Source organism: Delftia sp. WSY_16, assembly GCF_043104415.1.
GTDB classification, from domain to species: domain Bacteria; phylum Pseudomonadota; class Gammaproteobacteria; order Burkholderiales; family Burkholderiaceae_C; genus Comamonas; species Comamonas tsuruhatensis.
On sequence record NZ_JBICKS010000030.1, the window covers coordinates 223,397 to 338,739 of the forward strand.

Sequence of the window (115,343 nt, forward strand, 5' to 3'; positions counted from 1 at the left end):
CGCCTGCTGGCGCGCACGCTGACCGCGATTGCGCGCCGCATCGATGCCGATCACTTCAATTCCTACGCGCCGCCGGGCGGACATGCGGAGCATCGCCGCGTGCTCGCGCGCTGGCTGCAGACGCTGGGCCTGAACGTGGAACCCGGCCACATGGTGCTGACCAGCAGCGCGCGCCAGGCGCTGTCCCTGGCCCTGGACCTGGTCTGCCAGCCCCGGGGCCGGCTGCTGACCGAGCGCATCACCTACCCCGGCGCCATTGCCCTGGCCCGGCGCAAGGGCTGCGCCCTGCAGGGCCTGGCCATGGACGCGCAGGGCCTGCTGCCGCAGGCGCTGGCCGAGGCGCTGCAAGGCATTCCCGCCGCCGAAGGCAAGGTGCTCTACCTCACCCCCACGCTGCACAACCCGACCACGGCCACCATGGGCGCGGAGCGCAGGCGGGCGATCGTGGATATCTGCCGGAACGCAGGCGCCTGGATCATCGAGGACGGCGTGTATGCCGCCTGCTCGCCCGATCACGCGCGCCTTGCGCACCTGGCGACCCTGGCGCCCGAGATCACCCTGCATGTGAACGGGCTGTCCAAGTCGCTGGGCCCGGGGCTGCAGGTGGGCACGCTGGTGCTGCCGCCAGCGCTGTGCGGCGCCGCGCTGGCGACGCTGCAGGAGCTGTCCATGGCTCCTTCGGCCCTGTCATGCGCCGTGGTCGATGAATGGCTGTCCCAGGGCGTGGTCGCCTCCCTGCAGGCCGACCTGCGCCATGAGGCACAGCGGCGCGTGCGGCTGGCCGCATCGCACCTTGCCCCACACCTGGGCGACAGCCGCCTGGTGCTGCACCCCGAGGCCTACAACGCCTGGCTGCCCATGGAGCGCGAGGCCGCCGACCGCCTGGTGTCGGCCGCAGCGGCGCTGGGCGTGACGCTGACCGATCCGGGCTCGCTGATGGTGGAGCCGCACGACCGTGCCAGCGGGCTGCGCATCTGCCTGGGCGCCCCAGGCCTGGACGACCTGGACGGCGCCCTGGCGCAATTGGCCAGGCTGCTTACTGCGGAGCCCTGAGCTTGTTCTGCAGCGCCCTGGCCACGGCGCCCAGCACGGGCACCTTGGCGAAGATTTCCTCCACCGGGTCCCAGAAGTCGCGGTGCACTGCCACCAGTCCCTGCGCATCGAACTCCAGGTAGCTGGTGCCGCAGATGTGCATGGGCTGGCCCGATGCCCTGACAAAGCCCAGCTCCCACAGCAAAAAGCCGCTGTCCCCCTGCACCGCGCCCTGGCTGACGGCGAAGCGGGGCCGGTCCAGTTGCTCGAACATGTGGGCGAACACGCGCTGTATCGCTGCGTGGCCGCGCACATCGTTGAACGGGTCCTTGAACCGGGCCTGTTCCGCATAGAGGGCCAGCAGCGCCGGCAGGTTGTCGCGGCGCAGCGCCTCATAGGCCTGGGCCAGCCGGTCCAGTCGGGGATCGCCGAGGGCAGTGCTCATCGGTTTCAGGCTCCTGTGATGCGGCGAACCGCCGAGAAATACCAGGCATCGGGCAGGCAGCGCAGCAGCCGCACCCAGCGTGTGAAGCGGCGCGGAAAATTCATCTCGAAGCGCCCCTGTGCCCAGCCCTGCAGCATGTGACGGGCGGCCTCGTCGGCACCGATCAGGGCCGGCATGCTGAAGCTGTTTTGCGCCGTCAGCGGCGTATCGACAAAGCCGGGGTTGATGATGGACACGCCCAGGCCCGGGCCGTGCAGGTCCAGGTAGAGGTTTTCTGCCAGGTTGTTGAGCGCCGCCTTGGTAGGACCGTAGGCCAGGGACATGGGCAGCCCGCGATAGCCTGCCACCGAGCCGACCAGGGCCAGATGCCCCTGGCCGGCCTCCAGCAGCATGGGCAGCACCGCATCGAGCAGGTGCAGCGCGCCGCCATAGTTCACGGCCAGGTGGCGCTGCATCTCGGCCAGGTCGAACTCGGTGGCGCGCTGGGGCCGGTAGTGGCCGGCACAGTACACCACCAGGTCGGGCGCCCTGCCCACATGGGCCCGCACGGCACGGGCTGCCTGTGCCACGGCCTGGGCATCGGTCACGTCCAGCGGCAGGGCCAGGCAGCCTTCGCGGCCGCGCACGAAATCCTGCAGCGCACCGCCATGCCGCGCAGAGACAATCACGCGCGCGCCCTGGCCGTGCAGCGCTTCGGCCGTGGCGCGCCCTATGCCCGAGGAGGCGCCCAGAAGCCATGCCGAGCGGCCCTTCCAGTCGCGCAGCGGCGGGTTCAGCCGGCGGGATAACAGTGGCATGGCCATCACTCCTTGATGATGGCCAGCGTCACGTCGCCCAGGTGCAGGCCGAGCTTGCTCATGGCCGTGCGGTTGAGCAGGGTGCGCCCGTCCATCAGGTACATCCAGTCGTCCATGCTGACGTTCCAGACCCTTCCGTCCACGGGCAGGGCCAGCACATAGCTCCAGCGGATGGCATTGCCCGCGCTCTGGCCCTGGGCCTCGCCCACCACGTCGTCGGCCCGGCCGCTGTAGCGGCCCTCGCCCAGGTGGCGGATATGCCAGATGCGCTGCTGCGTGCTGCCGTCGCTGTAGACGAAGTGCTCATCGAGCGTGCCCTCGTCGCCATTCCAGCGGCCCGTCATGCGCACGGTGAATCGCTTGACCACCTTGCCCGAGCGGTCCGTGAACATGCCGTGGGCCGTCAGCGGCCCGTTGAAGTACTGGCGCAGGTCCAGCGTCGGCTGCTCCTTGGCGTAGTCCTGCACGGAAGGACCGGCGCAGCCCGCCAGAGACAGCGCCAATGCCGCCCCCAGGCAGGCGCGCCGCAGTGGTGAAAACGAAGCGCAGTGGGTGATGTGGCTCATGTGTGCCTCCAGGAAGAATGCAGTCGCTCGGCGCGCCAGAGCAGCCCGGCCGCCGCCAGTTTGAGCAGGCAGGGCAGCCCGCCATAGGCCCAGGCCAGGGCCTGCAGGCCGGCCGGATCGGTGCTGCCGCTGCGGTAGCCCGCAACGGACAGCAGGGGCAGGGCCAGCCCTGCGGCCAGGGCCAGGTTGAGCTTGGTGGCGCAGGTCCACCACCCCAGGTAGCGGCCCTCGCCCTGGCCGCCCTGGCCGGACTCGTGGATCACGCCCGTGAGCAGTGCGCCCGGCAGGGCCAGATCCGCGCCCAGGGCCAGCCCGCTGGCCAGGCAGATCACGGCGAAGGCCAGGCCGTCACCCGTGCCCAGCCAGGGCGTGAAGCCGAAGGCCAGCACGCTGGCCAGCATGCCCGCGCGCCAGCTGGGCGCCAGGCCCCAGCGCGAGACGGCCTTCACCCACAGCGGCAGGCCCAGGGCCGCCGCGCCAAAAAAGCACAGCAGCAGCAGAGGCTGCATCCCGGGCACCTGCAATCTGTCGGCCACGAAGAAGGGCAGCAAGGTGGCCGGAATGGCCGCGGCCACGCCGTTGACCATGAAGACGGCCAGCAGCCGGCGAAAGCCGGCATCCGCCCATGGTGAGATCCGAGAGGTGTCCGCCGTGGCCTGCTGCGGCAGCGTCACCGGAGCCTTGAGCCGGTACAGCCCCACCAGCCCCAGCGCCAGGCCCAGCGCCAGCACGGCGCTGGTGGCGTCCAAGCCCAGCCAGGCCGGCAACACGCTGGCCAGCAGCACACCGCCCAGCGTAGCGCCCTCGCGCCAGGCCGTGACGCGAGCCCGCCAGGCGGGCTGCCCGCCCCAGCGCGTGCCCCAGGCCTGGTGGACGATGGTGACGAAGCTGTAGGCCAGCGTGCACACCAGCAGGCTGCAGGCCAGCCAGCCCAGCATGGCGGCCTGGGCACCGCGCGGCGGATGCCACAGCGCCCAGAAGCCCAGGACCATCAGCAGGCTGGCCAGTGCAGCCGCCCACCACGCTGGCCGCATGCCCCGGCGCAGCAGCCGGTCGGCCTGGCGGCCGATGGCGGGGTCCACCAGGGCATCGAAGGCACGCGTGGCCAGCAGCACCGCGCCCAGCCCCGCCAGCGGCGCACCGGCCACGCTGGCGTAGTGGTAGGGCAGGTTCACATACAGCGGCAGGGACACGAACGCCAGCGGCGCGGCCAGGCCGCCATAGGCCAGCCCTGTGCGCCAGGGCAGCAAGGGGGCGGCGGCAGGGTGCGAGGCCATGGCGTGGTCCCGGGCGCTCAGGATTGGCCCAGCAGCGAGCTGCGCATGGCAGGTGCCGAGGTCTGGGGCGCGAGCCAGATGCCGAAGAACAGGCGCGCATAGTCCGCATCGCGCAGCTGTGCAGTCTGGCGCCCGTTGTGGAAGAAGCGCACCTCGCCCTGGCCGTCGTTCAGGCCCAGCAGCCGGTCCTGGGCAGCCACATCGGGAAACGCCTGCTTCATCAGCGCCAGCCATTGGCGGGACTGCTCCTCGGTGAAGCCGTCGACCCTGCGCATTTCGGCGATGGAGCGCTCGGCGATGGCCGCGCCTTCGAGCTTGCGGTCATAGACCAGCTCCAGCGCGAACGGGTGGCGGGCGTAGTCTTCGGGCACAAAGCCCGGTGCAGCCCACAGCCGTGCCTCGTACACGCGCAGGCCGAAAAAGCGCAGCACGCCCGTGCCCACCAGGCGCGCGGCCGGCAGGGCGCTGCGCAGTTCGGCCGGAAGGTCGGCAGTCGGAGTCTTGGCGTGGAGTTCGTTGGGCATGGCGATCAGTGAAGGGACAAGGGCGCAGGCGGCGCCCCAGGCCAGCGCCTGGCGGCGCGGCATGTGACGTGGTGGCGATTTCATGGCAGGGGCCTGCGCAGCGTGAACTGGACGACATCGGTGTTGCCGGTGTCGAAGGCCGCCTCGCAGTAGGCGAGGTAGAAGGTCCAGATGCGCACGAAGCGCTCGTCAAAGCCCTGGGCCCGCACGGCGTCGAGGTGGTGATCGAAGGCCTGGCGCCAGCGCCGCAGCGTCTCCGCATAGTCGCGGCCGAAGGCCATGCGGCGCTCCACCACCAGGCCGGCGCGCCGTGCCTCCTGCTCGAAGGCAGGAATGCTGGGCAGCAGCCCGCCCGGGAAGATGTACTGCTGGATGAAGTCGGTGGAGCGCAGATAGCGCGCGAACAGGTCCTCGCGCAGCGTGATGGTCTGTATGCAGGCCAGGCCCCCGGGCTTGAGGCAGTCGCGCAGCGTCTGGAAGTAGCCGCGCCAGTATTCTCGGCCCACGGCCTCGAACATCTCGATGGAGACGATGGCGTCGAAGGGCTCGCCCGCATGGCGCGCGGGCAGGTCGCGGTAGTCCTGGTAGCGCAGCTCCACGGCGTCGGCCAGGCCGGCCTGCCGCATGCGCTGCTGTCCCCAGGCCAGTTGCTCGCGCGACAGCGTCACGCCCGTGACCCGGGCGCCGAACTCCTGCGCCGCCGCCTCGGCCAGCCCGCCCCAGCCGCAGCCGATCTCCAGCAGGCGCTGGCCGGGCTGCAGCCTCACCTCGTCCAGCGTGCGCCTGAGCTTGGCCTGCTGGGCGTACTGCAGGTCGGCGTGGCGCAGCGATTCACCCGTGCGCCCCTGGAACCAGGCGGCGCTGTAGCTCATGCCGGGGTCCAGCCACAGGCGGTAGAAATCGTTGCCCAGGTCGTAGTGGGCATGGATGTTCCTGGCGCTGCCGGCCCGCGTATTGCGCTGCAGCAGGTGGCGCAGGCGGTAGCCCAGCCGGCCCCACCAGCTGCCGTACACCAGGCTTTGCACATGGTCGCGGTTGGCCATGCACAGGCGCAGCAGGGCGGCCAGGTCGGGGCTGTCCCATTCTCCGGCGATATAGCCCTCGGCCAGGCCGATGTCGCCCGATTTCAGGGTGCGCTCCAGCGCCCGCCAGTCGTGCAGCACGCAATGCGCGTCGGCAGCCCCCGACGGCGGACGGGGCAGGTGCAGCAGGCGGCCATCGGGCTGCTCCAGGTCCAGCTGCCCGTGGGGCAGGCGTTCGAGCAGGTTCAGCACACGGCGTGCCCGCGCAGGCGTGCGGCGCGGCGCTGCGGCGGTGGGGCTCAGCAGGGGGGCGGCGGTAGTGTTCATCTTGTGACGAAGCGCTTGGGCGCGGAGGGTTTGCCATGGAAAGGCACGCGCTTGGCCCAAAGGCGCAGCGCGTGCCAGTGGATGCGGGCGACCACGCCCAGCGTCATCAAAGGGGTGCCGAAGAAGGCGCGTCGCACGGCGGCGGCATCCAGCGCCTGCAGCACGCCGCCCACGCTGGTCTGCAGCAGCGGGCCGTCCTCGTCATGCAGGTCCACGCGCGCCAGGGTGCGGTCTTCGCTGCGCTCGAAGCGGAAGCGGTACTCGCCGCGCACCTCGCAGAACGGCGAGACGTGGAATTGCTTGCGCGCCACCTGCTCCCGGCCCCAGGCCAGGTCCGGCCCCGCCAGCAGATAGGCATGGCGCTCGCCAAAGGTGTTGTTGACCTCGGCCAGCACGGCGGCCAGCGACCCGTCGGCGCGGTGCGCATACCAAAAGCTCACGGGCTTGAACACGTAGCCCAGCACGCGCGGAAAGGTGTGCAGCCAGACTTCGCCATCGGCGTCGCCAATGCCTTCGCTGTGCAGCAGCTGCTCGAACCAGGCCAGCGCGTCGCAGCCGCCCTCGCCGTGGTCGCTGTCATGGAAGCTCAGCCAGCCACGGCGGTTGCGCCTGAGCGCGGCGTCCGGGTGCGTGCGCAGGCTGCGCATGGGCAGCATGAGGAAATAGCCCGGGTAGCGGAAGGCATGCTCCACCGGCCGCAGGCGGCGGTGCCAGACATGGCCGAAGCCGATGAGCGGCCGGGCCGTCATGCAACCCCCTCGAAGGCCGCGCTGGCGGGCAGGACGGGCAAGGTCGGCAGGGCATGCAGCAGGCCGTCGGCCGCGACCAGGCCCGAGCGCAGGCCGTCCTCATGGAAGCCGTAGCCGCACCATGCGCCGCAGAACCAGGTCCTGCGCTGGCCTTGCAGGGCATCCACCCGGCCCTGGGCCTCGATGGCGGCCAGGTCGAACACCGGGTGGCTGTACTCGATGCGCGCGTGGACCTGGCTGTCATCGATGGGGCGCACCGGGTTCAGCGACACCATCACGGGCTGCTGCCACGGCAGGGGCTGCAGGCGGTTGAGCAGGTAGTGCAGGCAGACGCCGGCCCGGTCTTTTCCGGGATCGGCGGCGCGTTCGTAGTTCCAGGCGGCCCAGGCCGCCGGGCGGCGCGGCAGCACGCCGGCATCGGTGTGCAGCACGGCCTGGTTGGGCTGGTAGCGGATGGCGCCCAGCACGCTGCGCTCGAGCGGCGTGGCATCGGAGCCCAGCAGGCGCAGGGCCTGGTCGCTGTGGCAGGCCAGCACCACGGCGTCGAACCGCTCCGTGCCGTGCGCCATCTGCAGCAGCACGCCGTGGGCGGCGCGGCGCAGGCCCAGCACGGGCGCGTTCAGCCGGACCTCGTGGCGGCCGTCCTTTTGCAGCGCGGCCACCATGCGCCGCACATACTGGCGCGAACCACCGCGCACGGTGCGCCACTGCGGCCGGTCCGTGACCTGGATCAGGCCGTGGTTGTGGCAAAAGCGGATCAGCGTGGCCACGGGAAAGCGCAGCATCTGGTCGGTGGGGCAGGACCAGATGCAGCCCATCATGGGCAGCAGATAGTCCTGGCGAAAGGCCGGCCCGAAGCCGTGGTCGTCCAGGAAATCTTCGATGCAGCTGCGCAGCCGCGCTTCATCGCCTTCCTCGGCGATGCGCGTGGTCAGGCGGTTGAAGCGCAGGATCTCGGCCAGCATCTTCAGGAAACGGGGCCGCAGCAGATTGCTGCGCTGGGCGAACACACCGCCCAGCGAACTGCCGCTCCACTCCAGGCCCGCCCGGCCGCCGGCCTGCGGCACCTGCACGGAAAACGACATCTCGGCCTCCGCCGTGGGCACCTGCAGCTCTTCGAACAGACGGGTCAGCAGCGGATAGGTGCGGTGGTTGAACACCAGAAAGCCCGTGTCCACCCCCTGGCTCACGCCGCCCAGCGCCAGATCGACCGTGTTGGCATGGCCGCCGAAATGGCTGCCTGCCTCCAGCAGGGTCACGCCATGCCCGCCCGGCGCGCCGGCCAGCCGCCGTGCTGCGGCCAGCCCCGCAATCCCCGACCCGATGACTGCAATGCGATGCATGGGAGCGTCCTTCCTGGTTGAATCGATCAGTCAGACCATGAAGATCAAACTGTGAACTGATGAGTTCAAACTATATACCAAACGTATTCGCTTTGCACTATTTGGTATCGGATATGACCTGTCGGGTCTAAAATATGGCTATGACAAGCCGCTCCTCCATCAAAGAACAGATACAGCGCGTGCGCGAGCAGGCCATCGTGGCGGCCGTCAACCGGCTGCTGGCCACCAAGGGCTACGACGCCATGACGGTGGACGAGGTGGCGGCCGAGGCCGGCATGGCCAAGGCCAGCCTGTACAAGCTGTTCACCTCCAAGGAAGAACTGGCAGGGGCCGCCATGGTGGGCGTGCTGGACCGCGCCCTGGCCTTCGTGGACGGCCTGCGCGACGAAGCCAGCCTGGCGGCCGAGGCCGGCACGCCCACGCGCCCGCTGGACCAGCTCAAGGCCGTGACGCGCTGGGCCATGCAGACCCAGCTGGAAGGCGAGATGCCCTCCCTGCCCGCGCAGAACTCCAACCTCAGCGCCTCGCTGCAATCCAACGACGACTACATGGACCGGCTGATCGCGCTGAGCAACCGCCTGAGCATCTGGATCACCGAGGCCCAGACCAGCGGCCAGATGCAGGCCACGCTGCCGGCCGAACTGGTGCTCTACACGCTGTTCGCGCGGGCCTGCGATCCGGTGGTGGCCCTGCTCAAGGAGTCGGGCCAGTACACGCACGCGCAGATCATCGACTGGGTGACCAGCACGACCTTCGACGGGCTGGCGGCGGCGGGCTGATCCGGTGCGCGGGATCGCACCGATCCCAATGCAAATGAGAATTCATATCAACTGGATAAAATGCTGGCAGTTTCTTGACGCACAAGAGGAAAGGCCCGGCACGTGCATCCATCCACCGACAGTGGCGCCAGCCAGGCTCTGGGCAGCATGTACGCGCAGCACAACCCTTGGCTGGTCGCGTGGCTGCAACGCAGGCTGGGCAACCGCTGCGATGCGGCCGACCTGGCCCAGGACACGTTCACGCGCATCTGGGTCAGCGCCAGGACGCAGGCCATCGAGGACATCCGGGAGCCCCGGGCCTACCTGACGACAGTGGCCAGGCGGCTGCTGGTCAATCACCTCGAACGCCGCTCGCTGGAGCAGGCCTACCTGGCGTCGCTGCACCTCCTGCCCCAGGCCACCGTGCCGTCCGTGGAGGCGCGGGCCATCCTGCTGGAGACGCTGCAGGAGCTCGATGCGCTGCTGGACGCCCTGCCCGCCAGGGTGCGCACGGCCTTTCTCATGTCCCAGCTGGAAGGCCTGTCCTACGAGGACATTGCCGACCGGATGCAGCTGAGCGTGCGCACCGTGACGCGCTACATGGCCCAGGGCTTTCGGCAATGCCTGCTGGTGATGCTGGAGCGCTGAGCATGCAGGCCGCAGACGCACGCATCCTGGACGAGGCCGCCCGCTGGCTGGCCCGCAGGCACGCATCGGACTTCAGCGCGGCCGAGCAGGCCGAACTGGCGCGCTGGCGCAGCCAGAGCAGCCGGCATGAGCAGATCTGGCAGTGTGCCGAGCAGCTCAAGGGCCGCTTCAACACCGTGCCCGCCGCCGTCGGCATGGCCACGCTCAACCGCGCGCGCCCCTCGGCGGCACGGCGCCAGTTGCTGCGCTCGGCCGTGCTGGCCCTGGCCACGCCTGCGCTGGGCTGGCTGGCCTGGCGCCAGCTGCCCTGGCAGGACTGGACGGCCGACTACCGCACGGCCAGGGGCGAGCGCCGCGCGGTCACGCTGGCCGATGGCAGCCGCGTGCAGCTGAACACGGCCTCGGCCATCAGCGTGCGCATGGATGGCACGGCGCGGCGCATCCGCCAGCATGCCGGGGAAATCCTGGTCGAGACCGCGCATGCCCCGCCCTACGCCTCCCAGCCTTTCATGGTGCAGACAGACGACGGCCAGATGCAGGCCCTGGGCACGCGCTTCATCGTGCGCAAGCTGGAGCGGGGCACGGCGCTGGCCGTGCTGGAGGGCGCGGTGCGCGTCACGCCGGCAGCATCGGCCACGGCCGTGGTGGTGCATGCGGGCGAGCAACTGCAATTCGATGGACAAGGCGCCAGCGCCACCCGCCCGGTGGCGCCGCGGGACTCGGCCTGGACGCTGGGCGTGCTCTATGCCGAGAACCTGCGCCTGCAGGACTTCCTGGCCGAGCTGTCGCGCTACCGCGAGGGCCTTGTGCGGTGCGACGACGATGTCGCCGACCTGCGCGTCTCCGGCACCTACCAGCTGCATGACACCGACCGCATCCTGGCCCTGCTGGCCCAGACCCTGCCGGTGCGCGTGCACGAGCGCAGCCGGTACTGGGTGACGGTGGCGCGGCGCTGATTCGATTTTTTTCTGCCGTGGCTGTCCGGTTTTTCGCTCTCGCCTGTCAAGGCTTGCGAAGACCACTTTCATCGACAGCCCAGAGGACAGAACACCATGCACTCCCCTTCTTCCACCGCCGGACCACGCGCCAGCCTGCGCGCCACCGCCTTGGCGGCCCTGGCCGTCAGCACCTCGCTGCTGCTGCACGCGCTGCCAGTCCAGGCGGCCGAGCCGGCCGCCAGCGCCGCTGCCAGGAGCTACCAGATCCAGCCGGGTCCGCTGGGCCCGGCGCTGATGGCCTTTGCCGCGCAGGCAGGCGTGAACCTGGGCATGGACCTGCAGCAGCTCGTCGGCATGGAGACACGCGGCCTGTCCGGCACGTTCTCCGTGGAAGACGGCTTTGCGCAGCTGCTGAACACGTCAGGCTGGACAGCGCGCCGCGCGGGTGCGGGCAACTACGCGCTGGAGAAGCTGCCTGCGGCGGCCCGCCAGGCGCCGTCCGCTGCAGCGGCGGCCGTGCCCGCAGCGCCGGCCGCAGCCCTGGTCGCAGCACAGGCCACGGAGCTTGCCGCCATCACGGTGACCGCACGCACGCAGAACAACCTGGTCGCACCGTCGCGGCAGGTGACGATCCTGGAAGGCCAGGAGGTGGAGCAGCTGCGCCAGGGCTCGGACAGCCTGGCCACCATGCTCAGCAAGGTGGTCCCCGGCATGGCGGACTCCAGCCACACCATCACCGACTACGGCCAGACGCTGCGGGGCCGCAACATGCTGGTGCTGGTGGACGGCGTTCCGCTGAACACCAACCGCGACTCGTCCAGGAACCTGGCCAACATCAACCCGGCCGACATCGAGCAGATCGAGGTGCTGCGCGGCAGCAGCGCCATCTACGGCAGCGGTGCGGCGGGCGGCATTGTCTCCATCCGCACCAAGCGGCCCTCGGGCGAGACGCGGGCCGAGACCATCGTCACCGGCTCGGCCCCGCTGTCCCGCCTGCGCGGCGCGGGGCTGGGCGGCGAGGTGCAGCACTACCTGTCCGGCGGCGGCGAGGTGGTCGACTATTCGGTGAGCCTGGGCGCCAGGCACATGGGCGGCGCCTTCGACGCCAGGGGCGACCGCATTGCACCCGAGCCCAGCCAGGGCGACCTGTTCGACTCCAACATCTACAACGCCTCGGCCAAGATCGGCTTCAAGCTCGATGCCGACCAGCACCTGCAATTGACCGCCAGCCACTACAACGCGGCCCAGGACACGGACTACGCCTCCGACCCGTCGGTGGCGCGGCTGCCGGCAGGAACGGCGGCGGCCCGCCCCATCAAGGGCCTGGTGCTGGCCGACCAGAACCAGATCAAGAACACCATGCTGGGCCTGGACTACGAGAACCGGGACATCGCAGGCAGCACGCTGGCCGCCCAGCTCTACTACCGGGACTTCTTCACCCGTTTTGCGCCCTTCGACGCACGCGCGGTGCCGGTGCGGGGCGCCAATGTCGACCAGTCCATGCAGAACTCCGAGGTCTTTGGCGGGCGCCTGACCCTGAAGACGCCGCTGGGCGCCGGCAAGAAGAGCCTGCTGATCTGGGGTGCGGACTTCAACCAGGAGCGCACCGACATGCCCATCGACATCTTCGATCCCCGGGCCTATGACGCCAGCGGCGGCCTGGTCTTCCACAAGACGGGCCAGCTGATCTACATGCCGCCCGTCACCACGCGCAGCATCGGCGCCTTCGCCCAGCTGCAGCACCGGTTCAATGCGCAATGGTCGGCGGAAGGCGGCCTGCGCTACGACCGCGCCCAGGCCAGCTTCAATGACTTCACGCCGCTGTCGCAGTCACGCGTCCCCAGCCCCCAGCCCGTGAACGGCGGCACCGTCCGGTACAACGCCTGGACCTACAACCTGGGCACGGTCTTCACGCCGGTCCCCGGCCAGGAGCTCTATGCCTCGTACAGCCAGGGCTTCGAGCTGCCGGACATCGGCGTGGTGGTGCGCAATGCCACGCCGGCCTTCAACCTGGGCAACTCCAACCTGCAGGCGGTCAAGACCAACACCTATGAAATGGGCTGGCGCGGCAAGTTCTCCAACGTGATGGCCAACCTCAGCGTCTTCCAGTCGCGCTCCAACCTGGGCGCCGTGCAGAGCTTCAACAATGGCCTGACCCTGCTGCGCACCCGCGAGAAGATCCATGGCATCGAAGGCGGCCTGGACTACTTCAGCGACGACGACCACTGGAGCGTGGGCGGCAGCTTCACCTGGATGAAGGGCCGCGAGCTGCCCCAGGCCGCCAGCGGCTACCAGGACATGACGGGCTTTCGCATCCCTCCGCTCAAGCTCACGGCCTATGTGGAGTACCGGCCCGACACGCGCTGGAGCCACCGCCTCCAGGCCACCGCCTATGCCTCCAAGGACTACCGCCTGGGCGGCAAGACCGGCTTCGGCCGCTATGACACACGGGGCTACACCACGGTGGACCTGATCAGCCAGTGGAAGGTCGACCCCAAGAACCGTGTGTCCCTGGGCGTGGAAAACCTGTTCAACCGCCAGTACTTCCCGCTCTACAGCCAGCTGCTGCGCAGCAACAACAACACCAGCCGCCTGCCAGCGGCCGGCACGGTGCTGAAGATCAGCTACGCGCACACCTGGTGACCCCATAGGCAGGCACCGGTCGCCGCAGCCCGCCAACAACCGGCCGGGCACGGAAAGGGCAGCCACCCGACGCAGCCGATCAACGACCATCGACCATCGGCCATCGGCCGCGCCCGGACCTCAAGGCCCCTTGCGCAGCGAGATCGGCGTGCCCCAGATCGGATCGACGGCGCCCTGGCGGCCCAGCGTGGTGACCTGCATGGGCGCCAGCCGCGCCATGAGTTTTTCCTGGTCAGGGGTCACGTTGGCGCGGGAGGCCAGATAGGTGCGCGTGAATTCCATGGGCACCGGCAGCGTGTGGACGGTGAAGTCCTCCAGCGGGCATTCGACCTTCTCGGCCGCCACCTTGCGGCAGCCCGCCTGGCGGAACTGGTAGCTGGGCGTCTTCAGATACGAGCGCTGGCTCAGCACCAGCTGCCCGCCTTCCAGCGTGAAACTGGCCAGGGCCTGCCGGGGCGGCACGCGCACCTGGACCTTGAGCGCGGGGATGTCGCGCGAGTCCGTGTCCTGGTAGTAGCCCGCACCCATGCCCGGCGTACTGTCCGTGACCTGCCGCTCGCCCCAGGCCACGCAATGGCCCGAGGCACGGTGCACCGTGGTGCAGTACTTCTCGGTGCGGGTCTGCGTGTGCGTGGTGGCCTCCTTCCAGTTCATCTCGGTATAGAACTCTCGGTAGGTCTCGGGCGCCAGGGACACCGTGCCGCTGGCGCCGCGGCCTGCGCCCGCAGCGCCCGCCTTGGCCCCCAGCTGGTCGAGCCGGGCATTGAGCCAGTAGTCATCGCCGCCCGTCAACAGGTACTTGCCGGGGGGCAGGACATGGACCTCGAAGGCCTTGAAGAGGTAGGTGGTCTTGGGATCGCGCTGCAGCGCGTTGTTCTGGAACTTGCGGCCGAACACGATCTCCGGCCTGTCCTGGTGGGTCCACAGCACGTTCGAGGTCCATTTGGACATGCCGTCGGCGTCGGCCAGCGACTTGTGCGGCGTCAGGTCAGCCACCAGCACCACGGCCATGTTGGCCTTCAAGGCCTCGCTGATCACCCACAGCGTCTTCGCCTGCTCCGCTTCCTCCTTCTCGAGCTGCCCGCTGGAAGGCGGCGCGGCACACCCCGACAATCCCAGGGCGAGCACCAGGGTCGGCAAAACGAAGCAGGGGCGCTGCAGTGTCATCGTTGAAATCCTTGGAGGTTGATGCTGGAAAGGCGTCATTGTGCGGGGAGATCTCCGGCGGCCCCGGCCAGGGCAGGCCCTCGACACGGAAAAGCCGCCCGAAGGCGGCCGGTTCCAGGGAGCGCTGCACCAGCGCTGGCTGCGATCAATCAGCGTTGCTGTGGCTGGCGCAAAGGCTGCCCTTGTTGGCGGACGTTCGCCTTGCACTGCATCTGGCTGTAGTTCCTGTCCGTGATGGGTTGCCCCATCTGCATGGGAACATAGGCCGGATGCTGCGGGCCTCTCGTGGGAAGAAGCTGTTTCATGGTTCCATCCTCACGTCAAACGGAACGCCGCCCAGCCTGTCAGCGGGGCTGATTGGGCTGCTGCTGGCCTGGCTGGTTGTGGCCAGGCTGCTTGTGCTGGGGGTTGTCCTGCTGCTGCTGTCCCGGGTTTTGCTGGTTCGGGTTCTGCTGCTGCGGGTTGTTTTGCTGCTGTTGCTGGTCGTTTTGCTGAGCCATGGGTATCTCCTTCACATGGTGGTCAAAGAGGCGCGTCAAACGAAGCGCCCGACTGCAGCGCAGATATGCACTGCGCTGGTAACCAGTGTGGGCCCGGACATGCGGCTCAGCCGTAGGACCGGCCAGAGCGTGCGCAGCCCCATGTTGCGACACCGCAGGTAGGCCAGCCGCCGGGTGTCCGACGGACATTTCGCACAGGGGGCAACGAAGGACCAGGGCAGGCCACGGCCTGCGCCCTACCCCGGCCCCCGCCTCACTCCACCGTCACGCTCTTGGCCAGGTTGCGCGGCTTGTCCACATCGGTGCCGCGTGCGCAGGCCGTGTGGTAGGCCAGCAGTTGCAGCGGGACCACGTGCAGGATGGGGCTGAGCGCGCCGTAGTTCTCGGGCATGCGGATGACGTGCATGCCTTCGCTGCTTTCGATGTTGGTCTTGGCATCGGCCAGCACATAGAGCACGCCGCCGCGCGCACGCACTTCCTGCATGTTGCTCTTGAGCTTTTCCAGCAGCTCGTCGTTGGGCGCCACCGTGACCACGGGCATGGCGCTGTCCACCAGGGCCAGCGGGCCGTGCTTGAGCTCGCCGGCCGGATAGGCCTCGGCGTGGATGTAGCTGATTTCCTTGAGCTTGAGCGCGCCTTCCAGCGCAATCGGGTAGTGGATGCCACGGCCCAGGAAGAGCGCGTTCTCGCGCTTGGCGAAGTCCTCGGACCAGCTGATGACCTGGGGCTCCAGCGCCAGCACGGATTGCAGGGCCACGGGCAGGTGGCGCATGGCGGCCAGATATTGCTGCTCCTTTTCCTCGCTCAGCCGCCCTTGCGACTGGGCCAGGGCCAGGGTCAGCAGGAACAGGCCCGCCAGCTGGGTGGTGAAGGCCTTGGTGGAGGCCACGCCGATCTCCACGCCGGCGCGCGTGATGTAGGCCAGCTCGCATTCGCGCACCATGGCGCTGGTGGCCACGTTGCAGACGGTCAGCGTGTGCTTCATGCCCAGGTTCTGAGCATGGCGCAGCGCGGCCAGGGTGTCGGCGGTCTCGCCCGACTGGCTGATGGTGACGACCAGGGTCTTGGGATGGGGAACGCTGGTGCGGTAGCGGTATTCGCTGGCCACTTCCACGCTGCAGGGCAGGCCGGCCAGCGACTCGATCCAGTACTTGGCCGTGCAGCCGCTGTAGTAGCTGGTGCCGCAGGCCAGGATGAGCACGCGGTCGATCTCCTTGAACACGCGCCAGGCCGAAGTGCCGGCCTTGCCGTCCGAGGCCACGCCGTCGAACAGCTCGGGCACGATGGCCTGCACGCCTTCCAGCGTGTCGGCAATGGCGCGCGGCTGCTCGAAGATTTCCTTTTGCATGTAGTGGCGGTAGGGACCCAGCTCGGCCGCGCCGCTGTGGGCGTGCACGGTGCGCACGGGGCGCTGCTCGGGCGCCAGCCGCTCGCCGCCCTTGCCCACCAGCCAGTAGCGGCCAGGCTGCAGGTCCACGATGTCGCCCTCTTCCAGGTAGACGATCTGGTCGGTCACGCCGGCCAGGGCCATGGCGTCGCTGGCCAGGAAGTGTTCGGCACCGTCCTGGCCCACGCCCAGGATCAGCGGCGAGCCGGCGCGCGAGCCCACCACGCGCTGCGGTTCGTCCTTGTGCATGACCGCGATGGCAAAGGCGCCATGCAGGCGCTGCGTGGCGGCCTGCACGGCCTCGAACAGGTCGCCGCCGTAGAGGCTGTCCACCAGGTGGGCGATGACCTCGGTGTCCGTCTGGCTGGCGAAGACATAGCCCTTGGACTGCAGCTCGGCGCGCAGGGCTTCGTAGTTTTCGATGATGCCGTTGTGCACCAGGGCCACGCGGGCCGGCTGGTCGGTGTCGGCCACGGGCGAGACGCCAGGGCCGTGGCTGAAATGCGGATGGGCGTTGCGCACCGCCGGCTCGCCATGCGTGGCCCAGCGCGTGTGGGCAATGCCGGTGTGGCCGATGACCTTGTCCTGTTGCACTTGGTCCATGAGTTCGGCTACGCGCGCCGTGGAGCGGGCGCGCCGCAGGCCCAGGCTGTGCACGCCCTGTGCGTCCAGCGCCTGCACGGCCACGCCGCAGGAGTCATAGCCGCGATATTCCAGGCGCTGCAGGCCCTGGACGAGAACGGGGACGATATCGCGGAAGGAAACCGCTGCGACGATGCCACACATGGACAAGCTCCTTGTTTCGAGATGACGACGGATGCTACGCAGGTTGAAAAGAAATTTCTCTCCAGATTTCCTTATCTATTGAACTAATATTTCATCATCAGGCATTCAAGAAATATTATTTCAATATAAATAAAAAAATGAACCAAAATTCCATTCAACTGGACGCTACCGACCTGCAGCTGCTGCAGCTGCTGCAAGAAGACTGCAGCCGCAGCAACCAGGCCCTGGCCGCGCTGCTGCAGCTGTCGCCGCCCACCTGCCTGCGCCGCGTGCGGCGGCTGCAGGAGTCCGGGCTGATCGAGCGGCAGGTGGCCATCCTGCAGCCCGAACGCCTGGCCGCCGCCCTGGGCCATGGGCTGCAGGCCATTGTGGAGGTCTCGCTGGACCGCCAGGACAGTGACGCGCTGGACGGATTCGAGCGCCGCGCCGTGGCGCTGGACGCCGTGCAGCAGTGCTGGCGCGTATCGGCGGGGCCTGATTTCATCCTCGTGGTGGCCGCGCCCGACATGCCGGCCTACCTGGAGTTGAGCCGGGCGCTATTCACGGGCGACGCCAACGTGCGCAATGTCAAGAGTTTTTTCAGCGTCAGGCGCGCCAAGTTCTCCACCGCCATGCCGCTGCCGCCGGCAAATCCCGGAACAGGCGCCCAATGAGGCCAGGACGCTTGATTTTGCGAGTAATTGTGCGCATCAGGAAACTGCGCGGCGGCGGGACTGCGTAGGACAGCAAGCCTGCAATGTGTCCCGAACGCCAACTTTGGGCAACGTTGGACTTTAAGGCGTTGCGCACGCACGGGGACAATGATACAAATTGATGCAACAACACTTTCTGACGCGCTAGGCAATCGGCGCGCACTCGGCTCGCACCGCCATGTCCTTGCGCCAGCGCATCCATCGCCGCACCTATCCCTTGCGCGTCTCCAGCATGGCTTTGGGTGGCCTCGTCGTGGGCACGACCATGACCGAGCTGGGCGCCAGCACGGCTGTCTGGGGCTTTGTGCTGGTGAGCGCCCTGGTCTGGCCGCACATCGCCTTTCTCCACGCCCGCCACAGCCGTGACAGCCACCGCGCCGAACACGCCAATCTGAAGATAGATGCGCTGATCATCGGCAGCTGGATTCCCGTCATGCATTTCTGTGCATTGCCCAGCATTGCGCTGCTGGCCATCAGCATTGCAGACCGCAACCACACGGCCACGCGCGACGGCTGGCTGCAATCGCTGTTCGCCACCTTCCTGGCCGCCGCCGCGGGGGCCCTGCTGCTGCGGCCCGCGCCCGAGTGGGAGGCCAGCCTGGCAGTGCAGCTGAGCATGCTGCCCCTGCTCCTGCTGCACAGCGTGTTCTCCAGCTGGTCCACGCGCCAGCTGGTGCGCAAGCTGGCACGACAGAACGTGAAGCTGCAGGTGCTCAGCCGCATCGACCCCCTGACCACGCTGTACAGCCGCGACTACTGGTGGCAGAAGGCGCGCGCCGCGCTGCGCGACTACCGGCAGACGCAGACCTCGGCCTGCCTGCTGATCGTGGACATAGACCACTTCAAGCGCATCAACGACAGCTTTGGGCACACCGTGGGTGACGAGGTGCTGCAGGCCATCGGCCTGACCATCCGGCACTGCCTGCGATCGCATGACGCGGCCGGCCGCTACGGAGGCGATGAATTCGCCGTGCTGTGCATGCACACCCATCTGGACGATGCCTATGCGGTGGCCCTGCGCATACGCAACCAGCTGAGCCAGCTGCGCGTGCGCGAGCACCCGCATCTGCGCGTCAGCGCCAGCATTGGCGTGGCGGCGGCGGACCCCAGCTTTCTGTCGGTCAAGGACTGGATCAATGCGGCCGACAGCGCGCTCTACAGCGCCAAGGACGCCGGGCGCGACCAGGTGATACCTGCTGCGCCGCTGATGGCCGGCAGCGCGCCCACCAGGTCGGGCACGGACGCGGGCAGCGAGGCCTCGCGCCAGGCACACCAGCCCGAGCCGGACGACACGCTGATCTGAGGGCTGGCGCCAGCGGCAGGCAGACTCAGAGCCCGCGATCCGTGCGCCGCACTTCGCCGCCGGGCCAGTTCAGGCATACGCTGCAGCCGCCCGCCGGCGTGGCGCGGATGGTGGCCTCGCCGCCGTGGCGGCGCATGACGCCGCGCACCAGGGCCAGGCCCGTGCCCAGGCCCGGAAACTCCGACTCACGGTGCATGCGCTGGAAGATGCCGAACAGCGCGCCCGCACGCGAGGGGTCGAACCCCACGCCGTTGTCCGTCACGCTGAGCGTGATGCCGCCGTCGGCATGGCGCTCCACATCGATGGCAATGCGCGGCTGGGCCACGGGCTGGGTGAACTTGACGGCGTTGTCCAGCAGCGCCTCCAGCACCTGGCGCAGCAGGGCCGCGTCGGCACGCACGGCGGGACTTTGCTGCGGCAGGCTCCATTGCAGCCGCGCCGCCGCGCCGCAGGCCGCCCAGCGCGGCTGCGCCAGCACCGCCGTGCGCGCCTGCTCCAGCAGTTCCTGCAAGGCAATGGGCTGCCACTGCATGGGCGTGCGGGCGGCGCGCGCCAGGGCCAGCAGGCCGTCGAGCATGCCGCCCATGCGTCGGGCGGACTGGTCCATGGTCTGCAGGAAGCCGCGTGCCTCCTGCAGTTCCTGCGGCGAAGGCGCGGCCTGCGACAGCAGCTCGTCCACCAGGGGGCCGAAGGACAGCACATGGCGCAGCGGCGCGCGCAGGTCGTGCGACACCGCGTGCAGCCATTCCTGCTGCGCGGCGCGCAGGGCCTGCAGCTCCTGCTCGCGCTGGGCCAGGCGCTCCAGCGCGTCCTGCAGCGTGCGGGGCGGGCCTTGCAGGTCGGCGGCAGGGTCGGGCGGAGGGTGGGCGAAAGGTTCCGTCATGGCATGAACAGGGTCAGGAGATTCGGAAAATCGGCTTGCCCCGTACGGGACCCGCCGGCGATGCGGGCCCTCGAGCCCACGTGTCTCGGAAGTCTCAGGACTTGGGCAGTTTGACCGGGCGCTTCCAGCTGGTGATGCTCACCTGCCTGCCCCGCGATACCGTGAGCACGCCAGGCTCGGTGCTCTTGGTGACCGTGGAGCCGCCGCCCACCGTGCCGCCCGCGCCAATGGTGACGGGCGCCACCAGCACGCAGTTGCTGCCGATGTGCACGTCGGCCTCGATCACCGTGCGGTGCTTGTTCACGCCGTCGTAGTTGGCCGTGATGGAGCCGGCGCCGTAGTTGACGCGCTCGCCCACCGTGGCATCGCCCAGGTAGGCCAGGTGGTTGGCCTTGGCGCCATCGGCCAGCACGGAGTTCTTGACCTCGACGAAGTTGCCGATGTGCACTTCGCGGCCCAGCTGCGCCCCGGGGCGCAGGCGCGCAAACGGGCCCACCAGGGCGCCCTCGCCCACGCTGACGCCGGCCTTCTCGCCATCGACATGCGTGTACGGATGGATGACGGCGCCCGCCGCAATCGTGGCGTTGGCAATGCTGCAATAGGCGCCGATGCGCGCGCCTTCGCCAATCTCCACATGGCCGCTGAAGATGCAGCCCACGTCGATCTCCACATCCTGCCCGCAGACCAGGCGGGCCGCGCGGCCGGTGCGCGGGTCGTCGCGCAGGTCAAAGCGCGCGGGGTCGGCCAGGCGCACGCCCTGCTCCATCAGCGTGCGGGCCTGGGCGCCCTGGTGGGCGCGCTCCAGCTCGGCCAGCTGCAGCGGGCTGTTGACGCCGGCCACCTGCACCGGGTCGGCAATGCAGTGCGCGACCACGGGCACGCCGTCGGCCACGGCCATGGCGACCACGTCGGTCAGGTAGTACTCGCCCTGGGCGTTGTCATTGGTCAGGCGGGCCAGCCAGCCGGCCAGGTGGCGGGCCGGCACGGCCATGATGCCGCTGTAGATTTCCTGGATGGCGCGCTGGGCGTCATTGGCATCCTTTTGCTCGACAATGCGCTGCACCGTGCCGTCTTCGCCGCGCACGATGCGGCCATAGCCCGTGGGATCGGGCAGGCGCACGGTCAGCAGCGCCAGCCGCTGGCCATCGGCCGCATCGACCAGGGCGCGCAGCGTGTCGGCCTGCGTCAGCGGCACATCGCCCGAGAGCACGATGACCATGCCGTCGCCCGCCAGCGCAGGCACGGCCTGCTGCACCGCATGGCCCGTGCCCAGCTGCGGCTCCTGGCGCACGAACTTCAGCGCCATGGAGCCGCCCTGGCAGGCCGCCGCCATGGCGGGCTCCACCTGGTCCGCGCCGTGACCCGTGACCACCACGGCCGAACGCGCATCCAGCTGCGCTGCGGTCGCCAGCACATGGCCCAGCAGCGGGCGCCCCGCCAGGCGCTGAAGGACTTTGGGAAGGCGGCTTTTCATGCGCGTGCCCTTGCCCGCGGCCATGATGACGAGATCCAGAGGTGCTGTCATAGGTGATTCATCCAAAACGCCAGAACCTGTGCCGGCAACGCCGCCGATTATCTGCCCGCCAAGGGCTGCGGCCGGTCACACGATTGACGTATGCTGGCGGCGCCATGCCCCATGCCACCACTGCACCCGTTCCCCTGCTGCGCACACGCGCCATCGGAGCCGGCCATCTGCGTGCCTTCCTGGCCGTGGCCCGGCACCTGAATTTCCGCGCGGCCGCCGACGAGCTGTCGCTGACGCAGTCGGCCGTGAGCCGCCAGATCCAGTCGCTGGAGGATGAAGTCGGCGTGCCGCTGTTCCTGCGCCACACGCGCGCCGTGGAGCTGACCGGGGCCGGCGCCCAGCTGCTGCGCTCGGTGGCGCCCGCACTGGAGCAGATCGACGCCTCGGTGCGCCAGATCCGCCAGACCGTGGGCCGCAAGAGCGTGGCCATCACCACCTGGGCCAGCTTTGCCGCCATGTGGCTGATCCCGCGCCTGGAGTCCTTCCAGCGCGCCTGGCCCGATATCGACATCCGCATCGACACCAGCGACACCGTGATGGACCTGGACACCACCGATGTGGATCTGGCCCTGCGCTACGGCCGTGCGGGCGACGGCTGGCCCCAGGCGCAGCGCCTGTTCGGCGAGCAATTGGCCGTGGTGGCCAGCCCGCGCCTGCTGGCCGGCGGCCCGCCGCTCAGGACGCCGGCCGACGCGGCGCGCTACACGCTGATCGAGACCGGCGACGCCCACCGCATGCCCCAGCTGGAGTGGCTGGGCTGGCAGCGCTGGTTCGGCGTGCAGGGCTGCGACCAGCTGCAGCCGCCGCGCTGGCTGTACTTCAACTACGCCCACCAGATCGTGCAGGCCGCCCTGGCCGGCCAGGGCCTGGCCATTGCACGGCTGCCGCTGGTGGCCGATGCGCTGGCGGCTGGCGACCTGGTCGAGGTGCTGCCCGCGCACCGGCTGGAATCGCCGCTGGCCTACTGGCTGATCGTGGGCCCACGCAGCGCAGCGCGTCCCGAGGTGGCCGCCTTCTGCCGGTGGCTGCAGGAGCAGGCCGAGGTCACGCGCGAAACCGTCGAATCGCCCCCGGCTTGAAAAATAATCCCCATGCTCCCCTTGCTGCGCAAGGTCCGCGCCCCCCGAGGGGGCCGTTTTCATCTTGGGGCGGCCCGGCGATGAAAAAAGGACGCGGGCATGCCGGCGTCCTTCATTGCTGTGCAGCCGGGCGCATGGCCCGGCGCGGGCATCAGCCCAGCGTCACGCGCGCAAACTTGCGCTTGCCCACCTGCACCACATAAGTGCCGGCTTCGAGCTTGAGGCCCCGGTCGCTGATGGCCGAGCCATCCACGCGCACGCCGCCGCCGTCGATCAGGCGGTTGGCCTCGCTGGTCGAGGGCGCCAGGTTGGCCTGCTTGAGCAGGGCACCGATGCCCAGCGGCGCGCCCGACAGGCTGACCTCGTCGATCTGGTCGGGAATGCCGCCCTTGCTGCGGTTGTTGAAATCCTGCTCGGCCGCATCGGCCAGCGCCGCGCTGTGAAAGCGCGCCGTGATTTCCTTGGCCAGCAGCACCTTGGCGTCCTTGGGGTTGCGCCCGCCTTCCACCTCGGCCTTGAGCGCGGCGATCTCGGCCAGGCTCTTGAACGACAGCAGGGTGTACCAGTTCCACATCAGCGTGTCCGAGATGCTCAGCACCTTGGCGAACATGGTGTTGGCGTCCTCGGTGATGCCGATGTAGTTGTTCTTGGACTTGGACATCTTGTGCTCGCCGTCCAGGCCCACCAGCAGCGGCATGGTGAGCACGCACTGCGTGTCCTGCCCGTATTCCTGCTGCAGGTGGCGGCCCATGAGCAGGTTGAACTTCTGGTCCGTGCCGCCCATTTCCAGGTCGGCGCGCAGCGCCACCGAGTCATAGCCCTGCAGCAGCGGGTAGAGGAATTCATGCAGGCTGATGGAGCTGCCGTCGGTGAAGCGCTGGTGGAAGTCGTTGCGCTCCATCATGCGGGCCACCGTGTACTTGGCCGACAGCTCGATCATGCCGCGCGCGCCCAGCTTGTCGCACCACTCGCTGTTGTAGCGCACCTCGGTGCGCGCCGGGTCCAGCACCTTGGCGGCCTGGGTGTAGTAGGTCTCGGCGTTGACCTTGATCTGCTCGGCCGTCAGCGGCGGGCGCGTGCTGTTGCGACCCGAAGGGTCGCCGATCAGGGTGGTGAAATCGCCGATCAGGAAGATCACCTGGTGGCCCAGGTCCTGCAACTGGCGCATCTTGTTGAGCACCACGGTGTGGCCCAGGTGGATGTCGGGCGCCGTCGGATCCAGGCCCAGCTTGATGCGCAGCGGCACGCCCGTGGCCTCGGAGCGGGCCAGTTTCTGCACCCAGTCGGCCTGGGGCAGCAGTTCATCCACGCCGCGCAGGGTGATTTCAAGCGCTTGGCCTACACCTTCAGTGACCGGGTATGTTGTAACAGCAGATTGATTCATAAGGGTTTTTCGCCAGGCCGCGTAGGACCGCGTCGGTATACTCCGGGGATTTTCCCGCTGCGGCGAATTCTAGACGCCCGCCTTTCCGCACCACAGAGCGCGGACTTGTTGCCCGTCTGGAGAGCGTATCCCGCCGCTGCGATGCTGTCCGGCCCCCAGGCCGGATGCGCGCAACCCAAGGATCTGATGTTGTGAAATATGGCTTGAACCATGCCAGCGGTGCTCTTGTTGCGCGGCTGACCTCCGTGATCCAGCAACACCCCCAGCGTGTCACCGCGGCACTGGCAGCCATCTTGCTCACGGGCGGCGGCGGCGCCTTCGCCGTGGCCAACCTGGGACCCGATCCGGCCGACCTGCCGGTGCGCATGCTGTCCACGCCCGTGGAATCGCTGGCAGAAGGCCAGACCCTGGCCGAGCTGACCGACAGTGTGCAGGGCATGTCCCTGTACCGTTCCGAATACACGCGTGGCAGCGACACGGCCGAAACCCTGCTGCAGCGCCTGGGCGTGGCCGATCCGGCCGCCGCCGCCTTCATGCGCGGCAACGACCAGGTGCGCCAGCATGTGCTGGGCCGCGCCGGCCGCCTGGTGACGGCCGAGACCACGCCCGACCACCAGCTGTCCCTGCTGACCGTGCGCTGGGCACCTGACGAGGACGGCAGCTTCCGCCGCCTCGTGGTCGAGCGCAAGAACAATGAACTGAGCACACGCATCGAGACGGGCAAGCTGACCGCCTCGCCGCGCCTGGCCGGCGGCATCATCCGCAGCTCGCTGTTCGCCGCCACCGATGCGGCCTCCATTCCCGACGCCGTGGCCATGCAGATGGCCGACATCTTCCAGGGCGACGTGGACTTCCGCCGCGGCCTGCGCAAGGGCGACCGCTTCTCGGTGGTCTACGAATCGCTGGAAGCCGATGGCGAGCCGCTGCGCGCGGGCCGCGTGCTCAGCGCCGAGTTCCACAACAACGGCAAGGTCGTGCAGGCCCTGTGGTTCCAGGACGAAGGCAAGGCCAAGGGCGACTACTACACCATGGACGGCAAGAGTCGCCGCCAGGCCTATCTGACCTCGCCCGTGGAGTTCTCGCGCATCAGCAGCGGCTTTGCCATGCGCATGCACCCCATCCACAAGACCTGGCGAGCCCACCTGGGAACGGACTTCGCGGCGCCCACGGGCACCAAGGTACGCACCGTGGGCGACGGCACCGTCTCCTTCGCGGGAGTGCAGAACGGCTACGGCAACGTGATCTTCGTGGACCACGCCAACAACCACACCACGGTCTATGCCCACCTGAGCCACATCGGCGTCACGCGCGGCCAGCGCGTGGAACAGGGCGACATCATCGGCAACGTGGGCTCCACGGGCTGGGCCACGGGCCCGCACCTGCACTTCGAGTTCCGCGTCAATGGCGAGCACCGCGACCCCATGACCATCGTCCAGGCCACCGATGCCGCCCGCCCCGTCTCCAAGGCCGGCCGCGCCGCCTTCGACAAGATGGCCGCGCAGATGCGCATCGAGCTGCAGGCATCGAACGAGGCGCTGGCCTTGGCCACCGAGCGCTGAGCACTGCACCCCCCTCCAAAGGCTGCCCTGGCAGCCTTTGTTGTTTCAGACGCATCCTTTGTGATCGCCAGCCCCGGGGTCCTGCAGGGCTACCATTGCCGGCATGAACCAGCCAGCCCCCTCCCCCATCGCCCACCGCTACTGCATAGGCCTGATGTCCGGCACCTCGCTAGACGGGGTGGATGGCGTGCTTGTGGACTTTGTCGAAGGCACGCAGGTGCTGTGGCATGCCAGCCGTGGCTTTGATGCCGCGCTGCGCGCCGAGCTGCTGGCCCTGAACACCCCCGAGGGCCGCGACGAGCTGCACCGCGCGGCGCTGGCGGCCAATGCGCTGGCGCGCAGCTATGCCGAGGTGGTGCGGGAACTGCTGCAGGCCACGGGCCTGGCGCCCGCGCAGATCGCCGCCATTGGCGCCCACGGCCAGACCGTGCGCCACCGGCCGCAGATGTTCGACGGCACGGGCTACACGCTGCAGCTCAACAGCCCGGCCCTGCTGGCCGAGCTCAGCGGCGTTGCCGTGGTGGCCGACCTGCGCAGCCGCGACGTGGCCGCTGGCGGCCAGGGTGCGCCACTGGTGCCCGCCTTCCACCAGGGCGTGTTCGGCCGGCCCGGCGAGACGGTGCTGGTGCTCAACATCGGCGGCATTGCCAATCTCAGCGTGCTGGCCGGCGATGGCACGGTGCTGGGCTTCGACTGCGGCCCCGGCAATGCGCTGATGGACGGCTGGTGCCAGACACACACGGGCCAGCCCTATGACGACGGCGGCCAGTGGGCGGCCACGGGCCAGGTGCTGCCCGCCCTGCTCGACCGCCTGCTGGCCGAGCCTTTCCTGCAGCAGCCGCCACCCAAGAGCACGGGGCGCGACCTGTTCCACGCGGACTGGCTGGCCGGCCATCTGTCCGCCAGTGCAACCAGCGCCGCCGATGCCCGCCCCGCCGACGTGCAGGCCACGCTCACCGAATTCACGGCCCGGGCCTGCGCCAGTGCCGTGCAGCGCTTCGGGCGTGGCGGCGGCGAGCTGCTGGTCTGCGGCGGCGGCGCCTTCAACACGCAGCTGATGCAGCGCATCGCCGCCCTGCTGCCCGGCGTGGCCGTGGACACCACGGCCGCGCGCGGCCTGCCGCCGCAGCAGGTGGAGGCCGCCGCCTTCGCCTGGCTGGCGCGCCAGGCCCTGCTGGGCCTGCCCGGCAACCTGCCGGCCGTCACAGGCGCACGCGGCCCGCGCATCCTGGGCGCCATCTACCCCGCATAAAAAAAACCATGCAAGGCATCCGCCAAGCATGGGCCCACCAAACATCTTGCCTGAGCCCAAAGCCTATGAAACTGGCGCGGCCCAAAAGCAGGGACGCCGAGCAAGAGCCGCCTCGCGGCGAGGGCGTCGTCCCCCTCCCGCGAAGCGAGAGAGGGCGCCGTGCATACGAGGGAAGGCGCGTCAGCGCCTCAGGGGGTGCTATCCGCCGATATAGACGAACTTGAAGAGGAAGACGCCGCCGATCAGCCACACCATCCAGTGCACTTCCTTGGAACGGCCCGTGAACAGCTTGAGCACGGCATAGGTGATGAAGCCGAAGGCCAGGCCATTGGCCACCGAGTAGGTGAAGGGCATGAGCAGTGCCGTGACGGCGGCGGGGATGGCCTCGGTGGTCTCGCCCCATTCGATCTCGGTCAGCTCCTTGAGCATCAGGCAGGCCACGAAGAACAGCGCGGGCGCCGTGGCGTAGCCGGGCACCACGCCGGCCAGGGGCGACAGGAACAGGCAGCACAGGAAGAGCGCGGCCACGGTCAGCGCCGTCAGGCCCGTGCGGCCGCCAGCCTGCACACCGGCCGCGCTTTCCACGTAGGCCGTGGTGCTGGAGGTGCCCAGCAGCGAGCCCGCGAAGATGGCGCCGCTGTCGGCCAGCAGCGAACGGTTGAATCGTCCCATGCGGCTGGGCACCAGCAGGCCCGCGCGCTTGGCCACGCCCATCAGCGTGCCCGTGGCATCGAACAGCTCGACCAGGAAGAACACCAGCACCACGTTGAGGATGCCGCCCGTCAGCGCGGACTTGATGTCCAGCTGCAGGAAGGTGGGTGCAATGGAGGGCGGCGCCGAGAACACGCCGTGGAACTCGTTGCCCGCGAAGAAGAACGAGGCCACGGTGACCACGACGATGCCGATCAGGATGGCGCCCGGCACCTTCAGGCGGTCCAGCACCACGATGATCAGAAAGCCCAGCGAGGCCAGGATGACTTCGGGCTTGTGCAGGTCGCCCAGGGTCACGAAGGTGGCCGGCGACGCGGCGACGATGCCCGCGCTCTTGAGCGCGATCAGCGCCAGGAACAGGCCGATGCCCACGGTGATCGCTATGCGTATGGACTGCGGTATGCCCTTGATGATCAGCTCCCGCAGGCCGAACAGCGTCACCAGCAGGAACAGGCAGCCCGAGACGAAGACCGCGCCCAGCGCGGCCTGCCAGGTGAAGCCCATGTGCAGCACCACCACGTAGGCGAAATAGGCGTTCAGGCCCATGCCCGGCGCCAGCGCAATGGGATAGTTGGCGTACAGCGCCATGATGGTCGTGCCCAGCGCCGCGATCAGGCAGGTGGCCACGAAGACGGCCCCCTTGGGCATCCCCGCATCCCCCAGGATCGAGGGATTGACGAAGATGATGTAGGCCATCGTCAGAAAGGTCGTCAGGCCCGCGACCAGCTCGGTTCTTACATTGGTGCCGTGCTCACTGAGCTTGAACACCCGTTCCATCCAGTTCATCGCATTGTCTCCGTGTTGTTTTCGCATGCGGGGCGCAACGGTTGTGAAAGCGCCCAGGGTTGAGCACCGGCTGTCCAGGCCGGCACAAGGCATGGCACCCTGCCGGGCGGCCATGGACCTGGTTGCGCGCATCGCTGCGCGCGGATTCAAGGAATGAGGGGGCGGCGCCGGTCCGCTCAGCTCCCGGCGGCCTGCACGGCCTCGATGGCGCGCAGGATGGATTCCGGCGTGGCCGGCGATTGCAGCGGCGGGTTGCTGCGGTGCCCGCCCGCGGCCGAGATGGCATCGCGGATGGCGAAGAACACCGAGAACGGCAGCAGCAGCGGCGGCTCGCCCACGGCCTTGCTACGGTGGATGGAGTCCTCGAAGTTGTCGCCCTCGAACAGCCGCACGTTGAACACGGGCGGGCAGTCGTTGGCCGTCGGGATCTTGTAGGTGCTCGGGGCGTGCGTGGTGAGCTTGCCGCTTTGCGGGTGCCAGACCAGCTCTTCCGTGGTCAGCCAGCCCATGCCCTGGATGAAGGCGCCCTCGACCTGGCCCACGTCCACGGCGGGGTTCAGCGAGCGGCCCACGTCGTGCAGCACGTCGGCGCGCAGCAGCTTGAACTCGCCGGTCAGCGTGTCCACCACCACCTCGCTCACGGCGGCGCCGTAGGCGTAGTAGAAGAAGGGCCGGCCCTGCATGGTGTCCTTGTTCCACGACAGGCCGGGCGTGGCATAGAAGCCGTCGGACCACAGCTGCACGCGCTCGATGTAGGCCTCGCCCACCACGGCCTTGAAGTCCAGCACCTTGCCGTTGACGTGGACCTGATCGTTGGCGAAGCGCACGTCCTCCGCGCGGCCGCCATGGCGCTCTGCGGCGCAGGCAGCCAGGCGCTCGCGGATCTGGCGCGCCGCGTCCTGCGCGGCCTTGCCGTTGAGGTCGGCCCCCGTCGATGCCGCCGTGGCCGAGGTATTGGCCACCTTGGTGGTGTCGGTGGCCGTGACGCGCACGCGACCGAAGCCCACGCCCAGCTCATGCGCCACGACCTGGGCCACCTTGGTGTTCAGGCCCTGGCCCATCTCGGTGCCGCCGTGGTTCACGAGGATGGAGCCGTCGTTGTAGACATGGACCAGGGCGCCGGCCTGGTTGAAGTGCTTGACGTTGAAGGAGATGCCGAACTTGAGCGGCGTCAGCGACAGGCCGCGCTTGAGCACGGGGCTGGCCGCGTTGAACTCGGCGATGGCATCGCGGCGCGCGCGGTAGTCGCTGCAGGTCTCCAGCTCGGCCACCAGCTCGTGGATCACGTTGTCGGTCACGACCTGGCTATAGGGCGTGACATTGCGCTCGGTCTTGCCGTAGAAGTTGACGCGGCGCACATCGAGCGCGTCGCGCCCCAGCTCGCGCGCCACCGTCTCCATGATGTTCTCGATGGCGATCGCGCCCTGCGGGCCGCCGAAGCCGCGGAACGCCGTATTGCTCTGCGTATTGGTCTTGCCGGAGTAGCCGTGCATGGACACATCGGGCAGCCAGTACGTGTTGTCGAAGTGGCACAGCGCGCGCGTCATCACGGGGCCGGACAGGTCGGCCGAGTGGCCGGCGCGCGAGACCATGGAGATCTCGGCGCCGAGGATGCGGCCCTCGTCGTCGTAGCCCACCTCGTACTCGTACCAGAAGCAGTGGCGGCGGCCCGTGATCATGAAGTCGTCATCGCGGTCCAGGCGCAGCTTGACGGGGCGGCGCAGCCGCGTCGCGGCCACCGAGGCCACGCAGGCGAACAGGGCAGACTGCGACTCCTTGCCGCCGAAGCCGCCGCCCATGCGGCGGCACTCCACATGCACGGCGTGCGAGGCCACGCCCAGCGCATGCGCCACCAGGTGCTGCATCTCGCTGGGGTGCTGGGTGGAGCAGTACAGGTGGACGGCGCCGTCCTCCTTGGGGATGGCGTAGCTGATCTGGCCTTCCAGGTAGAACTGCTCCTGGCCGCCCACGTAGAACGATGACTTCAGGCGGTGCGGCGCCTCGTCCATGGCGCGGCGCGCGCCGCCTTCATTCGTGCTGCGCGCCAGGTGCATGGGCGGCAGCACGTACTGGCCCAGCTCATGCGCCTGCTGGGGCGTGAGCACGGGCGGCTCGGCCGTGATGTCGGCCGCCGCCTTGGCCTGGGCCGCAGCCAGGCGCGCCGCCTCGCGGCTTTCGGCGATCACGGCGAACAGCGGCTGGCCCAGGTAGCGGATCTCGCCGCTGCACAGGATGGGGTCGTCGTGGATGATGGAGCCGCAGTCGTTGACGCCGGGAATGTCCTCGCCCGTGAGCACGGCCACCACGCCGGGCATGGCGCGGATGGCATCCAGCCTGAGCGCATTGAGCCGGCCATTGGCCACGGGCGACAGGCCCAGCGCACAGTGCAGCGTGCCGTCCAGTTCGGGCAGGTCGTCGATGTAGGCGGCCTCGCCGGCCACATGCAGATGGGCCGACTCATGCGGGCGGCTGATGCCCACGCGCTGGCCCTGGGTGTGGGCACCGGCCTCGGCACGCTCGTCCACGCGGAAGGCGGTGTTCTTCAGGTAATGCGCAAAGGCCTCGGACGAGTGCAGCAGGGAAGGGTCGATGGGGCGGTTCATTTCAGGCTCCTTGGTGCACTGCGTGGGGCATCACGCTCCAGACGCTGGTGGCCTGCAGCGGCAGCGGCTGCTGCGGACGTGTCTCCAGCCACAGGCGCTGCAGCAGGTTCTGCGCCACCTTGAGCCGGTAGTCGGCGCTGGCGCGCATGTCGGACATGGGCTTGAAGTCCTGGGCCAGCGCGGCCTGGGCGGCCTTCACTGCGGCCTGGTCCCAGGGCTGGCCCACGATGGCCGCCTCGGCCAGGGCCGCACGCTTGACCACGGCGGCCATGCCGCCAAAGGCCAGGCGCGCGGACTTCACCACCTCGCCATCGAGCTCGATGGCCAGCCCTGCGCACAGCGCCGAGATGTCGCAGTCAAAGCGCTTGCTGATCTTGTAGGCACGGGTCTGGCGCCGTGCAGCGTCCAGCGGCACGGCCAGTGCCTGCACGAACTCGCCCGGTTCCAGCTGGTTCTTCATGTAGTCCAGATAGAAGTCATGCAGCGGCATGCGGCGCACGCGCGCGCCCTTGCGCAGCTCGATCTGCGCGTCCAGCGCCATCAGCACGGGCGGGGAGTCGCCAATGGGCGAGCCATTGGCCACGTTGCCGCCCATGGTGCCCGCATGGCGGATGGGCACGGAGGCAAAGCGCAGCCACACATCGGTCAGCCCCTCGAAGCGCTGCGACAGCGCCGACCAGGCCGATTCCAGCGAGGCACCGGCGCCGATGTACAGCTCGCCGCCGTCCAGGCTGCCCGCGCCGCGGCGCTCCTCGACGCGCTTCATCTCGGCCACGTCGCCCACATAGACGATGTCGCCCAGGTCGCGGAACTGCTTGGTCACCCACAGCCCCACATCGGTGGAACCTGCCAGCAGGCGCGCGCGGGGCTTGGTCTCGCACACGGCGGCCAGCTCGTCCAGCGTGCGCGGAGCGTGGAAGCTGTCCACACGGCCGCCCTGGGCGGCGTTGGGAGCGGCGTAGTCCAGGCCGGCATCCTGCGCGCGCAGGCCCTGCAGCGCCTGCACCACGGGTTCGGTGGCCATGCGCGTGGCGGGCAGGTCGAACATGCGCTGGCCTGCGTCCAGGATGGGACGGTAGCCCGTGCAGCGGCACAGATTGCCCGACAGCTCGTCGGCCAGCTGCTGGCGCGAGGGACGCGTGCCGGCCTGCTGGTGGTGCTCGTAGGCCGACCACAGCGACATCACGAAGCCCGGCGTGCAAAAGCCGCATTGGGAGCCGTGACAGTCCACCAGCGCCTGCTGCACGGGGTGCAGCTCGGCACCACCTGCGGGCTTGCCCGTGGCACAGCCCTGCTTGCCGGCGCACTGGCCCTTGACGTCCTCCACCGTGAACAGCGCCTTGCCGTGCAGCGTGGGCAGGAACTGGATGCAGGCATTGACCGTCTGCAGCTGCAGGCCGCCCACGGCGTCGGGCGCGCCGTCTTCGGCCAGCTCGGCGATGACCACGGTGCAGGCGCCGCAGTCACCTTCGTTGCAGCCCTCCTTGGTGCCGGTGCAGCGCGCGTCGCCGCGCAGCCAGTCGAGCACCGAGCGCGTGGGATGCGGCCCCTGTACCTCGACGATCTGGCCGCGGTGATAGAAGCGGATGGGTTGGGAACTGGGGCTCTGGCTCATGCTCGTGGGGGCAACTGCTGGTGCGTGGACTGTTCGGATCACGACTTACGCAAATTCCGAGGAAGAAAGCCGCTGGCCCTGTGGCGATGGCGTGTTTGCGTTCTTGCTTGCGTAAGTCCTGCGGATGTACGCGAGATTAAGTCCAGCCCCGCCCAAACGCATAAGACGGCCTCGATATTTCCTATGCGGGCTGCCATATATCCTTGCCAAAAACAAGGGTAAACCCGCAACAAAAGTGTGGATTGCAGCGGTTCAGGGTGCAAAAGGCATGCACAGCCCTCACTCGTGCTCGGCCGGCACCAAAGGCTTGGGCCGCACATCCTCATCGTCGCCCAGCTGCGAGAAGATCATGGTCGAGGCCAGCGTCACCGCGCCCATGCAGACGAAGGTGGCGCGGAAGGCATTGAGGGTGTGCTGCGGCGTATCGCCGCCGAACCATTCGCTGAAACCGGCCAGCACCGCACCTGCGGCGGCCACGCCCATGCCCATGGCCAGCATCTGCACCATGGACAGCAGGCTGTTGCCGCTGCTGGCGTTGCCGGCATCCAGGTCCTTGAGCGTGACGGTGTTCATGGCCGTGAACTGCATGGAGTTGGTGGCGCCGAAGATCAGCAGCTGGACGATGACCACCCACAGCGGCAGCGCCGTGGAGACCGTGCCGAAGCTGGCGATCATCAGCGACAGCACCAGGGTGTTGCCCATGAGCACGCGGCGGTAGCCGATGCGCTGGATCAGCGTGGTGGTCTGGCGCTTCATGGCCATGCTGGCCAGCACCGTGGGCAGCATCATCATGCCGGCCTGCAGCGGCGAAAAGCCCAGGCAGACCTGCAGCACCAGCGGGATCAGGAAGGGCATGCAGGAGCTGCCCAGGCGCGAGAACAGATTGCCCAGCAGGCCCACGCGCAGGCTGCGCACGGCGAACAGCTCGGGGGCGAACAGCGGGTCGGGCCGGCGCAGCGCATGCAGCCAGTAGGCGGCCAGGCTGGCCAGGCCGAAGATCAGCAGCACGAAGACCATGGCGCCGTGGATGCCCTTGCCCGACATGCTGTCCAGCGCCAGCGACACGGCCACCATGCCGAAGGCCAGCAGCGCATAGCCCACGCCGTCGAAGCGCTTGACGGCGAAGCGGTCGCCCACGGGCATGAAGCGCAGGGTGGCGGCCAGGCCGATCAGGCCCACGGGCACGTTGACCAGGAAGATCCAGTGCCAGCTCACGTACTCGACCATCCAGCCGCCCAGCGTGGGGCCGATCAGCGGCCCGACCAGGCCGGGAATGGCCACGAAGCTCATGGCCTTGAGGAACTGCTCGCGCGGAAAGGCGCGCAGCACGGCCAGCCGGCCCACGGGCATGAGCAGCGCACCGCCCATGCCCTGCAGCACGCGTGCGGCCACCATCAGCTGCAGGTTGGGCGCAATCGCGCACAGCACCGATCCCAGCACGAACAGCGCAATCGCCCACAGGTAGACGCGCCGCGTGCCGAAGCGGTCGGCCATCCAGCCCGATGCCGGGATCAGCATGGCCATGGTCAGCGAATAGGCGACGATGACGGACTGCATGCGCAGCGGGCTCTCGCCCAGGGCCTCGGCCATGGTGGGCAGCGCGGTGTTGACGATGGTGCCGTCCAGCGTCTGCATGAAAAAGCCGATGGCCACGAGCCATAGGAGCACCGAACGCGAGGAGGATGTGGTGGAGGCGGAAGCGCTTTTGTCTTCAGGAATCATGGCAAGGCAGCAATGCGCAGGCGTTAAAAAACCGCCTGCGCATTGCTGCGCGGCGGTTGGTGGCGTGTTGTGCGGCGGGCTGCTGCGGGCTTCACTGCAGCGCGGCCGACAAGGCTTACACCGAGAAGCTCGATCCGCAGCCGCAGGTGGTGGACGCGTTGGGATTCTTGATCACGAACTGCGCGCCCTGCAGGTCTTCCTTGTAGTCGATCTCGGCACCCACCAGGTACTGGTAGCTCATGGCGTCGATCAGCAGCGACACGCCATTCTTGGTCATGGTCGTGTCGTCTTCGTTGGTGATCTCGTCGAAGGTGAAGCCGTACTGGAAGCCCGAGCAGCCGCCACCTTGCACGAACACGCGCAGCTTCAGGTCAGGGTTGCCTTCCTCGGCGATCAGATCGGCCACCTTGGCAGCTGCGCTGTCGGTGAAGACGATCGGGGTGGGCATTTCGGCGGTGGTGGTTTCGGTGATTTCTGCGACGGCGCTCATGGGGATACTCCGAAGTTCTCAATTGGCCCGAATGGTACAGCAAAGGGCTCGGGAATTCCCGGGGCTGCCGGCTTGACGACAGTGCAAGTGGGGGCATTGCCCACTGAATGAGAAAGGTTTGCATCGCCCAGAAAAAAACCGCCGGCAAAGGCGGTTTTTTTCTGGGGAAAGCCCCGGGGGACTTTCCTGCAGTGCCAGCGGATTAACGCTTGGAGAACTGCTTGGCGCGGCGTGCGGAGCGCAGGCCGACCTTCTTACGTTCGACTTCACGAGCGTCACGCGTCACGAAGCCGGCTTGGCTCAGGACGGGCTTGAGCGCTGCGTCATAGTCGATCAGGGCGCGGGTGATACCGTGGCGGGTAGCGCCGGCCTGGCCGGATTCACCACCACCGTGGACGTTCACTTGAATGTCGAAAGCTTCCAGGTTGCTCGTCAGAGCCAGGGGCTGCTTTGCGATCATGATCGAGGTTTCGCGGCCGAAGTATTCCTGAATGTCCTTGCCATTCACGGTAATCTTGCCGGAGCCCTTCTTCAGGAACACGCGTGCGACGCTGGATTTGCGACGGCCGGTGCCATTGTTCCAATCACCAATCATCTAGGTCTCCTTAGATTTCCAGAGCCTTGGGCTGCTGGGCGGTGTGGGGATGCTCAGCACCGCCGTACACCTTGAGCTTCTTGATCATTGCGTAGCCCAGGGGACCCTTGGGCAGCATGCCCTTGACGGCCTTTTCCAGAGCGCGGCCGGGGAACTTGGCCTGCATGTCGCGGAAGTTGGTGGCAGTGATGCCGCCGGGGAAACCAGAGTGGCGGTAGTACACCTTGTCCAGGTTCTTGGTGCCGGTGACCTTGAGCTTGGAGGCGTTGATGATGACGATGAAGTCGCCGGTGTCAACGTGAGGTGTGTAAATGGCCTTGTGCTTGCCGCGCAGACGGAGTGCCACTTCGCTGGCGACACGTCCGAGCACCTTATCGGTGGCGTCAATCACAAACCACTCGTGTTGCACCTCAGCGGGCTTTGCGCTGAATGTAGACATGAGTTTTCTCTTTCAAGAAAGGTTTGGCGGGCCCTTTTCCGCGGTCGGTGCTTCTTCAAAAAGGAAGCCTCTTAGGCGGGGATGTAAACTTCGCCGCGGGACCCATAAAATCGCTGCGAAGCCCGCCATTATACAAAACTGGCGCAACCGCACCATCCCCCCGATCCGCAAGTCCCCGGCAGCCCTCGCCGCGAGGCGCCAGCGCCGGGCAACCTTGCAGCCGCCATGGGTGTCCACCCGCCAGCGCGGCTGGTTACCATCACGCCTATGTTCAGTTACCGCCACGCCTTCCATGCAGGCAACCATGCCGATGTGCTCAAGCACACCGTGCTGATCGCCACCCTGCAATACCTCCTCCAGAAGGAGGCCGCCCTTACGGTGCTGGACACGCACGCCGGCGCCGGCCTGTACCGTCTGGATGGCGACTATGCCAACAAGAGCGGCGAGGCCGCAGACGGCATCCTGCGCCTGGCCCAGGCCAAGGAGTCCGAGCTGGCCCCGGTGCTGCAGGCCTACATCGCCTCGGTGCGCTCCTTCAACCAGGGCGCGCAGCTGCGCAACTACCCAGGCTCGCCGTTCATCATCCAGTCCCTGCTGCGCGTGCAGGAGCGCGACAAGCTCAAGGTCTTCGAGCTGCATCCCACCGACATGCGCTCGCTGGCCGGCAACATTGCCCAGCTCGAAGCGGGCCGCCAGGTGGCCGTGCTGCACGAGGACGGCTTCGAGGGCATCAAGAAATTCCTGCCGCCGCCGTCGCGCCGAGCCCTGGTGCTGTGCGACCCCAGCTACGAGCTCAAGAGCGACTACGCCAAGGTGCTGGACATGGCGGCCGACAGCCTCAAGCGCTTTGCCACGGGCACGTATGCGTTCTGGTATCCGATCATCCCGCGCCCCGAGGCGCACGATCTGCCGCGCCGCCTGAAGACCATGACCACCAAGGCCGGCAGGAGCTGGCTGCATGTGGAGCTCACGGTCAAGAGCAACAAGACCTCGGAGCGCGGCGGCCTGCCGGCCAGCGGCATGTTCCTGATCAATCCGCCGTTCAATCTCAAGGAACAGCTCAAGCCGGCCATGCCGCAGCTGGTCAAGCTGCTCGGTCAGGACGAGAACGCGGCCTTCACGCTCGAATCCGGCGGCTGAACCCGTTCAGCGCGCGTTCGAGGCCGCAGAGGCCACTGCGGTGGACGAGGCAGCGGCGGGCGCCGCAGCCTTCGCCACCGGCTTGTCGGCAGGGACGGCACGGCTGGCCACGGCCGTGCGTGCATTGGGCCTGGGGGCAGGCGCCTTGGCCTGGACACGCGGACGCACTGGCGCCTTGGCCTGAACCCGGGTCCGTGCCTGTGTTGTCTGTGCCTGTGCCTTGGCCTGCTGCGTCTTCTCGATGGACTTGGCCTTCCTGGCCGTGACCAGGGTTTCGGGGCATTCCTGCTCACCATCGTCGAGCTGCCACAGCTCCACGGGCTTGATGCCCAGGCCGACCATGCCCAGCTCCTGCGCTGCGGCCTGGCTCAGATCGATCACGCGACCAGGCGCAAACGGCCCGCGGTCGTTGATGCGCACCACCACTGTCTTGCCCGTGGCGGCGCTGCGCACGCAGACGCGGCTGCCGAAGGCAAAGCTGCGGTGCGCGGCCGTCAATTCTTCCTTGTCGAAACGCTCGCCGCTGGCGGTCAGCCGGCCATGCAGGCCCGGGCCATACCAGGAGGCCAGGCCTTGCTGGTCGCTGTCGCGCGAGGGCACGAGGGCGAAGTCGGGATTGGAGGGCGCCTCGGCACTGTCTTCGGGCGAGGCCGACTCGGAGGGCTTGGCATCCGGGGATTTGCTGGCCGGCTGCGCGGTCCGCGATGTGCGGCCACCGCGCTTGCCGGCCGAGGGCACGGCCGCTGGCGTCTGGCCTTCATCCATTGCCGCCGCACCTGCGGTCAGGGCGCCGGACTCGGCATCGCTTTGTGCCACGGGAGCCGGCGCGCAGCCGGCCAGGGTGGCGGTGATGGCGCACATGGCCAGCCAGCGCCAGTGCAGGCGTCGAAAACCACGATCCATGGGCAAAAACCTCCAGGGAACGCCTGACCGTTCCCAAGTTCTAGAGGGTCGCCCGGGGCCAGCGCAGTGGCTGCGCGCTCAAAGGCCCAATCGATCGCAGATTTCCAGCGTGGCGACGCTCTGGTTCATCGTATAGAAGTGCAGCCCGGGAGCGCCCTGGCTGCGCAACTGCTCGCATAGACGGGACACGACATCGAGGCCGAAGGCGCGAATGGACGCCGTGTCATCTCCGTAAGCCTGCAGACGCAGGCGGATCCAGCGCGGGATCTCGGCGCCGCAGGCGTCCGAGAAGCGCATCAGCTGCGTAGAGCTGGTGATGGGCATGATGCCGGGAACAACCGGTGCATCAAGCCCCATGCCGCGCGCCGCATCAACGAAACGGCAGTAGGCGTCGGCATTGTAGAAATATTGGGTGATCGCGGAATCCGCGCCAGCGCGCACTTTAGCCGCAAACGCATCCAGATCGGACTGTGGGGATTTCGCCTGCGGATGGACCTCCGGGTAGGCCGCCACCTCGATGTGGAACCAGTCGCCGAACTCGCGGCGGATGAATTCCACGAGATCGCTGGCGTACTGGAATTCGCCACCCAGGCCATAGCCGCTGGGCAGGTCGCCGCGCAGCGCGACGATGCGGCGCACGCCCATGGCCTTCAGCTCCTGCAGTTCGGCGCGCACCTTGTCGTGCGTGGCGCCCACGCAGGAGAAATGCGATGCCGCGCTGACGCCTTCGTTCTGGATGTCACGCACCATGGCGAAGGTGCCCGTCTGCGTGGAGCCGCCCGCGCCATAGGTGACGGAGCAGAACTGGGGCTTGCGCGCATAGAGGTTCTTGCGCACCTGCACATGCTTGGTCGCGCCCTCGGGCGTCTTGGTCGGGAAGAACTCGAAGCTGATCGGAAAGCTCATGTAAGACTCGCTGCTCAGTGTTTCATTCGTTGCGTTTGCGCAGCTTGGCGCGGCCCGGACCGGGCACGCCGAACTCGGTACTGGTGTCGATCACACGCTCGTTGCGCTGCTCGCGCAGCACGGTGCGGGACACGCGCTTAGGCGCGGCCGGCTTAGGAGCTGCCTTCACGGCCGAACGGGGCTGGTCGTCGTCCTGCGCTTCAGGCTGCTCTGGCTCCTTCACCACGGCCGCCTGCTGGGCATGCACGAAGAATTCGCGGTTGCCGTCGCCGCCTTCGATGGCCGACTCCATCCAGCCCTTGACCTCCAGGCCCAGCTCGCCCAGGCAGGTGCGGATGCGCTGCTCCACCTCGGTGAACAGGGCCGCATCGCGCACGATGCCACCCTTGCCGACTTGGCCCGGCTGCAGCTCGAACTGCGGCTTGACCAGCATCAGCAGCTGGCCATGCGGCTTGAGCAGGCGCGTGACGGCCGGCAGCACCAGGGTCAGAGAGATGAAGGACAGATCGCCCGTGACGAAGTCGAACTGCGGCGTGATGTCCACGTCGGCAAACTCGGCGCGGCGGCGGCGCTGCGTGGCCACCGTGCCCTCATCGCGCGCCTTGCCCTTGGCCGCGCGCTCGGCCTTGAAGGCCTCGATCTCGTTTTCCTTGGCGTCGTCGCTGTCGTCGTAGTCCTCGTCGACCACGCCGCCGTTGCGCATCCAGGCATAGGGCGCCACGGGCTGGGTGTCGTTGTCGTCGGGATCTTCTTCCCAGCGTTCGGACAGCACTTCCTCGCAGGCCTCCTGCAAGCCCTCGGCCGTCACCGCGCGGGCATTGACGCCTTCGACGCAGATCACGCGCGCATCCGAGCGCAGCCGGTCATGCAGCTGGCCATGGCCCACGTCCACGCCGATGACCTGGGCGGCGCCTGCCTGCAGCAGGCAGTCGGTGAAACCGCCCGTGCTCTGGCCCACGTCCAGGCAGCGCAGGCCGTCCACCGACAGCTTGGTGGCCGCCAGCGCGCCTTCCAGCTTCAGCCCGCCGCGCGAGATGAACCGGGCCTCGGCCCCGTCCAGCAACTGCAGCTCGGCACCCGCGGGAATCTCGTCGCCGTTCTTGGCAACCTTCTTCCAAGGCGTCAGCGGCGTCATGCGCCACTGCACGCCACCCGCAATCAGCCGCTGCGCCTGCGAGCGCGTGGCCGCATGGCCGGCTTCCACCAAAAATACATCTGCGCGCATAGCGTCGCTCCAGGAAATCTCAGTTGACTAATGCCCGAAACCGGCGCGACCCAACTCAGGGACGCCAAGCAAGGGCCGCCCCGCAGCGAGGGCGTCGTCCCCCTCCCCCGCGAAGCGGATAGAGAGGGGGAAGGCGCGTCAGCGCCTCAGGGGGTGCTTAGTAGCGATAAGTTTCGGGCTTGTAGGGCCCCTGCTTGCTCACGCCGATATAGGCAGCCTGGCCGTCCGTCAGCTCGGTCAGCATGGCGCCGACCTTCTTCAGGTGCAGGCGGGCAACCTTCTCGTCCAGGATCTTGGGCAGCACGTAGACCTTGCCGACCTCGTAGGCATCGGGCTTGGTGAACAGCTCGATCTGGGCGATGGTCTGGTTGGCGAACGAGGCGCTCATCACGAAGCTGGGGTGGCCGGTGGCGCAGCCCAGGTTCACCAGGCGGCCCTTGGCCAGCAGGATGATCTTCTTGCCGTCAGGGAAGGTGATGTGGTCCACCTGGGGCTTGATCTCTTCCCACTGGTACTGCTCGATGGAGGCGACGTCGATCTCGTTGTCGAAGTGGCCGATGTTGCAGACGATGGCTTCGTTCTTCATGGCCACCATGTGCTCGTGGCGGATGATGTCGCGGTTGCCGGTGGTGGTCACGAAGATGTCGGCCTTGTCTGCCGCCCACTCCATGGTCACGACCTTGTAGCCTTCCATGGCGGCCTGCAGGGCGTTGATGGGATCGATCTCGGTGACCCAGACCTGGGCCGACAGCGCGCGCAGCGCCTGGGCGCAGCCCTTGCCCACGTCGCCGTAGCCGGCCACCACGGCGACCTTGCCGGCGATCATCACGTCGGTGGCGCGCTTGATGCCGTCCACCAGCGATTCGCGGCAGCCGTAGAGGTTGTCGAACTTGCTCTTGGTGACGGAGTCGTTGACGTTGATGGCGCGGAACTTCAGCGTGCCCTTGGCCGACATCTCGTTGAGGCGGTGCACGCCGGTGGTGGTCTCTTCGGTCACGCCGATGATGTGGGCGCTCTTGCGCGTGTACCAGGTGGGGTCCTGGGCCAGCTTGGCGCGGATGGCGGCGAAGGCGATCTTCTCTTCCTCGGAGGCGGGGTTGTCCAGCACGGACAGGTCCTTTTCGGCGCGCATGCCCAGGTGCAGCAGCATGGTGGCATCGCCGCCGTCGTCCAGGATCATGTTGGGGCCTTCGCCTTCGGTACCGGCGGCGCCGAATTCAAAGATGCGGTGGGTGTAGTCCCAGTAGTCGGCCAGCGATTCACCCTTGATGGCGAACACGGGCGTGCCCGTGGCGGCGATGGCGGCGGCGGCATGGTCCTGCGTCGAGAAAATGTTGCACGAGGCCCAGCGCACGTCGGCGCCCAGGGCCTTGAGCGTCTCGATCAGCACGGCCGTCTGGATGGTCATGTGCAGCGAGCCGGCGATGCGCGCGCCCTTGAGGGGCTGTGCCGCGGCGAATTCCTCGCGCGTGGCCATCAGGCCGGGCATTTCGGTTTCGGCGATCAGGATTTCCTTGCGGCCCCAGGCGGCGAGGGAAATGTCAGCGATGGCCGTGTCGGCGGAAACGGGACGAACAGCAGCGTTCATGGTTTTCTCCAAAAGATGAATGAAAAACCACGTTCTGCGGGAGACGAAAAAAAGCTCACCGCACAGAAAGCGTGGGCGAGCGTCGTTGCAGGTATGACTCCGAGCCTCGCAGACCGCATCTGGTGAATGGGCCTGCTGCAACGCTCCTCGGAGAGGCGCTGATTATACCGATCCCGGGGATGCCTCACCGCCCAGCCCCACAAGCCGGTAGCCCACCTGCAGCTCGGTCACCAGGTGGCGCGGCTGGGCCGGCTCGTCCTCGATCTTCTGGCGCAGATTGGCCATGTGCACGCGCAGGTAATGGGCACGGCCCAGGTATTCGGGTCCCCAGACCTGCAGCAGCAGCTGGCGGTGGGTCATCACACGGCCCTGGGCGGCGATCAGCGCCGCCAGCAGGCGGAATTCGATGGGCGTGAGGTGCACCGGCTGGCCCGCACGCCGCACCTCGTGCGTGGCTAGGTCCACCTGCACCTGGCCGAAGTGCACCTGGCTGGATGCAACTGCGCCGCCTGCGGCCCCCAGTTGCTGGCGGCGGCGCAGCATCACGCGCAGCCGGGCCAGCAGCTCTGGCACACCGAAAGGCTTGACCAGGTAATCGTCTGCGCCGGCGTCCAGGGCGGCCACCTTCTCGTCCTCGCGCTCGCGCGCGGAAAGCACGAGCACGGGCACGGAGGACCATCCGCGCAGCTCGGTGAGAACCTGCTTGCCGTCGGCATCCGGCAGGCCCAGGTCGAGGATGACCAGATCGGGCTGGCGGCTCGCCGCCTCGATCAGGCCCCGGCGCGCGCTGTCGGCCTCGAAGACCTGCCAGCCCTCGTCCTCCAGCACCAGACGCACGAAGCGGCGGATGCCGGGGTCGTCCTCGATCATCAGGATGCGGTTGGTGGGCGTGCTCATGGCGCAAGACTCTAATCGAGCAATGGCTGCTCCGGCACCGGAAAGCGCAGCGTGAACACGGTGCCGGGGCCTGGGCGCGCGGCAGCGGCCTCGATGCGCCCGCCATGGGCCTCGACAATGCTGCGCACCAGCGCCAGCCCCAGACCTATGCCCGAGACGGTGGACTCGGCCGTGCCGCGCGTGAAGGGCTCGAACAGCGTCTCCACGGGCAGGTGTGGCGGCAGGCCGGGCCCGCCATCCTGCACGGCCACAAGCACCTCGCCGTCCTGTTCGCGTGCGTGGATGGTCAGCGGCGTGCCGGCCGGCGTGTACTTGGCGGCGTTGTCCAGCAGGTTGACCAGCACGCGCTCCATGAGCACGGCATCGAGCTGCAGCAGCGGCAGGCTGGCGGGCACGTCGGTGCTCACGGGATGCTCGTGCAGGCGCGCGCGCATCTGGCGCAGCGCGCTGCCGACCACTTCATCCAGCGGCAGCCATTCGCGCTGCAGGTGCACGCCGCCTTGCTGCAGGCGCGCCATGTCCAGCAGGTTCTCCACCAGTCGCTGCATGGCCTGGGCCTGGATGCGGACCTGCTCCAGCATGTCGGCTGCGCCGCCCGGCGGCACATGGCGCTGCGCGGCCTCGGCCGCGCCCAGGATGGTGGTCAGCGGCGTGCGCAGGTCGTGCGAGACGGCGGACAGCAAGGTGTTGCGCATGCGCTCGCCCTCCATGGCGATCTGGGTCTGCTGGGCCACGGCCACGAAGTGCTGACGCTCCAGCGCCAGCGCCACCTGGCTGGCACACGCCTCCAGCAGGCGCTGCTCCTCGGGCACCTCCAGGCGCTGGGGCGCACGCAGCTGCAGCACCAGTACGCCCCGCATGCGCACGGGCGCCGCCAGCGGCACGTAGCGGGCCGGCGCGGCCGGCAGCGTGTCCGTGCCCTGGCCGGCCTGCTGGCCGTGGTCCATGGCCCAGCGCGCAATGCTGTCGTCCATGGGGCAGGAGCCGCCGCCGGCGGGGCGCAGGCGCTCGTCGGCATCGGGCAACAGCAGCCCGGCCTGGGCGTCGAACACGCCCGAGACCGTGCTCAGCGCAATCTCCACCACCTGCTCCTGCGTGAGCGCGCCCGAAAGGTCGCGCGCCAGCCGCGCCAGGGCGCCCGCGCGCCGCTCGCGCTCGGCCGCCACGCGCGCCTCGTGGCGCAGCCGCGCCATGAGCTGGCCGCAGACCAGGGCCACGCCCAGCATCAGCACGAAGGTGAACAGGTACTGCGTGTCGTTGACATGGAAGGATCCGCGCGGGGGCACGAAGAAAAAGTCGAAGCACAGTACCGACAGCAGCGCCGCCCAGGCGCCCGGGCCACGCCCCCAGCGCAACGAAGACAGCACGACGATGAGCAGGAACAGCATCACCACGTTGGCCGGGTCGAAGATGCGCAGCAGCTGCTCGGCCAGCACCGTGGCGGTCAAGCAGGCCAGGGTCACGCCGGCATAGCCCTTCCAGGGCAGCGGCCTGCGCCGCAGCGGTGCGGCAGGCGCGGCCTCGGTCCGGGCCGCGCTGGAGCCCCCGGAGAGCACCAGCACGTCGATGTCGGGATGCAGCTGGACGATGCGGTCGGGCAGGCTGCGGCCCCACCAGCGCCAGGGCGACCATGCCGGGCGCGGCGGCTGGGCCAGCACCAGGCGGCTGGCGTTGCGCTCGCGCGCGAAGGCAACCAGGGCCTCGGCCACATCGGCGCCCGGCAGCGTGGCCGTCTCGGCCCCCAGGCGTGCGGCCAGGGCCAGGGTCTTGAGCACGGCGGCCTGCACGCTGCGTGGGCGGTGCTGGCGCTGGGGCGCGTCCACGTACACCACCATCCAGCCAGCATCCAGCCGGCGTGCCATGCGCGCCACCTGGCGCACCAGGGCGTCGTCGCCCGCATGACCTGCCACGGCCACCAGCAGGCGCTCACGCGCAGGCCAGACCGTGCCTATGGAGCGCTCGCGCCGGTAGTCGCGCATGTCCTCGTCCACGCGGTCGGCCGTGCGGCGCAGTGCCAGCTCGCGCAGCGCCAGCAGGTTGCCGCGCCTGAAGAAGTTGCGCGAGGCCCGCTCGGCCTGCTCCATCATGTAGACCTTGCCGTCCTTCAAGCGGCGCAGCAGCTCGTCGGGCGAGATGTCGACGACGATGACCTCGTCGGCATCGTCGAAGATCTGGTCGGGCACGGTCTCGCGCACCGTGATGCCGACGATGCCGCCCACCACGTCGTTCAGGCTTTCCAGGTGCTGCACGTTGATCGTGGTCCAGACATCGATGCCTGCGTCCAGCAACTCCTGCACGTCCTGCCAGCGCTTGGGATGGCGTGAGCCTGGCGCATTGCTGTGCGCCAGTTCATCGAGCAGCAGCACGCGCGGACGCCGCGCGAGCGCCGCATCCAGGTCGAACTCGCGCAGCGTCCGTCCCTGGTGCGGCAGCTCGCGCAGCGGCAGTTGCTCCAGGCCATGCAGCTGCTGCGCCGTTTCCTTGCGGCCATGGGTTTCCACGAGTCCCACCAGAACCTCGCGGCCCCCCTGGCGTTCGCGCTGGGCGGCGGCCAGCATGGCGTAGGTCTTGCCCACGCCTGCATTCGATCCGAAGTAGATGCGCAGCTTGCCCCGCCCCTCCTGCGCCCGCTCATGGCGCAGGCGCGCGACCAGGGCGTCGGGATCGGGGCGCGGCAGACCGGGCGGCGCCGGCTCGGCAGAGGACGAAATGGGCATGGTTCTCAGCCTAGCACCAGAGCGTGCCCCCACACTAGAACGCCGCCGACAGCGACAGCACCCAGCCGCTGCGGCCCAGGCTTTGCATCTGGCCTGCCGCATTGGCCGCGCGGTAGTAGCGCGTGTCGGCCGAGGTGCCGGCCCAGGCCAGCGTGGCCGTCCATGGCCCCCAGCTGCGGGCCAGCGAGACGCGCCAGTCGGCGTACGACAGCTCGCTGTAGTTGCGCACCTGCGTGTGGCCGGCATGCAGGCCCAGCACCGCCCAGTCGCCCAGCGGATGCTGGTAGTTCAGGTCCAGATAGCTGCTGCCGCGTGAGCTGCCGCTGCCGGGAAGTGCCTCGGCAAAGGCCGTGGCCGCCGTGCTGTCGCGCAGGCCGAAGTAAGGCGTCAGCGCCAGCGACCATTTGGCGCTGAAGCCGCCGTGGGTGACGCCCAGATAGGCCTCGGTGGTGTCGTAGCGCACGCCGCCGCTGCCATCCCCGCGGGGCACGCGCGCGCCGGGGTAGTTGTAGTGCAGCAGGCCGATGTCGCCCGTCCAGCCCGGCAGCAGCTCGGTGCGCCAGCCGCCGTACAGGTCCAGTTCCAGCGCGCGGCCGTCCAGATAGCTGTGGCGCGACACGCTGGAGCCGGACACGCCCAGGTAGGCGCCGCGCGGCAGCGACAGCTCCAGCCCGCCCTGCAGCGCCGGCCCCATCCAGCTTTGCGAGATGCCACGGAAACGGTAGTCGCTGAGCAGCGCCACGCTGCCGGTGAGCGCGTAGGCGGGTGCGGGCGATTGCTGGGCATCGGCACTGGCAGCGTTGACTGGGGAGGTCTCGGCCTGGGCATGGCAGGACGCAGCCGCCAGCGACAGCAGTGCAGCCAGCGAGGCACGGGGGAAGAAACGGGGGACGGCACAAGCGGCCGTCATGGAAGAAGCGGATTTCATCTTGGTTTTTGTACAGAGAAAGCAAGGCGGTGCCTGCCCGGGCGGGCAGGCTTGCCGCCAAAGATCAGGCCAGGCCGAAAGCCACCAGCAGCATGTCGATCAGCTTGATGCCGATGAAGGGGACGACCAGGCCCCCCAGCCCGTAGACCAGCAGGTTGCGCCGCAGCAGGGCCGAGGCGCCGATGGCGTGGTAGGGCACGCCACGCAAGGCCAGCGGTATCAGGACGATGATGATCAGCGCGTTGAAGATCACGGCGCTCAGGATGGCCGAGCCCGGGCTGGCCAGTCCCATGACATTGAGCGCCGACAGCTGCGGATACGTGCCCACGAAGGCGGCCGGGATGATGGCGAAGTACTTGGCCACGTCGTTGGCCACGCTGAAGGTGGTCAGCGCGCCGCGCGTCATCAGCATCTGCTTGCCGGTCTCCACGACCTCGATGAGCTTGGTCGGGTTGCTGTCCAGGTCCACCATGTTGCCGGCTTCCTTGGCCGCCTGGGTGCCGCTGTTCATGGCCACGGCCACGTCGGCCTGGGCCAGGGCGGGTGCGTCATTGGTGCCGTCGCCGGTCATGGCCACCAGCCGGCCTGCGGCCTGGTGTTCGCGGATCAGGCGCAGCTTGTCCTCGGGCGTGGCTTCGGCAAGGTAGTCGTCCACGCCGGCCTCGGCCGCAATGGCGGCGGCCGTGAGCGGATTGTCGCCCGTGATCATCACGGTCTTGATGCCCATGCGGCGCAGCTCGGCAAAGCGTTCGCGTATGCCGTGCTTGACCACGTCCTTGAGCTCGATCACGCCCAGCACGCGGGCGCCATCGGCCACCACCAGCGGCGTGCTGCCGCGCCGCGAGACATCCTCCACCACCTTGAGCATGGCGGGCGGGAACTTGCCGCCCATGGCTTCGACGTGGCGGCGCACGGCGTCGGCCGCGCCCTTGCGCAGGCTGCGCGTGCCGCCGTCGGGCTGCGGCATGTCCACGCCGCTCATGCGCGTCTGGGCCGTGAAGGGCACGAAGACGGCATGCAGGGTTGCCAGGTCACGCTCGCGCAGGCCATGCATTTCCTTGGCCAGCACGACCACGCTGCGGCCCTCGGGTGTCTCGTCGGCCAGTGATGCCAGCTGCGCCGCATCGACCAGCTGCGCGGCCGTCACGCCGGGAGCGGGCAGGAATTCGCTGGCCTGGCGGTTGCCCAGCGTGATGGTGCCGGTCTTGTCCAGCAGCAGCACGTCCACGTCGCCGGCCGCCTCCACGGCGCGGCCCGAAGTGGCGATCACGTTGGCCTGCATCATGCGGCTCATGCCTGCCACGCCAATGGCCGACAGCAGGCCGCCGATGGTGGTCGGGATCAGGCACACCAGCAGGGCGACCAGCACCGTCAGTCCCACGACCTGCCCGCTGCCCGTCAGCTCCACCGCAAAGGCCGAATAGGGCCGCAGCGTGACGATGACCAGCAGGAACAGCAGTGTCAGTCCGACCAGCAAGATGGTCAGCGCCAGTTCGTTGGGCGTCTTGTGGCGGCGGGCCGACTCCACCATGGAGATCATGCGGTCCAGGAAGGACTCGCCGGGGTTCACGGTGATCTGCACCACCAGCCAGTCCGACAGCACGCGCGTGCCGCCGGTGACCGAAGAGAAGTCGCCGCCGGCCTCGCGGATCACGGGGGCCGATTCGCCGGTGATGGCGCTCTCGTCCACCGAGGCCACGCCCTCGATCACCGTGCCGTCCAGCGGTATGGTGTCGCCGGCCTCGACCAGCACCCACATGCCCGAGCGCAGTTCTTCCGCACCCACGGGATGCCAGCGGCTTTGGTAGCTGGCCTGCTCCAGCTTCTTGGCGACCGTGCTGCGCTTCATGCTGCGCAGGCTCGCGGCCTGGGCGCGGCTGCGCCCCTCGGCCAGCGCCTCCGCAAAATTGGCGAACAGCACGGTGAACCACAGCCACAGCGCAATGGCCAGGATGAAGCCCGCAGGCGCCTCGCCCTCGCCCGCCAGGGCCTGGGCCCAGAGCAGGCTGGTGAAGATGGCGCCCAGATAGACCACGAACATCACCGGGTTGCGCCATTGCGCGCTCGGTGCCAGCTTGCGGATGGAGTCACCCAGCGCCTGGCGCACCAGCGAAGGATCGAACAGGGACAAAGCAGTTTTGCGCGACATGGCTTACTCCTTGGCGGCATTGGCTGCCGCAGGCTGCAGCGTCGCGGCCGAGAGATCGTCCAGCGCCAGATTCAACTGCAGCACGTTCACGCGCGGCTCACCCAGCAGGCCCAGAACGCGCGGCTGCATCTGCTGGCGCAGCAGTTCCTGGACCTTGGCCACAGGCAGCTGGCGCTCGCGTGCCACGCGCGGCAGCTGCAGCTCGGCATTGGCCACAGAGATGTGCGGATCCAGGCCGGAGGCCGAGGCCGTCACGGCATCCACAGGCACAGCGGCATCTGCAGCCAGACCATTGAGTTCGCGGTAGGCCGCCACGCGCGCCGCCACGGACTCCTTGAGCGCCGCGTGGGTCGACCCCTGGTTGGTGGCGGCCGACAGCGCGGCGTTGTAGGGCGCGGCCACCGTGGCATCGGCCTTGTCGGGATCCGGCGCCGTGGTGGCGCTGGGCCGACCCTGGAAATAACGGGGCGAAGCGAACTCCTGCCCGATCAGGGCCGAGCCCACGACCGAGCCCTGGCGCGTGATCAGGCTGCCATTGGCGGCCTTGGGAAACGCGGCCTGGGCCACGAGCGTGGTGACCAGCGGATACGCCAGGCCCGTGACCACGGCGACGAACAGCGCCGACCGCAGGCTGGGGCCGAACAGCGAGCGCAGCCCGCCGGCATCGGTCTGGGATGGAACCTGCGCATCGGTGCGCAGCACCGGCAACGGGCCGGAAGTGTGTGTTTGAACTTGCATTTCGGAAACCTCCGCCGCGCTGCTGTGTCAGGCACAGCAGGCGGCCAGGAAAAAAACGGGCTCAGGGGTGTTCAGGGGTAGACCTGTCCTGACAGCATCTGCAGTTGCTCGACCACAGGACCCAGGGCCAGCGAAGGCAGGAAGGTCAGTCCACCGACCACTACCACCACGAAGACCAGCAAGCCCATGAACAGCGGCGTGGCCGTCGGGAAGGTGCCCGGCCCCGCAGGCACGGTGGGCTTGGCCGCCAGGCTGCCGGCCAGGGCCAGCATGGGCAGCAGTGTCAGATAGCGGCCAGCCAGCATGGCCAGGCCGATGGTGGTGTTGAAGAACGGCGTGTTCGCATTCAGGCCCGCAAAGGCCGAGCCGTTGTTGGCCGTGCCCGAGGCATAGGCATAGAGCACCTCCGAGAAGCCGTGCGGCCCCCGGTTGGTCAGACTGGCCATGGTGTCGGGCCAGACCGCAGCCAACGCCGTGAAGCCCAGGATGGAGATCGGGTGCGCCATCACGGCCAGCATCACCAGCTTGATCTCGCGCGCCTCGATCTTCTTGCCCAGGAACTCGGGCGTGCGGCCGATCATCATGCCGGCCAGGAAAACCGTGAGGATGGCGTACTGCAGCAGGTTGATCAGGCCCACGCCGTCGCCGCCGAACACACAGTTGAGCATCATCTGCGCCAGCGGCACCAGCCCGCCCAGGGGCGTCAGCGAGTCATGCATGGCATTGACCGAGCCCGTGGTCGCGGCCGTGGTCGTGGTCACGAACAGCGCCGTATCGGCGATGCCGAAGCGCAGCTCCTTGCCCTCCATGTTGCCGCCCGGCTGGGTGGCGCTGATCTGCTGGTCGGCACCTGCGGCCGTGAGCAGCGGATTGCCGGCCTGCTCGGCCGTGAACACCAGCGCCAGAAAGCCCACGAACATCACCAGGCAGGCGCCGAACAGCACCCAGCCCTGGCGACGGCGCAGCAGCATGGAGCCGAGCGCATAGGTCAGCGCCGACGGGATCAGCAGCATGCCCAGGATGTGGAATGCGTTGGTCAGCGGCGTGGGGTTCTCGAACGGATGGGCCGCATTCATGCCGAAGAAGCCGCCACCGTTGGTGCCGATGTGCTTGATGCTCTCCAGGCTGGCCACGGGGCCGAGAAGAATCTGCTGGCGAGCGCCTTCCAGCGTCGTCGCCCAGACCTGGCCATCCAGCGTCTGAGGCACACCCTGCCACACATAGACCAGGGCCACCACAAAGCTCAGCGGCAGCATCACGCGCCAGAGCATGCGCACATAGTCCACCCAGTAGTTGCCCAGGTCCGAGGCACTGGAGCGCGCCAGGCCGCGGATGACACCCGCCGCGGCGACCACGCCCGTGGTCGCGCCAGCGAACATCATGAAGGTGATGGCCACCATCTGCGTGGCGTTGGACAGGCTGCTCTCGCCCGAATACGCCTGCCAGTTGGTATTGGTCACAAAGGACACGGCCGTGTTGAAGGCCAGGTCCGGTGTCTGCGCCGCATTGCTCAGCGCATTGAGCGGCATCCAGCCCTGCAGGCGCAGCAGCGCATAGCCCAGCAGCAGCATGGCGCCGTTGGACAGCAGCAGCGCCAGCCCGTAGCGCTGCCAGCCCATGCGCTCGGCCGGGTTCACGCCCAGGGCGCGAAAGCTCAGCCGCTCGATCCAGGCATGGTGCTCACTCGTGAAGCAGCGTGCCAGCCACTGCCCCATGGGCACGGCCAGCGCCGTCATCAGCAGCAGCACCAGTGCATATTCCATCCAGGTCAACCACATGGAGGTCTCCTTTCAGGCAGTCAAATCCGGCCCAGCGCCGCCACGAAGGCCAGCAGGCCCCCGAAGCAGCCCAGGCTCAGGGCGATAAAGATCAGGTCTTGCATCTGCGCCACCTCAGAACTGTTCGGGCCGCAGCAATGCGTATCCGAGGTAGACAAACACAGCCAGGGCGCCCAGGGCGCCCAGCCATCCGGTGATTTCGGTCAGGGTCATAGGGATTTCTCCCGCATCGGCGCCGCATGGCGGCACCTGTTGTTGCGATGGGGAAAACTCTAGGGCCGGGGCTGTCAAAAGCGGATTGAGATTGCGACGTGCCGTATCAAGACGGCATCAAGAAACCAGGGACACGACTTACATCCCTGTTCGCCGATATTCCCGGTGCGAAAGTAGAATGGCGGCCATTTGCGGCCTCGCTTGGCTCCATGCCCCAATGGCCGCCCGCGACAGACATTACGTCTCCCTTTTCTGGCAGGCACCGCCCTGCCTCTGCGCTTTCAATACTGTGTCATACGCCTCTGAAACCCGGCGCCGCCGGACTTTTGCCATCATTTCCCACCCCGACGCGGGCAAGACCACGCTGACCGAGAAGCTGCTGCTGTTCTCGGGCGCGATCCAGATCGCGGGCGCCGTCAAGGGCCGCAAGGCCAGCCGCCATGCCACCTCCGACTGGATGGAAATCGAAAAGCAGCGCGGCATCTCGGTGGCCAGCTCGGTCATGCAGATGAGCTACCGCGACCATGTGGTCAATCTGCTCGACACCCCGGGCCACAAGGACTTCTCGGAAGACACCTACCGCGTGCTCACGGCCGTGGACTCGGCGCTGATGGTGATCGACGCCGCCAACGGCGTCGAATCGCAGACCCGCCGCCTGATCGAGGTCTGCCGCCAGCGTGACACGCCCATCATCACCTTCGTCAACAAGATGGACCGCGAAGTGCGCGATCCGCTGGACATTCTTGACGAAGTGGAGCGCGAGCTGGGCATGCCCTGCTGCCCCGTCACCTGGCCCGTGGGCCAGGGCAAGCAGTTCGGCGGCATCATCAACCTGCTCACCCAGACCATGACGGTGTTCCAGCCCGGCAGCGAACGCCGCCCCCAGGACTTCGAGGCCATTCCCCTGGCCGAGGCCGACAAGCTGCGTGCGCGCTTCGGGCAGGCCTTTGACGACGCGCTCGACAGCATGGAACTGGCCCAGGGCGCCTCGGCCCCCTGGGACCATGAGGCCTTCCTGGCCGGCAAGCTCACACCGGTCTTCTTCGGCTCGGGCGTGAACAACTTCGGTGTCATGGAAGTGCTGGATGCCGTGGTCGACATGTCGCCCCCGCCCGGCCCCCGCAAAAGCTCGCTGCTGGTCAACAAGCAGCCTGTGGAAAAGATCATCCACCCCGAGGACGAAGGCTTCTCCGGCGTGGTCTTCAAGGTCCAGGCCAACATGGATGCCAACCACCGCGACCGCATCGCCTTCGTGCGCGTAGCCTCGGGCAAGTACACGCCCGGCATGAAGATGAAGGTGCAGCGCACCGCCAAGGAACTGCGCCCCACCTCGGTCGTGACCTTCATGAGCCAGCGCCGCGAAGCCGTCGAAGAAGCCTATGCGGGCGACATCATCGGCTTCACCACGCATGGTGGCGTGCAGTTGGGCGACACCATCACCGACGGCGCGAGCCTGCAATTCACGGGCCTGCCCTTCTTCGCCCCTGAAATGTTCATGACCGTGGTGCTCAAGAACCCGCTGCGCACCAAACAGCTGCAGCAGGGCCTGATGCAGCTGGGCGAGGAAGGCGCCATCCAGGTCTTCAAGCCCGAAGCCGGCGGCAACATGCTGCTGGGCGCCGTGGGCCAGCTGCAGTTCGAAGTGGTGCAGCACCGCCTGAACACCGAATACGACTGCGACATCCGTCTGGAAGGCTGCCAGTACACGGCCGCCCGCTGGATCACGGCCGACACGCCGGGCGAACTGCGCGAATTCGAGAACGCCTACCCGCTGCGCATGGCGCGCGATGCGGCCGACACGCTGGCCTATCTGTGCACGTCACCCTATGACGTGCGATTGGCGCAGGAGCGGTTTCCGAAGATCCATTTCCATCCGCTGCGCGAGCATGCGGGGTTGGCGTTGCAGCGTGGCTAAGACAGCAATCCCCATGAACTGCATGGCGGCCTACCAGGCCATCAAGCTCCCCTGAAGGCCAGCCCCCGATTCAGGGGCACAGGCCAGTAGCCGGGCAAAGTCCGAATTCGGTTCGAGCAAAAGCCCCGACCTGCGCCCAGAAATTCACGATCTTTGAAGGCAAGGGGAGGGCTTGGTGCAGCAGGATCTCCTGATGCATCGGACCCAAGAGCCTTGCTCGGCAAATCCGTAAAGATTTCTATCGCCCCTCTTTTTTGATGGCAAACCAGTGCAGGCGCCTGTACTCGCCCATCCATGTCAACGAGGCATTGGAACGCAGATCGTTCGCCTGTGCAGCTTCCACAACCACGCGCTGAGCACCTGTCTTGGAGAAGTCAAACCGTTGTGGATGGATATCGACGCGTACATAGTCGACCGATGCTGCAGACGCACGGTAACCTGAGACATTTTCAACACTGGCGTCCGTGTAGAAACCAAGATGCTGATAGCGATTAACCACGGGCCATTCTTTTTCGGGCAACCCCATTCTGGACCACAGCTCCTTGTGCGGGTAGTACAACACACCATTGGAAATTGGAAATCCTGCTGCAGCGAGCATGTGCGGCCCTATGCCGTCGCCATTGAGCAAAATGGTCCTCAAGTGTCTGCCCTCTGAGTTGATGACATAGGGGATACTCCCTTCTGCTAGGCTCACGCTCTTGGGCGCCCGCAGCACAGGATTGAAAGTCAGTGTTGCAAGCAGATGCACGGCGATCAACATGGCAACGGCGGCGCCCACTTTGCCCCTCAGCATCCACCAGCACATCATCGTTCCGACAATGACCATGGCCGATGTATAGACCCAACTGCCCTCCGGCATGAAAAACAGTGGTGTGCGATAGAGCATCCATGCAATCACCACTGCGCTGCCGAGAGCAGCCAGTGCCGGCACAAGCCAGCTCGTCCACCAACCGGGCGCTGGTTTATCGGCCAGCACCCCCTTCTCGGCCGCCAATGTAATCAAAACGACGCTCACCAGCCCCATACCCACATCCATGCGGAACGTGGGCATATTTCCCCAAAGTGTGTATTTGGCCAGCCAGATCGGCACGCCGACAAAGCCGTAGATCCAGTAGCAGGCAATGAAGGCCGTGCATGCTGCGACAGCCCAACGCCGCTCTCGCCGCTGCACCAGATGGCTAACGCAAAGCACAAGCAACATCAAGGGCAACAGGAAATAGGAACTGGCGGAAGACTGGTCGGTATGCGCTCCAGAAGCATGTGTCACGATATCCGCGTTGTTGTATCCACGCAGATGCCACAGCCAGTCCAGATCCCCCCCGGGCAGCGCGCCTCGCTTGCCGGGATATTCGGTTGCCCGCATCAATGCAACGGCGTCGTGCGTATCCATCCACCAGCTGCCTAGCAGGGCCGCGGCAACCACCCCCGCCCCCACGGCGCCTAGCACCTGCGGCATGCCCCAATGCAGCCGATCACGATTGTCTAGGCACCAGCCCACACCGACGAACAGCAGCAAACTGCCAACGATGATGAGCCAGGTGGGATACAACACTAGGAACCAGCACGCCATCAGCCAGCCAAGACCGAGGCCTAGCAATAGCGCATGCCCGCGACGTGTGGTCTGCATCAGCTTGCATGCGAGCACAAAACCCAGTGCCGGGAACATCGTGGCGTACAGGGGCCAGTTGGACCAGGCGGCAGCGTAGGGGGCCACGCAGAAAGCGAACGACAAAGCCAGATTGAGCCCGCGCCTGTCAGGCCGCAGCACGTTGAGCAGCAGCCAGACCGAAAGCAGGCCACCCCAGAACGGGAGCTGCCATTGCCAGCTCATGGCCTGGCGCAACGGCAGCAGGAAATATCCCCAGGTCGCAGGCTTGGCCAAAGCGGCCCAATTAGCGATCGGAACACCCGTCATGCCGATCACACCCATGTTCTGCCCACTCAAACCGATATTGGTATTCACGACCGGAAACTGCGGCTCATGATTGACCTGAGCCAGCACGTTCGGCATAAGCACGCCCCACTCGTCTCCACGAATGTCGCGCAGGTCGAACAGGCGCGCCTGGCTCCCCTTCGCGCTGAGCAGACTTTGCCCTATCGGGCTCTCCAGAAGCAGATTCATCGAACTGCCGGTAATGCCAGCGGTCACCAGCACGGCGAAGGCACCGACGATCAGCAGGTAACCCGTTCGCTCCTGCGTCCACTGGGACAGACGGCGCGCCAGCCTTGTGCGCTCAAGCCTGCCGAAACGGATGAGCAGCACGACGACCAGCACGATCCCCAGCGCCCACCAATGGCTTTTTTTTATCCTCTTGACGATCAATTCGGGGCTGCCACCCAACGAGCTTTGCAGCAAGAATGTCTGGCCCCCCGGGTAGACGACCTCAAGCCGGATGACATGCACACCGCCAGGAGGCTTCGCAGGTAATGTCACCGTCCAATCGAAGCCCACGCCCACCTGACCACCGGTGTAGGGGCTGTCCGCCGACAGCTCCGGCCTCGCAGTCCACGCCGCATCCTTCGCCTGGAATTCCGTCCCCAAAATGGAAAGCTTCATCGCAGGTGGAGCCGTCCCGTCCTGACCTGCCAGCACCCACCCTGTAAGCGACAGCTTGCTGCTGGGCTCATCGAGCGACCAATGCTCCAACGCACCCGATACTCGTGTCTTCTCCGGAGCCTGGGCGTGCCCCCCCACCGACACAAAGAGAAAAATGAGGGCAAAAAGGAAACGAAACATCAGTATTACGGCAATCTGTGAAGTCAGCACAGGCAACATCCCTCGACTGCGGCGAGGCATCGCCAGAAAGATGGCTAATTTACTCGACTGCGGCAAAGTAGCTCGTGGGAAAAGGCCGCAGTCGATGGCACCTAATGCATGGGCCGGCCAACGCAGTACGGCATTTCCACTAGCTGTACCTCGCGGCCGCCGCGGCCGCCGCGGCCGCCACAGGCCATGCACACTGCACGCGCGCGGCCTGCCGTACCTGCATAATCAGCAACGCCTACCGTACCGGGCGAGCTGGCGACTGCCTGCTCCATCAATCCTCGCCCTAGTCTGACATCCGCATCAATGGGACCTCACTCGCAGCCGATCCAGATTTCCGCAGCATTTTGCAACCAGCGCCCTAAGTGCAGCCGAGCCGCAAGGAAAGCTCCTCAGCCATCCCGGCCCGTCATGTTTGCCTTGGCAACACCGGGCAGCACGCCTACCAAGACAACACACCTTCCAACACATGACACCTTTTCTCACCAGTCTAGCTGTTATTTGCGTCCTCGGCATTTCGCTGGGGCAGCTGCTTTTCAAGAAGGCAGCAGCCGCTATTCCGCTTTCCCCCTCTCTGATGGATATTGCCCTCAATGGCTGGCTGCTTGTGGCTTTCGCGCTTTACGGAGTCACCACGCTGGCCTGGGTGTGGATTCTGAGAAGTGCACCTCTGTATCTGGCATATCCGATTATGGGACTGGCCTTTATAATTGTGCCCAGTCTGGCCTGGCTATTTCTGAACGAGCCAATGCACCCTAAAACTATTATCGGAGGCATCTTCATTGCAACAGGGATAACCATTGCATCCCAAGCACCCAATTAACAAAACAGATCACATGAAAATTTCAGTTGCCATCCCTTGCTACAAAGTCACACAGCATGTCATAGAGGTGATAGAAAAAATACCCGATTGCGTAACAACAATATATGCCGTAGACGATTGTTGCCCTGATGGCAGTGGAAACTGGATTCTGCAGAATTGCAAGGATCCTCGGGTGAGGGTACTTTTCCACACAAAAAACCAAGGCGTGGGAGGGGCAGTAAGCACGGCTTATGGTCAAGCGATCAAGGATGGAATGGATATCGTAGTCAAAATAGATGGCGATGGACAGATGAATCCTAAACTACTTCCGCTTTTTGTCACCCCCATCATCCAAGGAAGAGCAGACTACACAAAAGGCAATCGATTTTTCAGGCTTGAATCAGTGCAAACCATGCCAAAAATCCGCATTTTTGGGAATGCTGCACTTTCCTTCATTACCAAAATCAGCTGCGGATACTGGAACATCATGGACCCGTCCAACGGATATACAGCCATCCACACGAGCGTCTTACGAGAACTACCCATCAGCAAGCTGGAAAAACGCTACTTCTTCGAGACCGACATGCTCTTTCGGCTGAACACCATCCGTGCTGTCGTCAAAGATATACCCATGGACGCAGTCTATGCAGATGAGGAGTCCAATCTCAAGATAAACAAGATCCTCCCGGAATTCCTGAAAAAGCATGCCATCCGCATAGGAAAACGCTATTTCTACAATTATTTTCTAAGAGATTTTAACGCCGGAACCATATATAGCATCTTTGGCGTTCTTTTTTTATCCTTCGGAATAATTTTCGGAGGAATTCATTGGATCAGCAGTTTATTGGACAATCTCCCGGCAAGCAGCGGAACAGTTATGCTCGCTGCCTTGCCTGTCATCATTGGAATCCAGTTCCTCATCGCCTTTCTGCACCACGATATTAGCAGCACCCCTCAGGAGCCGCTTAGCGGGCTGCTAATGGACGCATGCATACTCAAAGACTTCAGAAAAGATAGATTATCCTCTTGAGGAACCCCAATGTTAAAAAACGTGCAGACTTTGCGATTCTTTGCCGCATTCTGGGTGGTACTCCACCACATGAGTCCACCCGTGACGCCATTCACACTGACAATATTGCCAGAAGCGGTCACTCGACTGGGTTTTGCTGGGGTTGATTTATTCTTCGTAATCAGCGGACTGATAATGGCTGAAACCACGAGGAATCTAAAACCTGGATGGCATTCATTCGCACGTTTTTTAACGCAGCGATTTGGCCGAATCTACATTGGCTGGTGGCCATTTTTCTTTGTTTACCTCATCGCTGCATGGCATTTCCAAAATATCAAGCCTCAGACAAGCCTGTTGGGATCTTTCTTCCTGTGGCCTCAGGATTTAATGCTCTATCTTCTCCCCATTACTTGGACGCTGAGTTTTGAGTTGTATTTCTATGTCGTCGTTGCCTTGATTGTCCTCTGGCAAAGACGCTATGCGGCAAAGATCCTAGGGATCTGTGGCCTTGGCATCATCATTTTCAATGTCTGGCTGTACAAGAACGGGATGTACCTCCCTCAAAATGAAGGGAAGGCCAAGGCGAGCCTGCTGATTCCCTTCTACGCATCTCCGCTTGTCGTGGAGTTCATCGCAGGCTTTCTGCTATCGGAATTCGTCCGTCGACGGCCACAGCAATATATCTCTATCTGGGCGACTGCTGCCATTGCCTTTCTAGCTGCCGCATACTTCTATCAAATTCATGGGAATTTGAACGCCAGCGGGATGGCCGGATTTTTCCACGCCGGAGAAAGAGCCGTTCTTTTCGGCGGTTTCTCCTGCTGTCTTGTGGCCTGCGCCATGGAGTTTGAGCGAAAAAACATCACCCCGTGGAAATTGCTGCAATCCCTGGGAGATGCCTCATACAGCATATATCTCAGCCATATCATGGTGCTCGTTGCGATGAGCATCATCTATTTCAAATCACCCGTGCGAATTCCCAATACCATCTGGGCTCTTGCAAGCATATTAGCCACACTGGTATTTTCCTGGCTTTGCTACCGCCTCGTTGAATATCCGCTCTATCAGATATTCAAGAAAAAAGTCTCCACCTGGTTCGGATTCTCCTCGCGCAAAGGCGCTTGACAGCAGGAACTTCCTCTTTTATCGAATCTCCAACTCGCGACAGTAGTTCTCCCCAGATACTCCCCTACACGCTGGAAAAATATAATCCAGAAAATCATGAATGAGGCCAGGGGCATCTTTTAAGAGCCCCTGCTTTTTAGCATAACCCAAGCCTCTGCAATTCCTGCGTCTTCCCAAATGACCCCAACCCGTATTTCACCAAAATCATTCCATCTTTCCGCGCTGAACTTGGTGGGACTGGTGATGTTTGCCACGGCCAATTTTTCACAGGCAGGAACTGCTGCAAGGCCATCCGATCAGCCCTTGATTATCGCGCCCACCGTCGAGGGCATATATTTGTGCGATGAGGCCGTTGCAGACAAGAAGATCCGGACCCTCAAAGAGGCCTATGCGTTCTGCCGCAAACGCGGCATGGATGGTGCCACGGCTGTCACACGTCTCCTCGATACACTGGAACCGGGTGGCCCCAAAGGCTCTGTTCAAATTGGCTACACGGCAACCCTGCAACTGCTCGACCTATATCACCGCACGGGAAAGGGCTGGGAAATTGACGACTCCAAGGTTGACAGTTTCCTGAACGTCATCCGAAAGATTCCACGCCCCGTCGTTGTTTATCTTGCGGCCGACCATTTCGATTCATTAGGGCCCATCGTAGAGGACCTGCGCAAGACTCCCGAGAATCTGATGCAGTTGCGTGATGGCAAGCCGTTGCAGTTGGACTACTTCGGCTACAGCATCCTGCCCTATACACTTGCGACAAATCCGGAAATTCCTGTCAACCACTATCGCTTCAAGGCACTTGAGCATGTGGCAAAAAAAATCCAGGAACTGCCTCTGCCCGTGCAAAATCGCATCGTGGCCTATACTTTGGCCGGTGAACTTCACCATATGTTTCCAGACTTCGAGAATGGAATGGGCGCCTATAGGGACATCCGTGTGACGGACTACAGCCCGGAATCGATAGAAGGCTTCCGACAATGGCTCCGCACACACTACAGGGACATTCAACGATTCAAGGCGCAGACCGGCTTGGACTACGCGTCCTTCGATGTCATCCCTGCCCCCTCCAAGGATATTCGGAAAGAGAAACTCGGCTCCTTCGGCGAGCACTACGACGCATATGCCGACGGCACCCTGCCTGTTGCAGGATGGCTCTGGGATCCCGCACAGATCGTGGATAAAATCAACCTTTATGTGGATGGCAAGCTTGTCGGACCCATGGCCCGCAGCCTCAATCGCTTGGATGTCTACCGTGCCGTCGATGAAATCACAAACCCCAACACCGGTTTTCGGCGCGACATTGACTTCAGCAAACTGAAGCCCGGTCCTCATGTGGCCCAAGTAGTGGTCCTATCCAAAGGGCGGCGCTACAAAATGGCTGATGTGGATTTCGTGGTGGTGCCACGGGATCAAAGCAGCCCACCACCCGGATTGGAGCCTCGGCGGCTTGGTTGGATGCCAGCCTTTACGGCGCTGGAGCGCAAGGGCGCTCGCTCATGGCTGGACATGCCTCCCTCATTGCAGGACGTCTACTACAACCCTCTGGCACGTGACTGGAACCACTATCGAGAATCCCAAGTCTTCAATTTTTTGAAGACCTTCCATGAGCGCGCCCTCAAGGCGGGCCTGCCCGCAGCCAAGCTGTACTCCCACCAAATCATTCCCGATGTGAACCCCTCGTGGAATCCGCAGCTGTTCGCCTCCACCCAGACCCTGGATGGCAAGGCACCTTGGAAGCAGGGCCTGAACATGTACGGCGGCGCCACAAACAGCGACTGGCTGCGCGGTTTCATGAAGCAGCACCAGATCGGCAGCGGCTACGGCGCGCCCGAGTTCAATCCGCAGCAATGGAAACTTGACGGAACGCACCTGGCCGCGCTGAAGGCCCACTATGACGCAGGCGCCACCTTCATCAGCCCCTACTACTTCTCGGTGATCAACCAGCGCTTCAAGGGCGCGGCCGAACACGGCGTCAACCGCATGGAGCTGTCCCCAGACAACCCCAAGGACGGCTCCGACAAGTTCTACAAGGCCATCGTCGAATTCGCCAGGCAGTAGGATGGAGCCCTTGCGCGCACGGTCCGTGCGTGCAAACGCTGCCCTTTTACAAGCCGCCCCGGGCGGCTTTTTGCATTTTGACGACCGTGCCTACAACCCTCCAGCCGCTGTCCCTCTGGACACCTCCCGCATCGCCGCTCGGCATCCTCACCGACATCGACGACACCCTGACCACGGAAGGCGTGGTGCCGGCCCATGTCGTTGATGCCATTGCCCAGCTCAAGCAGTCCGGGCTGCGCGTGGTACCGATCACCGGCCGCCCCGTAGGCTGGAGCGAGCCGTTTGCCCAGGCCTGGCCCGTGGATGCCATCGTGGCCGAGAACGGCGCCGTGGCACTGCGGCGCAATGCGCAGGGCGGGCTGGACAAGCTCTACCAGCAGGACGAGGCCACACGCACTGCAAACTACGCGCGCATGCAGCAGGTGCTGGCCGAGATCGAGGCCACCGTGCCCGGCGCGCTGCGCGCCACCGACTCGGCGGGCCGCGAATGCGACATTGCCGTGGACCACAGCGAATTCGCGCAGATGCCCCAGCAGGACATTGACCGGTGCGTGGCCATCATGAAGGCGGCGGGCATGAACGCCACCGTCAGCTCCATCCACATCAACGGCTGGTTTGGCGCGCACAACAAGCTCGAAGGCGCGCGATGGATCCTGCGCACCCTGTTCGACATCGACCTCGACGCCACGCTGGACCGCTGGATCTACATCGGCGACTCCACCAACGACCAGCTGATGTTCGAGCACATGCCCCACAGCCTAGGCGTGGCCAACATCGCGCGCTTCGTGCCCCAGCTCAAGCACCTGCCTCGCCATGTCACGCAGGCCGAGCGCGGCGACGGCTTTGCCGAAATGGCGCAGTATTTGCTGTCCCAGCGCCCCTGATCCACAGGGCCGAGGGCCGGTGCTGCCCTTGCAGACCTTCGCCCTCGACCACCCCTCCTGATCTGCGGGACCCGCGCCCCCTCCGCAGACACCATCACCCTCAGCACAGGCAACCGCCCGGCGCAGGCGGGCTGCGCACCCTCTTTCCCCCATTCGACAGAGCAAATCTAGGACTATTCCTAGATTCAGGCTCAAATAATCAGAATGCGCCCTATTTCATATAACGGCGGCGCACACCTAGAATCCATCACATACCCAAAGAACAGGTTTTTTCGCCTTTTTCTTTGACATATTCTCTCCTGAACCCCGTCCGCGCCATTGGGCACTGGTGTCTTTGAGCAATTCAATTCCAAACATGCCAGAGAAACAAACCTCGCCCATCCCTCGCCAACGCTCCCTCATCCGAACAATTTCTCCATGTCAGCGCCACCACCTATTCCAGCATGATCGCAACCCCTGCAAATCATTGACCATGCTGACAGTTACCAACCATTGGATTGATGAGGTGAACATGGAACACTGATGATTTATTAACCACTCAACCATTCACACAATCTCTTATTCCATCAGCGCATTCATCGCTGCTGGAATTTCATTTATCTCTTCAACTCGAGGGAATACCCATGAAAAAGATCGCATTGCTGACATCGGTCGCCAGCCTGGTCATGATGGCCATGAACACCGCTCAAGCAGCAGACGGCACCATCAACTTCACGGGCGAGGTGGTCACCACCACCTGCAAGGTGGACACCACGGTCGCCGGCGCCGCCAAGGACGGCGTGAAGCTGCCCAACGTGGCGAACAACCAGCTGGCCACCGTGGGTGCCACGGTCGGCCGCCAGGCGTTCTCGCTGGAACTCAGTGGCTGCGAGCTGGCCTCCAGCGCCACCGCCACGACGCCTGTCTCCAAAGTCGCCGTGTTCTTCGAGGCCGGCCCCAACGTGGATCTGGTCACCGGCATGCTCAAGCCTGCAGCTGCCAGCGGTACTGGTGCGCCCACCGTGGCCTCCGGTGTCCAGATCGCCATCGTGGATCCCAGCAACAACGAGCGTCTGAAGATCGGTTCCGCCCAATCACGCTTTGTGGACATCGACAACAAGGTCGGTGGCACGGGCCGGGCCGTCATGCGTTTCGCCTCCGAATACGTGGCCACCGGCCCCGTGACCGCAGGCCGCACCGACACCTCGGTGACCTACTCGCTGGTCTATCAGTAATCACTGACTTTCAGGCATATCGGCCGCCTTGCGGTAGTCGATATGCCGTGTCTTCTGCTTTCGTGACATGGGCCCGGCCCCATTCTTTCGCTCAAAACCCAGAGAGTTCTCCGATGCTGACGATCAAACGTTCATATGGGCTTGCTGCCATCCTGTTGTCCCTTCTTCTTGGAACGGCGGCACAGGCCAGCGTGACATTGACGGGCACGCGCATCATCTTCCCCAGTGGCGAGAAGGAAGCCACCATCCAGCTCACCAACGAAGGCAGCAAACCTGCCCTGGTGCAGACCTGGCTGGACAAGGGCAACAACCAGGAATCGCCTGAGAACATCGACGTTCCCTTCGTCATCACGCCCACCATCATGCGCATCGAGGCGGGCAAGAGCCAGACGTTGCGCATCATCTATTCGGGCGAAGCACTGCCTGCCGACAAGGAATCCCTGTTCTGGCTCAACGTGCTGGACGTCCCGCCCAAGGCGGAAATGGAAGGCGACTCCAACAATCTCCAGTTCGCCTTTCGCACCCGTGTCAAGCTCATGTACCGACCCAGCAACCTGCCCGGCAATGCCCAGGAAGCTCCTGCCCAGCTTCAATGGTCGGTAGACGTTGACGCTAAAAATCAGCCTGTGTTGAAAGCACGCAATCCCAGCGCCTTTGTGGTCAATGTGGCTGGCGTTGAAGTGCAACTCGGCGGCAAATCCTTCGAGGCAGGCGTCGGGCCCGTTCTTCCCGGCCAGGTGGCCACCTTTCCAATCAAGGAACCTGCGGGTGTCAATATGGCTGGCGCGGCAGGTGCCACGGTGATGTTCAGCAGCATCAATGATTGGGGCGCCAGTCTCAACCACGAAGCCAGAATCGGAAATTCCGCCCAATAAACAGGGCAATGCGAGCACAGCCACGCGAATCCCCCGTCCTTTCCGGCCTGATTATCTAATGCCACTGCATTTTCAGCCCGGCCAGCACACCGATACCCAGCGTTAATACCCGGCGAAACGGCATCGGTCTCTTTACCGGGACTGGCACATCGGCCTTGGCCGTTCGCTTTGCATCGGGCGCACAGCATTAGGAGATAAGCAAATGATCAGGCCATTCTTTCCAGATTCAGAAAAGGGAATCAAAAGCCGGCATACAAGGCAAGGAAAAGGAACAATGCCGGGGCCAGGCCAAGGCCCTGCCGGATATTTCCAACTGAAGCCCGGCCATGCGCTGCTGCTCTCCGTGCTGGTGTGCTGGCAGTCCGAGGCCCAGCAGGGGCAGCAGGTCAAGGAAGTCACGACCTCCACGTCCACCGGCCAGTGGCAGCCCACGCCGGCTGCCGTCGACTTCGACCCCAGCTTTCTGAACACCGGCAAGCAGACCATTGACGTCTCGCGCTACTCGCGCGCCAACGTGGTCACGCCCGGCAACTACAGCCCCGACATCTACATCAACGGCAACTGGGTTGGCCGCCGCGAAGTGCAGTTCAAGGCCCAGTCCGGCTCACAGGACGCGCTGCCCTGCCTGGACAAGGCCCTGCTGGAGAAGGTGGGCATCGACCTCTCACGCCTGCCGCCCGAGGCCGCCTTGAAGCTGGCGGCCGACGGTGGCTGCAACCGTCTGGACCAGATCGTTGCGGGCGCCTTGACCAGTTTCGACTTCGGCAAGCAGCGACTGGACCTGAGCGTGCCCCAGGCCTCGCTACGCCGTTCGGTGCGCGGCTATGTCAGTCCCGACCAATGGAGCGCCGGCGTGCCTGTCGGCCTGCTCGGCTACCAGTTCAACACCTACCACGGGCGCTCCAGCAACGCAGAAAACACCACGCAGAGCTACCTGGGCCTGAACGGCGGCGTCAACATCGACCGCTGGCATTTCCGGCACAACGGCTCCTTCAGCTGGGCGGACACTGGACGGGGCAACTACCAGAACATCTCTACCTACGCACAGCGCGACATTGCCGACTGGTCTTCCCAGCTCATACTGGGCGACACCTACACGGGTGGCGACCTGATGGACTCCACCTCGTTTCGCGGCATACGCTTGAACAGTGATGACCGCATGCTGCCCGACTCCCAGCGCGGCTACGCGCCCGTGGTGCGCGGCGTGGCCAACACCAATGCCCGAGTCACCATCACGCAGAACGGCATCAAGCTCTACGAAACCACGGTGGCGCCCGGCGCCTTCGTCATCAACGACCTCTATCCCACGGGCTACGGTGGCGACCTGCAAGTCAGCATCACCGAGGCCAATGGCGCCGTGCGCAGCTTCTCCGTTCCCTACGCGGCCGTGCCGCTGTCGCTGCGTGAAGGGCAGAACCGATACAGCCTCACTGCGGGCGTGGTGCGCCACCTGCCCAACACCTCGCCCATGTTCTCCCAGGCCACGTGGCAGCACGGCTTCACCAATATGCTGACAGGCTACGGCGGCGTGTCCCTGGCCAAGGGCCATATCTCGCCCATGATTGGCGCAGCGCTCACCACGCCCTGGGGCGCCTTCGGTGCAGACATCACGCACGCCTCCACCAGCATCCCCCACGACGGTTCCTTTTCCGGGCAGAGCCTGCGGGCCAGCTACGCAAAATCCTTTGCCCAGACCGGCACCCACGTGGCCATTGCCGCCTATCGCTACTCCACCAACGGATTCTTCGGCCTCAACGACGCCATGCGCGCACGGGATCAGGCCAATCTGCTACGGCCCTCCACGGACCTGTACCGGCCGCGCAACCGCGCCTCCCTGGTCATGGGACAGCAGTTCGGGCCTGGGGGAGGCAACCTCAGCCTCACGGCGTCCACTGCCAAGTACTGGAACCGACAGGGCTCCAACGTCGACTACGCCATTGGCTACAGCAACTCGTTCCGCAACATCTCCTACAACCTCTCTGCGGCGCGCCAGCGTGATGCCTGGGGACAGTCCAACACGTTCCTGCACGTGGGCCTGTCGATTCCGCTCAGCATGGAGCGCGGCATGATGCTTTCCACCAATACCAACCGCGACTCGCGCGGCCGCGTGCAGGCCCAGGCCAACCTGTCCGGTCTGCTGGGCGACGACAACGCCATCTCCTACGGCCTCAGCGCCAACCACAACACCGGTGGCATGAATGGCAGCAGCACCAGTGCCAGCGCCAACGCCACCTACCGCGCATCGCAGACCGAACTCAGCGGCAGCGTCAGCGCCAGCAGCGGCTACCAGCAGTTCTCGGTAGGCGCGCGTGGCGCCATCGTGGCCCACCCGGGCGGCGTGACGCTGTCGCAATCGGTGTCTGACACCTTTGCCATCGTGGAGGCCAAGAACGCGGAGGGCGCGCGCATCAACAACGCGCCCGGAGTGAAGGTGGACAGCCGGGGCTATGCCGTCGTGCCCTACCTCACACCGTTCTCGATGAACGAGGTCTCCATTGATCCCAAGGGCCTTTCCACCGACGTTGAGCTCAAGGAAACCAGCCAGCACGTCGCGCCGCTGGCCGGTGCCGTGCCGCTGCTGGTCTTCAAGACGGCCTACGGCCGCTCGGCCGTGATCCGCGCGCGGCAGGCCGGCAACATGCCTGTGCCCTTTGGCGCCAGCGTGCTGGACATGGACGGCAAGGAGTTGGGCGTGATCGGCCAGGCCGGCAAGCTGCTGGCGCGCGGGCTATCAGACCAGGGCGAGCTGCAGGTGCAGTGGAAGACCGACACCGGCATGGTGGGCTGCAACCTCTCCTATACGCTGCCTGAAAGAAAGCGCAGCACCACCCACCAGCCGCCGCAAAGCCTGGAACTGCCCTGCGTGGCCAGCAACAAGCTGCTGCCTGCGGCCACCGACGTGGCATCTGCCAAGCCGGGCAAGACCGCGGCAACCTCAACCACCAATGCCAAGACAGCCGTGGCCGGCGCCCCAGCCTCCAACGCTGCGTCGGCTGTGGCTCTGGCCGGCATCACCCAGGAACGCATGGCAGCAACGGCACCGGCCACGGCAGTCGCCAGCGCCCCGGCAGTCACTGCGGCGGCAGTGCTGCCCGCTCGTGCCACACAGCCGAGCGGCAGCCAGCAGGCACTGCAGCTGGAGCGCGACCTGGACGGCCTGCGCATGAGCGTCAAGATCAGCGCCTTGCCCACCACTGCACCAGTCATCGGCAACGCGGGCAGAACTCCCGTAGCGGCAGGGCACGACGCAGGCACCGGCAAGCACAAGCCGCCGCAGCAAACCTTGCGGGCTGACCGTCCGCTGGCCATCCTGCAGCCCAGCCTGAAGATCAGCGCCTTGAAGGCGGCGGACAAGACCTGAACCTGAGGTGAGCCCTCTTCCCCAAAGAGGGTTCGCGCTCGCCCAGGAAACACCACATGGTGCGGCAACCGACAAGCTTTTCGATAGCGCCCATTTACGCGCCAGCGGCACGCAGCAGATTGAAAAATTGAGCGGTTCAATATTGCAATACCGTGCCGGCAGCAATTCTGGCCAACTCTTGGTCGATTTTCAAACAATCACACCAGTACAAATCATCCCTCAGGTGCCCACCTGCCGCGTATCCGCCTCCACCATAAATCTTCCTTTGGGGAATGTGTTCTTTCCGTCTTCCACGCCCGTGGACACCACAGCCAACGAACAAGCCTTCAATATTTCGCTGAATCGCGCTGGGGGCAACAGCGCAACGGTGTCCCAGGCATCCAACGCAACAGGCGTAGCCATCCAGATCACCAGGCTCGATACTCCATTGAAATTCGGCCAGAACTCCGCAGCCGCGGGCAATACCAACCAGTGGTTTGCAGGCAGCGCCGTATTTGGGCAAGGCAAACTGGATATTCCCTTGAAGGCTCGCTATCTGAAGACCGCCGCCCAGGTGACGCCGGGCAAGGCCAATGGTGATGCCACATTCACGATGAGCTATCAGTAGCACGGTCTGGTACTTCTGAGCTTTTGGGGAATCAACGTTCATGGGTGCATTGGGCAGCCCTTACCTGATGCTCGAAAGGAAACTCCGTGAAAAATGCACTTCGCATCCTCAAAAGTTCATTTATTCCATTGACTTGGGCCTTGACTACCCCTTCCACATGGGCCTTGTGCAAATTGAACACCAGCGACGGCTTGCCGTACTTTACGGCCGAGCTCTCCGGCATGACAGTTCCCGAATTCGCGCCTGGTGACTACAACATTGGAAGCACCATCTACAAATACAGCGGTCCGTTGAAACTTACCAATAAAATCCCAGAATCCAAGAAACCACAGTTTGAATGTGTTCCTGGAATAGAAGACTACCTCACAGGCATCGGCCCTCATGAAAATGGTCTCTATGCAGCCCCTGGAACCATCAAGAACATCAAGTTAAAATTAAGCGCCTTCACAATTCCGTTCCCTTTTTTGGTCTACTCAACAGTTCCAAAGACAAGTGGCAATTGGAATGAAGCGAGCTTTTATTATGATATCGAATTAATCAAAATGGGTCCCATCACCAGCGGTGGAATCTTATCTGGCTCTTTCGCTCAATCCCGCGCCAATGATGCGGCCGGACAATTGCTGGTCGATTTTCGTTTCGCGGCCCCGGTCGTCATTCGTCCCCGCGTTCCTACCTGCAAGGTCAGGATGAAAGAAATAAGGTTCGACATGGGCGCCGTACTCATGAGGTCGTCCGGTGGCGTGGGAGCCACCAGCGCTAGCAGCGAGGAACAGAGCGTTCAGCTGGACTGCTCGGGTGGCGATACAGGAACCGCAACGCAGGTGTACGTGACGCTGACCGATGTGACCGACCGCAACAACACGTCCTCCAACCTCACGCTGAACAGGACCTCCACGGCACGCGGCATTGCCGCGCAAATCCTCAGCAACGGCAAGCCGGTGCGGTTCGGCTCAGAGGCGGACGGCACCAGCCGATGGTTGGCTGGCGACGTTCCGCAAGGGCAGACGGCGTTCTCGATTCCGCTGCAGGGGCGCTACGTTCAAACGGAAGAACGGGTTGTACCCGGCAGCGCCAATGCTTCCGCAGAGTTCACCATCCACTATCAGTAAGCGCAGGCGCTGGAGCCATCCGGGGGAAGACCCGAGAGGCCGTGAGAGCGGCCCGCCTGGACGGGCTCCACGGGACCCAGCCTACCTGGGCAAACACAAAGGGTTTACCCCCTATCAAAAAAGGTGCAACCCATGTGAAATCACGCCGAATCCGGTTGCACCCCAGTCATCGAAAAACCACTTTCCCTTTCCAATCCATTATGTCCACCACCGTAGGCATCAAAGTCGACGACGCCTTGCGCGAGCGCATCCGCGTCGCAGCCCAGCAGATGGGTCGCACACCGCACTGGCTGATCAAGCAGGCCGTCGTCCAGTACGTCGATGCGCTGGAGCGCGGCGCAACCATCATCCGGCTTGCAGGCGCAGGCGACAGCCCTGGCGATGTCGCGATCGAAGAGGCGCAACCCAATGCCAGCCAAGAGGTGCAACCCTTTCTGGAATTCGCCCAATCCATCCTGCCGCAGACGCCGCTGCGCGCCGCGATCACGGCCGCCTGGCACCGGCCCGAGCCCGAGTGCCTGCCCGTGCTGCTGCCGCTGGCACGCGCCCAGGATGCCCAGCAGGCCGACAGGGTGCGCGAGCTGGCGACCCGGCTGGTACAGGGCCTGCGCGATGCGCCGGCCGGCAGCGGCGTGGCGGCGCTGGTGCAGGAGTTTTCCCTGTCCAGCCAGGAAGGCGTGGCGCTGATGTGCCTGGCCGAGGCGCTGCTGCGCATTCCCGACCGTGCCACGCGCGATGCGCTGATCCGCGACAAGATCAGCAAGGGCGACTGGCGCGCCCATGTGGGCCGCTCGCCCTCGCTGTTCGTGAACGCGGCGGCCTGGGGCCTGGTGCTGACGGGCAAGCTCACATCCACCAGCAGCGAGAAGAACCTGTCTTCGGCGCTGACGCGCGTGATCGGCAAGGGCGGCGAGCCCCTGATCCGCCAGGGCGTGCACCGCGCCATGAAGCTGATGGGCGAGCAGTTCGTGACGGGCCAGGACATCGCCGAGGCGCTGGCCAACAGCCGCGCCTATGAAAAGCAGGGCTTTCGCTACAGCTACGACATGCTGGGCGAGGCGGCCGCCACCGAGGCGGATGCGCAGCGCTACCTGCAGGCCTACGAGCAGGCCATCCACGCGATCGGCGCGGCGTCCAACGGGCGCGGCATCTTCGAGGGGCCGGGCATCTCTATCAAGCTGTCGGCCCTGCACCCGCGCTACAGCCGAGCGCAGTACGAGCGTGTGATGGCCGAGCTGCTGCCGCGCGTGCTGCGGCTGGCCGAGATGGCCAAGCAGTACGACATTGGCATGAACATCGACGCCGAAGAGGCCGACCGGCTGGAGCTGTCGCTGGACCTGCTGGAGTCGCTGTGCGCGGCGCCCTCGCTCAAGGGCTGGAACGGCATAGGCTTCGTGGTGCAGGCCTATCAAAAGCGCTGCCCGCAGGTGCTGGACCACCTGGTGGACCTGGCCCGCCGCAGCCGCCGCCGCCTGATGGTGCGGCTGGTCAAGGGCGCCTATTGGGACAGCGAGATCAAGCGCGCCCAGGAAGGCGGCCAGGCCGGTTACCCCGTCTATACGCGCAAGGTCTATACGGACGTGAGCTACCTGGCCTGCGCGCGCAAGCTGCTGGATGCGCCCGACGCCGTCTACCCCCAGTTCGCCACGCACAACGCGCAGACGCTGGCCAGCATCTACCACATGGCCCAGGCTGTGGGCGGCAGCTACTACAGCGGCCAGTACGAGTTCCAGTGCCTGCACGGCATGGGCGAGCCGCTGTACGCACAGGTGACGGGCCCGGCCTCCGAAGGCAAGCTGGCCCGCCCCTGCCGCATCTATGCGCCCGTGGGCAGCCATGAGACGCTGCTGGCCTATCTGGTGCGCCGCCTGCTGGAAAACGGTGCCAACACCTCGTTCGTGAACCGCATCGGCGACGCCTCCGTGCCGGTCTCCGAGCTGGTGGCCGACCCGGTGGACGAGGTGATGAAGATCGCCCGCGTTGAAGGCCGGCTGGGTGCGCCGCACCCGCGCATTGCACTGCCGGCCGACCTGTTTGCACGGCAGGGCGAGAAAGACGCGCAGGCCCGCGCCAATTCCCAGGGCCTGAATCTGGCGCACGAGCAGCAGCTGGCCTCATTGGCCGCCGCACTGCTGCACAGCACGCGCCAGACTTATCTGGCCGCGCCCGCAGAGGCCGACCTGCCTGCCGACCCGGCGCGTGCCGAGGGCTGGCAGGCCATGCGCAATCCGGCCGAGCTGTCCGACATCGTGGGCTGGGTGCGCGAGGCCACCGCTGCGGAGGCCGAGGCCTGCGCCACCCGCGCCGCCCAGGCCGCGCCGATCTGGGCCGGCACGCCTGCCGCCGCCCGCGCCGATGCGCTGGCCCGCGCCGCCGATCTGCTGGAGCAGCGCAGCCAGCCGCTGATGGGCCTGATCATGCGAGAGGCCGGCAAGACCCTGCCCAACGCGGTGGCCGAGATCCGCGAGGCGGTGGACTTCCTGCGCTATTACGGCGCCCAGGTGGCTGCGCATTTCGACAACGCCACGCAGCGCCCGCTGGGCGTGGTGCTGGCCATCAGCCCCTGGAATTTTCCGCTGGCCATCTTCTGCGGACAGGTGGCCGCAGCCCTGGCTGCCGGCAATACCGTGCTGGCCAAGCCCGCCGAGCAGACCCCGCTGACGGCCGCCGCCATGGTGGCCCTGCTGCACGAGGCCGGCGTGCCGCGCGATGCGCTGCAGCTGGTGCCCGGTGCGGGCGAGACCGTGGGCGCCGCCCTGGTGGCGCATCCGCTGGTGGCCGGCGTGATGTTCACGGGCTCCACCGAGGTGTCACGCCTGATTGCGCGCCAGCTGTCGCACCGCCTGTCGCCCGCAGGCCGCCCCATTGCGCTGGTTGCCGAGACCGGCGGCCAGAACGCCATGGTGGTGGACTCCTCGGCCCTGGCCGAGCAGGTGGTGGCCGATGTGCTGGCCTCGGCCTTCGACTCGGCCGGCCAGCGCTGCTCTGCCCTGCGTCTGCTGTGCCTGCAGGAAGAGGTGGCCGACCGCACGCTGACCATGCTGCGCGATGCGCTGCAGGAGTGGACGCTGGGCAATCCCGACCGCCTGAGCACCGATGTGGGCCCCGTGATCGACGACGCGGCACGCCGCCAGATCGAGGAGCACATAGAGCAGATGGCCGCAGCGGGCCAGAAGGTCACCCGCGTGGAGCGCAAGGACGGCGTGCTCAACGGCCACTATGTGGCACCCGCCCTCATCGAGATCGACAGCACGGAGCGCCTGCAGCGCGAGGTCTTCGGCCCCGTGCTGCACGTGATCCGCTTCAGGCGCGAGCAGCTGGACGCGCTGGTCGATGGCATCAACGCCACCGGCTACGGCCTGACCTTCGGCGTGCACAGCCGCATCGACGAGACCATTGCCCACCTCACCCAGCGCGTGCATGCGGGCAACATCTATGTGAACCGCAATGTGATCGGCGCCATGGTGGGCGTGCAGCCCTTTGGCGGCATGGGCCTGTCGGGCACGGGCCCCAAGGCCGGCGGCCCGCTGTATCTGCACCGCTTGGTGCAGGGGCCTGCCAGCGCGGCGCTGTCGGTCTTCGCACGGGCGGAGTCGCCCGTCCAGGCGCCGCTGCAGCTGCTGGGCCTGCTGCGCGAGACACTGTCCAAGGCGCCGCCGGATGCCATGTCCGCCGACGAGCAGGTGCAGGCCCTGGCCGCTTGCGACGCGGCAGCCTCCGCATCGCGCCTGGACGCGGCCATGCCGCTGCCCGGCCCCACGGGCGAATCCAACCGCTACCGCCTGCTGCCGCGCGGCCCCGTCTGGGCACTGCCGCGTACGCCGCTGGGCCTGGTGGCCCAGGTGGCAGCAGCCCTGGCCAGCGGCAACGCCTGCCATGCGGTGCTGCCCGACAACGGAACAGGCGCCGACAGCGGCTGCGCCGCCACCTGGCAGGCGCTGCGCGCCGCTGCGGGCGATGCCGGTGTGCCATGGCTGCACAGCGCCAGCGCCGACTCCCTGGGCGATTCGGCAGCGCCCATGGCGGCCTTGCTGTTCGAGGGCGATGGCGACGCCCTGCTGCAGGTCTGCGCCCAGGTCGCCGCGCGCGACGGCGCCCTGGTGCGCGTGGAAAGCCGCAACAGCGACGAGCTGCACGCGGGCCGCGGCTATGACCTGGCCGCGCTGTTCCACGAGCAATCCATCAGCACCAATACCGCTGCCGCAGGCGGAAACGCTCAACTGATGACCATGGCTTGAACCGCCGGGGCCGGCACAACCGGCCCCTGGCAAGCGCCCCGCACCACCCGAAAAAACACGACCAACGCAGGACACTTCAATGCAATTCAACTGGAACGACCCGACGGCGATCATGTTCGCCATCTACCTGGTCGCCATGCTCGGCATCGGCGCCATCGGCTACTTCAGCACCAAGAATCTTTCCGACTACATCCTGGGCGGCCGCAGCCTGGGCAGCTTCGTGACGGCGCTGTCGGCCGGTGCCTCGGACATGAGCGGCTGGCTGCTGATGGGCCTGCCCGGAGCCATCTACCTGTCCGGCCTGTCGGAAGCCTGGATCGCCATCGGCCTGATCCTGGGCGCCTACCTGAACTGGCGCCTGGTGGCGGCGCGGCTGCGCCTGTACACCGAGCGTGCCGGCAATGCGCTGACGCTGCCCGACTACCTGGCCAACCGTTTCGAGGACCACTCCAGCGTGCTGCGCATCGTGACGGCCGTGGTGATCCTGGTGTTCTTCACGCTGTACTGCGCCTCGGGCGTGGTGGCGGGCGCGCGCCTGTTCGAGAACATGTTCGGCATGCCCTACAGCACGGCCCTGTGGGTGGGCGCGCTGTGCACCATCGCCTATGTGTTCATCGGCGGCTTCCTGGCCGTGAGCTGGACGGACACCATCCAGGCATCGTTGATGATCACGGCCCTGATCCTGGCGCCCGTGATCGCCTGGCTGGCCGTGCAGGGCCATCTGCAGCCGGGCCAGGACCTGCACGCCATCGTGGCGGCAGAGAAGTTCGACCTGTTCCGTGGCGCCAGCTTCGTGGGCGTGGTCTCGCTGCTGGCCTGGGGCCTGGGCTACTTCGGCCAGCCGCACATCCTGGTGCGCTTCATGGCGGCATCGTCGGTGCAGACCATTCCCTCGGCCCGCCGCATCAGCATGACCTGGATGATCCTGTGCCTGGCCGGCGCCGTGGCCGTGGGCTTCATCGGCATCCCCTACTTCGCGGCCAACCCCGCTGGCGCTGCCGCCGTGAACGCCAATGCCGAGACGGTGTTCATGGAAATCACCAAGCAGCTGTTCAACCCCTGGATCTCGGGCGCGCTGCTGGCGGCCATCCTGGCGGCCGTGATGAGCACGCTGTCGTGCCAGCTGCTGGTGTGCTCCAGCGCGCTGACCGAAGACATCTACCGCACCTTCCTGCGCAAGAACGCCAGCCAGATCGAACTGGTCTGGATCGGCCGCGCCATGGTGCTGCTGGTGGCCTTGATCGCCATCGCCATCGCCAGCAATCCCGACTCCAAGGTGCTGGGCATGGTCAGCTACGCCTGGGCCGGCTTCGGCGCCGCCTTCGGCCCGGTGATCATCCTGTCGCTGTTCTGGAGCCGCATGACGCGCGGCGGCGCGCTGGCCGGCATCATCACCGGCGCCGTGACGGTGCTGGTGTGGAAGCAGTTCGGCTGGCTGGGCCTGTACGAGATCATCCCCGGCTTCATCCTGGCCTGGCTGGCCACGGTGGTCGTCAGCCGCATGGGCCCTGCGCCTTCGCAAAGCATCCTGAAGGCGCATGCGGCGGTGGAGAGCGAGTTCGAGCGGATCGGGGCACGCTGAGTGGCAATGAGCTGACCCGCTCCGCCTGAACCCGACGCCCGATGACGCTTGCGCGCATCGGGCGTTTGTCATTTCAGCACCTATGACATCGCCAAATCAGATGCACCTCAACGCACATGACGAGCGCTTTGTACGTGGTCGCCACAAGGGGAGTGGTCACTACAATCCAGGGGCTCTTTTTTTCATCGCCGGGCCGCCCCAGGATGAAAAGCGGCCCCCTGCGGGGGACCGCGGACCTTGCCCTGCAAGGGGAGCGTGGGGGCCATTTTTCAACACACAACAAGTGAGACTGCCGCTATGCAAATGATCCGCCGCACCCTTCTTTCGACCTGCGTGGCCGCCATGGCGGCTGCTTCGGCTGGCGCCGTACTGGCCCAGACCAAGGAGGTCAAGGTGGGCTACGCCCTGGCCGTGAATTCGCACTACGGCGCGGCTGCCCAGGCCTGGGCCGATGCGGTGGAAAAGGGCACGAACGGCGCCTACAAGTTCAAGCAGTTCCCCGCGTCCGCCCTGGGCGGCGAACGCGAGCTGATCGAGGGCCTGCAGCTGGGCACGGTGGAGGCGGCCATCGTCTCCACGGGCGCCATCAGCAACTTCGTGCCCGATGTGGGCGTGGTGGACATTCCCTTCCTGTTCCGCGACACGCAGCATGCGCGCGCCGTGCTGGACGGCGCCTTCGGCCAGGAGCTGCTGGCCAAGTTCAGCAAGCGCGGCCTGGTCGCGCTGGCCTGGGGCGAGCAGGGCTTTCGCCACCTGTCCAACAACAAGCACGCCGTCAACGGCGTGGCCGATCTCAAGGGCCTGAAGATCCGCGTGACCGAGAACCCCGTGCACATCACGGCCTTCCGCACGCTGGGCGCATCGCCCACGCCCATGTCCTGGCCCGAAGTGATCGGTGCGCTGCAGCAGGGCACGATCGACGGCCAGGAGAACCCGATCTCGGTGCTGGCCTCGGCCAAGCTGTGGCAGGTGCAAAAGCACCTGACGCTGACCGCCCATGTGTACGCGCCCATGGCCCTGCTGGTGTCGCCCTCGTTCTGGGGCACGCTGAACGACAGCCAGAAGGCGGCCTTCACGCAGGGCGCCAAGTCAGGTGCCATCGCTTCGCGCGTGTTCGTGGACACGGTGGAGAAGAAGGGCGTGGAAGAGGCCAAGAGCCACGGCATGCAGGTGGTGGAGAAGGTGGACCAGGCCGCCTTCCGCACCGCGCTGGAGCCGGCCTATAAGGAATACGCGAAGAAGTTCGGCCAGAAGACGCTGGACACCATCGCCAACGCCAAGTAATCCCCTGAGGCATTGCGGGCTGCGGCCCGCAATGCAGGGCGACCCGCTGCGGGCAACACCTGTGGCCCCGCACGGCGCCCGCGCCGATGATCTGACCTCCGGCGGCAGCCCGGCCCTTGCGCCACTCCCCTCCTGCCCTCGCCCACTCCTATGCTCAACCGAATCGAACGCGCCCTTGTGGCCTGCAACCGCTGGCTGCTGATCGTGCTGCTGCTGGCCATGGCCTGCATCGTGTTTGCCAATGTGGTGCTGCGCTACACCACGGGCGACTCCATTGTCTGGGCCGAGGAAGTGGCCCGGCACATGATGATCTGGGTCACCTTCCTGGGCGCGGGCCTGGTGCTGCGCTTCGGTGGCCATGTGGCCATCGACAACCTGCACCGCTCGGTGGGCACGCGCAAGGCGCAGTGGCTACGCCGCCTCGTGGTGCTGGGCGTGGGCCTGTTCTGCGCGGTGATGGCGGTGGCCTCGTCGCAGTATGTCTGGGCCACGCGCTTCCAGACCACGGCGGCCACGGACATTCCCATCTCCTTCGTCTACGCGGCCATGCCCGTGGGCTTCGTGCTGATGCTGGTGCATCTGCTGTTCATTGCGCGCGGGTATATCGCAGACGGCTCGTTCGCGGAGTCGGACGAGATGGATGCCGACGCGGCCGCATCCATATGACCCCCCTGAGTCGCTGCGCGCCTTCCCCCAGGGGACGACACCCTCGCTGCGGGGCGGCGCGGCCGGCCCAGGCCCTTGCTTGGTGTCTCCTGCTTTGGAGCGTGTCAGTTCCATCGCTCTGCCATGAATAACTGATTCGAACGCACATCATGGGTATCACGCTTTTCATCGCCATCATCGTCCTGCTCACGCTGGGCTTTCCGGTGGCTTTCGCGCTGGCGATCTCCGCCGCACTGGCCGTCTTCGTGGGCGGCCGCTATCCGCAGCTCATCGTGTTCAAGGAGATGTTCACGGGCATAGACAGCTTTCCGCTGATGGCCGTGCCCTTCTTCATCCTGGCGGCCGAGCTGATGTCGGGCGGCGCGCTCACGCATGTGCTGCTGCGCTTTGCAGCGCAGTTCGTGGGCCATCTGCGCGGCGGCCTGGGCTATGCCAATGTGCTGTCGCTGACGCTGTTCTCGGGCATTTCGGGCTCGGCCCTGGCCGATGCGGCCGGCCCCGGCTCGATGATGGTCAAGATGATGGACAAGGCCGGCTACGCGCGCTCCTACGCGGCGGCGCTGACGGCCAGCACGGCCATCGTGGGGCCCATCATTCCGCCGTCGGTGAGCATGATCATCTACGCGCTGCAGGATGAGAACGTGTCGGTGGGGGGGCTGTTCATGGCCGGCTTCATCCCCGGCATCCTGATCGCGCTGGCCATGGCCGCCGTGAACTGGTGGGTGTGCAAGAAGCGCGACTACCGCTCCACCGAGCCGCGCCCTGACGGCCGCACGATGTGGATCAACAGCTTCAAGGCGATTCCCGCGCTGATGCTGATCGTGCTCATCGTGGTGGGCATCCGCTTCGGCATCTTCACGCCCACCGAGGCTTCGGTGGTGGCCGTGTTCTACGCCCTGGTCTGCGGCAAGTGGGTGTACCGCACGCTGCAGTGGTCGGCACTGCCGGGCATTGCGGCGCGCTCGGCCATGCTGACGGCCTCGGTGCTGCTGGTGATGGCGACTTCGGCGGCCTTTGCCTGGGTGCTGACGGTGGAGGGCATTCCGCAGTACCTGTCCGAGCTGATCGTGAGCTGGCAGCTGTCGCCCACCCTGTTCCTGATCGCGGTGAACATCCTGCTGCTGGTGTTCGGCATCTTCATGGAGCCGCTGCCCGGCGTGATGATCCTGGTGCCCATCCTGGCGCCCATTGCGTTCAGCCTGGGCATCGATCCCACGCACTTCGCCATGGTGGTGATCGTGAACCTGACGCTGGGCATGATCACGCCGCCCGTGGGCGGGCTGCTGTTCGTGACCTCGGTGGCCACACGCGTGTCCATCACCGATCTCACGCGCGAGATGCCGCTGTTCCTGCTGGCCCACTTCGTGGTGCTGTGCCTGCTGACCTTCATCCCCGCGCTGTCCACCTGGTTGCCGCATACACTGGGCTTCCAGTGACGACAAGGGCCTCCGAGTGAGGCCCTTTTTTTTGCCGCCGGGCCGCCCCAAGGCAAGAAGCGGCCCCCTGGGGGCAACGGACCTTGCGCAGCAAGGGTAGCGTGGGGGCCTTTTTTTCCGGGGTGCCCAGCGCCTCAGAAGAGTAGGCCAGCCATGCGCTGGGCCGTTTCCTTCAGGTGCGGCAGACCCTCCAGCGCCTGCGCCAGCGGCATGCGCGCCTCCGGCGCATGTACGGCCAGCGTGGCGCGGCACTGGCCCTTGGCATCGCGCACGGGCACGGCCACGGCGATCATGCCGCGCATGAATTCCTCGCGGTCGCAGGAGTGGCCTTCGCGCACGATGCGCGCGCACTCCTGTGCCAGCGCCTCGGGCGTGGTCAGCGTGTTGGCCGTGCAGGCGGTGAGTTCCACGCTGTCCAGAATGGCGGCGCGCCGGGCCGCAGGCATATGGGCCAGGAACAGCTTGCCGCTGGCCGTGGCGTGGATGGGCACCATCGATCCGGCCTCCAGCTGGATGCGCAGCGGCCAGTGGGTCTCGACACGGTCCAGGTAGCGCACGCGCGTGCCGTCCAGCACGGTGAGGTTGCAGGTCTCGCCCAGACGGGCCACCAGTTGGGACAGCAGCTCATGGCGCAGGGCCTGGCGTGGGTCGGCTTGCAGGGCGCGCACCGCCAGGCTCAGCAGCTTGGGGCCCGGGGAGAAGCTGCGGTCACCCTCGTGGCGCAGCAGCCATTGCCGCGCCTCCAGGTGGGAGCACAGGCGCGAGGCCGTGGCCTTGGGCAGATTGAGCGCGGCTGCGATGTCCATGAGGCCCGGCGGGGCCTCGGCCTGGGTGACGAAATCGAGCACGGCCAGCGAGCGGTCGGAGACCGAGTTCGCTTCGTCCTGCCGTGCAGGGGTGGGGTCCGGGGCAGCGCTGGCAAGGGATGGCGGCATGGGGCGGTGTCGTGTCGTGTGGAAGGCCGGAAACGCTTTCGATCATGCCTGATCGCCAGGAGGCGGCAAGGGTTTGCGCGGGGTTGCAGTCCACGGCGGCAACGAATAAGTTTCACTCAAAGGAACAAATAGTTCCTTCAAAAGAAACTCAAAAGGAGCCACCGCATGCCGGACCCCATCGACAGCTATGACTACGTGATCGTGGGAGCAGGCTCTGCCGGCTGCGTGCTGGCCGCGCGCCTGTCCGAGGACCCGGCCACGCGGGTGCTGCTGCTGGAGGCAGGCCCGCCGGACCGCTCGCCCTGGATCCACCTGCCCATCGGCTACGGCAAGACCATGTGGAGCCCCGTCTACAACTGGAAGTTCGAGACCGACCCGGACCCCAACATGAACGGCAGGCGCATCTACTGGCCACGCGGCCGCACGCTGGGCGGCAGCAGTTCGATCAACGGCCTGATCTACGTGCGCGGCCAGCGCGAGGACTACGACCACTGGGCGGCGCTGGGCAATGCGGGCTGGTCGTATGAGGAGGTGCTGCCCTACTTTGTGAAGTCCGAAGGCAATGCGCGCGGCGCCTTCCCGGGCCATGGCGCGGACGGGCCGCTCAAGGTCTCGGACATCGGCGCCCGGCATCCGCTGATCGAGGCCTTCATTGCCGGTGCAGGCCAGGTCGGCGTGCCCCGCACCGAGGACTTCAACGGCCGCGACCAGGAGGGCGCAGGCTACTACCAGCTCACCACCCACAAGGGCCTGCGCTGCAGTACGGCCAAGGCCTATCTGGGCGAGGCCCGGCGCCGCCCCAATCTGCGCATAGAGACCGATGCCATGGCCACGCAGCTGGTGCTGCGCGGCCGGCGCGCCACCGGCATCCGCTACCGGCAAGGCGGGCAGGAGCGCCAGGCCCAGGCGCGGGCCGAAGTGATTCTGTCGGCAGGCGCCATCCAGTCGCCGCAGCTGCTGCAACTGTCGGGCATAGGTCCGGCCGCGCTGTCGCAGTCCCTGGGGATTCCCGTGGTGCACGATCTGCCGGGCGTGGGCGAGAACCTGCAGGACCATCTTCAGATCCGCCTGGGCTACGAATGCAGCCAGCCCATCACCACCAATGACCAGCTCAATTCCTGGGTGGGCAGGACCAAGCTGGGGCTGGAGTGGCTGCTGTTCCGCTCGGGCGCGCTGGCCGTGGGCATCAACCAGGGCGGCTGCTTCATGCGTGCGCTCAGGGACGAGCAGTGCCGGCCCGTGGCCGCCACGCCCGACATCCAGTTCCATGTCTCCACGCTGTCGGCCGACATGGCAGGGGGGCAGGTCCATCCGTACTCGGGCTTCACCATGTCGGTCTGCCAGCTGCGGCCCGAGTCACGCGGGCAGTTGCGCATCCGCTCGCGCGATGCCTTCGAGCCGCCTTCCATCCAGCCCAACTACCTGGCCACCGACCTGGACCGCCGCACCAACGTGGCGGCCGTGCGCGCAGCCCGCGCCATTGCCGACACGCCGGCCATGCGCCCCTTCGTGAAGCGCGAGGTCAAGCCCGGCCCCGATGCGCACAGCGATGCGGAGCTGCTGGAGTTCTGCCGCAACCACGGCGCCACCATCTTCCACCCCAGCGGCACCTGCCGCATGGGCAGCGACGCCCTGGCCGTGGTCGATGCGCGGCTGCGCGTGCACGGCATGGCCGGCCTGCGCGTGGTCGATTGCTCGGTCATGCCCACCCTGGTCTCGGGCAACACCAACGCGCCCGTGGTGATGATGGCCGAGAAGGCCGCCGACATGGTTCGCGAAGACAGGCACGAAGAGACAGGGCAGCTCAAGGTCGCATGACTGCCCGTTCCTGCATCCCGGCAATGCGACAGACAACCAGGAGACAGCATGACGACGGCAACCGATCCCAGGGTCATCCGCAAGGTGGTGACCTCCGCGCTCATCGGCGCAACCATCGAGTGGTATGACTTCTTCCTGTACGGCGTGGTCGCCGGCATCGTGTTCAGCAAGCTGTACTTTCCCAGCGACGATCCGCTGATCTCCACCCTGCTGGCCTACACCACCTTTGCCGTGGGCTTTGTCACACGGCCGCTGGGCGGGGTGATCTTCGGGCACTTCGGCGACCGCGTGGGGCGCAAGAGCATCCTGGTGGTCACGCTGATGATCATGGGCGTGTCCACCTTCCTGATCGGCCTGCTGCCCACGCATGCGCAGATCGGCGTGGCCGCGCCCATCCTGCTGCTGCTGCTGCGCGTGGCCCAGGGCATAGGCCTGGGCGGCGAATGGGGCGGTGCCGTGCTCATGGCCTACGAATACGCGCCCAAGGAAAAGCGGGGCTTCTATGCCTCCCTGCCCCAGGTGGGCCTGGCCATCGGCCTGTTCATGGCCTCGGGCGTGGTGGCCCTGCTGTCCTGGCTGTGTACCGAAGAGCAATTCATGGCCTGGGGCTGGCGCATCGCATTCCTGATCTCGGGCCTCATGGTGGCCGTAGGCATGTACATCCGCCTGCATGTGAAGGAGACGCCCGAATTCGCAGCCGTCAAGGCACGCAATGCGGAAACGGCCATCCCTTTCATGGACATGATGCGGCGCTATCCGGGCAATGTGCTCAAGGGCATGGGCGCACGCTATATCGACGGCGTTTTCTTCAACGTCTTCGGCGTGTTCTCGATCAGCTACCTGACCTCTACCCTGCAGATCAGCCGCACCGACGCATTGATCGGCGTGATGGTCGCCGCCGTGGTGATGTGCTTCACGATTCCGCTGTTCGGCCGCCTGTCCGACCGCATGGGCCGCAGCCGCGTGTATCTGTGGGGATCGCTGATCACCGCGGTCTCGGCCTTCCCGGCCTTCTGGCTCATGGCCCACAGCGGCGGCAATGTGCTGCTGATATGGATCGCCATCGTCGTGCCCTTCGGCATTCTCTACGCGGCGGTCTACGGTCCCGAAGCCGCCCTCTTCTGCGACCTGTTCGACGCCAAGGTACGCTACACCGGCATTTCCTTCGTCTACCAGTTCTCGGGGATCTTCGCGTCCGGCATCACGCCCATCATTGCGACGGCGCTGGTCAAGACAGCCGGTGGCAGCCCGTGGCTGGTGTGCCTGTATGTGGTGTTTGCGGGAGCGGTATCGGCCTGGTGTGCCTGGGCGATCGGGCGGGATGGACAGGGTGCCCGCGCCTTTCGGCCCGTGGGCAATGCCAGGGCAGGCCTGTGAATGGATGGAACTCGGGCGCTTTCAAGAAGTTTGAATACGCACGCTGGAAAACACATTGCCGGCGTACGAACCCATTTCAGGGACTCCAGCAAAAGCCACTCAAAACCATCGCACTGTTTCTCTTTGTAAAGACGATGGCTAGAATGCCCATGCATTTTCTTAATCAGACAGAGAGGGACCATGTTCAAGAAAGCATTGGCAGCAGCCATCTTGCTGGGCTGCGGCCTGGCGCACGCATTCATGCCCAGCAATGGCACCTGGGTCGTGACTTCCGAACTCAACGGCAAGCCGGGTCGCGGGCTGGCCATCGATGCACAGAACGGCACGCTGGTCATGCAGATGTATGCCTACGAGCCCAGCGGCCAGCCCACCTTCTACATGACCTCGGGCGCGCTGACCAATAACCGCTTTGCCGCTCCGCTGATCCGCTACAAGGGCGGCCGCTTTCTGGGCAGCGGCCCGATGTCGGGCTCCGAAGACCGGAACATGGGCCAGGTCAGCATGCGCTTCACCAGCGGCGTGTCGGGTTTCATCACGCTGCCCGGCGAACAGGAAGTGGCGATTTCGCGTTTCAACTTCGGTTACCCCGCCGTGGCATCCAGCCTGAGGGGACTCTGGGCGCTGACTTCGTTCGGCAGCGAAGGCGTTGCTTCCGAAGTGGTGAATATGCAGCTGCAAACGCCTGCCACCGCGAACGGCAATGGCCTGATGGAAACGGCGGACAGGCTGTTTGGTTGCGAACACCAGATCCGGGGCAATCTGGCGGGCGGCGTCCTGTGCGTCAAGGTCAACAACTACGGCCAATTGCTGCGCTCCTACTACTTCGTCTACAGCGTGAACGAGGGTGAAGGCAGCTCCCGCACCAATGGCACCCGCCCCGAACAGGTGCTGGTGGTCAAACGCCTGCTTGACCCGAAGGGCGTGGGTACAGGCATCGTCTACGCGGCCGACGCACCCGTGGACCCAGTGCCCACCGTGCTGCACGACATCATCGAGAACCTGTCCTTCAACGCCGCACCTCTGCCAGCCGAGCAGGAGTGACGCCCTCGCTGCCGGCCACCCCTCAGGGCAGCGCCGGCAGCTGCTCCGCATGCCGCAGATCCACATGCGCCTGCAGGAAGTCGAGCACGGCGCGCGTGCGCGGGGGCAGGCGGTCGGGCTTGCCCAGGTAGACGGCGTGGATGGGTTCCAGGTCGCCCGTGTTGAATTCCTCCAGCACGGGCACCAGCCGGCCGGCGAGCACGTCGGCCCAGGCGTGGTACAGCGACAGGCGGGCCAGGCCCGTGCCGTGCAGCGCCAGCTCGCGCATCACATCGCCGTCGTTGACGCGCACCACCTCCCCGATATCGACGGCCACGCGCTGGCCGTCCACCAGAAACGGCCAGTGCGGTATGGCGCGCTGGTAGCTCCAGCCCAGGCGCACATGGTGGCCCAGCTCGTCTGGATGCAGGGGCCGGCCCATGCGGGCTAGGTACTCCGGTGAGGCCAGGATGACCTGGCGCGTGCGGCCCAGCAGCCGCGCCACCATGTCCGAGGGCGGAAGCTGGCCCCAGCGCACGGCGATGTCGGTGCCGGCCTCGACCAGGTCCACGATCTGGTCCGTGAAGCTCAGTTCCAGGCTCAGCCCGGGATGGCGCTGAAGCAATTGCGGCACCAGGGGCACGAACAGCATTTTTCCGGTCGATGAGCTGGTGTTGATGCGCACCAGGCCGCGTGGTTCGCTGCGCACGGCCACGCAGGCCTCCAGTTCCTCCAGGTCGGCCAGCACGCGCTTGCCGCGCTCGAACAGCTGGCAGCCTTCGGGCGTGAGATGCAGACGCCGCGTGCTGCGCTGCAGCAGCTGCACGCCCAGCCGTGCCTCCAGCCGCGACATGCTCTTGCTGACAGCCGAGGGCGAGATACCCAGGTGGCGTGCCGCGGCCGAGAGGCTGCCGCGCTCGGCGACCAGGATCAGCATTTCCAGCTCGGCAAAGCGGTTGGCATCGGCGCTGCCCGTGTCGGCGGCGGCGAGAGGAACAAGTGCGGGCATGGTGTCTCCGAGAAAAGGATCATCTATTCCACACAGGAACAGATCCGTTTCCATTATTCCATCTACACAAAGGTATGTTGCAGTGCGACATTAATGGATATCACACCAAGGATCACAAGGAATCCGTCCATGCCTCTTTCCCTACTCGCCCTGGCGGCCGGTGCCTTTGGCATCGGCACCACGGAATTCATCATCATGGGCCTGCTGACCCAGGTCAGCCAGGATCTGCACATCAGCATTCCCACGGCGGGCTCGCTGATTTCGGGCTACGCCATCGGCGTGGCCGTGGGCGCGCCCGTGCTCACGCTGCTGACGCGCCAATGGCCGCGCAAGCGCCTGCTGCTGGCGCTGATGCTGATCTTCATCGCCGGCAACCTGGCCGCCGCGTTCGCGCCCAGCTATGAATGGCTGATGTCGGCGCGCGTGCTGACCTCGCTGACCCACGGCACCTTCTTCGGCGTGGGCGCCGTGGTGGCCACGGGCCTGGTGCCGGTGGACAAGAAGGCGTCGGCGATTGCGCTGATGTTCTCGGGCCTGACCCTGGCTACCCTGCTGGGCGTGCCTGCCGGTGCCTGGATCGGCCAGATGTTCGGCTGGCGCAGCGCCTTCCTGGCCGTGGCCGCGATCGGCGTGCTGGCCTTTGCCATCCTGGCCGCCTTCGTGCCGCGCGACCAGGGCCGCCCCGAGGTCACGCCGCTGGCACAGGAGCTGGCCGTGCTGGCCAACGGCCAGGTCTGGCTGGGCCTGGGCATCACGGCCTTCGGCTTTGCGGGCGTGTTCGCGCTCTACACCTATGTGGAGCCGCTGCTGACCCAGGTGACCCGCATGGGCGACAGCCTGGTGGCGCTGACCCTGCTGCTGTTCGGCGCGGGCCTGGCCGCCGGCAATCTGCTGGGCGGCAAGCTGGCCGACCGGGGCGTGATGCGCGCCCTGGTGTGGAGCATTGCGGCGCTGATGGTGGTACTGGCGGCAGGCCGCTGGGCCTTCGGGAACCAGGCCGTGGCCATGGCCTATGTGATCGTGCTGGGCGTCGTGGCCTTCGCAACGGTGGCCCCCATGCAGATGCGCGTGCTGGACCAGGCCGGCCCCCAGGGCGCCAACCTGGTCTCCAGCTTGAACATTGCGGCCTTCAACCTGGGCAACGCCCTGGGTGCCTGGGTCGGCGGCCTGGCCCTGGCCGGTGGCCTGGGCCTGGTCAACCTGGGCTGGGCCGCCGCAGCGCTGACGGCCGTGGGCCTGGTGCTGGTCTTCTGGAGCAGCCGCCTGCCCGCAGGCTCCGCACGCAGCGCAGGCGTGGCCTGCGCCTGAGGCTCAACGGGCCAGCACGGGCTTGAGCGCCTTGCCCGTGTGCGTGCCCGCAGCCACCAGATCCTCGGGCGTGCCGGCCGCGATGATGCGGCCGCCGTCCTTTCCGCCTTCGGGGCCGAGGTCGATGATCCAGTCGGCCTCGGCGATCACGTCCAGGTCATGCTCGATGACGACCACGCTGTGGCCCGCATCGACCAGGCGGTGCAGCACGCGGATGAGCTTGTCCACGTCGGCCATGTGCAGGCCCACCGTGGGTTCGTCCAGCACATAGAGCGTGTGCGGCGCCTTGTTGCCGCGCCGGGTCACGTCGTCGCGCACCTTGGTCAGCTCGGTGACGAGCTTGATGCGCTGGGCCTCGCCGCCCGACAGCGTGGGCGAGGGCTGGCCCAGCGTGAGATAGCCCAGGCCCACGTCCTTGAGCAGCTGCAGCGGGTGGGCGATGCTGGGCATGCTGGCGAAGAACTCGACGGCCTCGTCCACCTCCATCTGCAGCACGTCGCCAATGCTCTTGCCGCGCCAGGAGACGGCCAGGGTCTCGGGGTTGAAGCGCGCGCCGTGGCAGACCTCGCACGGCACCTTCACGTCGGGCAGGAAGCTCATCTCGATGGTGCGCATGCCCTGGCCCTCGCAGGCCGGGCAGCGGCCTTCGCCGGTGTTGAACGAGAAGCGGCCGGCCGCGTAGCCGCGCGCCTTGGCCTCCAGCGTTTCGGCGTAGAGCTTGCGGATGGTGTCCCAGAAGCCGATGTAGGTGGCCGGGCAGCTGCGCGGGGTCTTGCCGATGGGGGTCTGGTCCACTTCCAGCACGCGGTCAATGCCCTCGAAGCCCTGCAGGCCCTTGCAGCCCGACAGCGCAGGCGCCTTGCCCGCGTCCATGGCATCGCGCCCGGCCTTGGTGGCGCGCTGGCCCACCCAGGCGGCCACATTGGCCAGCATCACGTCGCGCGCCAGCGTGGACTTGCCCGAGCCGCTGACGCCTGTGACGGCCACCAGGCGCTTGAGCGGCACGCGCGCATCCACGTTCTGCAGGTTGTGCAAATGGGCGCCGCGCACGGTCAGCCAGCCCAGCGCGTCGGAGGCGGGTTCGGCGTCGACAACGACAGGCGCGGCCTTCTTTTTGGATTTGGATACCTTGACAGGCGCGGGTTCCGGCACCGGTTCGGCCACGGCGGCAAGCTCGGCGGCCGCCTGCGGCGGCTGGCCCTCGCCCACCCAGCGGCGCGGCTGGAACGGGTGGCGCATGGCGTGCAGCAGATAGCGGCCCGTGATGGAGTCCTCGGCCGCCATGATGTCGGCCGCCGTGCCCTGGGCCACGAGGCGGCCGCCACGTATGCCGGCGCTGGGGCCGATGTCGATGATGTGGTCGGCCCGGCGGATGGTGTCCTCGTCATGCTCGACCACGACCAGGGTGTTGCCCTTGTCGCCCAGCTTGTGCAGGGCGTTGAGCAGGATCTGGTTGTCGCGCGCATGCAGGCCGATGGTGGGCTCGTCCAGCACATAGCAGACGCCCTGCAGGTTGCTGCCCAGTTGCGCGGCCAGGCGGATGCGCTGGGCCTCGCCGCCCGACAGCGTGGGCGCGCCACGGTCCAGCGTCAGGTAGCCCAGGCCCACTTCCTCCAGGAATTCGAGGCGGCTCTGGATCTCGGGGATGAGGTCGCGGGCAATGTCGGCCTCGCGGCCCGACATCGCCAGCGCCTGCACCCATTTGCGCACGTCGTTGACCGACAGCTGGGCGATCTCGGCAATGCCCACGCCATGGAAGCGCACGGCGCGCGCCGTGGCGTTCAGGCGCGTGCCCTGGCAGGTGGGGCAGGTCACTTCGGCCAGGTCCTCGATTTCCTGGCCTTCGAACTTGACTTCGCGGCCCCGGTTGTCCTCGACCAGCAGGGTGTCGTCATAGACCTTGCGCTGGTCCTTGGTGAGCTTGACGCCCGTGCCCACGCAGTCGGGGCACCAGCCGTGCTTGCTGTTGTAGGAGAACAGGCGCGGGTCCAGCTCGGCATAGCTGGTGGCACAGACCGGGCAGGCGCGCTGGGTGGAGAACACCTGCAGGCTGCCGATGCCGGCCGTGCTCCGGCCGCCGGCCATGGCATCGGCCAGGTTGTCCAGGCCGGACAGCACATGCAGCACGCCCTTGCCTGTTTCCAGCGCCTGCGCCAGGTGGCCGCGCAGCTCGCGCTCGCTGGCCGCCGTGACGATGATGCTGGCCACGGGCAGCTCGATGGTGTGTTCCTTGAAGCGGTCGATGCGCGGGAATCCCGTGGTGGGCAGGAATTCGCCGTCCACGCGCAGATGGGTGTAGCCGCGTGGCCGAGCCCAGTCGGCCAGCTCGGTGTAGACCCCCTTGCGGTTGACCACCAGCGGCGCCAGCAGGCCGATGGTCTGGCCCCGGAACTGCGTGAGCAGCTGGGCCGCGATGCTTTCCTCCGTCTGCGGCTGCACCGCGGCGCCGTCGTGGATGCAGTGCTGCGTGCCCAGCTTGACGTACAGCAGGCGCAGGAAGTGCCAGACCTCGGTGGTCGTGCCCACGGTGGACTTGCGCCCGCCACGCGACAGGCGCTGCTCGATGGCCACGGTGGGCGGAATGCCGTAGACGGCATCCACCTCGGGCCGGCCCGCAGGCTGGACGATGGAGCGCGCATAGGCGTTGAGCGATTCCAGGTAGCGTCGCTGGCCTTCGTTGAACAGGATGTCGAAGGCCAGCGTGGACTTGCCCGAGCCCGAGACGCCCGTCACCACGTTGAACTTGCCGCGCGGGATCTCCACCGACAGCTGCTTGAGGTTGTGCTCCTTGGCGTTGACGATCTCGATGGCATTCCTGGCGGCCGCCCCCGACATGGCATGCGCCTTGCGCTGGCTCTTGTAGAGCATGGGGGCGACCTCGCGCACGGCCTCGCCGCCCACGCCCATGGCCAGGTCGTACTCGCGCAGGGCCTGGGCCGTGTGCGAGCCAGGCACCTGGCGCACCTCCTCGGGCGTGCCCTGGGCCACGATGGCGCCGCCGCCGTCGCCGCCTTCGGGACCGAGGTCGATCAGCCAGTCGCTGGCACGGATCACGTCCAGGTTGTGCTCGATGACGATCAGCGAATGGCCGGCCTCCAGCAGCTTGCGCAGCGCGCGCATGAGCTTGGCGATGTCGTCGAAGTGCAGGCCCGTGGTGGGCTCGTCGAACAGGAACAATGTGCCCTTCTTGGCCAGCGCCTGCTTCGACTTTGCCTGGGACTTGGCCGCCTCGGCCAGAAAGCCCGCGAGCTTGAGGCGCTGGGCCTCGCCGCCCGACAGCGTGGGTACGGGCTGGCCCAGCTTCACGTATTCAAGGCCCACATCGACGATGGGCTGCAGGGCGCGGATGACCTCGCGGTCCTGGGCGAACAGCAGGGCCGCCTCGGCCACGGTGAGCTCCAGCACATCGGCCACGTTGAGCTTGCGCGGCTGCAACTCGCCGGCCGCGTGGCGCTCGATCGTGACTTCCAGGATCTCGGGGCGGTAGCGCGTGCCGTTGCAGTCGGGGCAGCGCAGGTAGACATCGGAGAGGAACTGCATCTCCACATGCTCGAAGCCCGAGCCGCCGCAGGTGGGGCAACGGCCGTCGCCGCTGTTGAAGCTGAACTTGGCGGCCGTGTAGCCGCGCTGGCGCGACAGCGGCGCAATGGCGAACAGCTCGCGGATGGAGTCCCAGGCGCCCACGTAGCTGGCCGGGTTGGAGCGCGCCGTCTTGCCGATGGGCGACTGGTCCACGAACATCACGTCGCTCAGGTGGTCGGCGCCCAGCAGGCGCTCGAAGGCGCCGGCCGCATCCGTGGGCTTGCCGAAGTGGCGCATCAGCGCGGGCACCAGCACGTCCTGGATCAGCGTGGACTTGCCCGAGCCGCTGACGCCGGTGATGGTGACCAGGCGCTGCAGCGGAAAGTCCACGTCGATGCTGCGCAGGTTGTGCTCGCGCGCGCCTTCGAGGATGAGGCGCGGCGTGGACTCGGTCACCATGCGCTTGAGGCCGAAGCCCACCTGCTTGCGGCCGCCCAGGTAGGCGCCGGTCAGCGTGTCGGCATGGCGCAGGTCGTCGGGCGTGCCGTCGAAGACGATCTGGCCGCCGCGCGCGCCGGGGCCGGGGCCCATGTCGATCATGCGGTCGGCCGCGAACATCACGGCCGGGTCATGCTCGACCACGACCAGGGTGTTGCCTGCATCGCGCAGGCGCTGCATGGCCTCGGTGATGCGTTCCATGTCGCGCGGGTGCAGGCCGATGCTGGGCTCGTCGAGCACGAACAGGGTGTTGACCAGCGAGGTGCCCAGGGCCGTGGTCAGGTTGATGCGCTGCACCTCGCCGCCCGACAGCGTACGGCTCTGGCGGTCCAGCGTGAGGTAGCCGATGCCCACGTCGCACAGGTACTGCACGCGCGCCATGATTTCGGCGTGCAGCATCTTGAGGGCCTGGGCCTCGCCGTCATGCAGCGGGGCATCGGCAGCCGGCGCCAGCTGCTGGAAGAAATCACGCAGCCGCACCAGGGGCAGCTGCATCAGGTCGTGCAGGCACAGGCCCGGCAGCGCGTCCAGCTGCTCGCGGCTCCAGGCCACGCCCTTCGGCATGAAGCGGCGGTAGCGGCCTTCGTCGCCGGGCGGCAGCACGGCATCGGCGGCCTGCTTGCCGCCCAGGCGCCACAGCAGGCTTTCGGTCTTCAGGCGCGCGCCGCCGCAGGTGGGGCATTCGGTATAGCTGCGGTACTTGGACAGCAGCACCCGGATGTGCATCTTGTAGGCCTTGCTCTCCAGGTATTCGAAGAAGCGCTTGATGCCGTACCAGGTCTGGGTCCACTTGCCATTCCAGTTGGGCGAGCCGTCCAGCACCCAGCTTTTCTGCGCGTCGGTGAGCTTGGCCCAGGCCGTGTCGCGCGGAATGCCTTCGGCCTCGGCGTGGCGCATCAGGTCGTCCTGGATCTCCTTCCAGGCCGGCGTCTGCACGGGCTTGATGGCACCCGTGCGCAGGGTGAGCTTGTCGTTGGGGATGACCAGCCCCCAGTCCACGCCGATCACGCGGCCAAAGCCCCGGCAGGCCTCGCAGGCGCCCACGGCGGAGTTGAAGGAGAACAGCGAGGGAATCGGCTCCTGGTAGCTCAGGCCGCTTTCGGGGCAGTGCAGGCCCAGCGAGAACTTCCACAGCTGGGGCTCGGTGGGCTGGGCACCTGCGGCTTCCACGGCGGATTCAGGCAGCACATAGACCGTCATGTGGCCGCTGCCGCGCTTGAGTGCCACCTCGATGGCCTCGTAGGCGCGGGCACGCTCGACGTTGCCCAGGCGGAAGCGGTCGGCCACCACGTCCAGCATCTTGACCTTGAGCGGCGCCGCCGCCTTGGCCTTCTTGCCCTTGGCGTCTGCGGCAGGCTCCACGGCGCCGGCCTTCTCGGCCTCGCGCTCGGCCTGGACCTTGGTGAAGCCGCTGGCCGACAGCCATTGCTCCACCTCGGCGGCCGTGGTGTTGGCGGGCAGCTCGACGGGGAAGGTGATGGCGATGCGCGGATCACCGGCCTGCCGGCAACGCTCGGCCAGCTCCTCCAGCACGCTGTCGGGCGTGTCGTGGCGCACGGGCACGGCGGTGTCGCGGTCGAACAGCTGGGCTGCGCGCGCGAACAGCAGCTTCAGGTGGTCGTTGAGCTCGGTCATCGTGCCCACGGTGGAGCGCGAGTTGCGGACGGGATTGGTCTGGTCGATGGCGATGGCCGGCGGCACACCTTCCACACGGTCCACGGCCGGCTTGTCCATGCGGTCCAGGAACTGCCGCGCATAGGCCGAGAAGGTCTCGACATAGCGGCGCTGGCCTTCGGCATACAGGGTATCGAACACCAGACTGGACTTGCCCGAGCCGCTGGGCCCCGTGACCACGGTCAGCTCGCCGGTACGGATGTCGAGATCCAGGTTCTGGAGATTGTGCTGGCGTGCGCCGCGAATTCGAATCAGACCGTGCGTCATGGATGTTGTGTGGTCAGTGGGAGCCAAACATTCTAGGCAGTCCATGCGTCAGGCATCGGACGCTTCTCAATACCTGTATTTTCATACAGGTTAAACACAAAACGCCTCCTCAACAAATCCGCGCGACCATAAAAAAACCCCGGAACCAGTCCGGGGCTCGTGCCTCTTTCAAGGCCTTACTTGGCCATCTGCACGGAGGCAGGCATGGCCTGCCCGTCCGGCACGCCCTTCACCTGGGTGATGGCCAGCAGCGACACGACAACAAAGGCCAGGCAACCGGCCGCGATGATCCTCATGGGTATTTCCTTGATCAGGCTGTGAAAAGACGGGCCCAGACAAAAAGGCCCCGCACCTTTCGGTACGAGGCCTGATGGCAGGCAGGTGCTGATTGGAACAGACCTGCTTTGCTCGCGGCTTACGCCGCGCGGCGATCAGAATGCGTGGCGCACGCCGACGGCGAAGGACGAGAAGTCCGCGCCCTTCACGCCGGTCATGTAGTTGGCGCCGGCCTTGTTGTCCACCTTGGTGTAGTAGCCGTAGACCTTGGTGCGCTTGCTCAGGTTGTAGTTGTAGCCCAGGGTCCACTGGTTGGCGCCGGAGTCGGCAATGTTGCTCCACTTGTTGGCGTGGCCCAGGTTCACGTGGAACTCGGAAGCGCCCAGGGTGTACATGCCCGACAGACGGAAGTTGTTGCGCGTGCCGCGGATTTCTTCGTCGTTGCGCTGGTAGTAGCCGCCCAGCACGAACTGGCCGAGAGTGTAGGCAGCGCGGAAGGCCAGCTGCTTGTCTTCGTCGAACTGGCTGTAGCCGGCGCCCAGGGCCAGGGGGCCCACGTTGTAGTTGGCGGCCAGGTCGTAGCCGTTCTTCTTCTTGGCCAGGGCGGTGGCCTTCTCGTGCATGGAGACCGAGCCTTCCACCGTCAGGCCGCCGAAGTTGGGCGTGGTGTAGGAGATCTTGTTGGCGGTGCCCAGGCCGCTGGCGAACCAGACGGGATCGAAGTACAGCGCGTCGGAGGACGAACCCGTGTCATGGTTGTGCATGCTCACGTAGTCGGCCGTGGCGAAGTACGAGCCGGGGAAGAAGTTGCCCAGGCGCAGCATACCGAAGTTGCCCGACAGGTTCACTTCGCTCTGGCGGCCGAAGGTCAGCGCGCCGGTGGAGGAGGAGCCCATGCCGGTGTCGGAAGCGAAGCCGCTTTCCAGCACGAAGCCGGCCTTCAGGCCGCCGCCCAGATCTTCGACACCGCGCATGCCCCAACGCGAGGAGTTGTTCTCCATCTTGCTGACGCTTTCGTCACCGATCTTCTGGCGCTCGATCGTGGTGTTGATACGGCCATAGATCGTGACGCTGCTTTGCGCCATCACGGTGGTGGAACCCAGCACGGCCAGCACGGCCAGGGCAACGCGGTTCATCTTGATCATCTCGGCATCTCCTTGGGATTGTTGAGTGGGTATTCTTGAAATCTCAGGGCCGACTCCGGCTCTAGATCAGTGCCATTTGCGGCTGCTGCGAATTCTAGGTGCGGGCATGTCAAAAAATGTACGGCCGCCTCTGAAAATGCGCGATCTGATGCTTTGCTGCCACAGGCATGACATGGAAAACCAGTAGAAGCGCCATACGAAAAAAGCCCATGGCAAACCGCCATGGGCTTTCGTCAATGCAGCGCCACAAAACACAGTCGGATACTGCGCACACCGCATGCAACCGGCGCGGCCCCAACTCAGAGACGCCGAGCAAGAGCCGCCTCGCGGCGATGGCGTCGTCCCCCTCCCGCGAAGCGAGAGAAGGCGCCGTGCATACGGGGGAAGGCGCGTCAGCGCCTCAGGGGGAGCCCTCAATCATTCGCGTAGATATCCACATCCTTGGTCTCGCGCAGGAACAGCGTGCCGATGATGGCCGTGGCGCCCGCGATGACGATGGGATACCAGAGGCCGCTGTACATGTTGCCGGTCTGGGCCACGATGGCGAACGACATGGTGGGCAGGAGGCCGCCGAACCAGCCATTGCCGATGTGGTACGGCAGGCTCATGGAGGTATAGCGGATGCGGGTGGGGAACAGCTCCACCAGCATGGCGGCGATGGGGCCGTAGACCATGGTCACGAGGATGACCAGGTAGGTCAGGATGGCGACCATCATCACCTTGTTCATCTTCGCAGGGTCGGCCTTGGTGGGATAGCCGTCCTCGGCCAGCACCTTGGCCACGGTCTTCTTGAACTCGGCGTCCTTGGCCTTGGCTTCCTCGGGGCTCAGGCCCTTGACGGAGAACGAGGGGATCTCGGTGCTGCCGATGCGGATGAAGGCCGTCTTGCCGGGCGCTGCGTCCTCGGAGTCATAGCTGACCGAGCCGGCGGCCAGCAGCTGCTTGGCCACGTCGCAGGAACTGGTGAACTTGGAAGTGCCCGTGGGATTGAACTGGAACGAGCATTCCTTGGGATCGGCAACGATCACCACCTTGCTCTTGGCCTGGGCCGCGGCCAGGTCGGGGTTGGCCGCCTCGGTCAGCGCCTTGAACACGGGAAAGTAGGTCACCACGGCCAGCACGCAGCCCAGCATGATGATGGGCTTGCGGCCTATCTTGTCGGACAGCGAGCCGAAGATCACGAAGAACGGCGTGCCGATGATCAGCGCCGCCGCGATCAGCAGGTTGGCCGTCACCGCATCGACCTTGAGCTGCTGGGTCAGGAAGAACAGCGCATAGAACTGGCCCGTGTACCAGACGACAGCCTGGCCGGCGGTCAGGCCGATCAGCGCCAGGATCACGATCTTGAGGTTGCGCCACTGGCCGAAGGACTCGGACAGCGGAGCCTTGGAGACCTTGCCCTCGGCCTTCATCTTCTGGAAGGCTGGCGACTCGGACAGCGTCATGCGGATCCACACCGAGATGCCCAGCAGCACGATGGACAGCAGGAAGGGAATGCGCCAGCCCCAGTCCGCGAAGGCCTGCTCGCCGATGGAGGTGCGCACGCCCAGGATCACCAGCAGCGACAGGAACAGGCCCAGCGTTGCCGTGGTCTGTATCCACGAGGTGTAGGCGCCGCGCTTGCCGTGCGGCGCGTGCTCGGCCACATAGGTGGCCGCACCGCCGTACTCGCCGCCCAGGGCCAGGCCCTGCAGCATGCGCAGGCCGATGAGGATCACCGGCGCCGCCACGCCGATGCTGGCGTAGGTGGGCAGGATGCCGACGATGAAGGTCGACAGGCCCATGATCAGGATGGTCACGAGGAAGGTGTACTTGCGGCCGATCATGTCGCCCAGCCGCCCGAACACCAGTGCACCGAAGGGCCGCACGATGAAGCCGGCCGCGAAGGCCAGCAGCGCGAAGATGAAGGCCGATCCCGCATCGAGCCCGCTGAAGAATTGCTTGGCGATGATGGCCGCCAGCGATCCGTAGAGATAGAAGTCGTACCACTCGAAAACCGTGCCTAGCGACGAGGCAAAGATCACCTTGCGTTCTTCCGGAGTCATGGGCCGCGGGGTCGCCTTGACCCCCGCGCCTTGCGATGCGTTGATAGCCATGTCTGTCTCCTTGATTTATTGAATATTTAGCGGGCTTGCCATAGGCCCGCCGATTCACTATCCGCCTGCCTGCTGACGCGAATCTGACTCACCTCTTACAGAAATTGACGGCGAACTGAACGATTTCTTACTAACTCAGCAGCAACCCTGATGCCCTCTTTTTCCATGTGAAAAGCACCGTAAAAACCCTGGCAAACCATGCTGCACTGCGTAAGCACTCGGTCAGAAGCGCTTTCCAGAATGCGCCGCAAGGCTGCAGATCCATGGGGCTGCCGCCGCGATTCCAACTTCAGGAGACAAACCATGACCGATCCGGTGGTAGACAAGATACAGCGCCATCCCAAATACCAGGAGCTGCGATCCAGACGCAATCGCCTGGGCCTTTTTCTGACGCTGCTGATGCTGGTCGTTTATTACGGCTATATCGCGCTGATTGCCTTCGACAAATCCTTTCTGGCCCAGCCCATTGGCGCGGGCGTGACCTCGCTGGGCATTCCTATCGCCATGGGCGTGATCGTGTTCTCGGTGATCGTCACCGGCCTCTACGTGCGCCGTGCCAATGGCGAGTACGACAAGCTCACCCAGGACATCCTGAAGGACGCCACGAAATGAAGAATTCCGCACAACGCATGCTGCTGGCGCCCGCCGTGGCGCTGGCCCTGACGGGGCCCGTGCTGGCCGCCGGCGGCGATGTCGGCGTGGCCGCCAAGCAGGCCACCAACTGGACCGCCATCATTCTCTTCACGGCCTTCGTCGTGGCCACGCTGTGGATCACCAAGTGGGCCGCGGGCCGCACCAAGTCGGCCGCCGACTTCTATACGGCCGGCGGCGGCATCACGGGCTTTCAGAACGGCCTGGCGATTGCGGGCGACTACATGTCGGCCGCCTCCTTCCTGGGCATCTCGGCCTCGGTCATGGCCAGCGGCTATGACGGCCTCATCTACTCCATCGGCTTCCTGGTGGGCTGGCCCATCCTGACCTTCCTGCTGGCCGAGCGCCTGCGCAACCTGGGCAAGTTCACCTTCGCCGACGTGGCCGGCTACCGCTTCTCCCAGACACCGTTCCGCGCCTTCGCGGCCAGCGGCACGCTGGTGGTGGTGGCCTTCTACCTGATCGCGCAGATGGTGGGCGCGGGCCAGCTGATCAAGCTGCTGTTCGGCCTGGACTACTGGATCGCCGTGGTGCTGGTGGGCGGCCTGATGATGATCTACGTGCTGTTCGGCGGCATGACGGCCACGACCTGGGTGCAGATCATCAAGGCCTGCATGCTGCTGGCCGGCGTGACCTTCATGGGCTTCATGGTGCTGGCCAAGTACGGCTTCAGCCCCGAGGCGCTGTTCGCCGAAGGCGTGCGCGTGCGCTCCGAGATCGCTGCCAACAACGGCGCCGACCCCTCGGCCGCCGCCAAGGCGGGCCTGGCCATCATGGGCCCGGGCGGCTTCATCAAGGACCCGATCTCGGCCATCAGCTTCGGCATGGCGCTGATGTTCGGCACGCTGGGCCTGCCCCACATCCTGATGCGCTTCTTCACCGTGCCCGACGCCAAGGAAGCGCGCAAGAGCGTGTTCTGGGCCACGACCTGGATCGGCTACTTCTACGTGCTGATCTTCATCATCGGCTTCGGCGCCATCACCCTGGTGCTGACCAACCCCGAGATGGCCGACACGGTCAAGGGCGTGATCCACGGCGGCGCGGGCACGGCCAACATGGCGGCCGTGCTGGTGGCCAAGAGCGTGGGCGGCGACGTGTTCTACGGCTTCATCTCGGCCGTGGCCTTCGCCACCATCCTGGCCGTGGTCGCGGGCCTGACGCTGTCGGGCGCCTCGGCCGTGTCGCATGACCTGTACGCCACCGTGATCAAGAAGGGCAAGGCCGACAGCGCCGCCGAGCTGCGCGTCTCGCGCATCACCACGCTGACGCTGGGCGCCATCGCCGTGCTGCTGGGCATCGTGTTCGAGAAGCAGAACATCGCCTTCATGGTGTCGCTGGCCTTCGCGGTCGCGGCCTCGGCCAACTTCCCCCCGCTGCTGCTGTCGGTGCTGTGGAAGGACTGCACGACCAAGGGCGCCGTGATCGGCGGCTTCATGGGCCTGGCGTCCTCGGTGGGCCTGACCATCGTCTCGCCCCCGGTCTGGGAAGCCACGCTGGGCAACCCTGCAGGCTCGGCCTGGTTCCCCTATGCATCGCCCGCGCTGTTCTCCATGACCATCGGCTTCGTGGGCGTGTGGCTGTTCTCGGTGCTCGACAAGAGTGCCCAGGCCGCCAGGGAACGCGCCGTGTTCCCCGCGCAGCAGGTGCGTTCGGAAACGGGTCTGGGAGCTTCGGGCGCCTCCGGCCACTGAGCTGCCGAAGCGGCAACCACGCACAAGCCGGGCCATGCGCCCGGCTTTTTTCATCCCTCGCCACACCAGAGACACTCAGTTTGATCGGCTGGAGAAGCCTTTTGAGCGGATGGGCGATGTCCTGCGTTTTCCCCGCCCCTAGACTCGGGGGTCTGCCGAGCGCTTCGTGCAGCATGACTTCTCTCTTCAACGCACAGGATCCATCCGACATGCAACTCACCAGCCAAAGCTTCCAGGACGGCCAGGCCATCCCCGGCGAATTCGCGTTCGCCGTGCCCGATGCGGCATCCCACGTGGCGCTGTCGTCCAACCGCAATCCGCACCTTGCCTGGAGCGGCGCACCGGCGGGCACGCAGTCCTTCGTCGTGGTCTGCCACGATCCCGACGTGCCCAGCCGCGGCGACGATGTGAACCAGGAAGGCCGCGAAGTGCCGGCCAGCCTGCCGCGCGTGGACTTCTTCCACTGGCTGCTGCTGGACATTCCGGCCGCCACCACCGAGATCGCGGCAGGTGCCCAGTCCGACGGCGTCACGCCGCGCGGCAAGAGCGGCCCGGCCGCCCCCGGCGGCCTGCGCCACGGCGTCAACGACTACACGGGCTGGTTCGCGGGCGACGAGCAGATGAAGGGCGACTACTACGGCTACGACGGCCCCTGCCCCCCGTGGAATGACAGCATCGTCCACCACTACGTCTTCACCGTCTATGCGCTGGCCACGCCCACGCTGGCGGTCTCCGGCGAACTGACCGGCGCCAATGTGCGCGCGGCGCTGCAAGCCGGCCAGGTGCTGGGCAAGGCCAGCATCACCGGCCTGTACAGCCTGAACCCTGCGGTCTGCGCCGCTTGAACCTGAACGGCGACCCGGTGCCCGGCAGCCACTGGCTGCTGCCTTCTGCCGCCCCCGTGGTGCGGGCCGGCCTGTGCAGCCTGGCGCAGCCCAGCCTGCGCCAGGCCCGGCATACGCCGCGCTTCCTGTTCCATGAAGCCTGCCTGCTGCTGGTGGCGGCAGGCAGGCTGGACCTGCACGACGGCAGCCACCAGACCACGGTGGACACGCCCTCTTGCCTGCTGCTGGTGCAGGCGCATACCAGCGCCGATCTGATGAAGACACCGGGCAGCGGCGGACAGCCCTTTCGCTCCGTGCTGCTGGCACTGTCGCCCGAGCTGCTGGAGGCGTTCCACCGCACACGCGCCCAGCCCGCAGCGCTGCCGCTGGACGAGCAGGCCTTTCGGCAACTGCCGCTGGACGACGACCTGCAAGACGCTCTGCGGCAGGTGCTGGCCAGCGTGCCGTCGCCGACTATCAGCGACGAACGGCTGCGCTACCGGCTGATGGACCTGCTCGCCGCGCTCGCGGAGCGCGGCCACCTCCTGCGCCGAGCGGGCCCGCCCGGCACGGCCTCGCGCCTGCGTACCCTCATTGCCCAGGCGCCCCAGCAGCACTGGACAGCGCACAGCGCCGGCAACGCGCTGGCCATGAGCGAGGCCACGCTGCGCCGGCGCCTGGCCGGCGAGGGCGTCCGCTTCGAGGAACTGCTGGTGGACACGCGCATGCACCACGCCATGCTGCTGGTGCAGACCACCGGCTGGAGCCTGCAACACATCGCCCAGGCCTGTGGCTACCAGTCGCGTGCGCGCTTTTCGGAGCGCTTCCGTGCGCGCTTCGGCTATTCGCCGTCCGCCTTGCGCTGATGCAGCGCGGCCGGCGTCCCGCCGGCCAGCATGCGCAGCTTGATGAAGGCCAGCGCTGCCATCACGGCGTCGTTGAGCGCGTCGTGGGCCTCGCGCCGGGGCAGGCCCAGGTCGGCCATCAGCGTGGCAAAGCGCAGGTCGATCTCGGGCGCCTGCTGCTGCCAGGGCAGCAGCTGCCGGAAGCGGTGGTCGTAGTACAGGGCCGAGACCTCGATGCGCTCGTTGGGCAGGCCCGTGCCCAGCCAGGGGCGCAGCACGCGCTCGATCATGGCCACGTCGAATTCCAGGTAGTAGCCGACCAGCGGCCGGCTGCCGATGAAGCGCAGCAGCTGCGCGAGCGCGTCCTCGATGGCCAGGCCCCGGGCCAGGTCGCGCTCGCGCAGGCGGTGGATGCGCACGCTGTCGCCGGGCACGCTGCGCGAAGGGCGCACCAGCAGCTCCAGGCGCTCGCTGGACAGGATGCGCTCTCCCACGATGCGCACGGCGCCGATGGAGACGATCTCGTCGCAGCGCACGTCCAGGCCCGTGGTCTCGCAGTCCAGCGCCACCCATTCGCCGGGCGGCGGCGCGTCGAAGAGAAAGGCATAGGCGGGGTCCGCCAGCCTGCGCCGCTGCCAGTTGCGCCGCAGGCCCGCCACCCATTTCGACAGGGGTGCCGCGCTCATACCGCGTCCAGCCGCAGGCGCTGGCGCAGCAGTTCCCGAAAGCGCCGCACCACGGCCAGCGTGTCCTTGAGCAGGTCGCGCTCCAGGCTGCTCAGGCGCGCCGGGTCCACATGGCCGGTGACGGGCCGGCCCAGGTCGATCTCGGCCAGGCCCGCCTGCAGGCGCAGGCCCATGAGAAAGTGCAGTCCTTCAAGCAGTTCGCGGCCCTGGACTTCATCGAGCACGCCTTCGGCCACCAGGGCCGCCAGGCGCTCGGCCGTTCCCGTGGCGGCGATGTGGTGGGCCAGCGCCAGGCTGCGCACGCCGTGGACGATGGGAAAGATGCCGGCCTTCTTGAGGTGCACGGGCGCCCCCTCGTCACCACGGCCCAGCAGCCGCTCCCACCAGCTGCCCGGCTCGTGCGCGAAGGCGTCGACGGCCGAGGCAAAGCGCGCCACCTGGGCGTCGCTGTCCAGGGCCAGCGCCATCAGGTCCCGCCGAACCTGCGCCAGCAAGGCTGCATCGCCTGCCACGGCGTGGGCGTCCAGAAAGATGGCCAGGTGCATCAGCCCTTGCGGGCTGGGCAGGATCAGCCATTCGCGCACACGACGGCCAAAGTCGGCCACCGTGCCGCGCCACAGCGGATTGCTGAGCATGATGCCGCCCGGGCATTCGGGGTAGCCGAAGCGCTGCAGCTGCGCGGAAAAGCGCGCGCAGATGGCATCGAGGTCCTGGGGCGGCGCATAGCCGTCGCGCAGCAGCAGGCCGTTGTCCTGGTCGGTCTTGAGCAATTGCTCGCCGCGCCCCTCGCTGCCCATGACGAAGAGGCAGCTGTGGGCCACCAGGTCCGGCGGCGCCAGCATCTGCCAGGCACGCTCGAACAAACGGGCATTGAGCTGCTGCACCAGGCGCGCCATGAGGGCAATGCGCGTGCCGCCCCGGTGCAGGGCGGCCACCAGGCGCGTGATCTGGGCGGCCGCCTGCTCCAGCGCCTGCAGGTCGGCAGCCTGCTCGATCTGCACGGTGATCAGGTGGGAGTGGTTGGCCAGGAAGCTGAACAGGTCCAGCGCCTCCAGGATGCCAAGCACCTGGCCCTGTGCATCGAGCACGGCCAGCCTGTGCACGCGCGCACGCAGCAGCACGACCAGGGCATCGCCCAGCTGGTCGTCGGCGCGCACGGTGAACACGGGCTGGCTCGCGAATTCGCCCACGGCCAGCCGCTCCAGCGGGCGGCCGTCGAGGATGGCGCGCTGCAGCGTGGTGCCCGTGAAGATGCCCAGGCCGCCCTGCGGCAGTCCCGAGACCAGCACGCTGGTCGTGCGCTCTGCATGGAACAGGCGCACCACAGAGACGATGTCGGTGGCCGCATCCACCACATGGGCGGCGCGCAGATAGGCCTGGTCCACGCGCGCCAGCGTCAGCGACTGCAATTCGTGCCGGTCGGCGCGCTGGGCCAATGTGCCCAGCTTGTGGCCCAGGTCGGAGAACAGCAGGGCGCCAAAGGCCGTGTTGCGCGCGATCAGCTCGCCCACGGTTTCGCGCGCAAGCTGGTAGGCGATGAGCTCCTCGGCCACGGTGAAGCGGCTGCCTGTGCGGCCGGCCACCAGGGCGCGGCCGTCGAAGCTGTCGTCGGGGCCGTAGCTGGCCAGGACCTCGTCGCCCTCGGTCTGCACCACATGGCCCTTGATGATGACGAAGAGGTGGGTGGGCGCCGAGCCGGCGTCCAGCACCACGGCGCCCTCGGGGAAGTAGGCGATGTCCACGCCATCGCGCACCAGCGCCTGTTCGTCGGGCGTGAGGCAGTCGAAGGGCGAGGCGGCGAAGTTGAAGGCGTTGGGCATGGGGCGGGGCCGTTGTTCCAGCCCCGCCATTCAAACCTTCAGGCCTTGCTCCACGCTTGCAGCCGCATCCCAGCCGCTGTCGAACCAGCTGTCGCCTTCCAGGTAGGCGCGCAGCATGGGCAGGCTGTCCAGGCCCCAGAAGAGGCGGCCGTCGACTTCCCAGGCCGGCACGCCGAACAGGCCTTGCGCGGCCGCGGCGTCGGTGTTCTCGCGCAGCAGGCGCTTGGCGTTGTCCGCCGCATCCGTGCGCAGCTGTGGCGCCAGCGTGGCGCGCAGGGCGTCGAGCCGCGCCGGGTCCAGCGCGTCGGCGCCGCCCAGCCAGACATGGCGCAGCACCGTGCCCGCGACAAAGCGGTTGACCGTGCCGTCGTCGCTGCATTCCAGCGCCAGGCGCAGCAGCGGCAGCGGGTTGAACGGATGGCGGGCCGGCATGTCCAGCCCCACGCCCATGGCATGGCCCAGCCAGCTCACATGGCGGTAGGTCCACTCGCGCTTGCCCGCGATGCCGGCCGGCCCCGGGTTGGCATGGCGCTGCAGCAGCGCGCCCAGCAGCACGGGGCGGTACTGCATGTGGTGGCTGATGCCCTGCAGGGCCTGAGGCAGTTGCTCGAAGGCCAGCCAGGCATAGGGCGAGACGAAGTCGAGATGGAAGGTGATCTGCTTCATGGCGGCAGGCTCCTGCAGTGCAGTCCAGGGGGTCTAGGGGACGGCGACCGTGATGCCCGCACGCTCGAGCAGCGCGTTCCAGATGACCAGGCGCTGCGACGCATCGGACTTGGACCAGGCACGGATCTCGTCGATGGTGCGAAAGCACCCTTCGCAATGGCTGCGGTCCGGCGTCATGCGGCAGACCGAGATGCAGGGCGATGGCACGGGCTCGTCGTCAGCGCGCGCAGCGAAGGCTGCGCCGGCCTTGTGGGCCAGCATTTCCTTGGGGCCCATCATGCCGCCACCTCCTGCACCACGTCGGCCCAGGGCGCACCGGCCAGGGCCTGCAGCGCGGCCGGCGTGGCCGCGAACACCGCATGCGGATGGCCGGCGGCCGCCCAGACGGTGTCGAAGCGCTGCAGTTCCCGGTCCACCAGGGTCACGGGCGTGTTGGCATGGGCCACGGGGCTGACGCCGCCGATGGAAAAACCCGTCTGCGCCTTGACGAAATCGGCATCGGCACGGCCCACGGGGCCGACCAGGGCAGCGACCTTCTTCTCGTCCACGCGGCGGTCGCCCGAGGCCACGACCAGCACGGCCACGCCGTCGCTGCGGCGGCGGAAGATGATGCTCTTGGCCACCTGGCCCACGAGGATGCCCAGCTGGTCGGCCGCTTCCTGGGCCGTGCGCGCCGCGCCGTCCAGCATGCGCGGCCCCTCGCCATGGCCGGCCTGCTGCAGGAAGGCCGCCACGCGCTGCACGCCTTCGGGAAGATGGTGGAGTTCAGATCCGCACATGCTCACACCGCCTCGCATGCAGACGCGCTGGCGCGCTTGGTGAGCAGTGCCTTGGCCACGCGCGACTGCGTGGGGCGGCCCAGGTGGTCGCTGATGAACTGGCCGGCGTCAATCAGCTTGTCCAGGTCGATACCGGTCTCTATGCCCATGCCCTGCAGCATGTAGACCACGTCCTCGGTGGCCACATTGCCTGTGGCGCCCTTGGCGTAGGGGCAGCCGCCCAGGCCCGCCACCGAGGTGTCGAACTGCCACACGCCCAGCGACAGCGCGGCCAGCGTGTTGGACACGGCCTGGCCGTAGGTGTCGTGGAAGTGGCCCGAGACATCGTCGATGGCGAAGTGCTGCAGCGTGGCCTCGATGGCCTTGCGCACCTTGACGGGCGTGCCCACGCCGATGGTGTCGGCCACGCCCACATGCTGCACGCCGATGCCCTTCATGAGGCCGGCCAGGTAGGCCACGCGCTCGGGGGCGATCTCGCCTTCGTAGGGGCAGCCCACGGTGCAGCTCATGGCGCCGCGCACGTAGATGCCCTGGGCGCGTGCGGCCTCGGCCACGGGGGCGAAGCGGTCGATGCTTTCGGCAATGGAGCAGTTGATGTTCTTCTGGCTGAAGGCCTCGCTGGCTGCGCCGAAGACCACGATCTCGTCGGGCCACAGTTCGCGCGGCGCCGACAGCGCGGCCTCCAGGCCCTTCATGTTGGGCGTGAGCACGCTGTAGCGCACGCCGGGGCGGCGGACGATGCCGGCCATGACTTCGGCGTTGTCGGCCATCTGCGGCACCCATTTGGGGCTGACGTAGCTGGTGACCTCGATTTCCTTGAGGCCGGCTTCCTGCAGGCGGTGCACCAGCTCGATCTTGACGGCGGCGGGCACGGGCTGTTTTTCATTCTGCAGGCCGTCGCGGGGGCCTACATCGACGAGTTTGACGCGGGAAGGAATGCTCATGGGGTGTTCTCACCGGGATGACGGGTACGGCCCCTATTGTCCAGGCTTGCAGGCCCGGGCACCACCCCATATCCTGCCGGGCCATGCACAACGGCTGCCAGCGCCCCGTTCAGCCCGGCAGGGCCGCCATTTCCTCGCGCAGCATCTCCACCATGCGCGCGGCAGCCGGCGACAGGCGGCGGCCGCTCAGGCGCACCAGGCCGATGGGGCGGCGCAGCACCGGCCGTGCCAGCGGGCGCGCCACCACCTCCGGCCGCTGCACCACCTGCGCGGCCAGCAGCGGCAGCGCGCTCACGCCCAGATCGGCAGCCACCATGGCCGCGATGGTGGCCAGGTGCTCCACGGCGTACTGGGGCGCAAAGCGTATGCCGTGGGTCAGCAGGGCCTCGTCGGCGTACTGCCGCACGCTGGTGCCGGCCGGCATGGAGATGTGGGGCAGATGGGCCACGTCGGCCCAGCCCAGATCACCGCGCCCGCGCGCCAGCGCATGGCCGCGGCCCAGCAGCAGCACGAAGCGGTCGGAGGCCAGCGGCAGGTAGTCCAGGTCGGCATAGGCGGGGTTGGCCGCCGTGAGCGCAAAGTCCACGCGGCCCGCGCGCACCATGTCGAAGGCCGGCCCGGCCAGGCTGTCGAACAGCTCCAGGTGCACGCCCGGATGCTCGGCCGCAAAGCGCGCCAGCACGCGGGGCAGCAGGCCCGCGGCCAGCGAAGGCAGGGCCGCCAGCGCCAGCCGGCCCACCTGCACCTGGGCCACCTCCTGCACGCGGCGCACGGTCTCGTCCATCTGGTGGCGCAGGATGCGCGCCTGCTCGGCGAAGACCTCGCCGGCCTGGGTCAGTTCCACGGCGCGCGTGGTGCGCTCGAACAGGCGCGCGCCCAGCATCTCTTCCAGCCGCGCCAGCGTGCCCGAGACGGCCGACTGCGACAGGTGCATCTGCAGCGCCGTGCGCCGAAAGCTCAGCGAATCGGCCAGCGCCAGAAAGACATCGACCTCGCGGGCCGACCAATTGATCTTCATGGCCGATCAGTTTATCGAAAAATGCGTCTTTACCGTTCAATGACGGCTGCCTAGACTGCGCCTCAAATCCATGAAATCAGCAGGAGACAGCATGCACAGCAGTTCGCCGCGCCACGCGCGCACGGTGGTCGTCGGGGGAGGCACCATGGGTGCCGATGTGGCCGTGGTCCTGGCCCGGGGCGGCGCCCTGGTGACCGTGGTCGACCCCGGCGCGGCACGGCGCGAGCTGCTGCTGCAGCACATTGCCATCGAGCTGGCCACGGCCGGCTTCGCCCGGTGCGCGTCCCAGGTCTCGGTCTGCGCGGCGCTGGAGGATGTGGCCTGGGACGGCGTCGCCCTGGTGGTGGAATGCATCACCGAGCAGCTGGACGCCAAGCAGGCGCTGTTCGCCGAGCTGCAGGCACATGCGCCGGCCGACGCCGTGCTGGCCAGCAACAGCTCGGGCTTTCCCATCAGCGCCATCGCCAGCGGCCTGCCCACGGCGCAGCGCATGCTGGGCCTGCACTTCTTCATGCCCGCCCATTTGGTGCCACTGGTGGAAGTGGTGCTGGGAGAGCGCAGCGACCCAGCCCTGGGCCAGTGGCTGCACGCCTTCATGCGCGGCTGCGGCAGCGTGCCGGTGCTGGTGAAGAAGGACAAGCCCGGCTTTCTGGCCAACCGCATGCAGCATGCGCTGTCGCGCGAGGCCTTCGCCCTCATCGACGAGGGCATTGCCTCGCCCGAGGACGTGGATGCCGCCGTGCGCTTCGGCTTCGGCTTCCGCTTCCTGGCGGCCGGCCCCGTGCTGCAGCGCGACCATGCGGGCATCGAGGTGCATTGCGCAGCGGCCGTCACCATGTACCCCACGCTGTCCAACACCGATGTGCCGGCCCAGGCCCTGCGCGATCGCGTGGCGCGCGGCGATCTGGGCATGAAGACCGGCAAGGGCTTCTTCGACTGGCCCGAAGACCGCCGCCTGGCCGAGCGTGCCCGCTACGACACGCTGCTGCGCCAGGGCCTGGCCCTGCTGGCCAGCGAGCTGCCGGTGCCGGAGCAGGCACAGGACACGCCATGAGCACGCCGGCCCCACGTCAACCGCGTCGCCCACGTCACCCACGTCACCCACCTCGCAGTGGAGCGACCCGCTGATCATCACCGTGGCCCCCAACGGCGCCTACAAGCAGCCGGCCGACCACCAAGCCCTGCCGGTCACACCGCAGGCGCTGGCCGCCAGCGGCCCCATGGCCGTGAATTCCTCGCTGTACAAGAGCATGCCCTTCAACCCGCTCAAGGACCTGGAGCCCGTGGTGCAGCTGTCGGCCTTCCCGCTGGTGCTGGAGGTCCATCCCTCGCTGGGCGTCAAGACCGTGGCCGAGCTGCTGGCCCTGGCCAAAACGGGCAAGACACTGAGCTTTGCCTCGGCCGGCAACGGCACGCCCCAGCACCTGGCGGGCGAGCTGTTCAACTCCATGGAGCAAGTCAAGCTGGGCCATGTGCCCTACCGGGGTGCGGGACCGGCACTCAACGACCTGATCGGCGGCCAGGTGGGCGTGATGTTCGACATCGTGGGCAGCTCGCTGCAGCACATCCAGGGCGGGCGCCTGATCCCGCTGGCCGTCACCTCGGCAGAGCGCAGCAAGGTGCTGCCCGACGTGCCCACCATGGCCCAGGCCGGCGTGCCCGGCTACCAGATCACGGGCTGGCATGGCATTGCCGTGCGCGCGGGCACGCCGCCCGCCGCCATCGACAAACTCAATGCCACGGTCAACGCCGTCTTCAAGGACCCGGCCTTCCGCACGCGCTGGGAGGCCATCGGCACGCCGGCCGTGGGCGGCACGGCGGCCGAATTCGGTGCCTTGATCAGGAGCGATTCCCAGCGCCTGGGCGCGCTGGTGCGCAGCACCGGCGTGACGCTGGACTGAGCGCGCCCGTCAGTAGCCGCGCTGCAGGTCCACGCGGCCGCTCACGGCCTCGCCCCGGCTCAGCGCCGCGACCTTGCCCCCGATCTGCTCCACGCTGTCGCGCGCCAGGGTGCGCGCCGAAGTGTGGGGCGTGAGCGTGATGCGCGGATGCCGCCAGAAGGCATGGCCGTCGGGCAGCGGCTCGGTGCGGAACACATCGAGCAACGCGCCGGACACATGGCCCCCGTCGATGGCGGCGACGAGGTCCTCGTCCGCCACATGGCCGCCGCGTCCCACGTTGATGACATAGGCGCCCGGCTGCAGCAGGGCCAGGCTGCGCGCGTCGATGATGCTGTCGGTCTCGGGGGTCAGCGGCAGCAGGTTGACGAGGATGCGGGTGGCGCGCAGAAAGGCGTCGAAGTCCTGCGGGCCGCAGAAGCCACGCACGCCGTCGATGGCATGCGGCGTACGGCTCCAGCCGTTGACGGGGAAATCGAACACCGCCAGCGCGCGCGCCACGCGCTCGCCCATGCGGCCCAGTCCCATGACGCCCACGGGGTAGTCGGCACGCCGGGGATTGGGCCGGTGCTGCCACAGGCCGGCGGCCATGTCGGCCTCGTAGCCGTCCAGGCCCCGGAAGAAGCGGATCACGGCCTGGCTGACGTATTCGGCCATCTGCACGGCCATGCCGGCGTCCTCCAGGCGGTAGACGGGAAGGTCAGGCGGCAGGCGCAGCGGCAGCAGCGCATCGACGCCGGCACCGATGTTGAACAAGGCCTTGAGGCCCGGCTGCTCGTCGATGAAGCGCTGGGGTGGCGCCCAGACCAGGGCGTAGTCGGCCTGCGGCGCGCCCGGCGACCAGATGTCCACCTCGGCGCCCGGCAGGGCCGCGCGCAGTCCTTGCAGCCAGGCGTCGGGCCTGGTGTCTTCGCAGCAGAAAGTCACTCGCATAGGTGGCCAAGCCTAACGGCCTGGCGACGCCCACGCGCGACTTTTGCGCAAAACTGTCTTGCCTGCGGGCTCAGCTTTCCAGGCGCAGCAGCTCGGAGCCTTCGGTCACCTGGTCGCCGGGCGCATACAGCAGTTCGGCCACCACGCCGTCGCCGGGCGCGGCGATGGTGTGCTCCATCTTCATGGCCTCCATCACGGCCAGCGGCTGGCCCTTGCTGACCTTGTCGCCGGCCTTGACGGCAAAGGAGACCACCTTGCCCGGCATGGGCGCCGTCAGGCGGCCGCCTTCCGAATGCACATCGCCCGCATGGGCCAGCGGATCGGCCAGGCCCAGCACGGCCGCGCCCTGGGGAGCGAACACATGGCATTGCTCGCCCAGCACATGGACCTGGGCGCGCAGGCGCTGGCCCGCGAATTGCACGTCGAAGGCGCCGTCCCCGGCCTGTTGCCAGGACAGCAGGCCCTCGGCGAGGGACTCGCCCTCGCCCACGGCCAGTTGCAGCGCGCCGTCATGCAGGTAGCGCAGGCGCGCGGGCACGGCGGCCTCGCCCTGGCGGAAGTCCCAGCGCCGCTCGGCCACGCCGTGCGAGCGCCAGCCGTCGCGGCGGCTGAAGGGGTCGGCGGTTTCCTGCGCGCGCTCGGCCTGCAGTACCTGGGCCACGGCGGCGGCCACGGCCTGGGCCTGCGGCAGGCGCTGCTGGTGGAACAGATGCTGCTTCTCGCGCTCGATCAGCGCCGTGTCCAGCTTGGCGGTTGCAAAGGCATCGCTGGCGATGACCTGGCGCAGGAACTGCACATTGGTGGCCAGGCCCACGATGCGTGTCTCGGCCAGGGCGGCATCGAGCCGCGCCAGCGCCTGTTCGCGCGTGTCGCCATGCACGATGAGCTTGGCGATCATGGAGTCGTAGAAGGGGCTGATGGCATCGCCCTCGCGCACGCCGTCGTCCACGCGCACGTCGCCGACACGGAAGCTGGCGCAGTCGGGCTTGCGATAGACATGCAGGGTGCCGGTGGCGGGCAGGAAGCCGTTGTCGGGGTTTTCTGCGCAGATGCGCGCCTCGATGGCATGGCCGGTGATGCGCAGCTCGTCCTGGCGCTTGGGCAGGGGCAGGCCGCTGGCCACGCGCAGCTGCCAGTCCACCAGGTCCTCGCCCGTGATGGCCTCGGTCACCGGGTGCTCGACCTGCAGGCGGGTGTTCATTTCCATGAAGTAGAACTTCATGGCCTCGGGCTGGTCGTAGCCGCCGGGCTGCTCGACGATGAATTCCACCGTGCCCGCGCCCACGTAGTTCACGGCCTGGGCGGCGGCCACGGCGGCCTCGCCCATCTTCTGGCGCAGCGCAGGCGTCATGCCGGGCGCGGGGGACTCCTCCAGCACCTTCTGGTGGCGGCGCTGCACCGAGCAGTCGCGCTCGAACAGGTAGACGCAGTTGCCCTGGGTGTCGCCAAAGACCTGGATCTCGATGTGGCGCGGGCGCAGCACGTATTTCTCGACCAGCACGGCATCGTCGCCGAAGCTGTTGATGGCCTCGCGCTGGCAGCTGGCCAGGGCGGCGGCAAAGTCCTCGCTGCGCTCGACCAGGCGCATGCCCTTGCCACCGCCGCCGGCGCTGGCCTTGATCAGCACCGGGTAGCCGATGCGGTCGGCCTCGCGCTGCAGCAGCTGCGGGTCCTGGTCGGCCCCGTGGTAGCCGGGCACCAGGGGCACGCCGGCCTTTTCCATGAGCTGCTTGGAGGCCGCCTTCAGGCCCATGGCGCGGATGGCCGAGGGCGGCGGGCCGATGAAGACCAGGCCGGCATCGGCGCAGGCCTGGGCGAATTCCTCGTTCTCGCTGAGAAAACCGTAGCCGGGGTGGATGGCCTGGGCGCCCGTGGCCTTGGCGGCCTCCAGGATGCGTTCCCAGCGCAGATAGCTGTCCTTGGGGGCGCTGCCGCCGATGTGCACGGCCTCGTCGCAGGCCTGCACATGCTTGGCGCGGGCATCGGCGTCCGAGTACACGGCCACGGTGCGCACGCCCATGCGGCGGGCGGAAGCCGCGACGCGGCAGGCGATTTCACCGCGGTTGGCGATCAGGATCTTCTTGAACATGCGTTATCTCCAGTATTTTCTCTGCAGCCCCGGTCATTCGGCGACCGGCGGCTATGGTTTTTGATTCATCGCGGGAGACCCGCCGAACAGCGCGCGCAGGCGCTGCACCACGGCCTTGAGAAAGCGCCACAGCGCCCAGGTCAGCAGCCACAGCGCGATGACCACGACCAGCAGCACGGCGGCGAAGGCCAGCGGGTGCGTGAGCGCCAGCCAGATCGCGCCCACCGAGGCGCCGTCCTCCACCAGGCTGGCGCCCACGTTGGAAAACGGCTCGGGCGAGGTGTTGATGGCCGCGCGCGTCGTGCTTTTGGCCACCTGGCTGGACAGGGCCAGCGAGCCGCCCATCAGGGCCGCCATGGTGGCCATGGTCGCGCTGTCGGCGCCGAAGACGCCGGCCGCCAGCGCCGCGCCCGCCGGGATGCGGATCACGCTTTGCAGCAGGTCCCAGACCGAGTCCACCCCGGGGATCTTGTCGGCGAAGAACTCCACGAACAGCAGCGCTCCGCTGGCGAACAGCAGGGCCGGATGCTCCAGCACATGCAGCCCGCCCGGCAGCGCCACCCAGCCCAGCGCCCCCAGCAGCCCGGTCACGAACACCACGGCGTAGAGCCGGAAACCGCTGGCCCAGCCCAGTGCGGCGGCCAGCGCCAGCAGGCCGGCCATGTCCATGCCGCTGGTGGCCTGGCCCACGCGCTCGGCCACTTCGCCAGCCGCCTCGCTGACCGTGTGGTGCACGGCCGGGCCCGGGTACAGGCCCACGGACTGCAGCCACTGGACGAGGGAGTCGGTCAGGGTGCTCATGGTGTTGGCTCGGCGTTGGCTCGGCGTTGCTCGGTGGTGGCGCGATGAATGGGCAGCCTGCGCGTGTCAGGCCAGCCAGGCCGGCTTGCGCTTTTGGAGGAAGGCCTGCACGCCCTCCTTGCCCTCGGCGCTGGCCCGGATGTCGGCGATGCCTTCGACGGTGGCGGCGATCAGCTGCTCGTTGATCTCGCGCTCGGCCACGTCGATCACCAGGCGCTTGCAGGCGCGGGCGGCGGCGGGACCGGCGCTGACCAGGTGCTTGAGCAGGCCGTCCACGGCGTTGTCCAGCTCGTCGGCCGCCACGACGCGGTGCACGAAGCCGATGCGCAGCGCCTCGGCCGCGTCGAAGCGCTCACCGGTCAGGAAGTAGCGGTGGGCGGCGCGCGCGCCCATGGCGCGGATCACGTAGGGGCTGATGGTGGCGGGGATGAGGCCGATCTTCACTTCGGACAGGCAAAAGCCCGCGCCCTCGGCGGCCACGGCCATGTCGCAGGCCGCGACCAGGCCCATGCCGCCCGCATAGACATCGCCCTGCACGCGCGCGATGGTGGGTTGCGGGCATTCGTAGATCACGCGCAGCATCTCGGCCAGCAGGCCGGCGTCCTCGCGGTTCTCGTCGCGCGAGTAGTCGGCCATGCGGCGCATCCAGTTGAGGTTGGCGCCCGCGCAAAAGGCCGGCCCCTCGGCGGCCAGCACCACGGCGCGCACGTCGCTGCGCTTGCCCACGGCGTGGAAGGCGTGGGTGATGTCGGCAATGACCTCGTCGCTGAAGGCATTGCGCACTTCGGGCTGGGTCAGCGTGATGGTGGCCAGGGGGCCCTGGAATTCGAGGGTCAGTGCGGTGGTTTTCATGAAGTACCTCGCTGCAAGGAAAGGGAAGCCGCCGTCACATGCGGAACACGCCGAAGCGCGTGTCCGCTATGGGCGCGTTGCGCGTGGCCGCCAGGCCCAGCGCCAGCACGCGGCGCGTGTCGGCGGGGTCGATGACGCCATCGTCCCACAGGCGCGCCGTCGCGTAATAGGGGTGGCCCTGATCCTCGTACTGCTGGCGGATGGGGGCCTTGAAAGCCTCTTCCTCCTCGGCCGTCCACTGGCCGCCCTTGGCCTCGATGCCGTCGCGCTTGACGGTGGCCAGCACGCTGGCCGCCTGCTCGCCGCCCATGACCGAGATGCGCGCGTTGGGCCACATCCACAGGAAGCGCGGCGAGTAGGCGCGGCCGCACATGCCGTAGTTGCCCGCGCCGAAGGAGCCGCCGATGATGATGGTGAACTTCGGCACGGCCGCCGTGGCCACGGCCGTGACCAGCTTGGCGCCGTGGCGGGCAATGCCTTCGTTCTCGTACTTGCGGCCCACCATGAAACCCGTGATGTTCTGCAGGAAGACCAGCGGGATCTTGCGCTGGCAGCACAGCTCGATGAAGTGCGCGCCCTTGACGGCCGATTCGCTGAACAGGATGCCGTTGTTGGCGATGATGCCCACCTGCATGCCCTCGATGCGCGCAAAGCCGCAGACCAGGGTGGCGCCGAAGCGGGCCTTGAACTCGTCGAAGCGGCTGCCGTCCACCACGCGGGCGATGATCTCGCGCACGTCGAAGGGCTTGCGCGTGTCCACGGGGATCACGCCGTACAGCTCGCCGCCGTCGAACAGCGGCGCCTCGGGCGGCAGGTCGCCAGCCGAAGGCTGCTTGGCATGGTTGAGGTTGGCCACGGCCTGGCGCGCCAGCGCCAGCGCGTGGGTGTCGTTGTGGGCCAGGTGGTCGGCCACGCCCGACAGGCGCGTGTGCACGTCGCCGCCGCCCAGGTCCTCGGCGCTGACCACCTCGCCCGTGGCGGCCTTCACCAGCGGCGGGCCGCCCAGGAAGATGGTGCCCTGGTTCTTGACGATGATGGACTCGTCGCTCATGGCCGGCACATAGGCGCCGCCGGCCGTGCACGAGCCCATGACCACGGCGATCTGGGCAATGCCCTCGGCGCTCATGTTGGCCTGGTTGAAGAAGATGCGGCCGAAGTGCTCGCGGTCGGGGAACACATCGTCCTGGTTGGGCAGGTTGGCGCCGCCCGAGTCCACCAGGTAGATGCAGGGCAGGCGGTTCTGCGCGGCGATCTCCTGGGCGCGCAGGTGCTTCTTCACCGTCATCGGGTAGTAGGTGCCGCCCTTCACCGTGGCGTCGTTGCACACGATCATGCAGTCCACGCCGCTGACGCGGCCGATGCCGGCGATCAGGCCCGCGCCGGGTGCATCGTTGCGGTACATGTTGAGCGCGGCCAGCGGCGCGATCTCCAGGAAGGGCGTGCCCGGGTCCAGCAGCATGGCCACGCGGTCGCGCGGCAGCAGCTTGCCACGCGCCACGTGCTTGGCGCGCGCGGCCTCGCCGCCGCCCTCGGCGACCTTGGCCACCTGGGCCTGCAGGTCCTCGACCACGGCGCGCATGGCCGCGGCATTGGCCAGGAAGTCCGCCGAACGCGGATTGAGTTGGGTGCCCAGAATGCTCATGTGTGGCCTCTTCTTGTGTTTGCCCGATGCGGGCGCTTGGTTTTTCCGAATGTCCTGCAAAGAACGGCGGTCCGGCCTGGGGAAAATGCCGTATGCACACCGTTGAAATCGTCTTGCTCGTCCTGCTGCTGGGAGCGTTGACGGGCATTGCCGCGCGCTACGTGCGCGCCATCCCGCTGCCGCTGATCCAGATCACCCTGGGAGCGCTGATGGCCTGGCCGCAAAAGGGCCTGCACATCGCCTTCGATCCCGAGCTGTTCCTGCTGCTGTTCATCCCGCCGCTGCTGTTCGCCGACGGCTGGCGCATCCCCAAGCGCGAGTTCTTTGCGCTGTACCGCCCCATCCTGCGCCTGGCGCTGGGCCTGGTGCTGTTCACGGTGGTGGGGCTGGGCTGGCTGATCCACTGGCTGGTGCCCGGCATGCCGCTGACCGTGGCCTTTGCGCTGGCCGCCGTGGTCTCGCCCACCGATGCCGTGGCCGTCTCGGCCATCACGCGCAACCTGGGCATGCCCGAGAAGACCATGCACATCCTCGAGGGCGAGTCCCTGCTCAACGACGCCTCGGGCCTGGTGGCGCTGAAATTCGCCATCGCGGCCACGCTGACCGGCCTGTTCTCGTGGACCGAGGTGGCCAAGGATTTCATGTGGATGGCCCTGGGCGGCCTGGGCGTGGGCACGCTGATCGGCTGGGGCTTTTCCTATGCGCGCAGCACCATCACGCGCCGCCTGGGCGACGTGGCGGCCACGCAGATGGTGCTGCTGCTGATCCTGCTGCCCTTCGCCGCCTACATCGTGGGCGAGAAGATCGGCGTGTCGGGCATCCTGTCGGCCGTGGCCGCGGGCATTGCCACCAACTTCGCCGACCTGGAGCGCAGCAGCTACATCAGCGAGCGGCTGCAGACCGAGGGCACCTGGAGCATGGTGGAAGCCTCGTTCAACGGCGCCATCTTCCTGCTGCTGGGCCTGCAGCTGCCCTCCATCATCGGCGTGACGCTGCACGATGCGGGCAGCGAATGGTGGGTGCTGGTGGGCTATGTGGTGATCATCTCCAGCGCGCTGCTGCTGATGCGCTGGATCTGGCTGACCCTGGGCGTGCAGCGCAGCCTGGCTCGCGCCCACTTCCAGGGAAAGATGGCAGAGCGCCCGTCGCACCTGCTGAACCTGGCCACCACCATGGCCGGCATACGCGGCGCCGTGACGCTGGCCGGCGCGCTGTCCGTGCCCATGCTGCTGAACAACGGACAGCCCTTCCCCGGCCGCGAGATGCTGGTCTTCCTGGCCACGGGCACCATCTTGTTCACCCTGGTGCTGGGCAGCATCGCCCTGCCGCTGATCCTGCGCCGCATGCCCCAGCCCGGCGAATCGCCCACGGTGCGCGAGGAGCGCCTGGCGCGCGTGGCCGCCTGCCAGTCCGCCATTGGCGGGCTGACGCTGAGCGAGGAAGAGATCCAGGGCCACACGCCCGAATGGGTGGCCATGCACCAGGAGGTCATGGGCCACCTGACGCAGGAGTACCGCAACCGCGTCCAGCTGCTGGACGACGGCAGCGGCACGGCCTCCAGCATCGAGATCCAGCGCGAGGCGCCCGAAGTCGTGCGCCAGCGCAAGCTGCGCTACCTGCTGGAGATCGAGCTGCGCCTGCGCTGCATCCACCAGGAGCGCGACGCGCTCTACGCCGAGCGCCAGGCCCACCGCATCAACGACGAGTCTCTGCGCCGCCTGGTCAGCGAGCTGGACATGCAGGAGGTCTCGCTGCGCAAGCGCCTGGTCGTGGCGCGCCGCGCTGCCGCCTCGGCCATGGCCGCGCCCGAGGGCGGCACGCCCTAGGCGGCACGCGGTGGACAGCTGGCGGCAGCGCATGAAAGCAGCCCTCAGGCGGTCCTGGCCGGGCGCAGATCCAGCATGGCGATCATCTCGTCGCGGATCTTGAATTTCTGGATCTTGCCGGTCACCGTCATCGGGAAGGCCTCGACGAAGCGGATGTAGCGCGGCACCTTGTAGTGGGCGATCTGGCCCTTGCAGAAGTCGCGCACACCGTCTTCGGTCAGCGTCTGGCCGGGCTTGACGATGATCCAGGCGCACAGCTCCTCGCCATAGCGCACGTCGGGCACGCCGACCACCTGCACGTCCTGCACCTGGGGATGGCGGTAGAGGAATTCCTCGATCTCGCGCGGGTAGATGTTCTCGCCGCCGCGGATCACCATGTCCTTGATGCGGCCGACGATGTTCACGTAGCCCTGCTCGTCCATGGTGGCCAGGTCGCCGGTGTGCATCCAGGCCTCGTCGTCGATGGCCTCGCGCGTGCGGGCCTCGTCCCCCCAGTAGCCATGCATGACCGAGTAGCCGCGCGTGCACAGCTCGCCCGAGACGCCGGGCGCCACGACCTCGCCCGTGGCCGGGTCGACGATCTTCACCTCCAGGTGCGGCTGCACCTTGCCCACGGTGGACACGCGGCGCTGAAGCGGCGTGTCGGCATCGCTCTGGCAGCTGACGGGGCTGGTCTCGGTCATGCCGTAGGCGATGGTGATCTCGGACAGATGCATGTCGCTGACCACGCGCTTCATCACCTCGATGGGGCAGGGCGAGCCGGCCATGATGCCGG

The 115,343-nt window shown here is 66.8% G+C and carries 90 protein-coding genes and 1 riboswitch (2 of these 91 running past the window's edge); of the genes, 38 read left to right on the forward strand and 52 right to left on the reverse strand.

What is annotated here, in order from left to right; translation table 11 throughout:
- On the forward strand, positions 1-1,053 hold the 3' portion of the coding sequence (locus ACF8O7_RS16480; RefSeq protein WP_392443867.1) for a PLP-dependent aminotransferase family protein. The gene continues 315 nt to the left of window position 1, outside the view; 1,053 of the gene's 1,368 nt are visible here — the last part of the coding sequence; the start codon falls outside the window, past its left edge; it ends in the stop codon at positions 1,051-1,053.
- Here ACF8O7_RS16480 and ACF8O7_RS16485 read toward each other — a convergent pair.
- Genes ACF8O7_RS16485 through ACF8O7_RS16520 form a run of 8 tightly spaced genes read right to left on the reverse strand, consistent with a single transcriptional unit; the run spans position 1,037 to position 8,082 of the window.
- Positions 1,037-1,477 carry a nuclear transport factor 2 family protein gene (locus ACF8O7_RS16485; RefSeq protein WP_016448423.1) on the reverse strand — a complete coding sequence of 147 codons (441 nt, stop codon included), beginning with the start codon at positions 1,475-1,477 and terminating at the stop codon, positions 1,037-1,039. The two genes, ACF8O7_RS16480 and ACF8O7_RS16485, sit on opposite strands and share 17 nt — an antisense overlap.
- 5 nt (positions 1,478-1,482) lie before the next feature.
- Positions 1,483-2,274 carry an SDR family oxidoreductase gene (locus tag ACF8O7_RS16490; RefSeq protein ID WP_016448424.1) on the reverse strand — a complete coding sequence of 264 codons (792 nt, stop codon included), beginning with the start codon at positions 2,272-2,274 and terminating at the stop codon, positions 1,483-1,485.
- 5 nt (positions 2,275-2,279) lie between these two features.
- Positions 2,280-2,840 (reverse strand): DUF3833 domain-containing protein, encoded by a 561-nt coding sequence (locus tag ACF8O7_RS16495; RefSeq protein ID WP_016448425.1) that lies wholly within the window; start codon positions 2,838-2,840, stop codon positions 2,280-2,282.
- Positions 2,837-4,117, reverse strand: coding sequence for an MFS transporter (locus tag ACF8O7_RS16500; protein WP_016448426.1), 1,281 nt, complete (start codon positions 4,115-4,117; stop codon positions 2,837-2,839). The genes ACF8O7_RS16495 and ACF8O7_RS16500 overlap by 4 nt, the downstream gene beginning before the upstream one ends.
- A gap of 17 nt (positions 4,118-4,134) precedes the next feature.
- Positions 4,135-4,704: a chalcone isomerase family protein gene (locus tag ACF8O7_RS16505; RefSeq protein WP_016448427.1), complete on the reverse strand. Its 570-nt coding sequence runs from the start codon at positions 4,702-4,704 to the stop codon at positions 4,135-4,137.
- 17 nt (positions 4,705-4,721) lie between these two features.
- Positions 4,722-5,990, reverse strand: a complete 1,269-nt coding sequence (locus tag ACF8O7_RS16510) for a cyclopropane-fatty-acyl-phospholipid synthase family protein (RefSeq protein WP_046238808.1) — start codon at positions 5,988-5,990, stop codon at positions 4,722-4,724.
- Positions 5,987-6,739: a DUF1365 domain-containing protein gene (locus ACF8O7_RS16515; RefSeq protein ID WP_046238807.1), complete on the reverse strand. Its 753-nt coding sequence runs from the start codon at positions 6,737-6,739 to the stop codon at positions 5,987-5,989. The genes ACF8O7_RS16510 and ACF8O7_RS16515 overlap by 4 nt, the downstream gene beginning before the upstream one ends.
- A complete protein-coding gene (locus ACF8O7_RS16520; RefSeq protein ID WP_017407120.1) occupies positions 6,736-8,082 on the reverse strand; it encodes an NAD(P)/FAD-dependent oxidoreductase in 1,347 nt (448 codons plus the stop codon). The genes ACF8O7_RS16515 and ACF8O7_RS16520 overlap by 4 nt, the downstream gene beginning before the upstream one ends.
- A gap of 140 nt (positions 8,083-8,222) precedes the next feature.
- Between ACF8O7_RS16520 and ACF8O7_RS16525 the strand changes: the two genes are divergently transcribed.
- The 4 genes from ACF8O7_RS16525 (at position 8,223) to ACF8O7_RS16540 (ending at position 13,069) form a co-directional block, all read left to right on the forward strand.
- Positions 8,223-8,861: a TetR/AcrR family transcriptional regulator gene (locus ACF8O7_RS16525; RefSeq protein ID WP_017407121.1), complete on the forward strand. Its 639-nt coding sequence runs from the start codon at positions 8,223-8,225 to the stop codon at positions 8,859-8,861.
- Between the two features lie 147 nt (positions 8,862-9,008).
- Positions 9,009-9,488 carry a sigma-70 family RNA polymerase sigma factor gene (locus ACF8O7_RS16530; RefSeq protein ID WP_070081029.1) on the forward strand — a complete coding sequence of 160 codons (480 nt, stop codon included), beginning with the start codon at positions 9,009-9,011 and terminating at the stop codon, positions 9,486-9,488.
- Positions 9,489-9,490: 2 nt separating this feature from the next.
- Positions 9,491-10,444 carry a FecR domain-containing protein gene (locus tag ACF8O7_RS16535; protein ID WP_016448433.1) on the forward strand — a complete coding sequence of 318 codons (954 nt, stop codon included), beginning with the start codon at positions 9,491-9,493 and terminating at the stop codon, positions 10,442-10,444.
- 96 nt (positions 10,445-10,540) lie between these two features.
- Complete coding sequence (locus ACF8O7_RS16540) at positions 10,541-13,069, forward strand: TonB-dependent receptor (protein ID WP_126311061.1); 2,529 nt, start codon at positions 10,541-10,543, stop codon at positions 13,067-13,069.
- 120 nt (positions 13,070-13,189) lie between these two features.
- Here the strand turns inward: ACF8O7_RS16540 and ACF8O7_RS16545 are convergent, their stop codons facing one another.
- The 4 genes from ACF8O7_RS16545 to glmS form a co-directional block, all read right to left on the reverse strand.
- Positions 13,190-14,236: a hypothetical protein gene (locus tag ACF8O7_RS16545; RefSeq protein ID WP_126311062.1), complete on the reverse strand. Its 1,047-nt coding sequence runs from the start codon at positions 14,234-14,236 to the stop codon at positions 13,190-13,192.
- A 149-nt stretch (positions 14,237-14,385) separates the two neighbouring features.
- Complete coding sequence (locus ACF8O7_RS16550; RefSeq protein ID WP_016448436.1) at positions 14,386-14,541, reverse strand: hypothetical protein; 156 nt, start codon at positions 14,539-14,541, stop codon at positions 14,386-14,388.
- 39 nt (positions 14,542-14,580) lie between these two features.
- Positions 14,581-14,736: a hypothetical protein gene (locus ACF8O7_RS16555; RefSeq protein ID WP_193615930.1), complete on the reverse strand. Its 156-nt coding sequence runs from the start codon at positions 14,734-14,736 to the stop codon at positions 14,581-14,583.
- A 253-nt stretch (positions 14,737-14,989) separates the two neighbouring features.
- Positions 14,990-16,909, reverse strand: coding sequence for a glutamine--fructose-6-phosphate transaminase (isomerizing) (gene glmS, locus ACF8O7_RS16560; RefSeq protein ID WP_016448444.1), 1,920 nt, complete (start codon positions 16,907-16,909; stop codon positions 14,990-14,992).
- A gap of 137 nt (positions 16,910-17,046) precedes the next feature.
- On the opposite strand from glmS, the gene ACF8O7_RS16565 reads away from it, so the two are divergent.
- A complete protein-coding gene (locus ACF8O7_RS16565; RefSeq protein WP_016448445.1) occupies positions 17,047-17,562 on the forward strand; it encodes an Lrp/AsnC family transcriptional regulator in 516 nt (171 codons plus the stop codon).
- Between the two features lie 217 nt (positions 17,563-17,779).
- On the forward strand, positions 17,780-18,904 hold the full coding sequence (locus ACF8O7_RS16570; RefSeq protein ID WP_016448446.1) for a diguanylate cyclase: 1,125 nt from the start codon (positions 17,780-17,782) through the stop codon (positions 18,902-18,904).
- 25 nt (positions 18,905-18,929) lie between these two features.
- Here ACF8O7_RS16570 and ACF8O7_RS16575 read toward each other — a convergent pair whose 3' ends face one another.
- Together ACF8O7_RS16575 and glmU are read right to left on the reverse strand one after the other, a co-directional pair.
- Positions 18,930-19,787, reverse strand: a complete 858-nt coding sequence (locus ACF8O7_RS16575) for an ATP-binding protein (protein WP_016448447.1) — start codon at positions 19,785-19,787, stop codon at positions 18,930-18,932.
- Between the two features lie 94 nt (positions 19,788-19,881).
- The gene (gene glmU, locus ACF8O7_RS16580; RefSeq protein ID WP_034348976.1) at positions 19,882-21,312 is read right to left on the reverse strand and encodes a bifunctional UDP-N-acetylglucosamine diphosphorylase/glucosamine-1-phosphate N-acetyltransferase GlmU; all 1,431 of its coding nucleotides are present in this window, start codon (positions 21,310-21,312) and stop codon (positions 19,882-19,884) included.
- A gap of 104 nt (positions 21,313-21,416) precedes the next feature.
- Between glmU and ACF8O7_RS16585 the strand changes: the two genes are divergently transcribed.
- Positions 21,417-22,391, forward strand: coding sequence for a LysR substrate-binding domain-containing protein (locus ACF8O7_RS16585; RefSeq protein ID WP_012207701.1), 975 nt, complete (start codon positions 21,417-21,419; stop codon positions 22,389-22,391).
- A gap of 151 nt (positions 22,392-22,542) precedes the next feature.
- Here ACF8O7_RS16585 and tyrS read toward each other — a convergent pair whose 3' ends face one another.
- Positions 22,543-23,775: a tyrosine--tRNA ligase gene (gene tyrS / locus ACF8O7_RS16590; RefSeq protein WP_016452751.1), complete on the reverse strand. Its 1,233-nt coding sequence runs from the start codon at positions 23,773-23,775 to the stop codon at positions 22,543-22,545.
- A 164-nt stretch (positions 23,776-23,939) separates the two neighbouring features.
- Between tyrS and ACF8O7_RS16595 the strand changes: the two genes are divergently transcribed.
- Positions 23,940-25,334, forward strand: a complete 1,395-nt coding sequence (locus ACF8O7_RS16595) for a peptidoglycan DD-metalloendopeptidase family protein (protein ID WP_052151611.1) — start codon at positions 23,940-23,942, stop codon at positions 25,332-25,334.
- A 103-nt stretch (positions 25,335-25,437) separates the two neighbouring features.
- Positions 25,438-26,586, forward strand: a complete 1,149-nt coding sequence (locus ACF8O7_RS16600; RefSeq protein ID WP_392443872.1) for an anhydro-N-acetylmuramic acid kinase — start codon at positions 25,438-25,440, stop codon at positions 26,584-26,586.
- A gap of 198 nt (positions 26,587-26,784) precedes the next feature.
- On the opposite strand, the gene ACF8O7_RS16605 is transcribed toward ACF8O7_RS16600, so the two are convergent.
- The 7 genes from ACF8O7_RS16605 to rplM form a co-directional block, all read right to left on the reverse strand.
- Complete coding sequence (locus ACF8O7_RS16605) at positions 26,785-28,083, reverse strand: NCS2 family permease (protein WP_016448452.1); 1,299 nt, start codon at positions 28,081-28,083, stop codon at positions 26,785-26,787.
- Between the two features lie 176 nt (positions 28,084-28,259).
- Positions 28,260-30,686, reverse strand: a complete 2,427-nt coding sequence (gene xdhB / locus ACF8O7_RS16610; RefSeq protein ID WP_017406714.1) for a xanthine dehydrogenase molybdopterin binding subunit — start codon at positions 30,684-30,686, stop codon at positions 28,260-28,262.
- Between the two features lies 1 nt (position 30,687).
- Positions 30,688-32,301: a xanthine dehydrogenase small subunit gene (xdhA, locus tag ACF8O7_RS16615; protein ID WP_016448454.1), complete on the reverse strand. Its 1,614-nt coding sequence runs from the start codon at positions 32,299-32,301 to the stop codon at positions 30,688-30,690.
- Between the two features lie 279 nt (positions 32,302-32,580).
- On the reverse strand, positions 32,581-34,023 hold the full coding sequence (gene mdtD / locus ACF8O7_RS16620) for a multidrug transporter subunit MdtD (RefSeq protein ID WP_043790458.1): 1,443 nt from the start codon (positions 34,021-34,023) through the stop codon (positions 32,581-32,583).
- A gap of 115 nt (positions 34,024-34,138) precedes the next feature.
- A complete protein-coding gene (gene erpA / locus ACF8O7_RS16625; RefSeq protein WP_016448458.1) occupies positions 34,139-34,513 on the reverse strand; it encodes an iron-sulfur cluster insertion protein ErpA in 375 nt (124 codons plus the stop codon).
- Between the two features lie 202 nt (positions 34,514-34,715).
- The gene (gene rpsI / locus ACF8O7_RS16630) at positions 34,716-35,108 is read right to left on the reverse strand and encodes a 30S ribosomal protein S9 (RefSeq protein WP_012207710.1); all 393 of its coding nucleotides are present in this window, start codon (positions 35,106-35,108) and stop codon (positions 34,716-34,718) included.
- A gap of 10 nt (positions 35,109-35,118) precedes the next feature.
- On the reverse strand, positions 35,119-35,547 hold the full coding sequence (gene rplM, locus ACF8O7_RS16635) for a 50S ribosomal protein L13 (RefSeq protein ID WP_012207711.1): 429 nt from the start codon (positions 35,545-35,547) through the stop codon (positions 35,119-35,121).
- Between the two features lie 267 nt (positions 35,548-35,814).
- Here rplM and ACF8O7_RS16640 point away from each other — a divergent pair, with 267 nt between their 5' ends.
- Positions 35,815-36,687, forward strand: coding sequence for a 23S rRNA (adenine(2030)-N(6))-methyltransferase RlmJ (locus ACF8O7_RS16640; RefSeq protein WP_017406717.1), 873 nt, complete (start codon positions 35,815-35,817; stop codon positions 36,685-36,687).
- Positions 36,688-36,693: 6 nt separating this feature from the next.
- Here the strand turns inward: ACF8O7_RS16640 and ACF8O7_RS16645 are convergent, their stop codons facing one another.
- The 11 genes from ACF8O7_RS16645 to ACF8O7_RS16695 all read right to left on the reverse strand — a co-directional run bounded on the left by ACF8O7_RS16645 (position 36,694) and on the right by ACF8O7_RS16695 (position 50,729).
- On the reverse strand, positions 36,694-37,590 hold the full coding sequence (locus ACF8O7_RS16645; protein ID WP_017406718.1) for a septal ring lytic transglycosylase RlpA family protein: 897 nt from the start codon (positions 37,588-37,590) through the stop codon (positions 36,694-36,696).
- A 78-nt stretch (positions 37,591-37,668) separates the two neighbouring features.
- Positions 37,669-38,496 (reverse strand): methylenetetrahydrofolate reductase [NAD(P)H], encoded by an 828-nt coding sequence (gene metF, locus ACF8O7_RS16650; protein WP_016448461.1) that lies wholly within the window; start codon positions 38,494-38,496, stop codon positions 37,669-37,671.
- Between the two features lie 22 nt (positions 38,497-38,518).
- Entirely contained in the window at positions 38,519-39,721 is a 1,203-nt protein-coding gene (locus ACF8O7_RS16655; protein ID WP_017406719.1) for a TlyA family RNA methyltransferase, read from the reverse strand.
- Between the two features lie 157 nt (positions 39,722-39,878).
- Entirely contained in the window at positions 39,879-41,309 is a 1,431-nt protein-coding gene (gene ahcY / locus ACF8O7_RS16660) for an adenosylhomocysteinase (RefSeq protein WP_016448463.1), read from the reverse strand.
- 70 nt (positions 41,310-41,379) lie between these two features.
- A riboswitch (S-adenosyl-L-homocysteine riboswitch) is annotated at positions 41,380-41,464 on the reverse strand.
- Between the two features lie 7 nt (positions 41,465-41,471).
- Complete coding sequence (locus ACF8O7_RS16665) at positions 41,472-42,206, reverse strand: response regulator (RefSeq protein WP_016448464.1); 735 nt, start codon at positions 42,204-42,206, stop codon at positions 41,472-41,474.
- 11 nt (positions 42,207-42,217) lie between these two features.
- Complete coding sequence (locus ACF8O7_RS16670; protein ID WP_016448465.1) at positions 42,218-44,923, reverse strand: sensor histidine kinase KdpD; 2,706 nt, start codon at positions 44,921-44,923, stop codon at positions 42,218-42,220.
- Between the two features lie 34 nt (positions 44,924-44,957).
- Positions 44,958-45,833 (reverse strand): TorF family putative porin, encoded by an 876-nt coding sequence (locus tag ACF8O7_RS16675; RefSeq protein ID WP_016448466.1) that lies wholly within the window; start codon positions 45,831-45,833, stop codon positions 44,958-44,960.
- A gap of 82 nt (positions 45,834-45,915) precedes the next feature.
- On the reverse strand, positions 45,916-48,000 hold the full coding sequence (kdpB, locus tag ACF8O7_RS16680) for a potassium-transporting ATPase subunit KdpB (protein ID WP_016452759.1): 2,085 nt from the start codon (positions 47,998-48,000) through the stop codon (positions 45,916-45,918).
- A gap of 3 nt (positions 48,001-48,003) precedes the next feature.
- Positions 48,004-48,738, reverse strand: a complete 735-nt coding sequence (kdpC, locus tag ACF8O7_RS16685; RefSeq protein ID WP_016448468.1) for a potassium-transporting ATPase subunit KdpC — start codon at positions 48,736-48,738, stop codon at positions 48,004-48,006.
- A 71-nt stretch (positions 48,739-48,809) separates the two neighbouring features.
- Positions 48,810-50,516: a potassium-transporting ATPase subunit KdpA gene (gene kdpA / locus ACF8O7_RS16690; RefSeq protein WP_016448469.1), complete on the reverse strand. Its 1,707-nt coding sequence runs from the start codon at positions 50,514-50,516 to the stop codon at positions 48,810-48,812.
- A gap of 114 nt (positions 50,517-50,630) precedes the next feature.
- Positions 50,631-50,729, reverse strand: a complete 99-nt coding sequence (locus ACF8O7_RS16695; protein ID WP_013800438.1) for a potassium-transporting ATPase subunit F — start codon at positions 50,727-50,729, stop codon at positions 50,631-50,633.
- 289 nt (positions 50,730-51,018) lie between these two features.
- Between ACF8O7_RS16695 and ACF8O7_RS16700 the strand changes: the two genes are divergently transcribed.
- Positions 51,019-52,644 (forward strand): peptide chain release factor 3, encoded by a 1,626-nt coding sequence (locus ACF8O7_RS16700; protein ID WP_034348982.1) that lies wholly within the window; start codon positions 51,019-51,021, stop codon positions 52,642-52,644.
- 238 nt (positions 52,645-52,882) lie between these two features.
- Here the strand turns inward: ACF8O7_RS16700 and ACF8O7_RS16705 are convergent, their stop codons facing one another.
- Positions 52,883-55,420 carry a hypothetical protein gene (locus ACF8O7_RS16705; RefSeq protein ID WP_046984087.1) on the reverse strand — a complete coding sequence of 846 codons (2,538 nt, stop codon included), beginning with the start codon at positions 55,418-55,420 and terminating at the stop codon, positions 52,883-52,885.
- 457 nt (positions 55,421-55,877) lie between these two features.
- On the opposite strand from ACF8O7_RS16705, the gene ACF8O7_RS16710 reads away from it, so the two are divergent.
- The 15 genes from ACF8O7_RS16710 to ACF8O7_RS16780 all read left to right on the forward strand — a co-directional run bounded on the left by ACF8O7_RS16710 (position 55,878) and on the right by ACF8O7_RS16780 (position 77,658).
- Positions 55,878-56,231 carry an undecaprenyl phosphate-alpha-L-ara4N flippase subunit ArnE gene (locus ACF8O7_RS16710; protein ID WP_016448472.1) on the forward strand — a complete coding sequence of 118 codons (354 nt, stop codon included), beginning with the start codon at positions 55,878-55,880 and terminating at the stop codon, positions 56,229-56,231.
- A gap of 13 nt (positions 56,232-56,244) precedes the next feature.
- The gene (locus ACF8O7_RS16715; protein WP_080649909.1) at positions 56,245-57,240 is read left to right on the forward strand and encodes a glycosyltransferase family 2 protein; all 996 of its coding nucleotides are present in this window, start codon (positions 56,245-56,247) and stop codon (positions 57,238-57,240) included.
- Positions 57,241-57,249: 9 nt separating this feature from the next.
- Positions 57,250-58,344: an acyltransferase gene (locus ACF8O7_RS16720; protein ID WP_016448474.1), complete on the forward strand. Its 1,095-nt coding sequence runs from the start codon at positions 57,250-57,252 to the stop codon at positions 58,342-58,344.
- Positions 58,345-58,587: 243 nt separating this feature from the next.
- Positions 58,588-60,402, forward strand: a complete 1,815-nt coding sequence (locus ACF8O7_RS16725; protein WP_016452761.1) for a hypothetical protein — start codon at positions 58,588-58,590, stop codon at positions 60,400-60,402.
- Positions 60,403-60,488: 86 nt separating this feature from the next.
- Positions 60,489-61,286 carry an HAD-IIB family hydrolase gene (locus ACF8O7_RS16730; RefSeq protein WP_034349002.1) on the forward strand — a complete coding sequence of 266 codons (798 nt, stop codon included), beginning with the start codon at positions 60,489-60,491 and terminating at the stop codon, positions 61,284-61,286.
- 623 nt (positions 61,287-61,909) lie between these two features.
- Positions 61,910-62,500 carry a fimbrial protein gene (locus tag ACF8O7_RS16735; protein WP_016452762.1) on the forward strand — a complete coding sequence of 197 codons (591 nt, stop codon included), beginning with the start codon at positions 61,910-61,912 and terminating at the stop codon, positions 62,498-62,500.
- Between the two features lie 113 nt (positions 62,501-62,613).
- On the forward strand, positions 62,614-63,375 hold the full coding sequence (locus ACF8O7_RS16740) for a molecular chaperone (protein ID WP_016452763.1): 762 nt from the start codon (positions 62,614-62,616) through the stop codon (positions 63,373-63,375).
- Between the two features lie 274 nt (positions 63,376-63,649).
- Entirely contained in the window at positions 63,650-66,736 is a 3,087-nt protein-coding gene (locus tag ACF8O7_RS16745) for a fimbria/pilus outer membrane usher protein (RefSeq protein ID WP_016452764.1), read from the forward strand.
- A gap of 7 nt (positions 66,737-66,743) precedes the next feature.
- Positions 66,744-67,343 (forward strand): fimbrial protein, encoded by a 600-nt coding sequence (locus tag ACF8O7_RS16750; protein ID WP_227469629.1) that lies wholly within the window; start codon positions 66,744-66,746, stop codon positions 67,341-67,343.
- A gap of 86 nt (positions 67,344-67,429) precedes the next feature.
- Positions 67,430-68,452, forward strand: a complete 1,023-nt coding sequence (locus ACF8O7_RS16755; protein WP_016452766.1) for a fimbrial protein — start codon at positions 67,430-67,432, stop codon at positions 68,450-68,452.
- Between the two features lie 200 nt (positions 68,453-68,652).
- Positions 68,653-72,690, forward strand: coding sequence for a trifunctional transcriptional regulator/proline dehydrogenase/L-glutamate gamma-semialdehyde dehydrogenase (gene putA, locus ACF8O7_RS16760; protein ID WP_016452767.1), 4,038 nt, complete (start codon positions 68,653-68,655; stop codon positions 72,688-72,690).
- A 79-nt stretch (positions 72,691-72,769) separates the two neighbouring features.
- Entirely contained in the window at positions 72,770-74,272 is a 1,503-nt protein-coding gene (putP, locus tag ACF8O7_RS16765) for a sodium/proline symporter PutP (protein WP_046984091.1), read from the forward strand.
- A gap of 297 nt (positions 74,273-74,569) precedes the next feature.
- Entirely contained in the window at positions 74,570-75,556 is a 987-nt protein-coding gene (locus ACF8O7_RS16770; RefSeq protein WP_016450058.1) for a TRAP transporter substrate-binding protein, read from the forward strand.
- A gap of 150 nt (positions 75,557-75,706) precedes the next feature.
- Positions 75,707-76,222 (forward strand): TRAP transporter small permease, encoded by a 516-nt coding sequence (locus tag ACF8O7_RS16775; RefSeq protein WP_013800419.1) that lies wholly within the window; start codon positions 75,707-75,709, stop codon positions 76,220-76,222.
- 149 nt (positions 76,223-76,371) lie between these two features.
- Entirely contained in the window at positions 76,372-77,658 is a 1,287-nt protein-coding gene (locus tag ACF8O7_RS16780) for a TRAP transporter large permease (protein WP_016452769.1), read from the forward strand.
- Positions 77,659-77,792: 134 nt separating this feature from the next.
- Here ACF8O7_RS16780 and ACF8O7_RS16785 read toward each other — a convergent pair whose 3' ends face one another.
- Positions 77,793-78,593 (reverse strand): IclR family transcriptional regulator, encoded by an 801-nt coding sequence (locus tag ACF8O7_RS16785; protein ID WP_012207743.1) that lies wholly within the window; start codon positions 78,591-78,593, stop codon positions 77,793-77,795.
- A 165-nt stretch (positions 78,594-78,758) separates the two neighbouring features.
- Here ACF8O7_RS16785 and ACF8O7_RS16790 point away from each other — a divergent pair, with 165 nt between their 5' ends.
- From ACF8O7_RS16790 to ACF8O7_RS16800, 3 genes are all read left to right on the forward strand, one after another.
- Positions 78,759-80,411 (forward strand): GMC family oxidoreductase, encoded by a 1,653-nt coding sequence (locus ACF8O7_RS16790; RefSeq protein ID WP_126312703.1) that lies wholly within the window; start codon positions 78,759-78,761, stop codon positions 80,409-80,411.
- 48 nt (positions 80,412-80,459) lie between these two features.
- Positions 80,460-81,788: an MFS transporter gene (locus ACF8O7_RS16795; protein ID WP_126312704.1), complete on the forward strand. Its 1,329-nt coding sequence runs from the start codon at positions 80,460-80,462 to the stop codon at positions 81,786-81,788.
- 180 nt (positions 81,789-81,968) lie between these two features.
- Complete coding sequence (locus ACF8O7_RS16800; RefSeq protein WP_046237941.1) at positions 81,969-82,829, forward strand: hypothetical protein; 861 nt, start codon at positions 81,969-81,971, stop codon at positions 82,827-82,829.
- A 22-nt stretch (positions 82,830-82,851) separates the two neighbouring features.
- Here the strand turns inward: ACF8O7_RS16800 and ACF8O7_RS16805 are convergent, their stop codons facing one another.
- A complete protein-coding gene (locus tag ACF8O7_RS16805; RefSeq protein WP_392443878.1) occupies positions 82,852-83,817 on the reverse strand; it encodes a LysR family transcriptional regulator in 966 nt (321 codons plus the stop codon).
- A 129-nt stretch (positions 83,818-83,946) separates the two neighbouring features.
- On the opposite strand from ACF8O7_RS16805, the gene ACF8O7_RS16810 reads away from it, so the two are divergent.
- The gene (locus tag ACF8O7_RS16810) at positions 83,947-85,125 is read left to right on the forward strand and encodes an MFS transporter (protein ID WP_012207748.1); all 1,179 of its coding nucleotides are present in this window, start codon (positions 83,947-83,949) and stop codon (positions 85,123-85,125) included.
- Between the two features lie 3 nt (positions 85,126-85,128).
- Here ACF8O7_RS16810 and uvrA read toward each other — a convergent pair whose 3' ends face one another.
- The 3 genes from uvrA to ACF8O7_RS16825 form a co-directional block, all read right to left on the reverse strand.
- On the reverse strand, positions 85,129-91,086 hold the full coding sequence (uvrA, locus tag ACF8O7_RS16815; RefSeq protein WP_126312706.1) for an excinuclease ABC subunit UvrA: 5,958 nt from the start codon (positions 91,084-91,086) through the stop codon (positions 85,129-85,131).
- Between the two features lie 431 nt (positions 91,087-91,517).
- On the reverse strand, positions 91,518-92,507 hold the full coding sequence (locus ACF8O7_RS16820; protein WP_016450048.1) for a porin: 990 nt from the start codon (positions 92,505-92,507) through the stop codon (positions 91,518-91,520).
- Between the two features lie 413 nt (positions 92,508-92,920).
- Positions 92,921-94,603, reverse strand: a complete 1,683-nt coding sequence (locus ACF8O7_RS16825; protein ID WP_016450047.1) for an MFS transporter — start codon at positions 94,601-94,603, stop codon at positions 92,921-92,923.
- A 303-nt stretch (positions 94,604-94,906) separates the two neighbouring features.
- Here ACF8O7_RS16825 and ACF8O7_RS16830 point away from each other — a divergent pair, with 303 nt between their 5' ends.
- From ACF8O7_RS16830 to ACF8O7_RS16845, 4 genes are all read left to right on the forward strand, one after another.
- On the forward strand, positions 94,907-95,215 hold the full coding sequence (locus ACF8O7_RS16830; protein WP_012207753.1) for a DUF485 domain-containing protein: 309 nt from the start codon (positions 94,907-94,909) through the stop codon (positions 95,213-95,215).
- A complete protein-coding gene (locus ACF8O7_RS16835) occupies positions 95,212-96,945 on the forward strand; it encodes a cation acetate symporter (protein ID WP_016450046.1) in 1,734 nt (577 codons plus the stop codon). The genes ACF8O7_RS16830 and ACF8O7_RS16835 overlap by 4 nt, the downstream gene beginning before the upstream one ends.
- Before the next feature lie 209 nt (positions 96,946-97,154).
- Complete coding sequence (locus ACF8O7_RS16840; protein ID WP_017407742.1) at positions 97,155-97,790, forward strand: YbhB/YbcL family Raf kinase inhibitor-like protein; 636 nt, start codon at positions 97,155-97,157, stop codon at positions 97,788-97,790.
- Positions 97,787-98,635 carry an AraC family transcriptional regulator gene (locus ACF8O7_RS16845; RefSeq protein ID WP_046983910.1) on the forward strand — a complete coding sequence of 283 codons (849 nt, stop codon included), beginning with the start codon at positions 97,787-97,789 and terminating at the stop codon, positions 98,633-98,635. Before ACF8O7_RS16840 ends, ACF8O7_RS16845 begins: the two co-directional genes overlap by 4 nt.
- On the opposite strand, the gene ACF8O7_RS16850 is transcribed toward ACF8O7_RS16845, so the two are convergent.
- The 7 genes from ACF8O7_RS16850 to ACF8O7_RS16880 all read right to left on the reverse strand — a co-directional run bounded on the left by ACF8O7_RS16850 (position 98,611) and on the right by ACF8O7_RS16880 (position 104,527).
- Positions 98,611-99,300, reverse strand: coding sequence for a 3'-5' exonuclease (locus ACF8O7_RS16850; RefSeq protein WP_046983911.1), 690 nt, complete (start codon positions 99,298-99,300; stop codon positions 98,611-98,613). The two genes, ACF8O7_RS16845 and ACF8O7_RS16850, sit on opposite strands and share 25 nt — an antisense overlap.
- Positions 99,297-101,150: a putative nucleotidyltransferase substrate binding domain-containing protein gene (locus tag ACF8O7_RS16855; protein WP_016450042.1), complete on the reverse strand. Its 1,854-nt coding sequence runs from the start codon at positions 101,148-101,150 to the stop codon at positions 99,297-99,299. Before ACF8O7_RS16855 ends, ACF8O7_RS16850 begins: the two co-directional genes overlap by 4 nt.
- On the reverse strand, positions 101,151-101,786 hold the full coding sequence (locus ACF8O7_RS16860; RefSeq protein ID WP_017404205.1) for a DsbA family protein: 636 nt from the start codon (positions 101,784-101,786) through the stop codon (positions 101,151-101,153).
- Between the two features lie 33 nt (positions 101,787-101,819).
- Complete coding sequence (locus ACF8O7_RS16865) at positions 101,820-102,065, reverse strand: DUF1289 domain-containing protein (RefSeq protein WP_016450040.1); 246 nt, start codon at positions 102,063-102,065, stop codon at positions 101,820-101,822.
- Positions 102,062-102,565, reverse strand: a complete 504-nt coding sequence (locus tag ACF8O7_RS16870; protein ID WP_016452780.1) for a YbaK/EbsC family protein — start codon at positions 102,563-102,565, stop codon at positions 102,062-102,064. Before ACF8O7_RS16870 ends, ACF8O7_RS16865 begins: the two co-directional genes overlap by 4 nt.
- 2 nt (positions 102,566-102,567) lie before the next feature.
- Positions 102,568-103,509, reverse strand: coding sequence for a hydroxymethylglutaryl-CoA lyase (locus ACF8O7_RS16875; RefSeq protein ID WP_017404202.1), 942 nt, complete (start codon positions 103,507-103,509; stop codon positions 102,568-102,570).
- 109 nt (positions 103,510-103,618) lie between these two features.
- Complete coding sequence (locus ACF8O7_RS16880; RefSeq protein ID WP_012207762.1) at positions 103,619-104,527, reverse strand: LysR family transcriptional regulator; 909 nt, start codon at positions 104,525-104,527, stop codon at positions 103,619-103,621.
- Positions 104,528-104,618: 91 nt separating this feature from the next.
- Here ACF8O7_RS16880 and ACF8O7_RS16885 point away from each other — a divergent pair, with 91 nt between their 5' ends.
- Both ACF8O7_RS16885 and ACF8O7_RS16890 read left to right on the forward strand, forming a co-directional pair.
- A complete protein-coding gene (locus ACF8O7_RS16885) occupies positions 104,619-105,581 on the forward strand; it encodes a 3-hydroxyacyl-CoA dehydrogenase family protein (RefSeq protein WP_126312708.1) in 963 nt (320 codons plus the stop codon).
- Positions 105,493-106,428, forward strand: coding sequence for a tripartite tricarboxylate transporter substrate-binding protein (locus ACF8O7_RS16890; RefSeq protein WP_126312709.1), 936 nt, complete (start codon positions 105,493-105,495; stop codon positions 106,426-106,428). Before ACF8O7_RS16885 ends, ACF8O7_RS16890 begins: the two co-directional genes overlap by 89 nt.
- 9 nt (positions 106,429-106,437) lie before the next feature.
- Here the strand turns inward: ACF8O7_RS16890 and ACF8O7_RS16895 are convergent, their stop codons facing one another.
- The 5 genes from ACF8O7_RS16895 to ACF8O7_RS16915 form a co-directional block, all read right to left on the reverse strand.
- Positions 106,438-107,358 carry a glyoxylate/hydroxypyruvate reductase A gene (locus ACF8O7_RS16895; RefSeq protein WP_126312710.1) on the reverse strand — a complete coding sequence of 307 codons (921 nt, stop codon included), beginning with the start codon at positions 107,356-107,358 and terminating at the stop codon, positions 106,438-106,440.
- A 70-nt stretch (positions 107,359-107,428) separates the two neighbouring features.
- Positions 107,429-109,447, reverse strand: coding sequence for an acetyl/propionyl/methylcrotonyl-CoA carboxylase subunit alpha (locus tag ACF8O7_RS16900; RefSeq protein WP_034363217.1), 2,019 nt, complete (start codon positions 109,445-109,447; stop codon positions 107,429-107,431).
- 51 nt (positions 109,448-109,498) lie between these two features.
- Positions 109,499-110,248 (reverse strand): DUF4126 domain-containing protein, encoded by a 750-nt coding sequence (locus ACF8O7_RS16905; protein ID WP_043790440.1) that lies wholly within the window; start codon positions 110,246-110,248, stop codon positions 109,499-109,501.
- Between the two features lie 66 nt (positions 110,249-110,314).
- A complete protein-coding gene (locus ACF8O7_RS16910; protein WP_047474059.1) occupies positions 110,315-111,100 on the reverse strand; it encodes an enoyl-CoA hydratase/isomerase family protein in 786 nt (261 codons plus the stop codon).
- A 34-nt stretch (positions 111,101-111,134) separates the two neighbouring features.
- Positions 111,135-112,742: a carboxyl transferase domain-containing protein gene (locus tag ACF8O7_RS16915; RefSeq protein ID WP_016450032.1), complete on the reverse strand. Its 1,608-nt coding sequence runs from the start codon at positions 112,740-112,742 to the stop codon at positions 111,135-111,137.
- Positions 112,743-112,834: 92 nt separating this feature from the next.
- Between ACF8O7_RS16915 and ACF8O7_RS16920 the strand changes: the two genes are divergently transcribed.
- Entirely contained in the window at positions 112,835-114,568 is a 1,734-nt protein-coding gene (locus tag ACF8O7_RS16920; protein WP_126312711.1) for a Na+/H+ antiporter, read from the forward strand.
- Positions 114,569-114,612: 44 nt separating this feature from the next.
- On the opposite strand, the gene ACF8O7_RS16925 is transcribed toward ACF8O7_RS16920, so the two are convergent.
- Positions 114,613-115,343 carry the final stretch of an AMP-binding protein gene (locus ACF8O7_RS16925; protein WP_392443883.1) on the reverse strand. Its footprint extends 988 nt past the window's final position, so 731 of the gene's 1,719 nt are visible here — the last part of the coding sequence; its start codon lies off the right edge, out of view; it ends in the stop codon at positions 114,613-114,615.

What these genes read in the sequence shown, in the direction of transcription:
- ACF8O7_RS16675 (WP_016448466.1), bottom strand. Translation starts at nt 45,833, where the DNA reads ATGACGGCCGCTTGTGCCGTCCCCCGTTTCTTCCCCCGTGCCTCGCTG.
- ACF8O7_RS16915 (WP_016450032.1), bottom strand. Translation starts at nt 112,742, where the DNA reads ATGAGCATTCTGGGCACCCAACTCAATCCGCGTTCGGCGGACTTCCTG.
- putP (WP_046984091.1), top strand. Translation starts at nt 72,770, where the DNA reads ATGCAATTCAACTGGAACGACCCGACGGCGATCATGTTCGCCATCTAC.
- ACF8O7_RS16855 (WP_016450042.1), bottom strand. Translation starts at nt 101,150, where the DNA reads ATGGCGGGGCTGGAACAACGGCCCCGCCCCATGCCCAACGCCTTCAAC.
- ACF8O7_RS16665 (WP_016448464.1), bottom strand. Translation starts at nt 42,206, where the DNA reads ATGAGCACGCCCACCAACCGCATCCTGATGATCGAGGACGACCCCGGC.
- ACF8O7_RS16505 (WP_016448427.1), bottom strand. Translation starts at nt 4,704, where the DNA reads ATGCCGCGCCGCCAGGCGCTGGCCTGGGGCGCCGCCTGCGCCCTTGTC.
- kdpC (WP_016448468.1), bottom strand. Translation starts at nt 48,738, where the DNA reads ATGCAAGTTCAAACACACACTTCCGGCCCGTTGCCGGTGCTGCGCACC.
- ACF8O7_RS16605 (WP_016448452.1), bottom strand. Translation starts at nt 28,083, where the DNA reads ATGAACTGGATGGAACGGGTGTTCAAGCTCAGTGAGCACGGCACCAAT.
- tyrS (WP_016452751.1), bottom strand. Translation starts at nt 23,775, where the DNA reads ATGAATCAATCTGCTGTTACAACATACCCGGTCACTGAAGGTGTAGGC.
- ACF8O7_RS16745 (WP_016452764.1), top strand. Translation starts at nt 63,650, where the DNA reads ATGCCGGGGCCAGGCCAAGGCCCTGCCGGATATTTCCAACTGAAGCCC.
- ACF8O7_RS16810 (WP_012207748.1), top strand. Translation starts at nt 83,947, where the DNA reads ATGCCTCTTTCCCTACTCGCCCTGGCGGCCGGTGCCTTTGGCATCGGC.
- metF (WP_016448461.1), bottom strand. Translation starts at nt 38,496, where the DNA reads ATGAGCTTTCCGATCAGCTTCGAGTTCTTCCCGACCAAGACGCCCGAG.
- ACF8O7_RS16820 (WP_016450048.1), bottom strand. Translation starts at nt 92,507, where the DNA reads ATGATCAAGATGAACCGCGTTGCCCTGGCCGTGCTGGCCGTGCTGGGT.
- ACF8O7_RS16920 (WP_126312711.1), top strand. Translation starts at nt 112,835, where the DNA reads ATGCACACCGTTGAAATCGTCTTGCTCGTCCTGCTGCTGGGAGCGTTG.
- ACF8O7_RS16900 (WP_034363217.1), bottom strand. Translation starts at nt 109,447, where the DNA reads ATGTTCAAGAAGATCCTGATCGCCAACCGCGGTGAAATCGCCTGCCGC.
- xdhA (WP_016448454.1), bottom strand. Translation starts at nt 32,301, where the DNA reads ATGAGCCAGAGCCCCAGTTCCCAACCCATCCGCTTCTATCACCGCGGC.
- ACF8O7_RS16770 (WP_016450058.1), top strand. Translation starts at nt 74,570, where the DNA reads ATGCAAATGATCCGCCGCACCCTTCTTTCGACCTGCGTGGCCGCCATG.
- ACF8O7_RS16595 (WP_052151611.1), top strand. Translation starts at nt 23,940, where the DNA reads ATGCGCGCAACCCAAGGATCTGATGTTGTGAAATATGGCTTGAACCAT.
- ACF8O7_RS16725 (WP_016452761.1), top strand. Translation starts at nt 58,588, where the DNA reads ATGTTTGCCACGGCCAATTTTTCACAGGCAGGAACTGCTGCAAGGCCA.
- ACF8O7_RS16840 (WP_017407742.1), top strand. Translation starts at nt 97,155, where the DNA reads ATGCAACTCACCAGCCAAAGCTTCCAGGACGGCCAGGCCATCCCCGGC.
- rpsI (WP_012207710.1), bottom strand. Translation starts at nt 35,108, where the DNA reads ATGATTGGTGATTGGAACAATGGCACCGGCCGTCGCAAATCCAGCGTC.
- ACF8O7_RS16600 (WP_392443872.1), top strand. Translation starts at nt 25,438, where the DNA reads ATGAACCAGCCAGCCCCCTCCCCCATCGCCCACCGCTACTGCATAGGC.
- ACF8O7_RS16645 (WP_017406718.1), bottom strand. Translation starts at nt 37,590, where the DNA reads ATGGATCGTGGTTTTCGACGCCTGCACTGGCGCTGGCTGGCCATGTGC.
- ACF8O7_RS16510 (WP_046238808.1), bottom strand. Translation starts at nt 5,990, where the DNA reads ATGAACACTACCGCCGCCCCCCTGCTGAGCCCCACCGCCGCAGCGCCG.
- ACF8O7_RS16865 (WP_016450040.1), bottom strand. Translation starts at nt 102,065, where the DNA reads ATGATGGGCCCCAAGGAAATGCTGGCCCACAAGGCCGGCGCAGCCTTC.
- mdtD (WP_043790458.1), bottom strand. Translation starts at nt 34,023, where the DNA reads ATGATTCCTGAAGACAAAAGCGCTTCCGCCTCCACCACATCCTCCTCG.
- ACF8O7_RS16555 (WP_193615930.1), bottom strand. Translation starts at nt 14,736, where the DNA reads ATGGCTCAGCAAAACGACCAGCAACAGCAGCAAAACAACCCGCAGCAG.
- ACF8O7_RS16795 (WP_126312704.1), top strand. Translation starts at nt 80,460, where the DNA reads ATGACGACGGCAACCGATCCCAGGGTCATCCGCAAGGTGGTGACCTCC.
- ACF8O7_RS16515 (WP_046238807.1), bottom strand. Translation starts at nt 6,739, where the DNA reads ATGACGGCCCGGCCGCTCATCGGCTTCGGCCATGTCTGGCACCGCCGC.
- ahcY (WP_016448463.1), bottom strand. Translation starts at nt 41,309, where the DNA reads ATGAACGCTGCTGTTCGTCCCGTTTCCGCCGACACGGCCATCGCTGAC.
- ACF8O7_RS16525 (WP_017407121.1), top strand. Translation starts at nt 8,223, where the DNA reads ATGACAAGCCGCTCCTCCATCAAAGAACAGATACAGCGCGTGCGCGAG.
- kdpA (WP_016448469.1), bottom strand. Translation starts at nt 50,516, where the DNA reads ATGTGGTTGACCTGGATGGAATATGCACTGGTGCTGCTGCTGATGACG.
- ACF8O7_RS16885 (WP_126312708.1), top strand. Translation starts at nt 104,619, where the DNA reads ATGCACAGCAGTTCGCCGCGCCACGCGCGCACGGTGGTCGTCGGGGGA.
- ACF8O7_RS16800 (WP_046237941.1), top strand. Translation starts at nt 81,969, where the DNA reads ATGTTCAAGAAAGCATTGGCAGCAGCCATCTTGCTGGGCTGCGGCCTG.
- rplM (WP_012207711.1), bottom strand. Translation starts at nt 35,547, where the DNA reads ATGTCTACATTCAGCGCAAAGCCCGCTGAGGTGCAACACGAGTGGTTT.
- ACF8O7_RS16565 (WP_016448445.1), top strand. Translation starts at nt 17,047, where the DNA reads ATGAACCAAAATTCCATTCAACTGGACGCTACCGACCTGCAGCTGCTG.
- ACF8O7_RS16585 (WP_012207701.1), top strand. Translation starts at nt 21,417, where the DNA reads ATGCCCCATGCCACCACTGCACCCGTTCCCCTGCTGCGCACACGCGCC.
- xdhB (WP_017406714.1), bottom strand. Translation starts at nt 30,686, where the DNA reads ATGAACCGCCCCATCGACCCTTCCCTGCTGCACTCGTCCGAGGCCTTT.
- ACF8O7_RS16550 (WP_016448436.1), bottom strand. Translation starts at nt 14,541, where the DNA reads ATGAAACAGCTTCTTCCCACGAGAGGCCCGCAGCATCCGGCCTATGTT.
- ACF8O7_RS16780 (WP_016452769.1), top strand. Translation starts at nt 76,372, where the DNA reads ATGGGTATCACGCTTTTCATCGCCATCATCGTCCTGCTCACGCTGGGC.
- uvrA (WP_126312706.1), bottom strand. Translation starts at nt 91,086, where the DNA reads ATGACGCACGGTCTGATTCGAATTCGCGGCGCACGCCAGCACAATCTC.
- ACF8O7_RS16500 (WP_016448426.1), bottom strand. Translation starts at nt 4,117, where the DNA reads ATGGCCTCGCACCCTGCCGCCGCCCCCTTGCTGCCCTGGCGCACAGGG.
- ACF8O7_RS16830 (WP_012207753.1), top strand. Translation starts at nt 94,907, where the DNA reads ATGACCGATCCGGTGGTAGACAAGATACAGCGCCATCCCAAATACCAG.
- ACF8O7_RS16790 (WP_126312703.1), top strand. Translation starts at nt 78,759, where the DNA reads ATGCCGGACCCCATCGACAGCTATGACTACGTGATCGTGGGAGCAGGC.
- ACF8O7_RS16570 (WP_016448446.1), top strand. Translation starts at nt 17,780, where the DNA reads ATGTCCTTGCGCCAGCGCATCCATCGCCGCACCTATCCCTTGCGCGTC.
- ACF8O7_RS16860 (WP_017404205.1), bottom strand. Translation starts at nt 101,786, where the DNA reads ATGAAGCAGATCACCTTCCATCTCGACTTCGTCTCGCCCTATGCCTGG.
- kdpB (WP_016452759.1), bottom strand. Translation starts at nt 48,000, where the DNA reads ATGTCGCGCAAAACTGCTTTGTCCCTGTTCGATCCTTCGCTGGTGCGC.
- ACF8O7_RS16835 (WP_016450046.1), top strand. Translation starts at nt 95,212, where the DNA reads ATGAAGAATTCCGCACAACGCATGCTGCTGGCGCCCGCCGTGGCGCTG.
- ACF8O7_RS16495 (WP_016448425.1), bottom strand. Translation starts at nt 2,840, where the DNA reads ATGAGCCACATCACCCACTGCGCTTCGTTTTCACCACTGCGGCGCGCC.
- putA (WP_016452767.1), top strand. Translation starts at nt 68,653, where the DNA reads ATGTCCACCACCGTAGGCATCAAAGTCGACGACGCCTTGCGCGAGCGC.
- ACF8O7_RS16735 (WP_016452762.1), top strand. Translation starts at nt 61,910, where the DNA reads ATGAAAAAGATCGCATTGCTGACATCGGTCGCCAGCCTGGTCATGATG.
- ACF8O7_RS16905 (WP_043790440.1), bottom strand. Translation starts at nt 110,248, where the DNA reads ATGAGCACCCTGACCGACTCCCTCGTCCAGTGGCTGCAGTCCGTGGGC.
- ACF8O7_RS16895 (WP_126312710.1), bottom strand. Translation starts at nt 107,358, where the DNA reads ATGCGAGTGACTTTCTGCTGCGAAGACACCAGGCCCGACGCCTGGCTG.
- ACF8O7_RS16545 (WP_126311062.1), bottom strand. Translation starts at nt 14,236, where the DNA reads ATGACACTGCAGCGCCCCTGCTTCGTTTTGCCGACCCTGGTGCTCGCC.
- ACF8O7_RS16870 (WP_016452780.1), bottom strand. Translation starts at nt 102,565, where the DNA reads ATGTGCGGATCTGAACTCCACCATCTTCCCGAAGGCGTGCAGCGCGTG.
- ACF8O7_RS16825 (WP_016450047.1), bottom strand. Translation starts at nt 94,603, where the DNA reads ATGGCTATCAACGCATCGCAAGGCGCGGGGGTCAAGGCGACCCCGCGG.
- ACF8O7_RS16695 (WP_013800438.1), bottom strand. Translation starts at nt 50,729, where the DNA reads ATGACCCTGACCGAAATCACCGGATGGCTGGGCGCCCTGGGCGCCCTG.
- ACF8O7_RS16850 (WP_046983911.1), bottom strand. Translation starts at nt 99,300, where the DNA reads ATGAGCGCGGCACCCCTGTCGAAATGGGTGGCGGGCCTGCGGCGCAAC.
- ACF8O7_RS16910 (WP_047474059.1), bottom strand. Translation starts at nt 111,100, where the DNA reads ATGAAAACCACCGCACTGACCCTCGAATTCCAGGGCCCCCTGGCCACC.
- ACF8O7_RS16785 (WP_012207743.1), bottom strand. Translation starts at nt 78,593, where the DNA reads ATGCCGCCATCCCTTGCCAGCGCTGCCCCGGACCCCACCCCTGCACGG.
- ACF8O7_RS16875 (WP_017404202.1), bottom strand. Translation starts at nt 103,509, where the DNA reads ATGAGCATTCCTTCCCGCGTCAAACTCGTCGATGTAGGCCCCCGCGAC.
- ACF8O7_RS16575 (WP_016448447.1), bottom strand. Translation starts at nt 19,787, where the DNA reads ATGACGGAACCTTTCGCCCACCCTCCGCCCGACCCTGCCGCCGACCTG.
- ACF8O7_RS16640 (WP_017406717.1), top strand. Translation starts at nt 35,815, where the DNA reads ATGTTCAGTTACCGCCACGCCTTCCATGCAGGCAACCATGCCGATGTG.
- glmS (WP_016448444.1), bottom strand. Translation starts at nt 16,909, where the DNA reads ATGTGTGGCATCGTCGCAGCGGTTTCCTTCCGCGATATCGTCCCCGTT.
- ACF8O7_RS16880 (WP_012207762.1), bottom strand. Translation starts at nt 104,527, where the DNA reads ATGAAGATCAATTGGTCGGCCCGCGAGGTCGATGTCTTTCTGGCGCTG.
- ACF8O7_RS16710 (WP_016448472.1), top strand. Translation starts at nt 55,878, where the DNA reads ATGACACCTTTTCTCACCAGTCTAGCTGTTATTTGCGTCCTCGGCATT.
- erpA (WP_016448458.1), bottom strand. Translation starts at nt 34,513, where the DNA reads ATGAGCGCCGTCGCAGAAATCACCGAAACCACCACCGCCGAAATGCCC.
- ACF8O7_RS16705 (WP_046984087.1), bottom strand. Translation starts at nt 55,420, where the DNA reads ATGTTGCCTGTGCTGACTTCACAGATTGCCGTAATACTGATGTTTCGT.
- ACF8O7_RS16490 (WP_016448424.1), bottom strand. Translation starts at nt 2,274, where the DNA reads ATGCCACTGTTATCCCGCCGGCTGAACCCGCCGCTGCGCGACTGGAAG.
- ACF8O7_RS16520 (WP_017407120.1), bottom strand. Translation starts at nt 8,082, where the DNA reads ATGCATCGCATTGCAGTCATCGGGTCGGGGATTGCGGGGCTGGCCGCA.
- ACF8O7_RS16655 (WP_017406719.1), bottom strand. Translation starts at nt 39,721, where the DNA reads ATGCGCGCAGATGTATTTTTGGTGGAAGCCGGCCATGCGGCCACGCGC.
- glmU (WP_034348976.1), bottom strand. Translation starts at nt 21,312, where the DNA reads ATGACAGCACCTCTGGATCTCGTCATCATGGCCGCGGGCAAGGGCACG.
- ACF8O7_RS16535 (WP_016448433.1), top strand. Translation starts at nt 9,491, where the DNA reads ATGCAGGCCGCAGACGCACGCATCCTGGACGAGGCCGCCCGCTGGCTG.
- ACF8O7_RS16775 (WP_013800419.1), top strand. Translation starts at nt 75,707, where the DNA reads ATGCTCAACCGAATCGAACGCGCCCTTGTGGCCTGCAACCGCTGGCTG.
- ACF8O7_RS16805 (WP_392443878.1), bottom strand. Translation starts at nt 83,817, where the DNA reads ATGCCCGCACTTGTTCCTCTCGCCGCCGCCGACACGGGCAGCGCCGAT.
- ACF8O7_RS16740 (WP_016452763.1), top strand. Translation starts at nt 62,614, where the DNA reads ATGCTGACGATCAAACGTTCATATGGGCTTGCTGCCATCCTGTTGTCC.
- ACF8O7_RS16720 (WP_016448474.1), top strand. Translation starts at nt 57,250, where the DNA reads ATGTTAAAAAACGTGCAGACTTTGCGATTCTTTGCCGCATTCTGGGTG.
- ACF8O7_RS16540 (WP_126311061.1), top strand. Translation starts at nt 10,541, where the DNA reads ATGCACTCCCCTTCTTCCACCGCCGGACCACGCGCCAGCCTGCGCGCC.
- ACF8O7_RS16670 (WP_016448465.1), bottom strand. Translation starts at nt 44,923, where the DNA reads ATGCCCATTTCGTCCTCTGCCGAGCCGGCGCCGCCCGGTCTGCCGCGC.
- ACF8O7_RS16715 (WP_080649909.1), top strand. Translation starts at nt 56,245, where the DNA reads ATGAAAATTTCAGTTGCCATCCCTTGCTACAAAGTCACACAGCATGTC.
- ACF8O7_RS16485 (WP_016448423.1), bottom strand. Translation starts at nt 1,477, where the DNA reads ATGAGCACTGCCCTCGGCGATCCCCGACTGGACCGGCTGGCCCAGGCC.
- ACF8O7_RS16530 (WP_070081029.1), top strand. Translation starts at nt 9,009, where the DNA reads ATGTACGCGCAGCACAACCCTTGGCTGGTCGCGTGGCTGCAACGCAGG.